We start from the raw sequence: 114,741 nt of genomic DNA, 5'->3' as shown, positions 1-114,741 counted from the left end.
CAGGCTTCCTGCATTGCGATCTTCTGGTGATCGGCGGCGGCGCGGCGGGTCTTGCTGCGGCCTTGACCGCTGCGCGCACCGGCGCCAGCGTCATTCTCGCGGATGAGGATTTCCGTCTGGGGGGCCGCCTTCTGGCCGAAAGCGCGCCGCTGGATCGTCCGGCAAGCGAATGGATCGCCGAGCTCGAGAAAGAATTCGCGAGCCTGCCCAATCTGCGCGTCATGCGCCGCACCACGGTTTGGGGCGCCTTCGATCACGGCATCTATGGCGCGGTCGAGCGGGTTTCGGACCATCTCGTGACGCCGGGCAAACGCGTGCGCCAGACCCTGTGGCGCATCACCTCGAAACGCGCGATTCTGGCGGCGGGCGCGACCGAGCGGCATATTCCCTTCGCCAACAACGACCGTCCCGGCGTGATGCTGGCGGGCGCGATGCGGAGTTATGCCAACCGTTGGGCGGTCAGCCCGGCGCAGAAGGTCGCGATCTTCACCAACAATGACGACGGCCACCGCACCGCGCTGGATCTTGCCGCCAAGGGCGTCGATATCACCGCCGTCATCGACAGCCGCTCGGGCGCGAAATCGCAAGGCGGCTACCGCACGATTGCGGGCGGTCAGGTCAGCGACAGCAAGGGCCGCCTTGGTCTGACCAAGGTCGAAGTCACCGCGAACGGCAAGACCGAATGGGTCGACTGCGGCGCGCTGGGTGTGGCGGGCGGGTGGAACCCGAACCTCCATATCGCGTCGCACCACCGCGAGCGTCCGGTCTGGAATGATGCGCTGCAAACCTTCCTTGCGGTCGAAGGCCCGGTCGGTCTACGCATCGTCGGCGCGGCGGCGGGCAAGGGCTCGACCGCTGAGGCTTTGGCCTCGGGTGCAGAGGCCGCGCAAGCCGCTTTGGCCGATCTGGGCATCACCGCGCATCTGCCCGAGCTGCCCAAGGGCGAGGACCATGCGCTGAACCTGCAACCGCTCTGGCATGTGCCGGGCAAGGGCCGCGCCTGGGTCGATTTCCAGAATGACGTGACCGTCAAGGATGTGAAGCTCGCTTGGCAGGAAAACCTCCGTCCGGTCGAGCATCTCAAGCGCTGGACGACTTTGGGGATGGCGACCGATCAGGGCAAGACCTCGAATGTCACCGCGATTGCGGTCATGTCCGAGCTGACCGGGCAAAGCATCAACCAGACCGGCACGACGATTTTCCGGCCGCCCTATACGCCGGTCTCGATGTCGGTTCTGGGTGGCGGCGACACCGGCAGCCATTTCCGGCCCCGCCGCCTGACCCCGACCCATCCTTGGGCTGCGGCGCAAGGCGCGGTCTTCGTCGAGGTCGGCCAATGGATGCGCGCGCAATATTTCCCGCGCCCCGGTGAGACGACCTGGCGCGAGACCGTGGACCGCGAGGTTCTGGCCACCCGCAAGGGCGTCGGCATCTGCGACGTGACCACGCTTGGCAAGATCGACGTCCAAGGCGCGGATGCGGGCGAGTTCCTCGACCGGGTTTATGCCAATGCGATGAAGTCGCTGAAGGTCGGCATGGTCCGTTATGGCCTGATGCTGCGCGAGGACGGGTTTGCTTGGGATGACGGCACCTGCGCCCGGCTGAGCGAGACCGATTATGTCGTGACCACCACGACCGCCAATGCCGGGACGATCTACAAACATATGGAGTTCTGCCGCCAGTGCCTCTGGCCCGAGCTTGATGTGCAATTGATCTCGACCACGGATGCCTGGGCGCAGATGTCGGTCGCAGGTCCGAATGCGCGCAAGCTGCTCGAGCGCGTCGTCGATGGGTTCGACCTCTCGAACGAGGCCTTCCCCTATATGGCTTGCGGCGATCTGACGGTTTGCGGCGGGCTCCGGGCGCGGCTCTTCCGGATCTCCTTCTCGGGCGAGCTCGCCTATGAGATCGCGGTTCCGGCGCGTTACGGCAATGCGCTGATGGCGCGGATGATCGAGCTTGGCCAAGACCTTGGCGCGACCCCTTACGGCACCGAGGCGCTTGGCGTCCTGCGGATCGAAAAGGGCCATGCTGCGGGCAACGAGCTCAACGGCCAGACCACGGCGCAGATGCTCGGTATGGGCAAATTCGTGAGCACCAAGAAGGACTCGATCGGCGCGGTTCTGTCGCGGCGCGAGGGCATGGTCGCCGATCCGCGCGTGCTGGTGGGCTTCCAGCCCGTCGATGCGAGCGATCCGGTGGTGGCGGGTTCGCATCTCTTTGAAGAGGGCGCGGAACAGAACACCTGGACCGATGAGGGCTGGATCACCTCGGCCTGCTATTCGCCCCATCTCGGCAGCGCGATCGGGCTGGGCTATCTTGCCAATGGCGCGGATCGCAAGGGCGAAGTGATCGTCGCCGCCAACCCGCTTCAGGGCCAGTCCGTGCGGCTGCGCGTGGTCTCTGCTCATTTTGTCGACCCTGAGGGAGGACGCGTCCGTGACTGATCTTTCGCCCATCTGCGCGCTTGGCCAGACCACGCCGCAAAGCCGCCGCATTGGTGCGGTGACCTTGACCGAAAACAGCGAGCTGGGCCTTGCCTCTCTGGCCCTGCGCCGGGGCAGCGCCGCGCCCCAGATCGGGGTGACCCTGCCCGGCCCGGGTGGCTGGGCGGAGGGCAGCGGCATCGCCGCCTTCTGGACCGGCCCCGATCAATGGATGGTCGAATATCCCGGCCGTGCGACCCAAAACGTCGCGGCCGAGCTGATTGCGGCTGCGCCGGGAACCTCAGTCACCGAACAGACCGACGGTTTCGTGGCCTTCGAGATCTCTGCCCCCGAGCCGCAATTGCTCGCGCTTGTCTCGAAACTCGTCAATGTCGATCCGGCCCGCTTTGCGCCCGGCTCGGCGACCCGCACCGGCTTCCACCACATGAGCGTCTTCGTCATCCGCCGCGCGCCTGACCGCATGGCGTTGATCGGGATGCGCTCGGCGGCGGGAACCATCTGGCATGGCCTCGTCGAGACGGCCGAACTTCTTGAGGTAATGGCATGAGCGTGATTGATGGGAAGGCCTTTGCAGCGGATGTCCGTGCCCGCGTGGCCGAGGGCGTCGCTGCGGTGAAAGCCAAGGGCATCACCCCGGGGCTGGCGGTGGTTCTGGTCGGCGAAGACCCCGCCTCCGAGGTCTATGTCCGCAACAAGGGCATCCAGACGCGCGAAGCGGGCATGGCGAGCTTTGAGCACAAGCTTGATGCCACGACCCCCGAGGCCGACCTGCTGGCGCTGATCGAGAAGCTGAACAATGACCCCGCCGTCCATGGCATTCTGGTGCAGCTTCCGCTGCCCGGCCATATGGATGCCGACAAGGTCATCAATACGATCAACCCGGCCAAGGATGTCGACGGCTTCCACATCTCGAATGTCGGGCTGCTCGCGACCGGGCAGAAGTCCATGGTGCCCTGCACGCCGCTTGGCTGCCTGATGATGTTGCGCGACAAGCTCGGCAATCTCTCGGGGCTGAATGCGGTGGTGGTCGGGCGCAGCAATATCGTCGGCAAGCCGATGGCCCAGCTTTTGCTCGGCGACAGCTGCACGGTGACGATTGCCCATTCGCGCACCAAGGATCTGGCCGAGGTCTGCCGCGGTGCCGATATCCTCGTCGCCGCCGTGGGCCGCCCGCGCATGATCCCCGGCGATTGGGTGAAGCCCGGCGCGACCGTGATTGATGTCGGCATCAACCGCATCGAGGACGGCGGCCGCACCCGTCTGGTCGGGGATGTCGATTACGACAGCGCGGCGGCGGTCGCCGGTGCGATCACCCCGGTGCCGGGCGGCGTCGGGCCGATGACCATCGCTTGCCTTCTGGCGAATACGCTGACCGCTTGCTGCCGTGCCAATGGCCTGCCCGAGCCGCAGGGCCTGACCGCCTGAAACCGGCAAGGCCGCGACCGGGCGCAGGAGCTCTGGTCGCGCCAAGACCGAACCGCAGCACAAACGCGTCACACCGGAAGCTGGGCCGTGCTGGCCCCTTCCCCGCCTTCAAGAAACATGCCAGCGCTGCCCAAAGCGCCAAGTCCAGAACGGGAGACCTGAATGAACCGCTATTTCCTGACCGTTGCCTGCCCGGCCAAACGCGGCATTGTCGCCGCGATCTCGGGCTATCTCACGGCAAAGGGCTGCAATATCACCGACAGCTCGCAATTCGACGATACCGAGAACGATAAATTCTTCATGCGCATCAGCTTCATCTCGGAAGACGGTGCCGGTATTGATGAATTGCGCCGGGATTTTGCCGAAACGGCGGTGGATTTCGACATGGTCTCTGCCTTCCACAGCGAAGACGAGAAGATGAAAGTCGTCATCATGGTCTCGCGCTTCGGCCATTGCCTGAACGACCTGCTCTATCGTTGGCGCATCGGCGCGCTGCCGATCGACATCGTCGCGGTGATCTCGAACCATATGGATTATCAGAAGGTCGTCGTGAACAACGACATCCCCTTCCACTGCATCAAGGTCACCAAAGAGAACAAGCCTCAGGCCGAAGCCGAGCAAATGCGCATCGTCCGCGACAGCGGTGCCGAGCTGATCGTGCTGGCGCGCTACATGCAGGTGCTTTCGGATCAAATGTGCAAGGAAATGTCGGGCCGGATCATCAACATCCACCACTCCTTCCTGCCGAGCTTCAAAGGCGCGAACCCCTATAAGCAAGCCTATGAGCGCGGCGTGAAGCTGATCGGCGCGACCTCGCATTATGTGACGGCCGACCTCGATGAAGGCCCGATCATCGAGCAGGAAACCACCCGCGTCACCCACGCGCAATCGCCCGAGGATTATGTCTCGCTCGGCCGTGATGTCGAAAGCCAGGTGCTGGCACGCGCGATCCATGCCCATATCCACCGCCGGGTTTTCCTCAACGGCAACAAGACCGTGGTCTTCCCGCCCTCGCCCGGCAGCTTTGCGAGCGAACGCATGGGGTAAGCCGCGACAATTCGGGCACAACCCCCGGGCATTCTGGTGCTGAGGATTGCAATTTGCCGCAATCTTCAGCAGAGTCTTCCGCTCCCTTAAGGAAAGGATCTCTCTCCGATATGGCCAGAAAATCGGTCAGCCAGATGAAGCTGTCGCAAAACCCGCATGCGCTGCGCGACAGCTCGGAAAAGAACCTTGAGGTTGCCATCGGCCGCTCTGTGCGGGAATTGCGCAAACGCCAGCGCATGACCGGCGCTGATCTTGCCGCGCAGACCGGTCTGTCGGTCAGCATGCTCTCGAAGATCGAGAACGGCGTGATTTCGTCGTCTCTCGGGACCTTGCAGGCGCTCGCAAATGCCTTGCGGGTGCCGCTGCTCCAGCTCTTCTCTGGCTATGCGGAACATCGCGGCGCCATGCATGTGAAATCCGATCAAGGCGTCGAGATTGAACGCGCCGGTACCCGCGCCGGGCATCAATATCACTTGCTCGGCCATATCGGGTCGAACAATTCCGGCGTCGTGGTCGAACCCTATATGATCGTGCTGACCACCGAGAGCGACCGCTTCCCAACCTTCCAGCACGAGGGGATCGAACTTCTCTATATGCTCGAAGGCATCGTCAGCTATCGCCACGCCGAGCAGGTCTATCGCCTCGAGCCCGGTGACACGCTTCTCTTCGACGCAGACGCCCCGCACGGCCCGGTCGAGCTGGTCGAACTGCCGGCGAAGTTCCTGTCGGTCATCACCTATCCCCAAAGCAAATAGCCCGAGGATCGCGGTCGAAGGGGGTTCTACCCCCGTCGCCGTCCCGGCGACTCCCCCGGGATATTTGAACATGAAAGACGGGGAAGAGGCCGCGCCAAGGCGGAAATGGCGAAGTCTTAGCTGAGCCTGTCTTTCATGTTCAAATATCCTCGGGGGTGAATTGCGGCGAAGCCGCAAGAGGGGGCGGAAGGCCCCCTCTCTTCGTTCAGGAAGCGTCGACGATGGCCGCTTCGGTTGCGGCGCGCAGCTCGGCTTCACTGACGCCCGCTGCGGTTTCGACAATCTTCAGGCCGCCCTCGACCACATCCAAGACCCCGAGATTGGTGATGATGCGGTTGACGACGCTCTTGCCGGTGAGCGGCAAGGTGCAGGCTTTGAGGACTTTTGACTCACCGGCCTTGTTCGTGTGATCCATGACCACCACGACGCGTTTGACGCCCGCGACCAGATCCATCGCGCCGCCCATACCTTTGACGAGCTTGCCGGGGATCATCCAGTTCGCGAGATCGCCGTTTTCCGCGACCTCCATCGCACCGAGGATGGCCATGGCGATTTTGCCGCCGCGGATCATCGCAAAGCTCTCGGAGCTGTCGAAATAGGCGGTTTGCGGCAGCTCGGTCACGGTTTGCTTGCCGGCATTGATCAGATCGGCATCCTCTTCGCCCTCATAGGGGAAGGGACCGATGCCGAGCATGCCGTTTTCCGATTGCAGCGTCACCTCGACGCCTTCGGGGATATAGTTCGCGACCAGCGTCGGAATGCCGATCCCGAGGTTCACATACCAGCCGTCTTGCAGTTCTTGCGCGGCCCGCGCCGCCATCTGGTTGCGGTCCCAGCCCTTCACGTCATTGGCCATTACGCGGTTTCCTTCTTGCGGGTGGTGCGCTGTTCGATGCGTTTCTCGTGCTTCCCCTGGATCAGCCGGTGGACATAGATCCCGGGCAGATGGATGCCATCGGGGTCGAGCGAGCCGGTCGGGACGATTTCCTCGACCTCGCAGACGCAGATGCGGCCGCATTTCGCGGCGGGGACGTTGAAGTTGCGCGCGGTTTTGCGGAAGACGACATTGCCCGAGGCATCGGCCTTCCAGCCTTTGACGATGGCGAGATCCGCGACAATGCCGCGTTCGAGAATATAGGTCTCGCCGTCGAAGTCCTTATGCTCTTTGCCCTCGGCGATTACGGTGCCGACGCCGGTCTTGGTGTAAAAGCCGGGAATCCCCGCGCCGCCCGCCCGCATCCGCTCGGCCAGAGTGCCTTGCGGGTTGAATTCAAGCTCGAGCTCGCCCGAGAGATATTGGCGCATGAATTCAGCGTTTTCGCCGACATAGGATGACATCATCTTCTTGATCTGGCGGGTCTGCAGCAGCAGGCCCAGCCCGAAATCATCGACGCCCGCATTGTTCGATGCCACCGTCAGATCCTTCACGCCGGACTCGCGCAGCGCCGCGATCAGGAGTTCGGGGATCCCCGAAAGCCCGAAGCCTCCGGCCGCGATCAGCATGCCGTCCTTCAACAGCCCGTCAAGCGCCTCTGCGGCGCTGCCGTAGACTTTCTTTCCCATTGGCCCCACTCTGTTCTGGAATCGCTATGACGGATCTCCCCATCCGCCCGATTCCGACTCTGTCGGGTTGCAAGGCGGCGCGCCATCCGTAGGAATACCTAGATCACTAGGTAATGAGCGGTTCAGATGTCGCCCGATTCCCGGCCTGCCGAATTTTTGGCGCCAGACAGCATCGGCTTTCTGCACGCCCCTGTCGCGACGCTTGTTCTGTCCGAGCGCATGGTGCTGCGCGCCAATGCCATGGTCGAGCGCGTCTTCGGCTGGCGCCCCGAGGAGATCGAGGGCAAGTCGATGCGCCTGCTCTATCCCGGTCAGACCGATTTCGAACAGATCGGCGCCCGCGCGCAGCGGGCCTTTGCCAGCGATGACATTTGCCGCGACGAGCGGCTGATGCGGCGCAAGAATGGCCAGATCGTCTGGATGGAGGGCCGTGGTCGCACGCTCGACCGCGGCGATCCCTTCCGGCTGGCGGTCTGGACCTATGTCCCGCTCGAGGAGGTCGAGAGCGACGGGCCCGAGACCCTGACCGCCGCTGAAAAGATGGTGGCGAAATATCTGGTCAACGGCTTCACCAGCAAGGAGATCGCCCAGACGCTGGCGCGCTCGCCGCGCACGATCGAGGCGCATCGCGCCAATATGATGCGCAAGATGCGGGCACGAAATGCCTCAGAGTTGGTACGTTCCCTGTTGAATATGCAGGGGGAATAGCGCCCGGGCGGGGGCGATCTCAACCTCTTGTCGCATAGCGGTCGGCCCGATCAAGGGCCACATTGGAAGAAGTCCCTCCCCGAGACGAAAGGAAACCGAAATGTCGCGTCCTCCCGAACTTCAGGCCTTTCTCGACACCGCCATGCCCGTCATGCAAGCGCGCGCCAGCGACCCCCGCTCACCCGCCTCGCTGGAGCGCATCATCGAAGCCATGACCGTCGAGGCCGAGCGCGGCGCGAGCCCCGCCGAGCTGCCGGTCTGCGACTGGCTGAAGACCGCGCTCGACCCCGATCCCGAAACCCCCGATATTGCCGCCGTCTTCGCGGCTTTCCGCAAGCTCGCGCCCCATCTGCGCTGGCGCACCCGATCCGGCGCACCGACCGCGAGCGAGGGTTTTGCCGAGAGCCATGCCAATGCGATGCTGCTTGGCCCGGGCGGCATCGAGGATCGCCATGATCTTTGGCTCGGCGTCAGCCTGCTCGCCCCCGGCACGCGCTATCCCGATCACCAGCATCTGCCCGAAGAGACCTATCTCGTGCTGTCGCCGGGCGAGTTTCGCAAAGAGGGCGGCGATTGGTTCCGGCCGGGCGTCGGTGGCAGTTTCTTCGTGCCGCCGAATTCCGTCCATGCCATGCGGGCCGAGCCCGATGCGCCGCTTTTCGCGCTTTGGGCGCTGCGGCCAGAGCGTGGGGAAAAGTCGGTGCCGGACGCATAGGCCGGGCCTTCGGGCTTAGCAGGCGGTCGTCCACAACCGGAAGCGGCCACGCCCCGTCACTTCGCGCAGCAAGCCCGCGGCCTGCAATCGGGTCAGGCCGCGCTCGGCGCTGTCGCGGGAAATCCCAAGCGCAAGCTCGGCATCCTCGGTGCTGATGAGCGGACGTTGCAGCGCGAATTCGACCAGCCGCGCCGGGGTGCCGCCCTTCATCGCGGCGACGCTGCGCAACGCCGCCGCACGCCAGTTGCGGAAGCGGCGCAATTCAGCGCGGGCATCGGTTGCGCCCTCAAGAACCGCCGTGAGCCAAAGCTGAAGTCGGGCTTCGGGCGCGGCTGAGCTGCGCCAGACCTGCCGCCCATGCGCACCAAGCGGGGCAAAGCCGAGCGACGCAAGATCCTCGACCATGACAATCGCAGTGAAGGTCGCGCTTTCGATCACATCCTCGACCGGCGAAAGTCCGGCACGCCGCCACAGCATCAAGGCCGCCGCCGCACGGGTCAGCGGATGGCATTTGGCAAAGCCGGTCAGATCGTGCTGGAACAGCCGAGCGCTTTCGTCGAAATCCGCGCCACAGGGGCGCTGGGTCAGCGCGTCGCTCAACCCACCGATTTCGACCCGGTGGAGGCCGAGAAAGCTGCGCAGATCGCGGGTCCGGCGCGCGGGATCATTGCTGCCATGCGCGGGCAAAAGCCGACGCAAGGCCCATCGCGCTTGCGTCAGCCCCTCGGTATCGGCACCGCTGCGCGCGGCCAAAAGCTCGCGGCCAATGTCTTCGCGGCGCAGGATTACCCCCTGCCCCCACAGCATGGATTCGACCTCAATCAGCGCCAGCCTTTGTGCAAGCCAAGGCGCCTCTTCGATTGCCGCATCCAGCGCCCCCAGCGCGCAAGCCGCCCGGGCCAGAGGCTGGGCGAGCCGTGCTTCGGCCCGCAGCCAGACCTCGGGGTCGGTCAGATCAGAGGCGCGGCGGTCGCTTGGCGCAGGGATCGGCGGGGCGTCAGTCGGAAAGCTCATCCGCAAATTCTGGCATGGTCTGCGGATCGGCGCCAGAGTGACTTGCCGCGAAACGGCTGATCGCGCTCAGGATTGCCGAGAAGCTGCGCCGCGCTCGGTCGCTGGTCCCACGCGCGCGCAGATAGCTGTGGGGAAGCTGCAGCTCGTTGCGCCAGATCGCCGCGACGCCTGCCGCTTTCAGCTTCGCGGCATAGTCGCGGGCATCATCGCGCAAGGGATCGACATCGGCCGAGACGATGAAGGCCGGGGCGAGGCCCGCAAGCTCGGTCGCGGTCAGCGGCGCCGAAAGCTCGGTCGCCTTCTGATCGCCCATCAGCGCATCGCGGTAAACCTCGAGATCGGAGGTGCGCAGCATCGGCGCCTCGGCATTCTCGTGATAAGAGGGTGCGGTGCCATCGCCGCCAAGCCCGGGATAGATCAACACCTGCCCCAGAGGCATCCGCCCGCGCGCACGCTGTGACAGGCAGAGCGCGGCGACAAGGCTGCCGCCCGCGGAATCGCCCACGACAACGCCGGGCCGGTCAAGCGCCTCCCAAACCGCGCCGAGATCGCCGATCTGCGAGGGATAGCGGTATTCGGGCGCGAGCCGGTAATCGACCGCGACGACCTGAAGCCCGGTTGCATCGGCGATTTCGGCGCAAATGTCGTCATGGCTGTCGAGCCCGCCGACGACATAGCCGCCGCCATGCGCGTAAAGCACGACCACCGGCGTCTCGGTCCCATAGACCCGGCAGGGCACACCGGCGATGCGGCGATCGCTGACGCGAAGCCCCTCGGGGCGACCGCGATGAAAGCGGGCGCACATCTCGTTGTAAAAGCGGCGATTTTCGGCGGCGCTCGCCTCATTGGCCTCGGCGGGATAGGCCTCTTCGCTCAGCCGGATGAACTCCAGCACCTGCGGGTCGGTGATTTTGGTGGTCATGGTGGTCCAGCTGCTCCGATGAACTCGATACGCGCCTCAATGCGCGCCTTGCGCGATGCGCCGCGTCAGCCAATCGGGGTCGGGTTCGGGCACCGAGGACAGAAGCTCGACCGTATAGGGATGGCGAGGCGGATCGAGCACCTCTGCCTTGAGCCCCTTGTCCATGACCCGGCCGCCTTTCATCACCACGACCTCATCGGCAATCGCGCGCACGGTTGCGATATCATGGGTGATAAACATGTAAGAGACGCCTGTCTCGTCCTGCAAACGGCTGAGAAGGCGCAAGATCCCCTCGGCGACAAGCTGGTCGAGCGCGCTGGTCACCTCGTCGCAGATGATGAATTCCGGCCCCGCCGCCAAGGCGCGGGCAATGCCGATGCGCTGTTTTTGCCCGCCCGACAGCTCGCCCGGCAAACGGTCGAGAAACTTCTTCGGATCAAGCTCGATCTGATCCATCAGCTCATGCAGGCGCTCGGTCTGGGCGCGGCCCTGCACGCCCTGATAAAAGGCCAAAGGCCGCGACAGGATCTGGCGGATGGTCTGGCGCGGATTGAGCGCGGTATCGGCCATCTGATAGATCATCTGGATGCGCTTGAGCTGATCCTTGCTGCGATCCTTGAGCGCGGGCGGCAGCGGCTTGCCGTCGAGCTCGATCAGCCCGGCTTTCGGCGGCAAGAGCCCGGTGATCACACGCGCCGTCGTCGATTTGCCGGAACCGGATTCGCCGACCACGGCCACGGTTGCACCGCGCGGAATGTCAAAGCTGACATCTTCGAGCACATTGATCGCACCGTAAGCCGCCGAGACGCCAGCAATGCGGATCGCGGGGGTCTGGCCCGTGTCAAGCGCACGCTCGGGACGGCGGAACTCGCGCACGGCCCAAAGCGAGCGGGTATAATCCTCGCGCGGAGCCGCCATCATCTGGCGGGTGGTGGCCTCCTCAACCTCGCGGCCGTGGCGCATGACTTTGATGCGGTCGGCCATCTGGGCCACCACGGCGAGATCATGGGTGATATAGATCGCCGCCGTGCCGAATTCGCGCACCGCCTCGCGGATAGAGGCGAGAACGCCGACCTGCGTCGTCACATCAAGCGCCGTCGTCGGCTCATCGAAAACGATGAGATCGGGGCGGCAGGCCATCGCCATCGCGACCATTGCGCGCTGCAATTGCCCGCCCGAGACCTGATGCGGAAAGCGCAGGCCGAAATTATTGGGATCGGGCAGATGCATCTTGGCGTAAAGCTCACGCGCGAAGGCCTCGGAATCCGCGCGGCTGGCGGTGCCGTGGATCTGCGGCCCCTCGCAGAACTGGGTCAGAAGCCGCCAGGCCGGGTTGAAGCTCGCCGCCGCCGATTGCGCGACATAGGCGACGCGCTTGCCGCGGATCTGGCTGCGCTTGCTTTCCGAGAGCGACAGCAGATCGACCCCGTCGAGCAAGGCCTTGCCACCGGCAAAGCGCAGCCCCGGCGCGGCGTAACCCATGGCGGCAAGGCCAAGGGTCGATTTGCCCGCGCCGGATTCTCCGATCAGGCCCAGCACTTCGCCGCGATCCAGCTCGAGATCGACGCCATGCAGGATCGGCGTCCAACCGGCATCGCCTTTGGCCTCGATCTTCAGATTTTCGATTTTCATCAGCATGGCATCAATCCTTCAGACCCGAGGCGCGGTGCAGCATCCAATCCACCACGAAGTTGACCGCGACCGTCAGCAGCGCGATTGCGCCTGCGGGCAGAAGCGGCGTCACATCGCCGAAGGTGATGAGCGAGGCATTGTCGCGCACCATCGAGCCCCAATCGGCCATCGGCGGCGGCAGGCCGAGCCCGAGGAAGGCCAGAGCCGAGATCGTCAGGAAGACGAAGCAGAAGCGCAGGCCGAATTCCGCGATCAGGGGGGCTGCGATATTCGGCAGCACCTCGCGGCGGATCACCCACCAGGTCCCCTCGCCGCGCAGTTTCGCGGCCTCGACATAATCCATGACCATGACATTCATCGCCGTGGCCCGGGCGAGCCGGAAGACGCGGGTGGAGTCCAGAACCGCGATCACGAGGATCAGGTTCATGATCCCCGGCCCCAGCGCGGAGAGCGCCAGAAGCGTGAAGATCAGCGAGGGCACGGCCATCAGGATATCGACGATCCGCGACAACAGCAGATCGACCCAGCCGCCAAGCGCCGCCGCCAGAAGCCCCGCGACCGCGCCGATGGTGAAAGCGAGAATGGTGGTGGCCAGAGCGATCGAGACCGTATTGCGCGCCCCCCAGATCAGCCGAGACAGCATGTCCCGGCCAAGCGAATCCGTGCCGAGCGGGAAGGCTCCGCCCCAGGGCTCATATTGCGCACCGACGATCTCGGCTTGGCCATGGGGCGCGATCAGCGGCGCAAAGATCACCAGAACCGCATAGAAGAGAATGACGGCAATGCCGAACATCGCGGTCAGCGGCATCGTGCGGAAAGTGCGGGTCAGTTCCATCGGCTCACCTCGGATGCAAGAGGCGGGGGTTCGTGGCGATGGCCAGAACATCCGCGATGAGGTTGAGAAGGATATAGACCGCCGCAAAGATCAGCGCGCAGGCCTGCACCACCGGCATGTCGCGGTTGGTCACGCTGTCGACCATCAGCTGGCCCATGCCGGGATAGACGAAAACCACCTCGACAATGACGACGCCGGTAATCAGCCAGGCGATGTTCAGTGCCACGACGTTGATGATCGGCGCCAGCGCATTCGGCAAAGCGTGTTTGACGATCATGCGCCAGCGGCTGGCGCCTTTGAGCCGCGACATCGCGACATAGGGCGCGCCCAGCACGTTGACGACCGCGGCGCGGGTCATGCGCATCATATGGGCGGTCACGACCAGAACCAGCGTGATCGCGGGCAGGAAGGTTGCGCGCAGCATCTCGCCGAAGCTTGCGTCGGGCGAGACGCTGGCCATGGAGGGAAAGAGCCCCCAGTTCACCGACAGCCAGAACATCAGCAGATAGGCGATAAAGAATTCCGGGAAGGAAATCGCGCTGAGACTCAGGATGTTGATGAGACGGTCGAACCAGCTCCCGCGCCACAGCGCGGCGAGAAGGCCAAGCGTCACCGCCAGAGGCACGGCGATGACAGCGGCGTAAAGCGCCAGAAACATCGTATTGCCCAAGCGGCCCGCAAGCAGCTCTGACACCGGACGACCATTGGCGAGCGAGCGCCCGAAATCGCCCTGAAGCACGCCCGCGATCCAGCTGAGATAGCGCGGCACCAGCCCTTGATCGAGCCCGAGCTGGCGGCGGAAGGCTTCAACAGCCTCGGGCGTGGCATTCCGCCCGAGCACCTGTTCGGCAATGTCTCCCGGCAGCATGGACACTGCCAGGAAAACAAGGATCGAGATGATGAAAAGCGTGAAAAGACCGATACCAAGCCGCGTCAGGATCATATGTCGCAAAGCGCCGCCGGTTCGGGTTCCACTCATGCGACCGCCTCGCGCTGGCCGATGGCGCGGATCGCCGCACCGGCTGCCTCGGGTGCGGGCAGAGCCGCGTCCTCGGTGGCGATTTGGTCCAGCCGGGCCTTCAGGGCATCATTCATCGGAACGGTGCGACCGGCTTTGGTATCGACGTGCAACAGCATGTGCTCCCCCGTAGCTGCTTCGGTGCCGTCTTCCTTGAGTATCCGGTGGAAGAGACGGAACTTCTTCGCATCATGCCCGATAAGTCTGGTTTCGACAGTCAGTTTTTCACCGCCCGAGCTTTCCGCCAGATGCCGGATGTGGGTTTCGACCGTATAGGCCGAGAAACCACCGGCGCGATAAGCCTCGTCCAGACCGACATGGATCATAAAGGCATCGGTCGCGTCGCCCAGCACCTGCAGATAGCGGAACTCGGTCATATGGCCGTTGTAGTCGAGCCAGTCGCCGCTCACCCGCGCCGTATGCAGCCGCAACGGATAGCCCGAGGGTGCTTCGACCTTGCGGGCATAGAAGCGGTTTTCCATCTCGCGCAGGGATTGCCCCGCGCCCCAGTCATTGGCTTTGAGCGCCTGGAAAATGCCCACGAGATTGTCGTCGCGGATGCGTTCAAGCTCGCGGATCGAATGTTTGCCCGATTGCGCATCCGATTGATCCGCGATCATGCCGACCAGCCGATCATCGAGATCGGGCACATCCATCAGCTTCGTCCACGGCCATTTCAGCGCCGGGCCGAACTGGGCAAGGAAATGCTTCATGCCCGCCTCGCCGCCGGCGATGCGATAGGTCTCGAACAGGCCCATCTGCGCCCAACGCAGGCCGAAGCCGTAGCGGATGATGTCGTCGATTTCCTCGGTCGTGGCGATGCCGTCATTGACGAGCCACAGCGCCTCGCGCCAGACCGCTTCGAGCAGGCGGTCGCCGATATGGGCGTCGATTTCCTGCGCGATCGAGACGGGTTTCATCCCAACCTCGGTCAGAAGCGCGGTGGCGCGTGCCGCCGCCTCACCGCCGCCGACGATCTCGACCACCGGCAGCAGATAGACCGGGTTGAAGGGATGGGCGACAAGAATGCGCGCGGGATGCTTGGCGCCCTCACGCAGCTCGGAGGGTTTGAAGCCCGAGGTCGAGGAGCCGATGATCGCCGTGGCAGGCGCCGCCGCCTCGATCTCGGCCAGAATCTTATGCTTCAAATCCAGCCGCTCGGGCACGCTTTCTTGAATGTAATCCGCGCCTTCGACCGCCTCGGCGATGCTTTTGGTCCAGATGATCTGCCCCGGCTCGGGCAGGGGCGCGAGAAACATCTTGGCCCAGGCGCGGCTGGCATTGGCCATGACCTCGCCGACGATGCGTTGGGCCTCGGGATGGGGATCAAAGACCCGGACATCGTGTCCGGCGAGGATGAATCTTGCGATCCATCCCCCACCGATGACGCCACCACCGATTGCTGCAATCTTCATGCTGCCCACCACCGTTCCACAATTTTCCAGCCGTCAAAGAAGCGGTCGCCCGCCACCGGCCCATGCGCGACCTTGTTGTTCTGCGCATCGACATAGTTCACGAAAACCGGGATGATCGTGCCGCCGTCTTCCGAGACGAGCGCCTGCATTTCATGATACATCTCGCGGCGTTTCGCATCATCGAGTTCGGCCCGCGCGGTCAGGAGAAGCTGGTTGAACTTCTCATTGTCCCAGACCGATTCATTCCATTCCGCGCCCTTGGCATAGACGAGGCTGAACATGTCATCCTCGGTCGGGCGGCCGTTCCAATAGCCCATGCAGAAGGGCTGCTTGAGCCAGATATTCGTCCAGTAATTGTCCGCCGGCTCGCGTTTGACATCGACATTGATGCCGCAGGCCTTGGCCGATTGCTGGAAGAGCTGCGCGGAATCGACCGCGCCGGTAAAGGCCGCATCCGAGACGTGAAGCTGCACGTCAAGCGAGCTCAGCCCCGATTGCTTGAGGTAATATTTCGCCTTGTCCGGGTCATAGCTGTGCTGCGGCAGATCGGCGGCGTAATAGCGGTTCGCGGGCGTGATCGGGCTGTCATTGGCAACCTTGCCGTAGCCGCGCAGGATCTTTTGCAGGAACTCCTCGCGGTCGATCGCATATTTGAGCGCGAGACGCACATTGTTGTCGTCAAAGGGCTTCACATTGGTGCGCATCGGCATGGTGTAATGCGCGGTCCCGGTGGTCTCGACCAGCGAAATGCCGGGACGGCGTTTCAGCAGATCGACCGTCGCGAGATCGGGCGCGTTGATGACATCGACCTGCCCGGTCATCAGCGCATTCTGGCGCGCGGTGGTGTCGGCGATGGCAAGGAGCTCGACATCCTCGAACCAAGCGCGGTCCTTCTTGAAGTAATCGCCGCGCCGTTTCAGCACGATACGCACGCCCGGCTCGTGGCTGACCAGCGTATAGCCACCGGTGCCCAGACCCGATTGCCAGTTGAGCGTGCCGTCCTCATTCGCAGGCATGATGATGTAATGGTAATCCGCCGTCAGCGTCGGGAAATCGGCATTGCCCGAGGTCAGCTCGAAGACCACCGTATGATCGCCATCGGCGCGGATGTCCTTGATCTGCTCAAGCGGACCTTTTGCGCCGGATTTGCTGTCCGGTCCGCGATGGTGGTTGAACGAGGCGATGACATCCTTCGCCGTCACCGCCTTACCGTCGCTGAATTTCGCATCCGAGCGGATCTTGAAGGTCCAGGTGGTCGCGGTCGCATCGGGCTCGACGCTTTCGGCGAGCTCGGGCTGAGCCTTGCCGGTATGGTCGATCTCCATCAGCGTGTTGCAGACCCCCAGCATGGCGATGATGATCGGCCCGGCGAGATAAAGCGCGGGGTCGAGCGTGTCCGAGGTCGCCGCCCCCGACATGCCGATGGTCATCTTGCCACCGGCTTTCGGCTGGGCGTCCTGCGCGAAGCCTCCGCGCGGCAGCAGCAGACCGGCGGCGGTCATCGCCACCGATCCGGCCAGAAGTGAACGTCTGGTCAATTCCGTCATCTTGCGTCTCCCTGTTCAGCCCGTCCTTGTTAGCGGCGGGTCAGTTTCAGCTTTTCGCGAACCTCAGCCGGTCCGACGATGCGGCATCCCATATTGGTGAGAATCGTTCCGGCGCGCTCGACGAGATCGCCATTCGAGGCCAGCACGCCGCGATCGAGCCAGATATTGTCTTCCAGACCGACGCGAACATTGCCGCCCGCCAGCGCGGCCTGCGCGACATAGGGCATCTGCATCCGCCCGATCGAGAACATCGAATAGGTCCAGTTGGCCGGGATATTATTGATCATCGCCATCAGGCTGTTCGGATCGGCGGGCGCGCCGTAAGGAATGCCCATGCACAGCTGGATCATCACCGGATCGTCGATCAGACCCTCTTCGACCAGCGTCTTCGCGAGCCAAAGATGGCCGGTGTCGAAAACCTCGATCTCGGGGCGCACGCCAGCCGCCTGAATGCGCTTGGCCATCGCCCGCAGCATCCCGGGCGTGTTGGTCATCACATAATCGGCCTCGGCGAAGTTCATCGTGCCGCAATCGAGCGTGCAGATTTCAGGCAGCAGCTCTTCGACATGGATCAGCCGCTCGGTCGCGCCGACCATATCGGTGCCGGGGCCAAGCGGCAGCGGGCTTTCGACATCGCCCAGAATGATGTCGCCACCCATGCCCGCCGTCAGGTTCAAGACGACATCGACATCAGACGAGCGCACCCGCTCGACCACTTCGCGGTAAAGCGCCGGATCGCGCGAGGGCGTGCCGGTTTCGGGGTCGCGGACATGGACATGGGCAATCGCCGCACCCGCTTTCGCAGCTTCGATACAGGCATCGGCGATCTGTTTGGGCGAGCGCGGCACCTTGTCCGATTTAAGGTGGCTCTGACCCGAACCAGTTACGGCACAGGTGATGAAAACGTCGCGATTCATGTGAGCTCCGGCGAGTTGAAACGTCTGTCAGGGGAAGTTCTATCTCTCAGACTACGGCGTTTCTTGGCTTGTGATTTGCATTTTCAGCCGTATCTTTTGCAGATGACGCCAAATTCGCCCTTCCATTTGAGCTTTCTTTTGTTCGACGGTTTCTCGAACATGATCCTCGCCTGCGCGATGGAGCCGCTGCGCGCGGCCCGCGATCTGTCGGGCAAACGGCTGTTCTCGTGGCAGATCGCGACCATGGACGGGCTGCCGGTGGTCAGTTCGTCGCGGGTCTCTCTCAGCGCCGATCTGCCCGCCGACCGCATTGGCGCGACCGATGCTCTGGTCGTGGTGACCGGCTATGGCGCGCGCGATCACATGAGCCGCAGCGTCACGCAATTCATCCGCAAAACCTCGCGCGGGCTGCCTTTGACGGTGGGCTTGGATACCGGCGCCTGGCTGGTCGCGGGGGCCGGGCTTTTGACCGGGCGGCGCGCGACGATCCATTGGATGGAGGTCGAGGCCTTTGCCGAGACCTTCCTCGATGTCGAAACCCGGACCGCGCCCTGGGAACAGGATGGCAATTTCGTCACCTGCGGCGGCGCGGGCGGGGTGCTCGATTGGGCGCTCGCGCTGATTCGCGACCATGGCGGCGAGGCCCTGAGCTTTGATGTCGCGAATATGTTTGGCCGAATCGCCGCGACCTCGGATCGCAGCCACGGCACCGCCGCCTATCCGCCCGATGTGCCGCGCATGATGGATCTCGGCCTGCCGCCCGCCTTGCAGCGCGCGATCACCGCGATGCGCCAGACTGCGGATGCGCCGCTGTCGCTGCCCGAGATCGCCGAGATCGCCGCCGTGTCTTTGCGCACGCTCGACCGCATGTTCATGGCGACGCTCGGCGTGCCGGCGGGCGGTTACTACCGCCAGATTCGGCTTGCCCATGCGCGGGCGCTGGCGATGGACACCCGCCTGACGCTGGCTGAAATCGCCGCGCGCACCGGCTTTGTCTCGGCCGCGACGCTGGCGCGGGCCTATCGCAACCAATATGGCGAGACGGTCGGCGCGTCGCGCGCGCGCCAGCCCCAACGCTCACATCCTTTCGCCTAAGACCCCGAATCCGCGCGCCTAACGGCCCTTCCAGACCGGATCGCGCTTTTCGGCAAAGGCGCGCGCGCCCTCGAGCTGATCTTCCGAATGATGCAGCTTTTCGACCGTCTCGAACTGGTTGCGCGCGATTCGCGCCATGGCATCGACGAACTTCATATCCTCGGCCTCGCGCACGACCTCCTTGATCGCGGCGAAGACCAGAGGCGGGCCCGAGGCCAGCTCATCCGCCAATGTGCGCGCCTCGATCATCAATTGATCAGCCGGAACCACGCGGTTGATCATGCCCCAGCGCGCGGCCTCGGCGGCATCCATCCAGCGCCCGGTCAGCAGCATTTCCATCGCGATGTGATAGGGAATGCGCTTGGGCAGTTTGATCGAGGCGGCATCGGCGACCGTGCCCGAGCGGATCTCTGGCAACGCGAAAGTCGCGTGATCGGCGGCCAGAATAAGATCGCCCGAGAGCGCAACTTCAAGCCCGCCGCCGCAGCAAATCCCGTTCACCGCAATGATCACCGGCTTGTTCAACCCGCGCAACTCCTGCAGCCCGCCAAAGCCGCCGACGCCGTAATCGCCCTCGACCGAAGCGCCCTCGGCTGCGGCCTTTAAGTCCCAGCCCGGGCAGAAGAATTTCTCGCCCGCGCCGGTCAGGATCGCCACGCGCAGCGCGGGGTCGTCGCGGAAACGGGTGAAGATCTCGCCCATGCGCTGGCTGGTCGCAAGATCGATCGCATTGGCCTTGGGCCGGTCGAGCGTCACCTCAAGCACGGCGCCGCGAATGTCGGTGCGGATCGGGTCCATCTGTTCTCCTGTCTGACGGGTCGCGCCGTCTCTTGTGCCGCAACCAGCGCGCATGTCGGTCGATTGCCCAGAGAGGGCGCGGCGATGCTGCCACCCGCCACGCGCGATTGTCGAGCCTGGAATGCGACGGAAATATGTCGTTTTCGGAGGTTTTTTCGCCGCCCCAGCTTCAGGCCAAGAGAGCGCTGCGTCTCATACTTCTGTTGGCTTGCGTTTTTTTCGCACTGCGTTTTTGCTGTATGCAAGGGGATACCAGTTCCAGAGACCAAAGAATGAGAGGAAAATCTTTTTCTTGACAGTTGAACTGCCCCCTAAGCAGATTTGGCTCATCAGCACGTCCGGCCTGCCTAGCGCATCCGAGCTCGAGTTGAGCCGAGACATGATCACAGACGTTTTCAGGAGCCTCAGATGGCCGACCAAATTCTGACCGTTACCTGCCCCGCCCGGCGGGGAATTGTTGCCGCGATTTCGGGGATGCTCGCCGAAAACGGGTGCAACATCACCGACAGCGCGCAGTTCGACGATCAGGAAAACGACCGCTTCTTCATGCGTGTCAGCTTCAAATCCGAAGAAGGCAAAAGCGCCGAGCAGCTGCGCGAGGCTTTTGCCCCGATCGGCGACGAGTTCCAGATGGACTGGGAATTGCACGATGCCACCAAGAAGACGAAAGTGCTTCTGATGGTCTCGAACTTCGGGCATTGCCTGAACGACCTGCTCTATCGCTGGAAAATCGGCGCGCTGCCGATCGACATCGTCGGCGTGATCTCGAACCACATGACCTATCAGAAGGTCGTGGTGAACGCCGATATCCCCTTCCACCACATCAAGGTGACCAAGGAAAACAAGCCCGAGGCCGAAGCCGAGATGCTGCGCATCGTCGAAAGCACCGGTGCCGAGCTTGTCGTTCTGGCGCGCTACATGCAGATCCTGTCGGATCAGCTCTGCCAGAAGATGTCGGGCCGCATCATCAACATCCACCACTCGTTCCTGCCGAGCTTCAAGGGCGCCAACCCCTACAAGCAGGCCTATGAGCGCGGTGTGAAGCTGATCGGCGCGACCTCGCATTATGTGACGGCTGACCTCGATGAGGGCCCGATCATCGAACAGGACACGATCCGCGTGACCCACGCCCAATCGGCTGACGATTACGTCTCGCTTGGCCGTGACGTGGAAAGCCAGGTTCTGGCGCGGGCCATCCATGCGCATATCCACCACCGCGCTTTCCTGAATGGGAACAAGACAGTTGTCTTCCCGTCGAGTTCAGGTGGATACGCTTCCGAACGGATGGGTTGATCCACGGCCCGTCGCTGTCATCGAGAGAGGGATCATGGACACTCAGATCGCCACGAACGCGCAGATCATCGACGGCAAGGCCTTTGCGGCCAAGATCCGCAGCAAGGTCGCCGAACACGTCAGCCGCATTAAGGCAGAGTCCGGGATTACCCCCGGTCTCGCCGTCGTCCTTGTCGGCGAGGATCCGGCCAGCCAGGTCTATGTCCGGTCGAAAGGCAAACAAACGGTCGAGGTCGGCATGGCCTCGTTCGAACACAAGCTCGACGCGAACACCTCCGAAAAGGATCTGCTCGCGCTGGTCGACAAGCTGAACAAGGATCCGTCCGTGCACGGCATTCTGGTTCAGCTGCCCCTGCCCGATCACCTGAACTCGGATCTGGTGATCAATTCGATCGACCCGGCCAAGGATGTGGACGGGTTCCATATCTCGAACGTCGGGCTGCTCGCGACCGGGCAAAAGGCGATGGTGCCGTGCACCCCGCTTGGCTGCCTGTTGCTGCTGCGCGACCTGCATGGCTCGCTCTCGGGCAAGAATGCGGTGGTCATTGGCCGCAGCAATATCGTCGGCAAGCCGATGGCCCAGCTTCTGCTGGGTGACAGCTGCACGGTGACGATTGCGCATTCGCGCACCAAGGATCTGCCCGAGGTCGTGCGCCGCGCCGAGATCGTCGTCGCCGCCGTCGGCCGCCCGGAAATGGTCAAGGGCGACTGGATCGCGCCCGGCGCCACCGTGATCGATGTCGGCATCAACCGCATCGAGCGTGACGGCAAACAGGTTCTGGTCGGCGATGTCGATTTCGACGGCGCCGCGGCGCAAGCCGGAGCGATCACCCCGGTTCCCGGCGGTGTCGGGCCGATGACGATTGCCTGCCTGCTCGCCAATACCGTGACCGCCTGTTGCCGGGCGAACGGACTGGCCGAGCCCGAGGGCCTGACCATCTGATCCAGCAGGGCCGGGAAGGAGGAGCTCGGCCCCGCATTTCAACGGAATTACTGACCCAGATTCTCGAAAGAGATAGTAGGAGGAACGGTCACATGACCAAACGAGTGGCAATTATCGGTGCGGGGCCCTCTGGCCTGGCCCAATTGCGCGCCTTCCAGTCGGCAGCCAACAAAGGCGCCGAGATCCCGGAAATCGTCTGCTTCGAAAAGCAGGACAACTGGGGCGGCCTTTGGAACTACACCTGGCGCACCGGCCTTGATGGCAATGGCGAGCCGGTCCATGGCTCGATGTATCGCTACCTCTGGTCGAACGGCCCGAAGGAAGGTCTTGAATTCGCAGACTATTCTTTCGAAGAGCATTTCGGCAAGCAGATCGCATCCTATCCGCCGCGCGCCGTGCTGTTCGACTATATCCAAGGTCGTGTCGAAAAGGCCGGCGTCCGCAAATGGATCCGCTTCTCGACCCCGATCCGCATGGTGACCTATGATGCCAAGACCGAGAAATTCACGGTCACCGCGCATGATCTGGTCAAGGATCACATGTATTCGGAAGAGTTCGACAATGTGATCGTCGCCTCGGGTCACTTCTCGACCCCGAATGCGCCGGAATTCCCGGGCTTCAACCGCTTCGGTGGCCGCATCCTTCACGCCCATGACTTCCGCGATGCGGTCGAGTTCAAGGACAAGGATCTGCTGCTGATCGGCACCTCCTATTCGGCGGAAGACATCGGCTCGCAGTGCTGGAAATATGGCGCGAAATCGATCACCGTCGCCTATCGCACCGCGCCCATGGGCTTCAAATGGCCGGACAACTGGCAGGAAGTCCCGATCCTCGAGCGCATGGACGAGACCACCGCTTACTTCAAGGACGGCACCAGCAAGAAGATCGACGCGATCATCCTGTGCACCGGCTATAAGCACCACTTCCCCTTCCTGCCCGACGATCTGCGCCTGAAGACGAAAAACCGTCTGGCGACCGCCGATCTCTACAAGGGCGTGTCCTATGCCTATAACCCGAAGATGTTCTATCTCGGGATGCAGGATCAGTGGTTCACCTTCAACATGTTCGACGCGCAGGCCTGGTGGGTCCGTGACGCGATCATGGGCCGGATCGCGATCCCGCGCGAAACCGCGACGCTTCTGGCCGATGTCAAAGCCCGCGAAGTTGGTGAGGATGCCGGTGTCGATACCCATGATGCGATCCAGTATCAGGGCGACTACGTCAAGGAGCTGATCGCCGAGACCGATTATCCGTCCTTCGACGTCGATGGTGCCTGTGCCGCTTTCTTCGAGTGGAAAGAGCACAAGAAGGACAACATCATGACCTTCCGCAACAAAGCCTATCGTTCGGTCATCACCGGCACGATGGCGCCGATCCACCACACCCCGTGGAACGAAGCGCTGGAAGACACGATGGAAAGCTACCTGCGCAACTGATCCGCAGCGGCACTTTGGCCGAAGCGACCGATCCGCGAGCCCCTCCCGCGGGTCGGCAACAGATGGCCAAGAGGCGATGGTCCGGAGCTGCCGGATTATCGCCTCTTTTTGCATTGGCGCCATGACATCGCCGGTGATTGGGCAGATTCGTCGGGGAGGATTGATCGAGGGAGGATTCGGGTCTTCGCCCGGCAGACCGACCCCTCTGGCCCGCCCGTCCTCCGACTTTCGCAGGGGTTCATCCCTTGCGGGAATCCCGCGCAAGATTGGCCGGGTCAGGCGGAAGCAAATAACGAAATCAATCCCTTCCAATAGATGACTGATTTAATTTAATTATTCTTTGACGACAAATTGCCGCATTGACGCCCTTGTCATACTTTTAACTTAGGTGGAATTTTTTTCTTTGTAGGAAGAAAGATTCGCGCCACTCTCGCTCCAGCAAACAGGTGACGGAGCGACGCGATGACGGACTTCCCGCAACCTTCCAGTAGCAATCCGGCAAATCAATACGACCGGTCGGAAGGAACGACTTCCTTGAATGAAATGCAGCGCACCCTGACGTGGCATGGCGCTTTTTGGGTGGCGGCGGGGGTGCCACCGCTGGTGCTCTTCTCGATCGGGGGGATCGCTGGCACGGCGGGTAAAGTCGCCTTTCTGGTCTGGACGGTGTCGATCTGCATGGGCTTCCTGCAGAGCTTTACCTATGCCGAAATGGCGGGGATGTTCGGCAATAAATCCGGGGGCACCTCGGTTTATGGCGCAACCGCATGGATGCGTTATTCCAAGATCATTGCGCCGCTCTCGGTCTGGTGCAACTGGTTCGCTTGGAGCCCGGTTCTGTCCTTGGGCTGCACCATCGCGGCGGGTTATATCCTGAACGGGCTGTTCCCGATTCCCGATGCGACCAGCCCATTGGTGCTCGACTGGATCGCGAACCATGCGAATTCCATTGCCGCGACCGATCCACGCGTCACCGACTGGCTGGCCGCCAATCCCGGCAAAGCCGCGAGCGATGCGATTCAGACGCTGCTCGCCTCGGATGGCGTGGCCGCGCTGACCCCGGCAATCCGGACCTGGGAAGCGTTCCATATTCCGATTCCCTATCTCGGCACGCTTTACTTCAACTCGACCTTCGTGGTCGGCGTCGTCATCATGCTGACGATGTACACGATCCAGAAACGCGGGATCGGCGCTGCTGCGGGCGTTCAGAAAGTGCTCGCGGTCATCGTTCTGGTGCCGCTGCTGCTGGCTGGCCTCGTGCCGATCATCACCGGCTCGATCAACTGGAGCTATGTCACCAATATCGTTCCGCCCGCCGCAGCAGGCTCGGCGCTGGACGGTGCATGGAATGTCGGCGGCTGGACCCTGGTTCTGGGCGGCATGTATGTCGCGGCCTGGTCGACCTATGGCTTCGAGACCGCGGTCTGCTATACCCGCGAGCTGAAGAACCCCAAGACCGACACGTTCAAGGGGATCTTCTATTCCGGCCTGCTCTGCATGCTGTTCTTCATCCTGATCCCCTTCGCCTTCCAAGGCGTCTATGGCCATGAAGGCCTGCTCGCCCCCGGCATCGCCGACGGCAGCGGCATCGGTGAGGCGATGGGTCGGATGATCTCGTCGAACAGCGTCGTCGTGCATCTCTTCGTGCTGCTGATGATCCTTGCGCTGGCCATGTCGATCATGACCGCCGGAGCAGGCTCGTCGCGGACGCTCTATCAGGGCTCGCGCGATGGCTGGCTGCCGAAATACCTCGGCAAGGTCAACAAGAACGGCGCGCCGGTTGGTGCCATGCGTCAGGATCTGGTGTTCAACACCTTCCTGCTGGCGCTGGCCTCGGATGCGGGCGGCTATTATCTCGTGCTGGCCATCGCCAACGTCGGCTATCTGCTGTTCAACTTCCTGAACCTCAACGCAGGCTGGATCCACCGCATCGACAGCCCCCATCTCGATCGCCCGTGGAAGGCGCCGACCTGGCTTTTGGCGCTGAACACGCTGCTGGCTTTCGTCAATGCGCTGTTCCTCGGTGCGGGGGCCAAGGTCTGGGGCTATTCGCAGGCGCTCTGGGCGGGGCTGATCTTTGCCGCGCTGGTGATCCCGATCTTTGCCTATCGCCATTGGGTGACCGACAAGGGCCGCTTCCCGCGCGAAGCGATGGAGGATCTGGGTCTTGATCCGGACGGCGATCTCGAGCCGGGCCGCGCAGGGATGCTGCCTTATCTGACCTTGCTGGCTGGCTTGATCGTGGTACTGTTCGCCAACTGGTTTTTCGTCCTGCCGGGTTAAGGCCCGCCAAAGATCGACTACAGCCGCCCCGCCCTCGCGCGGGGCGGAATTCTTACCTTCAAGACGACCCCGACAGCTCAAAATCCCGGCAAGTTGATACTTTGCTATTAGGAATATTCTTTTCCTTTGATTTTGGGGGCGCGCGGTGGTCGGCTTGGAATCGAACCAAGACGATAAGCTTTCATTGACGGGGGGAACTCATGGCGAATTCGTGGCGCATTTCCACATTGGCAGACCGGCACCTGGCGCTCGGCTCGAAGCTCGAGGACTGGAACGGGATGCCGACCGCCTGGACCTACGATAAGCCGATGATCGACGACTACACGGCCATCCGCACCAAAGCGGGGCTGATGGATGTCTCGGGCCTCAAGAAGGTCTTTGTCAGCGGCCCGGCGGCGACCCAGGTGGTCGAGCGCGCCACCACGCGCAACATGGCCAAGCTGATGCCCGGCCGCGCGGTCTATGCCTGCATGATGAACGAAGCCGGCAAATTCGTGGATGACTGCGTCATCTACCGCTTCGGCCCGAACAACTACATGGTCGTTCACGGCACCGGCTCGGGCATGGAGCGCCTGCAGATGGCGGGCGCGGGCAAAGATGTCTCGATCATCTTCGACGACAACCTGCACGACCTGTCGCTGCAAGGTCCGGTCGCGGTCGATTTCCTGGAGAAACACGTTCCGGGCATCCGCAACCTCGCCTATTTCGGCCATATCCAGACCTCGCTGTTCGGCAAGCCCGTGATGATCTCGCGCACCGGCTATACCGGCGAGCGCGGCTATGAGATCTTTGTGCGTGGCGAAGATGCCCCGGCTGTCTGGGACCGCATTCTCGAAGAAGGCAAAGAGATGGGCATCGTTCCGGCTCAGTTCGGCACGCTCGACCTGCTGCGCACGGAAAGCTATCTGCTCTTCTATCCGGGCGACAACTCGGAAACCTTCCCCTTCGCCGATGAGGCCGCAGGCGACACTCTGTGGGAGCTTGGGCTCGACTTCACCGTCTCGCCGAACCACACCGGCTTCTATGGCGCGGAAGAACATGCCCGCCTGAAGGGCAAAGAGCGCTTCAAGATCTGGGGCCTCAAGCTCGACAGCAAAGAGCAGCCCGAAAACGGCGCGCCCGTCTTTGCCGATGGCAAGGAAATCGGCGTCGTCACCCAGGGTCTGGCCTCGCCGGTGAACAATTACACCGTCGCCATTGCCCGCCTGCCCGTCGCCTTCGCCAACAATGGCACCAAAGTGACGGTCAAAACCGGCGGCAAAGAGGTCTCGGCCACCACCAGCGAAATGCCCTTCTACGACGTGGACAAGAAAATCCGCAGCGCCAAGGGCTGAACAACAAGCGAGGGAGGAGAAAACCATGATGAATTCCGAATTCGCGCCTTCGATCGCGACAAGGCCCGTCTATGGCGTTCTCGAACCCCAGCAAGGCACTGCCCATCTGATGGTCGCCGATGGCGAAGGGGGAGGCGCGATCCTCGACCTCTTCGCCAAGGCGGACGCAGCGGGCACAGATCTGCGCTCGAGCGCATGTATCATCTATGTGAAAGCTGCGAACGGCACCGATATGGGCGACGACCTCGCCCAGATCGGCGCGGCGCGTTTCTATCACGGCCCCACTCTTGCCGCCGCCATGTCGCGGATCCGCAAAGAGCTGGTCGATGCACATATGGGTCTACAGATCTACCTTGCCGGAACCGAGACCCTGATCGGCGTCGTCCAAAGCGAAGCTATGAAAGTCGGCTATCCTTATGACGGAATGCACAGCGAACACCGCGGCTCGCTGGCCCGTCGCGTGCAATGCGTCCATTGCAAAGGCATCACCGAAAACGTCACGACCGATCCGATGGTGTGCAGCCATTGCGGCCTGAACCTCTATGTGCGCGACCATTACTCGCGCCGGCTGGCAGCATTTCAGGGCGTCAACATCGACGCCGAAGACCCCGGACAAGTCCCGGAAATGGTGGAGAAATTCCCATGAGCGGAGCACCCAGAATCCACGCCCGCGTCGCCGAGGTCATTCCGGTCAACGCCCTGATCAAGACCTTCCGCTTCGTGCCGCTTGATGGCGGTCCGGTGCCGCCGTTCTCGGGCGGCAGCCATATCGTCGTCGAGATGAATGACAACGGCACCCGCCGCCTCAATCCCTATTCGCTGATGAGCGATCCGTCGGATACCTCGGGCTATTCGATCTCGGTCCGGCGCGACGATTTCGGGCGCGGCGGCTCGCTGTTCATGCACAACCATGTCGAGCCCGGCATGGAGATGACCATTTCTTATCCGGTCAATCTCTTCCCCGAGGATGCGCGCGCCAAGAAGCACCTGCTGATCGCGGGCGGCATCGGCATCACGCCCTTCATCGCGCAAATGGCCCAGATGGATGCGCAGAATGCGAATTTCGAGCTGCATTATGCCGTGCAAAGCCGCTCGCTCGGCCAGTTCGGCGATGAGCTCAAGCGCAGCTACGACAACCGCGTGCATCTTTACTATGACGATGAGGGCATCTTCATCGACATTCCGAAATTGCTGCGTGGTCAACCGCTTGGCACCCATGTCTATACCTGTGGTCCCAAGGGCATGATCAATGCCGTGCACGATCTGGCGGAAAAGGCGGGCTGGCCCAAGGGCGCCGTCCATTCCGAAGAGTTCCTCGCCCCTCCGGTCGGCGAACCCTTCGAGGTCGAGTTGGCGCGTTCGGGCAAGACGATCACCGTTGGCGCCGTCCAATCGCTTCTGGAAGCGATGGAGGCCAATGGCGTCGATGCGCCCTATCTTTGCCGTGGCGGCGCCTGCGGGCAATGCGAATGCGATGTTCTCGCCCTGGAGGGGGATATAGAGCATAATGATCACTGGCTGACCCCGGAACAGCGCGCCTCAGGCAAGAAAATCATGCCTTGTGTGTCACGCTTCTCTGGTGAGCGGCTGGTTCTGGATCTGTGAGGAGGAGCCGATGGGAATTCAGTTCAACGACGAGACTTTCCGTAACGACTACACCTACCGAAACTCTCCGGCGGGCCTCGCCCGCTTTCCTTTCCCGTTCCCCGAAGACGAGTATATGTATTCGGTGAACATCGAGCCCCATACGCCGGGCCGGAAAGGTTCGGTCTTCGAGCACTCCTTTGACGTGGACGAACATTACGTCTCGGAGATGAAGGATCGCGCCCGCGTGCTGGCGGAAGATCCGCTGCGCTGCCAGTCGCTGCCGCATATGACGCTGGCCGGTTGGGACCTCTTGGAACTCATCATGGAGTCCAAGGCCCGCGACTATCCCGACATGTTCGAGCTGCACAAAAACGGCAACAAATGGCGTTGGGTCAACAAGCCGCTCGGCATCGACGACACCTTCACCTTCCTTGACGAATCCACCCTGCCCTATGGGCCGATGGAATATATCACCCGTCAGGCACAGGGCGACTTCACGCTGCAAGATCAGCGCGAGGACAATCTGTGGATCGAAGCCGGGATGGTCACGAGCCAAGCCGACTGGTCGCTCGATTTCGACATCGGGATGAGCTTCCACGAATGGCACGCGCCGGTGCCGCTGGCGGGCGGCATGGGGATCTTTGACCGCGCGCTCAAATTCCTGCTGAAGCTGCAATATGGCGCGCCCGTGCGTCGCTTCAACTGGACGATGACCGTCGATCCGCGTCTGGACACCGCGCCCGAGACCTATCCGAAATGGGGTCCGAGCAAGACGACGCTCAACATGGACAATGTCGGCGCACGTCAGCATCTGCGGGTCGAGCTGCAAACGCTCTACCGCCTGCCGCGCTCGAATGCGATCGTCTTCCCGATCCGGTGCTACCTCATCAGCTTCCAGGATTTGGTGACCGTGCCGAAATGGGGCCGCCGTCTGCACCGCGTGCTGCAAGGGCTTCCGCAAGAGCTGGCCGAATACAAAGGCTTCGCGCGCAACCGCGAACTGCTGACCAATTGGCTTGCCCAATATGACGACGGCGCGCCGACCTCGCCGGGCTGGTGGGCCGAAGACTGAGCCCACCTCGGCCGGACGCCGTCACGCCAAATGAAATCGGCCGGGGATCTCCCCGGCCGATCTTTTTGTGCCCTGACTTCTGCGATGCCCCGCGATGCGTCTGGTTCAGGCCTGAGGGTAGCAGATAATCGACAGGTAGCGGACCGGCAGCGAGATCAGCTCGCCCGGACCATGGCGCTCATCCGCGTCAAAGATCAGCGAATCGCCAGGTTCCAGCAGAAAGGTCTGATCGCCATGCCGATATTCGACCTTGCCTTCGAGCATATAAAGCAGCTCGATCCCGTCATGCTGGAAGGTCGGGAAGACATCGTCATCGCCGCCCGTCAGCACGATCAGATAGGGCTCGACCACCACGCCCGAATTGTTCGCGCCGATATGGCCAAGCAGGTGATACTGATAATGCGCCCGGGTGCCGCGCCGCTCGACCTCGACATGCTGGCCCGCCTTGAGATGCTGGACCTCGCGCCGCTCTTCGTAGCTTTTGAAGAAGGTGGTGATCGGCACCGAAAGCGCATGGCTCAGGGTTTGCAGCGTGGTCAGCGATGGAGAGGTGATGCCGTTCTCGATCTTCGAGAGCATCCCGATCGAGATGCCGGTTCGGCCCGAAAGCTCGACGACGGTCATGCCCTGCTGCTGGCGCACCGCGCGCAAGGCGCGGCCGATGGCCGATTCGAGATTGCGCTCGCCACTGTCGCGAAGCTGATGCGGGTTCTGCTTCAGCGCCCCGGCTGCCGCGCGGCGGCTGGCCGCCATCGTCCCTTCTATCGTCATTCAGCTTTTTCCTTCGTATATGGCCGGTGTGGACGCGGCCCATTCGTGGTCAATCCTCAGCATAGAAAGGTCTCGCCGCCACCGGACAGGCCAGCGCGGGGTGATAGGGGCAGCTCGCCTGGATATCGCGACGTGCAAGCACGACATGGCTTCGATCTCCCGACCTATCAAATGCAGCAAATAGGTCTCTTTGCGTCACGTCAACGCTCCCGTCGCATCCCGCAGTCAGACTGTGGCACAGGACACGGATTTAGATCGGTCGAAAGTCGGGAAGAGATTGGTCAGGCAGTCTTTTTACGCGGATGGGCCAGATCCCAGCGCGTTTCTTGGCCCGTCAATTGCTGGGAATTTTCCCCCATACAACGGGCATCTCGTGCTGTAGTATGAGCCGCAGGACAAACCGGTTGCCTGCTCTTGGAGCCTCGGCTAATCTCTTTCGTAGAATGAAAGAAATTTTCCGCTTACGCAACCCCAAACGCGCGAGGCTGCAATGTTGGATCAACGTTTCCCAACTGTCTTTCCCGGGCCACCCCGGGCCACGCGGCTGATCCGCCCGAATGGAATCCGACAGCACAATGCGCCAGAGCGCTATGAAGTCGCCGGCGGCGGCGCGCTTCTGGTCGCGCTTCGTGAAGGCGATCGCCTGAGCATCGTGAACCACGAGGGCGGCCAAAGGGTCGAGCTTGTTGCCGCCGATGAAAGCGGTCACATCGACACCGAGATTCTCGGCGCGAAGTCGAATTCCACCGCCGAAGGCACGCGGGCGCTGCTTGCGCGCGGCGACAAGGCGGGCGAAGGGCTGTCGGGCATCCGCTCGGGCCTGAAGCGGCGCCACATTGATCTGTCGAAAGCCTCGGCGATCTCGCTCTTTGGTCCCGAGACCAAGGCGGGCACCTCGGAAAGCTTCACCGTCACCCGTCCGGGTCATCTGCTGATCTCGGCTCCGGCCGAAGCGATGGACCCGCATGGTCAGGAAACCGCGACGCCGGTCGTCCTGTCGATCCAACGCGCGAAACCGCGTGAAGTCGGGCAGTTCGACCTGCCCGATCCGCTGGCCGACCCGATTCTCGATCTGCGCGTGTCCTCGGCGACCGCGAGGTCCTATTTCGTCAAGGCGGGCGATTACTTCCAGGTTTACGACGTCGATGGCCGTCAGTGCACCGACTTGCAGTGCTTCGATGCGCGCAAGTTGGAAAAAGGCATCGAGCGTCCGATCGACGTGACCACCACGCGCACGATCATGGGCCATGCCTATTCCGTGCCGGGTCTGCACAACAAATATTACGATCAGGACATGACCGCTCTGATCGAGGTGGTGCAGGACACCGTTGGCCGCCATGACGCTTTCGCCATGGCCTGCGCCTCGAAATATTACGACGACATCGGCTATCCCGGCCATGTCAACTGCTCGGACAACTTCAACCGCGCGCTTGATGAATATGGCGTCGCCGACCGTCCGGGCTGGATGGCGGTGAACCTCTTCTTCAACACCGCGATCGACGCCCATGGCGTGCTCATCACCGACGAGCCGTGGTCGCGTCCGGGCGATTATGTCCTCTTCCGCGCGCTGACCGACATTGTTTGCGTCAGCTCGGCCTGCCCCGATGATACGACGCCCGCAAACGGCTGGTATCTGAGCGATATCCACGTCCGGAGCTATTCCGGCGCAGAGAAGTTCCAGCGCGCCAGTGCATGGCGCCCCACCCCGAATTCGGAGCCGCGTATGACCAAGGAAACCGCTTTCCACGAAAGGACTTCGGCGTTGACGTCGAACGTGGTCGAATATCGCGGCTACTGGGTGCCGACCGTTTATGCCAACAACGGCGCGATTGACGAATATTGGGCCTGCCGCAAGGCTGCCGTCGTGCTCGACCTCTCGCCTTTGCGCAAATTCGAGATCACCGGCCCCGATGCCGAGGCGCTGCTGAACTACACGATGACGCGCGATGTCTCGAAGCTCGCCGTGGGTCAGGTCGTCTATACCGCGATGTGCTACCCGACCGGCGGCATGATCGACGACGGCACCATCTTCCGCCTTGGCCGCGACAATTTCCGCTGGATCGGCGGCGATGATTACGGCGGGGAATGGCTGCGCGAGCAGGCCGAAAAGGCCGGGCTGCAGGTGATGATCCGCTCGTCCACCAATGAGATGCACAACCTCGCGGTCCAGGGTCCGAACTCGCGCGATATCATGAAGCGTTTCATCTGGACGGCCGAGCATCAGACCAAGATCGAGGATCTCGGCTGGTTCCGCTTCACCGTCGGCCGCATCGGCCATTCGAAAGGCGCGCCTGTCGTCGTCTCGCGCACCGGCTACACCGGCGAGCTTGGCTATGAAATCTTCTGCCACCCGAATGACGCCAATGAAGTCTGGGATGCGGTCTGGGAGAACGGTAAGGATCTTGGCCTGAAGGCGATGGGCTTTGACGCGCTCGACATGCTGCGGATCGAAGCCGGTCTGATCTTCGCGGGCTATGATTTCTGCGACCAGACCGACCCGTTCGAGGCTGGCATCGGCTTCACCGTGCCCCTGAAATCGAAAGAGGTCGATTTCATCGGTCGCGAGGCGCTGATTCGCCGCAAAGAGACGCCGTCGCGCAAATTCGTCGGCCTCGATGTCGATGCGAATACGATGATCGGCCATGGCGATGGCATCTTCCAGGGCCGGGCTCAGGTTGGGGAAATTACCTCGGCCGTGCGCTCGCCGCTTCTGAACAAGAACATCGCGCTGGCCCGTGTCGACCCGACCGTCGCCGCCCCCGGCACCGCGCTCGAAGTCGGCAAGCTCGACGGCCAGCAGATGCGCCTGCCCGCCACGGTCGTGACCCTGTCGCATTACGACCCGAAAAAGACCCGTCCCCAAAGCTAAGGGGGCGGAGATGCGCAGCATCATCGACCAGCTCGGCGGAGAAGACGTGCTCCGCCGGTTGGTCGAACGCTTTTACGACCTGATCGAGACGCGCCCGGAAGGGCGCCAGATCCTGCATCTGCATTTCCGCGGCCATGGCATGTCCCATGTCCGCGGCGAGCAGTTCGATTTCCTCTCGGGCTTCTTTGGCGGGCGCCGCTATTACGCGGACAAGCACGGCCATATGAACCTGCGCGAGATCCACGACCATATTCCGATCCGCCCCGAAGATGCCGAGGATTGGCTCTTCTGCATGGATCTGGCGATGAGCGATTGCCAGATCGCCCCCGCCCTGCATCAGCGCCTGATGACCGCCTTCCGCCGCGCCGCGCTGGTTCTGGTCAACCGAGATGCCGGGGCCGTCGCGGAATAGCGAAAGCCGGCCCTTTCGGACCGGCCCTGCCTCATCTTGCCCGCCTCAGAGGTGGTAGGCCTGCTCGCCATGGGTGGTGATGTCGAGGCCCTGACGCTCGTCGTCGCGCGACACGCGCAGGCCGATGGTCGCGTCGATCAGCTTGAAGAGCACGAAGGACACGACCCCGCACCAAACCACGGTCAGCAGCACGGCCTTCGCCTGAATGAGCGTCTGGCCGAGGATCGCGTAATCCGCCCCGCCCGTGCCGCCAAGCGACGGCGCGGTGAAGATCCCGGTGCCAAGCGCGCCCAGAATGCCCGCGACGCCATGGATGCCGAAAACGTCGAGGCTGTCGTCATAGCCCAGTTTGATCTTCACCACGGTGACGAAATAATAAGCGCCCGCCGCGCCGATCACGCCAAGCGCCAGCGCGCCCATCGGCCCGACCGTGCCCGCTGCGGGCGTGATCGCGACCAGCCCCGAGATCATCCCCGAGATGCCGCCCAGCAGCGAGGCCTTGCCGCGCAGCGCCCATTCCAGCCCGGCCCAGGTCAGGATCGCCGCCGCCGGGGCCGCGAAGGTGTTGACCATGGCCAACGCCGCATCCGGACCCGCCTCTAGCGCCGAGCCCGCGTTGAAGCCGAACCAGCCGAACCACAGCACCGCCGCGCCGGTCAGCGCGAGCGGCAGCGAATGGGGCGCCATCATCTCTTTCATATAGCCGATGCGCGGGCCGATGATCAGCGCACCGACCAGTGCGGCCACGGCGGCGTTGATGTGCACAACCGTGCCGCCCGCGAAATCGAGCGCGCCCCAGCCAAAGATCAGCCCGGCGCTGTCCCAGACCATATGCGCGACCGGGAAATAAACGAGCAGCGCCCAGAAGATGCAAAAGACCAGCAAAGCGCCGAATTTGACCCGCTCGACCAGACCGCCGATGATCAGCGTCGCGGTGATCGCGGCAAAGGTCATCTGGAACGAGATGAAGACATACTCCGGGATGACCACGCCCTCGGTGAAGGTCGCGGCGGTCGAGTGGATGCTGACGCCTTGCAGGAAAGCCTTACCGAGCCCGCCCCAGAACGGGCTTTGCCCGCCGCCAAAGGCGATCGAATAGCCGACGACCAGCCAGAGCACCATCAGCACGGCGGCAATCGCGGTGGTCTGCATCAGCACCGACAGCGTGTTCTTGGCCCGCACCAGCCCGCCATAGAACAGCGCCACACCGGGCAGGATCATCGCCATGACCAGCACCGCCGAGACCATCATCCAGGCGGTATCGCCCTTGTCCATGACCGCTTTCGCAGCCTCGGCGGCGACGATGGGAGCGGCTGCGGGGGCTGCCTCTTGTGCGAGCGCGGGCCAACCGAGGCCTGCCGCCAAGCCGGCTGTCAACAATGGGGTCCAGAGTTTCTGCATCGCGATGTCCTTCAAACTGGCGCTCCCAAACTGGCGCTGCGGGGGCGGTCATGGCGCGGGCCCGACCTCTGGCATTCAGGGAAACCGGCTGCGAAGGCGGGCGGCAAGAAAAGCCCGGTCCGCGCGCAGCTCGCGGCATCCGCCGATTAGGGATGAGGCAAAAATTCCGGGATCTGCCGCTCTTCAAGGCAACGCGCGGATGAATCGCCCGGCACAACCGTAACGCCCAAGCCTCGCCAAGCTGGACGCTGTTTCTGTCACGGCGCTGCCACAACAGTCTGAAATGAACCGAAATCAGGCAGGTCTCGCCTCACCGCCCGGCTTTTCAGCTGCGGCAGCGCGTGCGGGGCGATCTTCGGGAAGGTGGGCGCGTGTCCAAAGCCAAGTCCAAAGCGGCAAAATCCTCGGTCAGTGCAAATCGTGTGGCGGCGCTTGCGGGCGTCTCGCGCTCGGCGGTCTCGCGCACCTTCACCCCGGGCGCGAGCGTCTCGGCCAAGACCCGCGCCAAGGTGCTCGCCGCCGCCGAAGAGCTTGGCTATCACGTCAACCATCTGGCGCGCGGGCTGATCCAGCACCGCTCGGGCATCGTCTGCCTGATCGTCTCGGAGATCGGCGCGCCCTTTCAGGCGGCGCTGATCGAGGCGGTGACCGCGCGGCTTCAGGCTTTGGGCAAGGTGGTGATGCTGCTGAGCACGGCGGGCCAGCCCGAGAACGCCGCCGCCGCTTTGCGTCAGGCGCTGAACTACCGCGCCGAAGCGACGGTGATCCTGTCGGGCGGGCCGCCCGCTTCGCTGATCGCGACCTGTATCGAAAACGGCCAGCGCGTCATTCTGGTCAACCGCGACGAGCCGATTTCCGAGGCCGAGGTCGTGCTGGTGCAAAACGAGGCCGCCGCGCGCGAGGCCTGTCTGATGCTGCGCCGCGCGGGATGTCGGCAGCTCGCGCTGGTCAGCTCGAATGCGGGCACGCCCAGCCTTGTCTCGCGCGAGCGCAGCTTTCTCGACACCGCCGCCGAGCATGGGCTCAGCGTGCGGATCAGCCGGGCTGGACCGACGGGCTATGCGACCGGCGCCGAAGCCGCGCGGCGCCTGCTCGGCGCCACCGACCGGCCCGAGGGCGTCTTTTGCACGACCGATCTTTTGGCGCTTGGCTTCATGGATGTCGCGCGGCTCGATTTCCGCCGCAAGATCCCCGAGGATCTTTGCCTGATCGGCTTTGACGATATCCCGCAAGCGGGCTGGCGTGGCTATGATCTGACCACCTTCCGCCAGCCCCTGCCCGCGCTCGCCGATCGGATCGCGGCCAGTATCGAGGGCGATCTCGAGGGAGGCGAGGCCACGCGGGTCACAGCCCTGCCGGTCGAAATCGTCTGGCGCGGCAGCCTGCGTCCTTAGCGGCCCCGACGCAGCGCGATCACCAGCCTCGCGCTGCGGCGCAAGGCCGTCAGGGCCGCGCCGACCGCCACCAGCCACAGCGCCGCGAGAAGCAGCTCGTCGCGTCCGCTCCAAAGCGGTGCGAACGCCGACAGCACCGCCGCCCCGGTCACCAGCGCCATGCGATGCTGTTTCGCCATCGGCCCGGCGAAATCCGCAGGCCGGCCGCAGCTCACGCCAAGCTCGCGGACATAGGCCGTCAGGAAAGCGAAAGAGACCGCCGCCCAGCCAAGCGCCGGATGGCCAAGGCCAAGCCCGATCCCCAGCAGGATCAAGAGATCCGAGACGCGGTCGGGAAATTCGTTCCAGAACCCGCCATCAAGCGCGCGCTTGCCCCCCTCGACCGCGACCATTCCGTCAAGCAGATTGCAGATCAGCCGCGCCTGAACGAAGACCGCGCCGAGCAGCAGCAGCAGGACACGCGCCGCGCCCGAGACGCCCCCCGCGCCCCAGAAGGACAGGCCCGCGACCAGCGCCGCGACCATGCCGAGCATCGAGATCTGGTTGGGCGTGATCCCGGTTTTGACCAGCCGCCGCGTCGCCTCGCCCGCCCATCGGCTTTGGCGGCTGGCCAGCGGGCGGCGGTTCGGAACGTCGGTCATGGCCGTGATCTCCACAAGGCGTAGCTGTAAATCGTCGAATAGAGCGTCGTGACGCTCAGGGGCAGCGCAATCGTCGCGGCGATCTCGGGCGTGCCCGCCAGCCGGTGCAGGCTGGTCAGGATGAGCGCCGAGGCGCTCAGCGCAATCACCGGCGGCCAGATCAGCGCGCCCACGCCCAAGATCCGCGCCGAGACCGCCTCGATCATCCGTTTCAGCCCCAGAGTGATCGTGCCCGAGAGCGCGCCCTGCACCAGCCCGGCCAGCACGGGCTCGGGCATCGGATGGGCGCGATTGGCGAAAGCGGCCCAGCTTCCCATCGCGAGAAAGGCCACCGCGACATGGCTGAAGCTGCGGCGCGCGAGGCTTTGGCCCATCTCAGACCGACCAGAAATAGCGCGTCAGATGGAAAAAGATCGGCGCGGAGAAGACCACCGAATCCAGCCGGTCGATGAAGCCGCCATGCCCCGCGATCGCATGGCCCCAATCCTTGACGCCGCGATCGCGCTTGATCGCCGACATGACCAGCCCGCCGCAAAAGCCCAGAAGCGTGATGATGAAGGCCATGAGCGCGGCCTGCCACGGGTTGAACGGCGTCATCCACCACAAGAGCGCGCCAATCGCCGTGGCGCTGAGACTGCCGCCGAGAAAGCCCTCGACCGTCTTCGAGGGCGAGAGCTTCGGCGCGATCTTGTGCTTGCCCAGAAGCTTGCCCCAGACATATTGCAGCACGTCCGAAAGCTGGACCACGACGACGAGGAAGGCGATCAAAAGCACGTTCCGGCCGTCGAAATTCTGCAGCTTCAGCGTCAGCAACGCGGGCACATGCGAGGCGCAGAAGACGCAGATCATCAGCGCCCATTGGACCTCTGCGACGCGGATCAGATAGTTGCGCGTGTCTCCGCGAAAGGCCGAGACGATGGGCAACAGCAGGAAGACATAGACCGGGATGAAGACCGCGAACATGTCATACCAGCCGATCCAGATGAAATAATACTGAAGCGGCAGGACCACGAAAAAGGCGCAGACCAGCGACCAATGATCGGCGCGTCCGGCATTGGTCAGGGTCAGGAATTCACGCAAAGCCGCAAAGGAGCAGAGCGCGAAAAGCAGCGTCACCCCGATCCGCCCGCCCAGAAGCGCGATCGAGAGAAACAGCACCATGACCCACCACGAGCGGATGCGGTCGTTCAGGTTCTCGATCGTGACATTGCGTCCGTCCGGCGAATAAAGCCAACCCAGCACGCCGCCAATGACCGAAGCGAGCACAAGGATTCCGCCCGCGCCAAGGATAAGTGTCACGAGATCGCTGTCAGCGGGCGACATCAGCTGGCCTCTGCGGGTTTGGGCCGCAGCGCAAGCAAAGCCTCGCGCGTGCGGGTCAGGAAATCGGTCTTGCTCTCGCCCGGCTGAAGCCGCAAAGGCGCGCCGAAGACGGTCTTGCACATCAGCGGCACCGGGATGAATTCGCCCTTGGGCATGACCCGGTTCAGGTTCTCGATCCAGACCGGGACCAGATCAATATTCGGGCGCGCGCTGGCAAGATGGAAAAGCCCGCTCTTGAAGGGCAAGAGCACCTCATCGGTAAGGTTGCGCGTGCCTTCGGGAAAGAGGATCAGCGAGGCCCCATCGTCCAGCGCCCCGGCCATCGTCTCGACCGGATCGCCTTGGCGGCCTTCACGCTCGCGCTCGATCAGCACGGCATTGATGACATCGCGCCCGATGAAGGCGCGCAGGCCCCGACCGCCCCAATAATCGACGCCCGCAACCGGCCGGGTGCGGTTGCGCATCTGATGGGGTAGAACCGACCAGATCAGAATGAAATCGCCGTGGCTGTTGTGATTGGCGAAATAGATCCGCTGCGGCCCCAGAGGATCGACGCCGCGCCACTCAGGCTGAACCGCCGTGATCAGCCGGGCAAAGATGCGGATCGCGCCGCTGGCCACGAAGGCAGCCCACCGTCTGGGAAGATCGCGCCAGCTGCGGCGCGGCGGGTCGTCGGCTGGGGTCTGAGAATGCGTCACGATTTTGTCTGTTAGAATGTCGTCACAAAAGCTCTGATCGCAGAGCCCTTGAATTGCAACCGTTTTCTCGGGGCCGCCAATGGCAAACGCCCGGCCAGTGACCGGGCGCGCGCCGCAAGAGCCATGACCTCAGAAACTGTTGCGCTCGTGATAGGTGCGCAGAAAGCCCTGAATGCGGGGATCTTCGGGATGATGCAGGATGCGCGAGGGCTCATCCACGCCGACAAGCTCGCCCTTTTCCAGAAATGCGACCTGATCGGCGACATGGGCGGCAAAGCCCATCTCATGGGTGACGACGACCATGGTCATGCCTTCCGACGCCAAGGCCTTCATCACATTGAGCACCTCGCCGACCAGCTCTGGATCGAGCGCCGAGGTCGGCTCGTCAAAGAGCATCAGCTTCGGCTCCATCGCCACCGCGCGGGCAATCGCCACGCGCTGCTGCTGCCCGCCCGAAAGCCGCGAGGGATAATTGCCCATGCGGTCCGACAGCCCGACCTTGGCCAGAGCCCCGGCGGCACGCTCCATCGCCTCGGCTTTGGGCAGGCCGCGCACGCGGATCAGTCCCTCGGCCACGTTTTCCTGCGCCGTCATATGCGGCCAGAGGTTGAACTGCTGGAAGACCATGCCGATCGAGCGCCGCATTTCGCGCAGCTTTTTCGCGGTCATTTTCCGGCCCGGCGCGTCATAGCCGATCTGTTTGCCGTCGATCAGCACCGCGCCGTCGTCATATTCCTCGAGGAAGTTGATGCAGCGCAGCAAGGTCGATTTGCCCGAACCCGAGGGCCCGATCAGACAAGTGACCTTGCCCGGCGGGATCGAGAGGTTGATGTTTTTCAGCGCATGGAAGGGGCCGTAGAATTTATTGACCGCGCGGATCTCGACTGCGGAGGCCTGAACTTTCATGGGGGCCTGAACCATCGTGGAGGCTTGAACCATCTTACGGCCTTTCGATCAGATAATGGGTGATGCGGCGCTCGAACCGGCGACCGATGCGCGAAATGACCTCGACGAAGAACCAGAAGAACAGCGCCAGAACGAGGTTCGCTTCGAGATAGCGGAAGGTTTCGGTCGACATGCGCTGGGTCTGATACATCAGCTCGGGCACGGTGATGATCGAGAGGATCACCGTCTCTTTCGTCAGAATGATCGAGAAATTGACCAGCGCAGGCAAAGCCGAGACCAGCCCGACCGGCAGAAGGATGCGGCGGATGATCGTCGGTTCGGCCATGCCGATAGCGCGGGCGGCCTCGATCTGACCATTGGGCACGGCGCGGAAAGCCGAGCGGAAGATCTCGGCGAAATAAGGGCTGCCATAGATCGTCAGCCCCAAAAGCCCGGCGGGCAGCGCATCCAGCCGCAAGCCGATCAGCGGGCCGCCGTAATAGAGCACGAACAGCTGGACGAGGAAGGGCGTGCCGCGAATGATCTCGATATAGATCTGCAAGAGCCAGCGAAACGGCGCGGGCGCATAACGCTGACAGAGCGCAATCGCCAGACCCAGCGCCATGCCGAAGGCGGTGCCGAGGATCCAGCAAAAGACCGTCATGCCGAAGCCACGCACGAGGATCGGCCAATAGGTGACGAAGATCGACAGGTCCATCAGATCGCCATCCTGTGTTCGAGATAGCGCCCGATGGCCGCCAGACAGAGGTTGATCGCCAGATAGATACAGGCCGCCGCGAGATAAGCCTCAAGCGGGCGGAAGGTGGTTCCGGCCTGAGCCTGACTGGCGCGGGTGATTTCCATAATGCCGACGACCGAGACCAGCGACGAGGCTTTGACCAGCAAGATCAGCTCATTGATGAGCGCGGGCAGCGACAAAGCAACCGCTTGCGGCAGGATCACGCGCCGCCAGACATCGCCCGGCGCCATGCCAATCGCCACGGCGGCCTCGGCCTGACCTTTGGGCAAAGCATTGATCGCGCCGCGCCAGATCTCGGAAATATAGGCGCTGGCCACGACCGCCGTCGTCCCGACCGCCGCGACAATCGCGGGCACGTCGATGCCGATCACCGGCAGCAGGAAGAAGACCACCAGCAGCTGGACCAGCATCGGCACACCGCGCAGATAGCTGACCCAAAGGGCGGCGAAGACCCGCGCAGGGCGCGATTTCGACATGCCCATGATGCAGATGACGGCGCCCAGCACTAGCCCAAGCGCAATGCCAAGGCCCGAGACAAGCAGCGTATAGCGCGCGGCCCAAAGCAGCGGGCCAAAACCGTCCGTGAAGGTAGATATCGAGAACATCGACTCTCCGATCAGAAGTTTACGGGCGGGATCTCCCCCGCCCGCAGGAGGCTCTTACTTCTGGCCGGGCACTTCGCGCGGCAGTTCGGTATAGGTGCCAAGCCATTTTTCCTGGATGGCTTTGATCTGACCGTCATCGGTCATTTTCAGCAGCGCATCGTCGATCGCTTTGGCAAAGCTGGCGGATTCGTCGCCCTTGCGCAGAACCCAAGCGAAATAGGTCGGCTCGCCGAAGGAAGCGGGTTCGAGCAGAGCGAAGGTCTCGCCGCGCTCTTTGACCAGATAGGTCAGGTTCGGCAGCGAGCCCGCCACGGCATCCAGACGACCCGCCGCGAGATCGGCATAGGCCTCGTCGGTGGTGCCGTATTCCTTGACCGTCACCCCGCCCAGCTTGTCGCCGTAAGCCTGCAACTGCTTGAACTGCGCGGTGCCCTGCTGGACGCCCACGGTCTTGCCCTTGATGTCTTCAGGCTTGCCGATGTCCTTGTTGCCCGCCGCCTTCACCAGCGAGACGGTCGCATCGGCGATCGGCAGGGTGAAGGTATAGCGATCAAGCCGCTCGGGCGTGATCGTGACCGGCGCGATGACGATGTCGAATTTCTTGACCTCCAGACCGGGAAGCTCGGCCGTCCAGGGGATGTCTTGATAAACCGGCTCGACCCCGAGCTCCTTGGCGACGCCGTCGAAGAGATCCTTCGTCATCCCCTCATAGGTGCCGTTTTTCAGCATGTCGAACGGGGCGTAATGCATATCGGTGGCCGTGACGATCTTGCCCGCGGCCTTGATATCCGCAAGCTGGTCCGCCGAAGCGGCGACCCCGGAAAAGCCAAGCGCAGCAAGGCCAAACAGGGCAGCTTTGAAGGTGGTCTGATAGCTCATAGCGATCTCCGTTGTTGGACAGGCGATCTCTGGCTGCGCCGCCTCGTTGGGCGGCGCATGCTCCGATCAGAGAATCCCAGGCAAATTCAACCCGTGTTCGCGCGCACAGTCCAGCGCGATCTCGTAACCCGCGTCAGCATGGCGCATGACGCCGGTTGCCGGGTCGTTCCACAGCACACGCGCCAGACGCGCATCGGCATCCGCGCTGCCATCGCAGCAGATGACCATGCCCGAATGCTGCGAGAAACCCATGCCGACGCCGCCGCCGTGATGCAGGCTGACCCAGGTCGCGCCCGAGGCGGTGTTGAGCAGCGCGTTCAGAAGCGGCCAGTCGGACACGGCGTCCGAACCATCGCGCATCGATTCCGTCTCGCGGTTCGGCGAGGCGACCGAGCCCGAGTCGAGGTGGTCGCGGCCGATGACGATCGGGGCTTTCAGCTCGCCATTGCGCACCATCTCGTTGAAGGCGAGGCCGAGCTTGTGGCGGATGCCGAGACCGACCCAGCAGATCCGCGCGGGCAGGCCCTGGAAGCTGATACGGTCACGGGCCATGTCGAGCCAATTGTGCAGATGCGCGTCATTGACGAGCTCTTTCACCTTCTGGTCGGTCTTGTAGATATCTTCCGGATCACCCGAGAGCGCGGCCCAACGGAAGGGACCGATGCCGCGGCAGAAGAGCGGGCGGATATAGGCCGGCACGAAGCCCGGGAAGGCAAAGGCGCGCTCGAAACCCTCTTCCAGCGCCATCTGGCGGATGTTGTTGCCATAATCGACGGTCGGGATGCCCGCGTCATGGAAGGCGACCATCGCCTCGACCTGCTTGCGCATCGACGCACGCGCGGCTTTCGCGACGCCTTTCGGATCGGTCTCTTGACGGGCGCGCCATTCAGCGACGGTCCAGCCAATCGGCAGATAGCCATGAACCGGATCGTGCGCCGAGGTCTGGTCGGTGACGATATCGGGACGCACGCCGCGCTTGACGAGCTCCGGGAAGATCTCGGCCGCGTTGCCGATCAGCGCCACGGATTTCGCCTCACCGGCTTTGGTCCAGCGGTCGATCATCGCCAGGGCTTCGTCGAGCGAATGGGTCTTTTCATCGACGTAGCGGGTGCGCAGACGGAAATCGGCGCGGGTTTCGTCGCATTCGACGGCCAAGCAGCAAGCGCCCGCCATCACAGCCGCCAGAGGCTGCGCGCCGCCCATGCCGCCGAGACCGCCGGTCAGCACCCATTTGCCCTTGAGGCTGCCGCCGTAATGCTGACGACCAGCCTCGACGAAGGTTTCATAGGTGCCCTGAACGATGCCCTGCGTGCCGATATAGATCCACGAACCCGCGGTCATCTGGCCATACATCGCCAGACCCTTCTTATCGAGCTCGTTGAAATGGTCCCAATTGGCCCAATGCGGCACGAGGTTCGAGTTCGCGATCAGAACGCGCGGCGCATCTTTATGGGTCTTGAAGACGCCAACCGGCTTGCCCGACTGGACCATCAGGGTCTCGTCGGCTTCGAGGTTCTTCAGGCTCTCGACGATCAGGTCAAAGTCTTTCCAGGTGCGCGCGGCGCGACCGATGCCGCCGTAAACCACCAGCTCATGCGGGTTCTCGGCCACATCGGGATGGAGGTTGTTCATCAGCATCCGCATCGGCGCTTCGGTCAGCCAGCTTTTCGCAGTGATCTCGGTCCCGGTCGCGGGATAGACGTCGCGGGTGTTGTGACGGGGGTTGTTGGTGGGATTGTCCATGTTCGTCTCCGATCAGGCCAGCATATTGCCGGAAATGATAATGCGTTGAATTTCCGAGGAACCTTCGTAGATCCGCATGATCCGAAGGTCGCGGTTGATGCGTTCGATGGGGAAATCTCGGGTATAGCCATAGCCGCCATGCAGCTGCAGCGCGCTATCGGCGATCTTGCCCGCCGCCTCTGACGCGGCAAGCTTCGCCATCGAGGCCGCCAGCGAAAAGCGCCCGCCGCTACCGTGATGGGCCGCATCGCGCTGGCGCGCGGCGTCTTGGCTCAGCAGCAGCGCCGAGCGGTAAGCCACGCCCATATCGGCGATCATCCAGCGGATGCCTTGGCGGTCGCTCAAAGCCTCGCCGCCGATGACGCGGTCCTTGGCATAGGCGAGCGCCGCTTTCATCGCGGTTTCCGCCAGACCCAGACATTGCGCGGCAACCTCGATCCGGCCATTGTCGAGAACCTGCATCGCGGTGCGGAAGCCCTTGCCCTCTTCGCCCAAGAGCGCATCCTCGGGCAAAGTGATGTCGATATTCAGTGTGAAGACATGGCCGCCTTTCAGCCCCATGGTCTTTTCCGCAGGCCCGGCCTCAAGCCCCGGTGTGCCCTTCGGCACGATAAAGGCGGAAATGCCGCGATGGGCTTTCTCCGGGTCGGTCACCGCGTAAAGCACGATGAAATCAGCCACACCGCCATTCGAGATGAAGCATTTCGTGCCCTTGATGTGCCAGCCGCCGTCAACGCGGCGGGCGCGGGTCTTCATATCGGCGGGGTCGGAACCGGCGGTCGGCTCGGTCAGGGCAAAAGCGCCAAGCGCCACGCCCGTCGCCGCTTTCGGCAGCCAGAGCTCTTTTTGCGCCTGCGTGCCGCCGATCAGGATCGAGTCGGTCGCCAGATAATGCGCGGTCAGCGCCGAGGCGGTCGAGCCGCAGGCCCCCGCGACCAGAGCCACCGCGCGCAGAAGCGCCGGGGCCGAAATCGCCGAGCCGTCGAATTCCTCGGGCAGGTTCGCGCCCATCATGCCCACCTCGCCAAGTGTGCGCAGCTGGGCGTGAACGAAGGTCGAATTCTCGTCGGTGTCATGGGCCAGCGGCGCGATTTTCTCGGCGCAGATGCGTTCAAGAACGTCGCAGAACAGCCGCTCTTCGTCTTGCAGCATATGCCATTCGTCTTGCGGATTCATGCGCGACCCTCCAATCCCAACTCGCGTAAGACCTCGTCGAGATCCCCCCCAAGGCGCGGCGCCGATTGCGCGGCGACCGGCTTTTCGCCATCAAAGCGCACCGGCTGACCGATCACCGGCGCCGTGCCCAAAACGGGATGCGGCAGCTCGGTCACCAGTCCGCGCGCGCTCGCGTGCTCGTTTGCCGCAGCCTGCGCGATGTCCCAGATCGGCGCGGTCGGCAGACCGACCCCGGACAAAGCGCGGACGGCCTCATCGGTCGAAAGCCCCTGCGACCAGGCCTCGATCAGCGCCTTGACGGCGGGCTCGTGTTCGGTCCGGCTTTCATCGGTCGCGAAACGCGGATCATCCACCGCTTCGGGCGCGCCGATCAGATCGGCCAAGGCCTTGAACTGCTTGGGATTCAAGACGCAAATCGCCACCTGTCCATCCTTGGTCGCATAGCAGCCAAAGGGGGTCGAGAGCGGATGACGGTTGCCGACGCGCTTGGGCAAGACCCCCGCGTAAAGATGCAGCGCATGGCTGGTCGTCAGCATGGAAAAGAGCGCGTCATACATCGCGACATCAAGGGTTGCCCCCTGCCCGGTCGCATTGCGCTGAACCAGCGCCGCCATGATCGACCAGCTCGCGAAAAGGCCCGCGACCAGATCGGCCATGCTCTCGCCGGTTTTCAGCGGCGCGCCGCCCTCTTCGCCGGTGCCCGCCATCAGGCCGGACATGGCTTGGACCACCAGATCATAGGCGGGCAGATCCTTGAACGGCCCCTGCTGACCAAAGCCCGAAATCGAGCAATAGATCAGGCGCGGATTGCGCGCGCGCAGAGCCTCGGCACCAAGCCCCAGCCGATCGGCGACGCCGGGGCGGAAGTTTTCGACCACGACATCGACGTGATCCGAAATCTCTTGCGCAAGCTTCAGATGCTCGGGGTTCTTGAGATCGAGAACCACGCTTTTCTTGCCGCGATTGTTCAGCGTGAAGAGCGCGCTTTCGCCCTGTTTGAACGGGCCGATATGGCGGTAATCATCGCCCTGCGGCGGCTCCAGCTTGATGACCTCGGCGCCAAGATCGGCGAGCAGCGCGGTGCAATAGGGACCGGCGAGCACACGCGACAGGTCCAGCACCTTGATCCCTGTCAGCGGCCCGCTCATGCCGGCCTCGCGAGTGTCGCGGCGACGGTCTCGAGCGCCTCGATGATCGCGCGCAACGGTTTGCGCAAAGCCTCGGCCTTGGCCTCGTCATAGGCGAAAGGCGCGGCTTCGGTGGTCAGATGCGAGGATTGCGCGAGCTCCATCTGGATCGCATGGATCCCGTCCTGCGGCTGGCCATAATGGCGCGTCGTCCAGCCGCCCTTGAAGCGGCCATTCAGCACATGGGTCCGCCCCGTCGCGGCAGAAATGTCGAAAACTGCCTTTTCAATCGCCGCATCGCAGGTCGCGCCAAGGTTCGTGCCGATGTTGAAATCTGGCAAGGTCCCTTCAAAGAGGAAGGGGATATGGCTGCGGATCGAATGGCAATCATAAAGGATCGCAACGCCATGTTTCGCCTTCACCCGCGCGATCTCTGCCGCCAAAGTGGCGTGATAGGGGGCGTGAAAACGCGCCTTCCGATCGGCGATTTCTGCCTCGGTCGGGGCGTCGATCCAGATCGGGGCGCCGTCGAAATCGGTCGTCGGCACGAGGCCGGTGGTGTTCTGCCCCGGATAGAGGCTCGCATCATCCGGGCCGCGGTTCGCGTCGATGACATAGCGGTGGAAAAGCGCGCGGACCGTGGTCGCGCCGGGCAAGAGCCCGTCATAAAGCCGCTCGATATGCCAGTCGGTATCGGCAAGCTCGAGCCCGCGCGGGTTCAGTTTCGCGCGGATCTCATCGGGGACGAACGTCCCCGTATGAGGCAGACCGAGGATGATCGGGCTGTCGCCCTGAACGACCTCGACCGGGTTCGCGAGCGCGCTCACGGGCGCACCTCTTCGATATGGGCCTCCGGCACGACCTCGATCAGCGCGCCCGACGCGACCAGCTCGGCCACTTTGCTCAGATCGGGGGCGAGGTAGCGGTCCTGCTCCAGCGCCGGGATGTCCTTGCGCAGACGCGCGATGACATGCTGAAGCGGCTGGGAGGTTTTCAAGGGCGCGCGGAATTCGACGCCCGCCGCCGCGCACATCACCTCAATCCCGACGATATGGGCGAGGTTCGTGTTCATCCGCTTCAGACGGCGCGCGCCATGGGCGGCCATCGACACGTGATCCTCCTGGTTCGCCGAGGTCGGGGTCGAGTCGGTCGAGCAGGGGTTCGCGAGGTGCTTGTTCTCGCTCATCAGCGCGGCCGAGGTCACTTCGGCGATCATCAGCCCCGAGTTCAGGCCCGGATCGGGCGTCAGGAAGGGCGGCAGATCATGCGAGAGCGCCGGGTCAACCATCAGCGCGATGCGGCGCTGCGAGATCGCGCCAATCTCCGCAATCGCCAGCGCGATCATATCGGCGGCGAAGGCGACCGGCTCGGCGTGGAAGTTCCCGCCCGAAACGATCTGATCGGCCTCGGTCAGCACCAGCGGGTTGTCGGTCGCGGCATTGGCCTCGATTTCCAGCGTGCGCGCGGCTTGGGTCAGAATGTCGATCGCCGCGCCCGTCACCTGCGGCTGGCAGCGGATGCAATAGGGGTCTTGGACGCGGGTATCGCCCTCGCGGTGGCTTTCGCGGATTTCCGAACCACCCATCAGATCGCGGATGACGCGGGCGGCAAGGATCTGGCCGCGATGGCCGCGCAGCTGGTGGATCTCCTCAAAGAAGGGCGCGGTCGAGCCCATGATCGCATCGGTCGAGAGCGAGGAGGAGACCAGCGCATTGCGCGCCAGACGGAAGGCCGTAAACAGGCCAGCCAGCGCGAAGGCGGTCGAGACCTGCGTGCCATTGATGAGCGCAAGGCCCTCTTTGGCGGCGAGAACGATCGGCTTCAGGCCAGCCGCAGCCAAAGCCTCGGCGCCGGAATATTCGCGGCCCTGATAGGTCGCGCGCGCCTCGCCCAGCATGACGGCGGCCATATGGGCCAAGGGCGCGAGATCGCCCGAAGCGCCGACCGAACCCTGCGACGGGATCACCGGCAGGACGCCTTTGGCGAGCATGTTCTCGATCAGATGCACGACCTCGGGACGCACGCCCGAGGCGCCGCGACCCAGCGACAATAGCTTCAGCACCATGATCAGGCGGACGGTTTCTTCCTCGACCGGCTCGCCCACGCCGCAGCAATGCGACAGGATCAGGTTGCGTTGCAGCGTCGAGGTGTCTTCCGGCTTGATCTTGATCGAGGCGAGTTTGCCAAAGCCGGTGTTCACCCCGTAAACCGGGACCGAGCCATTCGCGGCGGCGGCGATGCGGGCGGCAGCGGCCTCGATCCCCGGCCATGCGCTGTCGGCCAGACGGACCGACAGGCCCTCGCGCCAGACGCGCTCGAGTTCGGCAAGGGTGGCTTCGCCGGGGGTAAGGATAAGTTCAGACAAGTTCGCCTCCCAGAACGCGAGCGTGAAGCGGATTGAACCCGATGCGATAGGTCAGCTCCGCGGGGTGTTGGATGTCGTAAATCGCCAGATCGGCGCGCTGGCCGACGGCCAGAGTGCCGCGATCGGCAAAGCCAAGCGCCTTGGCCGCGTTGCGCGTGACGGCGGTCAGGCATTCGACCGGGGTCAGGCGGAAAATCGTCGCGCCCATGTTCATCGTGAGCAGGATCGAGGTCAGCGGCGAGGTGCCCGGATTGGCATCGGTCGCAAGCGCAATCGCCACGCCTGCGTCGCGCAAGGCCTGCACCGGCGGATAGACGGTTTCGCGCAACGTATAGAACGCGCCCGGCAGCAAGACCGCGACGGTCCCCGATTTCGCCATCGCATCCACGCCGTCCTGCCCCAGCCATTCGAGATGGTCGGCCGAGAGCGCGTCATATTCGGCGGCCAAAACCGCGCCATGCAGATCGGAAAGCTGCTCGGCATGAAGCTTCACCGGCAGGCCAAGGCTTTTCGCGTGATCAAAGACCAGCCGCATTTCCTCGACCGAAAAGGCGATGCCTTCGCAAAAGCCATCAACCGCGTCGATCAGCCCTTCGGCATGGGCGCGGCTCATGCCCTCGAGCACGACCTCGCGCAGATAGCCCGCGCGGTTGTCCTTGTATTCGGGCGGCAGCGCATGGGCGGCGAGCCAGCTTGTCACCACCGTCACCGGGCGCTCCTCGGCGATGCGGCGCGCGACGCGCAGCATTTTCAGCTCGGTCTCGATATCGAGCCCATAGCCTGATTTGATCTCGAGCGTGGTGACGCCTTCATTCAGCAGCGTATCGGCGCGACGGATCGCGCTGTCGAAAAGCTCTTCCTCGGAGGCCTCGCGGGTGTTTTTCACCGAAGAGACGATGCCACCGCCAGCGCGTGCGATCTCTTCATAACCCGCGCCTTCCAGCCGCATCTCAAACTCGCGGGCGCGGTCGCCGCCATAGACGAGATGGGTGTGGCAATCGACCAGACCCGGCGTGACCAGACGCCCGCCGAGATCGGTGAAATCGGCATCGACATAATCGGCTGGCAAATCAGCGGCCTGCCCGATCCAGATGATTCGATCCCCGTCCACAACCAGCGAGCCATCCTCGATCAGGCCATAACCAGTTGATTCTGCTGTCATCGTTGCGAAGGCGGCATTGGTGAAAACTTGCATCGATCCTGCCTTGGAATGAACTGCGGTTGATGCTATGTCTAAACATATTGAAAGCATCCGGCAAGGAGGTTGTGGTGGTGAAACTCTGGGCAGAACGGGCTTTGCTGCCTGACGGTTGGGCGGAAAATGTCGCGGTCACGATCGGCGCGGACGGGCGAATCGCCGATGTCACCGCCAATGTCCCTGCCAATGCCGCAGCGGATAGCGAACGGGTCGAGCTGTTGCTGCCCTCGATCGCCAACCTGCACAGCCACGCCTTTCAGCGCGCCATGGCGGGCCTGTCGGAAGCCAAGGGCGACCAGCCCAAGGACACGTTCTGGACCTGGCGCAAGATCATGTATCGCTTCCTCGACCATCTGACGCCCGAGGATGTCGAAACCATCGCGGCGCTGGTTCAGATGGAGATGCTCGAGGCGGGCTATGCCACCAATGTCGAGTTCCATTATCTCCATCACCAGCCCGGCGGCGCGCATTATGCCAATCTCGCCGAGATGTCAGAGCGCATCGCCGCCGCCGCCAGCCGCACCGGCATCGGCCTGACGCTTCTGCCGGTGCATTACCAGTTCGGCGGCATCGACGGCCGCGCGCTGGGTCCGGGCCAGCAACGCTTTGGCACGACCCCCGATGAATTCGCGCGTCTGGTCGAGGGCGCCGAGGCGGCTCTGGCCAAGCTCGGCCCAGATGCCGGGATCGGCATTGCGCCGCATTCGCTGCGCGCGGTCAGCAAGGACGGGCTCGCTTTCGTCGAAAAGCTGCGCCCCGGTCGGCCGATGCATCTCCACATTGCCGAGCAGATACCCGAGATCGAAGAAATCTCGGCAGGCTATGGTCAGCGCCCGGTTGAATGGCTGCTCGATCATGCGAGCGTGGACCGCAACTGGACGCTGATCCATGCGACCCATATGACCGATGACGAAACCATCCGCCTTGCCCAGAGCGGCGCGGTCGCGGGCCTGTGCCCGATCACCGAATCGAGCCTTGGCGACGGGATCTTCAACGGCACGGTCTGGCAAAATGCTGGCGGGCGCTGGGGCTATGGCTCGGACAGCAACGTCCGGATCTCGCTGGTCGAAGAGCTGCGCACGCTCGAATATAGCCAACGCCTGCGCGACACTGGCCGCGCGATTCTGGCCACGCGCGAGAAAACCACTGGCCGGGTGCTTTATGAGGCTGGTCTGGACGGTGGCGCCACAGCCGCGGGCCGCGCGACCGGCGCGATCAAGCCGGGCCTCTTCGCCGACCTCGCCGCGGTTTCGCTGAAAAACGAAGTGATGATCGGGCGCAAAGGCGATGAAATGCTCGATTCTCTGGTCTTCGCCGGACATGACGGACTGGTCACCGACGTTTGGGCGGCTGGACGTCACGTTGTCTCGGGCGGAAAACATATCGACCGCGACCGAATTGTTGCAGATTATCTGAGCTGTATCGCCCGACTTCAGGACAAGATGTGACCACCAAACCCGCCGTTCCCGCTTTCTCCAAGGCCCAGCTCATCTTCAATGAGGTGCGGCGCCGGATTGTCGAGCGGGAATGGCGGCAAGGCGACCGCATTCCCGACGAGGCCGCGCTGGCCATCGAATTCGGCGCGGCCCGGGCCACCGTCAACAAGGCGCTGCAACTGCTCGCCGAAGAGGGGCTGCTTGACCGCAAGCGCCGCGCGGGCACCCATGTCACGGTCAATCCCTCGCGCAAGGCCACGCTGACCATCCCGATCTGGCGCGAGCGGATCGAGGAAAGCGGGCGCAGCTATTCCCACCGCATCGTCGCGCAGCGCCTGAGCCCGCTGCCTGAAGCGGTGGCCGCGCGGATGAAACTGCCGGTCGGCGCGCTGCTGATCCATCTGCGCGCCGTCCATTACAGCGATGACGCGCCGTTTCAGGTCGAGGACCGCTGGATCAATCCGGTCGCCGTGCCCGAGGTCCAAGGCGTCGATTTCCGCAAGATCAACGCCAATGAATGGCTGGTGCGCACCGCGCCCTATATCCATGCCGATTTCGACATTACCGCCGAAAACGCCAATGCCCGCGACGCCCGCCTGCTCGAGACCCGGCGCGATCAGGCCTTGCTGGTGATGCAGCGCACCACTTGGAACGATCTGGGCGCGATCACCTCGGTCCGGCTCGCCTTCCATCCCGGCTATGTGATGATCGCCGAACACTGACCGGCGCGCTCACGCGAATCGGGTTTCCTTATAAACCGCTTGCAACCCCTTACGGTGACTAGGGAAGTTGCGACTTTTACCCGAGCAGCCCCTTAACCTTCCCTCGACCGATCGGCGGAAAAACGCCGGGAGGCGCTTTCCCCGATCCGCTCTGGAAAACCCGCCGCACCGGCCAGCCACCCGCCTGAGCGGTGCGATCTCGGGGATCGGGTGGCGCCGAATCCTCAAAACCCCCGGCGATTTTGCAGGACCCGCCCTGTCGCGCAGCGCGCGCGGAACAATCTTGGGGTGTTTTCACGCGCATCGGGACCCAGCGCACCACACAACCAGCGGCTTAGTTGTTCTGGCCCGGCGCGGTCCAATGCCAGAGCTTTGCATTGTCGCCCGTCCCGCGCTTCTGCTACACTGAACGACAGGCTTCCTGCCCTGCAACCTTTTCTAACCATCGACGATATATGCCTTCTCTCACAACGTCCGGAACCGAAAAATCCTCTGCCGACGACGGGGAGGCTGCCCTCTCTCTGGGCCAGCTCATGCTGGACACGGGGCAACCGCAGGCTGCAATCGACAATTTCAAGACCGCGGCCCGCGCTGGGAATCCGGCCGCTCTGAACACTCTCGGGCGGATCTACGAGCGCGGTTGGGGCGTCCCGGCAGATGCCACGGCGGCCGCCGTTTACTATAGCCGCGCCGCCGATCTGGGCGAGGCATGGGCGATGTTCAATCTGGGCGAGCTCTATCTCTCGGGACATGGCGTGCCGCAAAGCGATGCCGAAGCCTTCCGGCTTTACTCCGCCGCAGCGGCCAAGGATCACGCGAAGGCGCTGAACATGCTCGGAATGATGGCCGAGGCTGGCCGCTGTCCCAATCCGGCCAGCATGGCCCAAAGCTATTTCACCCGCGCGGCCGAGCTTGGCGAATGCTGGGCACAGTTCAATCTCGCCCGTCTCTTGATCCAGAGCGAGCAGATCGACGAAGGGCTGGAATGGGTCGACCGCTCGCTGGCCGAGGGCGCGCCCGCCTATCTGCGCACGATCGCCGACGCCATGTCGACCCATCCCGATGAGCGCATTCGCAAGCGCGGCGCCTGGGCCGAGGCTCTGTTCAAGCGCCATCAGGATCACCACGCCGCACTCTGACCCAAATGCGCGGCGCGGGGCTTGCCCGCGTCTTCGGTCGCGCCTTCTGCGTGAAATCGTCGCGGCGAAATTTGTTCGGATGGTCGCGCCGACGGGGACGGCGCGCTGGCTCGGCACGCCTGCGACAAGCCGCCGCATCTGACCAACACTCTGGAACCATTGAGAAAGCGCGACGCCTGTCTTGCGGGGACAGGTTGGCTCGGGATCGCGCCGTCACCGCGATCAAAGTCACGCGGGTTTTCCAACTAAAACCGTCACCTACTCTGGACGTGGCCCGGATCAGCGGTTAACCGGGGACCGTCCCTGTCGCAAAAGTGACGCGGAGCAGATTGGTTTGACGGAGATTCAGATGCGCCGATTCATACTTGCCGCCGCCATGTCCACCGGGTTCGCCTTGCCCGTGCTGGCCGAGCCGACCATCGAAACCGCCCGTGGCCCTGTCGATCTGGGCGCCGTTCCGCAAAAGCTCGTCGTCATGGATGTGGCTGCGATCGATACGCTGCAAGCGATGGAAGTGCCGATCATCGGCATTCCGGGCAAGGTCAATCTGTCCTATGTGAAAACCGACGGCCTGACCGATGTCGGCACGCTGTTTGAGCCCAATCTTGAAACCATCGCCGGTCTCGCGCCCGATCTCATCATCATCGGCGGCCGCTCGGCTGCGAAATTCGACGATGTCGCGCAGGTCGGCAAAGCTGTCGACATGACCATCGGCACGGATCTGATGAAAGAGGCCGAGGCGCGCATCGCAACCTATGGCGCGCTCTTCGGCAAAGAAGACAAAGCCGCCGAGATGAAGGCCGCGCTCGACGCGAAAACCGCCAAGCTGCAAGAGGCAGCCAAGGACAAGGGCAGCCTTCTGGTCGTCCTGACCAATGGTCCGAAAATGTCGGCCTATGGCAAGGGCACGCGCTTTGGCTGGCTCCATGACGTGACCGGCCTGCCGGAAGCCGCGCCCAATCTCAAGACCGAGGGCAGCCATGGCGAAGCCATCAGCCCCGAATTCATCGCCGAGAAAAACCCGGATTGGCTCTTTGTGCTCGATCGCGGCGTCGCGGTCGGTCAGGAAAGCCAATCGGCAGGCGAGACGCTGAAAACGCCGCTGATCGAGGGCACCAATGCCTTCAAAAACGGCCATGTCGTCTATCTGCCGGCCTCCGAAATGTATATCGGCGGTGGCGGTTATCAGGCCATGAGCATCATGCTGGATGCCATGACCGAAGCGCTGGCGAAGTAAGCCCTCGCCCATGCGTCTGCTGTCCGCCCTGCTGATCCTGCTTGCCGGTCTCATGCTGATCTCGCTGATGATCGGCGCGGCGAGCTTTGATCTGTGGCGCGCGGGCAGCGACCCTTGGGCCACGATGCTGCTTCTGGAATCGCGCGTGCCGCGCACGCTTTCGGTCGTGCTGACCGGAGCGGCGCTCGCGGTGGCGGGCATGGTCATGCAGCAGCTCGTGCGCAATAAATTCGTCGGCCCCAGCTCGACCGGGACCGCCGAAAGCGCCGCCTTGGGGCTGCTGCTCATCACAATCTGGGCGCCCGGCGCGCCGATCTGGGTCAAGATGGTGGTCGCGAGCCTCGCCGCCATGGCCGGGACCGCGCTTTTCATGACCGTCATCCGCCGCTTGCCGGTGCGCGAGGTTATGCTGGTCCCGATCGCGGGCATGGTGCTTGCGGGGGTGATCGGCTCGGTCGTGACCTTCATCGCTTGGCAGACCGATCTCATGCAATATATCTCGACCTGGCTCATGACCGGAGAATTCTCGGGCGTCGTCGCCGGGCGTTACGAAATGCTGTGGTTTGCGGGCGCCGCCGCCGCGGCCTCGTGGTTCGCCGCCGACCGCTTCGCGATCCTCGGCCTTGGCGAGGGCGTCGCGCGCGGGCTTGGTCTCGACCCGAAACCGGTGATGCGGCTGGGTCTTGTCGTGGTTTCGGTCGTGACCGCCATGGTCGTCGTCACCGTCGGCATGGTCCCTTTCGTCGGTCTGGTCGTCCCGAACATCGTGTCGCGCATCATGGGCGACGATCTGAAATCGAGCCTGCCCGTGGTCGCCGCCGCCGGAGCCGTCCTTGTGCTCGCCTGCGACATTCTTGGCCGCGTCCTGCGCTATCCCTATGAAATTCCTGTCGGAACTGTGCTCGGCGTGCTGGGCTCTGTCATTTTCCTGATCCTGCTTTATCGCCCGCCACGTCATGTGTGACCGCCGCCAGCTTCGCTTTCTTTTCCTGCTGGTCGCGCTACTGGCAGGTCTTTCGGCCCTGTGGATGTGGCAGGGCCTGCCCGCCAGCGCGAACAGCTTCATCCTGAAGCTGCGCATGGTCAAACTCTTCGGCCTCATCACCGTCGGCGCGGCGGTGGCGGTGGCGACGATGCTCTTTCAGACCGTGGCCGCGAACCGGGTGCTGACGCCTTCGATCATGGGGTTCGATTCGCTTTACGTCCTGCTTCAGACCGTGCTGGTCTTCACGTTGGGGGTGACGGGCTTCGTGACCCTGCCGGTCAGCGTCAAGTTTCTGGCCGAGGTGCTGGTCCTGTGCCTGCTCGCAACCGCGCTTTTCGGCACGCTTCTGGCCGGAAGCGCGCGCGACATTCCCCGGATGATCCTGACCGGCGTCATTCTCGGCGTTTTCTTCCGCTCGCTCAGCGGGTTTCTGTCGCGGCTGATTGATCCGAACACCTATGCCGTGGTCCAATCGACCAGCTTTGCCAGCTTCAACTCGATCAAACCCGGCATTCTGCCCTGGGCCGCGCTGATTTCGGCGCTGGCGATCGGGGCGGCCTGGCGTTTGGGGCCGCGCCTTGATGTGCTGGCGCTTGGGCGCAATGTCGCCCTGCCGCTGGGGCTGCGCTTTGACCGCATGGTGGTGAGCACGCTGGCGCTGGTCTCGGTTCTGGTCGCGGTTTCGACCGCGCTGGTTGGGCCGGTGGCCTTCTTCGGCCTGATCGTCGCGGGGCTGACCCATGGGCTGACGCGCAGCGCGCGCCATCGCCTGATGCTGCCCGCCGCCGCGCTGATCGCCGCGAATATCCTTGTCGGCGGCCAGTTCCTGTTCGAGCGGATGCTCGGCCAACAGGCGACTTTGTCGGTGGTGGTGGAATTCGCGGGCGGGCTCTTCTTCCTTTACCTGCTTATCAGGGGGCGCGTCAGATGATCAGGGTGCAGGATGTCGGTTACCGGATCGGTGCGGCACAAATTCTCAGCGAGATCTCGACCGAGCTGCCACGCGGCAAGCTGACCGCCTTGATCGGCCCGAATGGCGCGGGCAAATCCACGCTGTTGAAACTGATCACCCGGCTCGAGCGGCTGCAATCGGGCCGGGTCGAGATCGACGCGCTTGATCTGCAGACGACCCCGACCGAGACGCTCGCGCTCAAGATGGCGGTGCTGAGCCAGCAAACCGTGATCGCCAGCCGGTTGCGGTTGTCCGAGCTGGTCAGCTTCGGGCGCTGGCCACATCACCGCGGGCGTCCCTCGGCGCAGGACCGGGCTCGGGTGGCCTTGGCGCTCGAGACTTTCGGGCTGACGCCGCTTGCCAATCGCTTTCTCGACGAGGTCTCGGGCGGGCAGGCGCAGCGCGCCTTTCTGGCAATGACCTTCGCGCAGGAAACCGACTGGCTGCTGCTCGACGAACCGCTGAACAATCTCGATGTCGCCCATTCGCGCGCCCTGATGCAGCGCCTGCATGAGCTGGTGCGGCAGGAAAACAAAAGCATCGTCGTCGTCATCCATGAGGTGAATTACGCCGCCGCCTGGGCCGATCATATCGTGGCGATGAAGGACGGCCGCATCCTCGCTGAGGGCACGCCGCAGGAGGTTCTGACCGAATCCGTCCTGAGCACGCTTTACGACGTGCCGGTCGCGGTCGGCACCCATCAGGGCCGCCCGCTGGTCCTGCATCACATCTGAGCCGAGAGAGGCGCGCCCCTCTTAGCTCGCCGCCGGGGTCTGCGGCTTGCGACGGACCCGCCCGACAAGGCTGATGACCGCGACATAAAGCACCGGCACCATGATGATGCCGAAGAGGACCGAGAACAGGATCCCGCCCAGCACGCCGATACCGATCGAGTTCTGAGCCAGCGCGCCCGCCCCGGTGGCGACGGCCAGCGGCAGCACGCCCAAGGCAAAGGCCAGCGTCGTCATCAGGATCGGGCGCAGGCGCATCTGGGCGGCGTGCAGCGTCGCCTCAACCAAAGGCTGGCCCTGTTTGCGCAAAGTCTCGGCGAATTCGACGATCAGGATCGCGTTGCGCGCGGCAAGGCCGATGGTCGTCAGCAGGCCGACCTTGAAATAGACATCGTTCGATTGCTTGAAGAGGATCGACAGCAAAATCGCCCCAAGCACCCCAACCGGCACCGCCAGCATGACCGAGAACGGCACGCTCCAGCTTTCGTAAAGCGCGGCGAGGCACAGGAACACAACCAGCGCCGAGAGCGAGTAAAGCAAGGGCTCCTGACTGCCCGCGACCTTTTCCTGCAGGGACAGCCCGACCCAAGCCACCGCGTAATTGCCGGGCAATTGCGAGACGATCTGCTGCATCACATCCATCGCATCGCCAGTGCTGACGCCGGTGACAGCGTTGCCGGTGATCTCAAGCGCGGGCGTGCCGCCATAGCGGTAAAGCGTCGAGGGAATATCCTGCCAGACCTGCGTGATGAAGGCCGCGAATGGCACCATCTGCCCCGACGAATTGCGCGCAAACCAGCGGAAAATATCCTCGGGCTGCATCCGAAACTGCGCATCGCCCTGCACAATGACCTGACGCAGCTTGTTGTTCAGGGTGAAGTCATTGACGTAATTCCCGGCAAAAACCGTGGCGAGCATCGCATTGATGTCCGAGAGCCCCAGCCCGAAGGCCTGCGCCTTCTGCACGTCGATCTTGAGCTGAAGCGACGACAGCGTCGCCGCCGTATTGCCGTTCAGCCCGGTTACCTTGCCCGATTGCGAGGCTTGCTGAACCAGCGCATTCGCAGCCTGCCGCAGCGCCACATTGCCATTGCCGGCGGCGTCGACCAGATACATGTCAAAGCCCGCGCTGGTCCCAAGCCCTTGAATCGAGGGCGGTTGCAGGAAGACGATCAGCCCCATCCGATTGCCCGCGAAATGCATATTCGCCTCTTGGGCCAGCTGCGCCGCCGTGCCCGGGCGATCGGCGTAATCCTTCAGCCGGATGAAGAGCATCGCATTGTTCTGCCCCGCGCCACCAAAGCTGAAGCCCAAAGCGGCAAAGACCGCATCGACGTAATCCGACCTTTCCTTGAGCATATAGTCTTCGATGGATTTGACTGCTTGCTCGGTCTGGGCATGGGTCGCCTGATCGGGCAGCTGGACCATCGCCATCAGCACGCCGCGATCCTCGGTCGGCACGAAAGAGCTCGGCAGCTTTTGATAGCTGAACCAGATCGCGGCCCCCAAGGCCAGCACCACTAGAAAGACCAGCGAGGCCACAGCGACCAGACGGCCAACCAGCCCGATATAGCCGCGCGTGATCGCCGAGAGCGTCGCATTGATCCAGCGCGCGGGCGCGATCGGCCGTTTGCCCGAGCTTGGCTTGAGCAGGCTTGCGCACATTGCGGGCGTCAGGATCAGCGCGACGAACAGCGACAGCACCATCGCCGAAATGATCGTGACCGAGAACTGGCGATAGATCACCCCGGTCGAGCCCGACATGAACGCCATCGGCAAGAACACCGCCGAGAGCACAAGCACAATGCCGATCAGCGCGCCCGAGATCTCGCCCATGCTCTTTTCGGTCGCCGCGACCGGGTCGAGTCCCTCTTCCTCCATGACGCGCTCGACGTTTTCGACGACAACGATGGCGTCATCGACCAAAAGCCCGATGGCCAGCACCAGCGCGAACATCGACAAGGTGTTGATCGACATGCCAAAAGCCGTCAGCGCGCCGAATGTGCCCAAAAGCACGACCGGCACCGCAATCGTCGGAATCAGCGTCGCCCGCCAGCTTTGCAGGAAGGCGAGGATCACGAGAAAGACCAGAAACACCGCCTCGGCCAGCGTGTGATAAACTTGGTTGATCGACTTCTCGACAAAGGGCGAGGTGTCATAGGGATAGGCCACGGTGACGCCGGAGGGCAGCGAGCTCGACAGCCCGGCAATCGTGGCGCGCACGGCATTCGCGGTCTGCACGGCATTGGCGCCAATCGCCAGGTTGACCCCGAAGCCCGCCGCCGGATGGCCGTTATAGCGCGAGGCGCTGGTCAGGTTCTGGCCGTCGATCTCGATCCGGGCGACATCGGCCAGATAGACCGACGAGCCGTCCTCGGTCGTTTTCAGCACGATCCGCGAGAATTCATCGATGCCCGAAAGCTGTGATTGCGCCGTCAGCGGGACAGAGATCTGTTGCCCCTTGACCGCCGGCAATCCGCCGAGCGCCCCCACGGTGACATTGGTGTTCTGCACCGAAATCGCCGAGGTGATGTCATTCGGCGTCAGCCCATATTTGTTCAGCTTTTCCGGGTTCAGCCAGATGCGCATCGCATAGGGCGTCGAAAAGGCGTTGATCGAGCCCACGCCCTCGGTGCGCTGCACCGGATCTTGCAGCGTCCGGTCCAGAATATCGCCGAGCTCGACCTGCGAATAGCGCCCATCCTCGGACACGAGCGCGCCCACCATCAGGATCGACGAGGTCGAGCGCGTCACCGAGACCCCTTGCGAGGTCACCGCATTCGGCAGCTTGGCCTGCACGAGCTGTAATTTGTTCTGCACCTCGATCTGCGCCATGTCGGCATTGATCGTATCGTCGAAGACCAGAGACACCGAGGCGCTTCCCGATGCCGAATTCGAGGTCATATAGCTTAACCCATCGAGCCCGGTCATGCCGTCTTCGATGACCGTCGTCACCGAATTCTGAACGGTTTCGGAGTCCGCGCCGGGATAGCTCGCCGAGATCCGCACCGTGGTCGGAGCGATTTCGGGATATTGTTCGACCGGCAGGCTGATCAGCCCGAAGCCGCCCGCCAACATGACGATAATCGCCAGCACCCAGGCGAAAACCGGATGGTGAATGAAGAAACGTGCCATGATCCGTTACTCCGCCGCAGCCGGCTTGGCCGCAGGCGCGGAACTGCCAGAGCTTGCCCCCGCCGCCGGGGCCGTGCCGCTTGTCGGAGCAGGGGCGGGCGTTGATGCCGGGGCCGGGGCCGCGCCATTGGCGTTTTGCGTCAGCGCGACGAGACCGTCGGCATCCACCGTCGCAGGCTCCGGCGCCACCGCCTGCCCCGCCGACAGCATCTTGAGCCCATCGACGATCAGCTGATCGCCCTCATTCAGACCGGCCGTCACCACCCAGTTGTTGTTATAGCTCGAGACCGCCGACAGGGTCACCAGATCGGCCTTGCCATCCTTGACGATGAAGGCCGTAAGATCGCCCGCGCTTGATCGGGTCGCCGCGCGCTGCGGCACCAAAACCGCATCTGTCGTGCCAAGATCGGCGGTGCCTTGCACGAACATCCCGGGCAAAATCATGCGCTTGGGATTGTCGAACTGGAACCGGACGCTGAAGGTGCCGGTCGAGGACGAGACGATCGCGGACGGCGCCACCAGCTTGCCCTGCCCCTTATAGACCTGCCCGTCTTCAAGCTCGAGCTGGGCATTGACCGATTGGTTCGGTGCCAAAGTGCCATTGTCGATCTCATTGCGAATCTGCAAGAGCCGCGCCGAGGTTTCCAGCATATCGACATAGATCGGATCCAGCCGGGTGATGGTGGTCATCGCATTGGTCTGCGCCGCCGAGACCAGATCGCCGACCGAGACCGTCGCCACTTCGGGAAAGCCCTCAATCGGGCTGGTGATCGTGGTCCAGGCAAGCTGCTTTTCGGAATAATCGAGCGCAGCCTTGGTCGAATCGAGCGTTGCCTGCGCCGTGGCAAGGTCTGATTGCGCCGCCTCTAGCTGGACCTGCGTCGAGCCCTGCCCAAGCAGCGCCTTGGCGCGATCAAACGCCGCTTGTTTCACCGGCAAATTGGCCTCAGCCGACAGAAAGGCGGCATTGTCAGCGGCAACCGTCGCGACGTAAGAGGCGTCATCCAGCTTGAACAGCGGGTCGCCGACCTTCACCATCTTGCCCGGCTGATAAAGAATATCGGTCACCACGCCGCTGACCCTTGGCCGGACCAGCACCTGCTGAAAGGCGACCGCACGGCCCGGCAGACTGAAGGTCTGGGGCACGCGCTCTTTCTTGACCGAGATCACGCCGACCTTTTGCGGCGGCAACTCATGGCCCGGCGCACCTTGTGCGAGCGAGGCCTGAGGTAAGAGAAGAAGCGTGAAGCAGGTATAAACTGCGGCCCGAAACGTCGGGAAAGACATAGCCGGTTCCTCCAGATGAAGGCCGCTGCGGGCCGGTCGGAGATGGTCTGTTCTTGCCGCAACTTTATCCAGCTTCCGCGCGAGGCCAAGGGGGAATTTGTATATCATGTGTATCGAAACATTTCCGAATGTTTCGATCCCCTCCGCAGCCTCGCGCGTCGTCTTGCGCCGTCCTCCAGACCGGCAGGCGTGGTTGCCGCCTAAAACAACCCGTCGATCTCGCCGGTCGCCGTCAGCCCGATGCGCTGCGCGGTGGGATGGCGCGGCAGGCCCGGCATGGTCATCACATCGCCGCAAATCGCGACAATGAAGCCCGCTCCGGCTGCCAAACGCACCTCGCGCACCGGGATGACATGGTTTGCGGGCGCGCCCAGCAATGCAGGATCGGCCGAGAAACTATATTGGGTCTTGGCCATGCAGATCGGAAAATCGCCATAGCCCTCTTTCTGCCATTGGCTGAGCTGGGCCATGATCCGCGCCGGAGCCTCGGCGCGCGCGGCACCATAGATCTCGCGCGAGATCGTCTGGATCTTTTCCCAAAGCGGCAGCTCATCGGCATAAAGCAGCTTGAGCGCGGCCTCGCCCTCTTCGGTCATCGCGACCACGGCACGCGCCAGCTCCTCGGCCCCGGCCCCACCTTCCGCCCAGTGTCGGCAGAGGATCGCCTTGACGCCTAGCCCCTCGCAGATGCCGGTCAGCGCGGCCAGCTCTTCGGCGGTATCGGTCGCGAAATGGTTGATCGCCACCACGACCGGCAGGCCGAATTTCTGGATATTGCCGATATGGCGCTCAAGATTGGTGCTGCCCAAAACCAAAGCCGGAACATCCTCGACGCCGAGATCGGCCTTGGCGACGCCGCCGTTCATCTTCAGCGCGCGGATCGTCGCGACAATCACCACCGCATCGGGGGCGAGGCCGGATTTGCGGCATTTGATGTCGAGAAATTTCTCGGCACCCAGATCGGCCCCAAAGCCCGCCTCGGTCACGACGTAATCGCCAAGCGCCAGCCCGGCGCGCGTCGCGATGACGCTGTTGCAGCCATGGGCGATATTGGCAAAGGGACCGCCATGGACCAGAACCGGGTTGTTCTCGATGGTCTGCGCGAGGTTCGGCTGCAAGGCATCGCGCAACAGCACCGTCATCGCGCCATCGGCCTTAAGATCGGCCGCGGTGATCGGCTTGAGCTCGCGGGTATAGCCGACGACGATCCGCGCCAGACGCGCCTGCAGATCGACAAGGTTTTCGGCCAGACACAGGATCGCCATGACCTCGGAGGCCACCGAAATGTCAAAGCCGCTTTCGCGCGGATAGCCGTTCGACGCGCCGCCGAGTGCCACAGTGATATCGCGCAGGGCGCGGTCATTCATATCGACCACCCGACGCCAGCTGATCCGGCGAATGTCGAAACCGAGCTCATTGCCCCAATGGATGTGATTGTCGATCATCGCCGACAGCAGGTTATGGGTGCTGCCGATGGCGTGAAAATCGCCGGTGAAATGCAGGTTGAGATCCTCCATCGGGATCACCTGCGCATAACCGCCGCCAGCCGCGCCGCCTTTCATCCCGAAATTCGGGCCGAGGCTGGGCTCGCGCAGGCAGATCACCGTCTTGCGGCCGATCCGGTTCAGCGCATCGCCAAGACCCACCGTGGTCGTGGTCTTGCCCTCGCCCGCGGGCGTCGGGTTGATCGAGGTGACGAGGATCAGCTTGCCCGGGGCGCGGTCCTGCATCTGCGCCAAAGCGGCATGGGTCAGCTTGGCCTTGTCATGTCCATAGGGCAACACATCCTCGGGACTGAGCCCAAGGCGGGCGGCAACTTCGACAATGGGACGTTTCTTGGCGGCGCGGGCAATCTCGATATCGGAGGTCATTCGTATCTCCTGCTGGCGGGGCTCAGTCTTTTGGATAACCAGCCACGCCGTCGCGGAGATACAGAGAAAGTGTCGCACTCAGCCAATAGGCCGAGGCGCCCTCAACCAATAGGTCGAGAACCACACCGAATTCTGCCTATAAAACGGGCAAATGCCCTGAAAAACGAATCAGAGAGCCGCCCGACAGGCCGAAAGCACGTCTTCAAGACTTTTTACCAGCAGGAAAGTCGGTTTTTCAAGTGCTGCTTGCGCATCGTCGTAAATCAGCAGCTCCAAGGCCTCGGCATCGCGGAAAAGACGATCGGCGGCGAAATAGCCGGCAACGCCGCGCGCGCGATGCGCGACCGCCGCCAACGTCCGGCTGTCGCCGACCGCCAAGGCATCGCGCAACTGGCCGGGACAGTCCGAGAAGTCGCGCACGAACAGCTCAATCATCCGGCGCATCCGGCTTTCATCGCCATGCACTCGTGCGAGCGTCTGCGACAGGTCGATGATCTGCGGCTGCGCCAGCTCTGCCGTGACCTCGGCCTCGAGCAGCAAGCCTTCCTCTTCGAGCACACCAGCGAGAGTCGCATACATCAGCTTTTCGTCGATGGGCTTGGTCAGATGGGCGGTCATGCCGACTTGAAGCGTCGCCTCGCGGTCCTCGATCCGAGCCTGCGCGGTCAGCGCAATCACCGGCAGCCCCAGCCACTCCGGGTTTTGGCGAATGCGCCGCGTGGTTTCCAGCCCGTCCATATCGGGCATCTGCATATCCATCAGGACTGCGTCGAAATCTTCCGTTTGCAGCCGCCGAAGCGCCTCGAAGCCCGATTCCGCTTTGGTCACGAGAACACCCGCCAATTCGAGAAAATCGGCCGCGACCTCAAGATTGAACAGGTTGTCGTCCACCACGAGCACGCGACGCCCGCGAATGATCGCGGGATAGCTCGTCCCGCCCTGCACCGCTGTGCTTGCGGCCAGCTGAACTTCGGCGCGGCTGCTGATTTCGAAAACCTGCTGGACCGCATTGTAAAGCATTGATTCTGTGACGGGTTTGATCAAAAGCCCCTGCAGATCCAGCAAATCGACCTTGCGCAAAATCTCGTCACCGGCATGGGCCGTCACCATGAGCACGGCGGGGGTGGTGCGCAAAAAGCGGTCGTTGCGGATCATGCGCGCGGTTTCGACCCCGTCCATGCCCGGCATCCGCCAATCCATCAGCACAATGTCGAAGGGCCGGTTGCGGGCAGCCGCCTCATGCAGCACGGCCAACGCCTCGGCGCCCGACGAGACGCTTTGCGCGACGACGCCGAACTGGCCGATCATATTCGACAAGGTCTCGCGCGAGGTTGCCATATCATCGACGATCAGCGCGCGCTTGCCTTGGAAAAGATCGCTCATGCGCAGCTCTGAGGCGCTTGAGCCGATGCTGGCGAAGGTAAACGAGAAGGTGCTGCCCCGGCCAAGCTGGCTTTCGACCCGGATTTCGCCACCCATCAACTCGACCAGCTTCTTGCTGATCGACAGCCCCAGACCGGTGCCACCAAAGCGGCGCGCGGTGCGGGTGTCGGCTTGCGAGAAGGGCTTGAACAGCGACAAGCTTTGTTCCGGGGTGAGCCCGATGCCGGTGTCACGGATCGAGAATTGGATCAGCGGCCTTTGGCCCGGCACCTGAGGGGGCAGCAGTTCGGCCGAAACCACGATCTCGCCGCGTTCGGTGAATTTGACGGCATTGCTGACCAGATTGATCAACACCTGTCCCAGACGCAAGGGATCGCCGCAAAGCTGGCGCGGCACCGAGGGCGAGATCGCATAGACGATCTCCAGCCCCTTTTCCTCGGCCTTGAGCGAGGTTGCGTTCGACAAGGTCTCAAGCACCGATTCCAGCGTGAAATCGGTCTCCTCCAGTTCGAGCCCGCCCGCCTCAATCCGCGACACATCGAGAATATCGTTGATGATGCCCAGCAGCACCCGGGCCGAGCTGTCGATCTTGGTCAGGTAATTGTGCTGACGGGGCGACAGATCGGTCTGCATTACCAGTCGGGTCATGCCGATCACCGCATTCATCGGCGTGCGGATTTCATGGCTCATGGTGGCCAGGAATTCGCTTTTCGCCCGCTCGGCGGCTTCGGCGGCATCTTTGGCCTGACGCAGAGCCTCGGCGGTTTCATATTCCTTGGTGACATCCAGAATGATGCCGTCCCAGACCTGCCCCTGATCGGATTCGCGCACTGCCGAGCGGATCTGAAGCCAGGCCTGATCGCCATCTGGCCGGATGACCCGGAACTCGCAGTCGAAGACCGACATGGTTTCCGCAGCCCGGCGCGAGGTCTCGAAATAGCGTTCGCGGTCGTCGGGATGGATCGCGGCGACGATCAGCCCCGGATCGGCCACGAGCTTTTCAGCCGAGACACCGATCAGCTTGTCGATCCCCGCGCTGACATAAGAAACCCGCATCTCATCGCCGGTGATCTCGGTGCCCGCAAGCCCGACATCGGGGGCCAGGAAATCGAGCCGGTAGATCGCGCCATTGGGCAGGCTGTCGGCAATCGCCGTCAGCTGGGCGCGCGAGGCCTCGCGTTCGCTCACATCCTGCACGGTGCCGGACAACGCAACCAGCTGACCGTCATCGTCCCGCACCGCGGCGCCGCGGATCTCGGCGGCGAAAGAGCCTCCCTCGGCGTCGTAATGGGTCACATCGACGGTATAGGGCTCGCCAGTGCGGATACAGTGCTCGATGGCCACGCCGAGGCGCGCAAAATCGTCGGGCGGCATCATCTTTTGCAAGTCCTCGACCGCGACGCCCTGCCCCTGACTGACCCCATTCATCTCATGGAGCATTTCCGAGGCGGTCAAGATATTCGTCTTCGGGTCCAGCGACCACGAGCCGATCCGGGCCAGCCGTTCAGCCCGACGCAGCGCATCGTAACTGTCTTGCACCTTGCGTTCGGCGACATGCTGTTCGGTGACATCGCGCACAACGCAGATGACGCGGGCATCGACGAATTCCGATTGGTGGAAATAGCGCGCCGCGGCCGAGAGCCAACGCTCTTGCCCCTCGGCATCCCGGATGCGGAAGAGGATCGGCTCGATCGGCTCTTCGACCAGAGGCGGGGCCAGCTCAGCCCGGAAAAGCGCGCGATCTTCGGGATCGACGCAGGCGAGCAGGCTATCGAGCCGCAGCCCGGTGTCGCTGAGGCCGAAAATCCGGCGCAGCTCATCGCTGCAGACCAGATCACCGCTGGCCGGACGATATTCCAGAACCCCGAGCCCGCCCACTTCGGCGGCCAGCGTCATACGCTCGCGCTCAAGCTTCAGCTCAATCTCGTCGCGCTTGAGCTCGGTGATATCGCGCGAAATCGTCACGAGCCCGGTGACATTGCCCTCATCATCGCGGCGCGGGGTGCGCGTCGTCAGCCGGATGCTTTCACCGTCGCGCCCAAGCAAAAGCTCTTCGACGGTTTCGCTTTCGCCCGTGCAGAGCACCCGGCGCGTGCGCGCGGTGAATTCATGGGCTTTTTCCGGCCCGAGCAGCTCTTCGATGGTGCGGCCACGGATATCGGCGAATTCGCCCGGCAGGATCGAGATCGCCGCGCGGTTCACCAGCTGGAAGCGCCCTTCGGTATCGACCAGAGTGATCGTGTCGGCGACAGAATCGATCACCGCCTGCAAGAGATCGCTGGTATCGCGCAGCTCTTCGGTGCGGGCGGCGACGCGGTCCTCAAGCTGCCGGTTGAGGCTTTCGAGCGCCTCTTGCGAGGCCACCTCTTCCGTGCGGTCGCGCACCATGCCCAAAAAGACTTTCTGCCCGTCGAACAGATGGCAGGAAATCAGCACCTCCACCGGGAAGGTCGTGCCGTCCTTGCGCGTGTGATGGCCATAAATCCGCGCGGTCGCCCCGGGGGCGGTCACGCGGTAAAGCTCTTCCTTTTCCTCTTGGGTCAGGTCTTTCGACACATCCGAGGCGCTCATGGTCAGCAGCTCTTCACGAGTATAGCCAAGGCTGCGGCACGCGCGGTCATTCACATGCAGGAAGTGACCGGTGTCGTCATGCATGAAGAAATCGTCGAGCGAGTTTTCGACCAGCATCTTGAAGCGGAAATCGCTGATTTCCTGCGCCTGTCGCGCGCGGTCAAGATCGCCGGCAATGTCCATCGGATCGGCGGCGCGGCGCTGATAGAGCGCGAATTGATCGACGATCCCGTCGCGCAAAAGCCGCGCCAGCGCGAGCCCATCCGCGCCAACCCCATCCGCGCCATGGCCCGCAGCCTCGATCACACCCAGAACCGCGCCCTTGCTGTCCGTGATCGGCAAGGTCAGCCGCCAGACCGGCTGCGCCCCCTCCGCACCCTGCGTCAGGCTGTCCGTCCCGTCCTTGAGCACGACCGGCGCCGCAGGAAACGGATCCGGCCCGGCTTCGGCCAGAACATCGACCTTGGCAAACCCATAATAGAGAACGCGCAGCATCGCGCAGTTCAACTGCTCGGCCAAGCAGAGCGCCGTTTCGCGGCAGCGCTGGATCAACGGCTCGGGCAGATGGGCAGAATCGGTCATGGGAGGTCCTGAGTCGGTAGAGCTTTGAGAGGTTCTGCTGAAGAATGGCTGTATCGGGTTACGATCGGGTTATCGAGAAAACATCCGCTTTCATTTTTCGAGAAGTTTATTCTTCCGCAGGTAGAGGCGCGGCATTTGTATATTTCCTATGCGAGAATAGCACAATTGGCCGCTCCACTTTGACGGGAAGTTTTGTCACGCGCGCGCGGTTTTGTTGCGTTTTTGTGCCGCCAATGAAAACGGCCACAGATCAGATCTGTGGCCGTCTTTGGGCAAGCGTCTTGATGAACGCCTTAGGCCCTCGTCAGGGGATCAGCCGGGCGATGATGAGATCGGCGGCCTCTTCGGCACTGATCGCGGTGGTGTCGATGCGCAGCTCGGGCGCATCGGGCGCTTCATAGGGGGAATCGATCCCGGTGAAGTTCTTGAGCTGCCCCGCGCGCGCCTTGGCATAAAGCCCTTTCACATCACGGCTTTCCGCGGTTTCAAGCGGCGTATCGACAAAGACCTCGACGAATTCGCCGGGCTGCATCATCGAGCGCACCATGTCGCGCTCCGAGCGGAACGGCGAGATGAAGGCGGTGATGACGATCAGACCGGCATCGGTCATCAGCTTGGCGACTTCGCCGACGCGGCGGATGTTTTCGATGCGGTCGGCCTCGGTGAAGCCCAGATCCTTGTTCAGCCCGTGACGCACGTTGTCGCCGTCGAGCAGGAAGGTGTGGCGGTTCATCCGCGCGAGCTTTTTCTCGACAATATTCGCGATCGTCGATTTGCCCGAGCCCGAGAGCCCGGTCAGCCACAGAACCGCCGGTTTCTGATGCTTCATCCCGGCATGATGCTCGCGGCCGATGTCGGTCGCCTGCCAGTGGATGTTTTGCGCGCGGCGCAGCGCGAAATGGATCATCCCGGCCGCCACCGTGCGGTTGGTCATCTTGTCGATCAGGATGAAGCCACCGAGATCGCGGTTGTCGGCATAGGCCGCGAAAGGGATCTCGCGGTCGGTGGTGACATTCGCGACGCCAATCGCATTGAGATCCAGCGTCTTGGTCGCGAGATGCTCTTGCGTGTTGACGTTCACCTCGTATTTCGGCGCGTGAACCGTGGCCGAAACCGTCTGAGTGCCGATCTTGAGCCAATAAGCCCGGCCCGGCACCATTTCGGCCTCGTCCATCCAGACGATGGTGCTTTCAAACTGATCGGCGACCTCCAGCGGCGCTTGGGCCGCGACAAGGACCTGCCCGCGTGAGCAGTCGATTTCATCGGCCAAGGTCAGCGTGACGGATTCGCCCGCCACCGCCAGATCACGGTCGCCGCCAAGTGCCACAATCCGCGCAATCGTCGAGGTCTTGCCCGAGGGCAGCACCCGGATCGCATCGCCCGGACGCACCGCGCCCGCCGCGATCAGCCCCGAGAAACCCCGGAAATCGAGGTTCGGACGGTTGACCCATTGCACCGGCATCCGGAAGGCTTTGGCCTGATCTGCGGTCGCATCGACATCGACCGCCTCGAGATGCGGCAGCAGCGCCGTGCCCTGATACCAAGGCATATTCTCGCTGTTGGCGGTGATATTGTCGCCCTTGAAGCCCGAAATCGGGATCGCGGTAAAGGCCTCGATGCCGATGCTTTGCGCGAAGTCGCGGTAATCCGAAACGATGCGCTCAAAGCTCGCCTGATCGTAATCGACCAGATCCATCTTGTTCACCGCCAAAACGATATGGCGGATGCCCAGAAGCTTGACCAGATAGCTGTGGCGCCGGGTCTGGGTCAGCACGCCCTTGCGCGCGTCGATCAGGATCACGGCGAGATCGGCGGTCGAGGCGCCGGTGACCATATTGCGGGTATATTGCTCGTGACCGGGGGTGTCGGCGACGATGAACTTGCGCTTTTCAGTGGCAAAGAAGCGGTAGGCCACGTCGATGGTAATGCCCTGCTCGCGCTCGGCGGCCAGCCCATCGACCAGCAGCGCAAAGTCGATCTCTTGACCCTGCGTGCCGACGCGCTTGCTGTCGGCTTCGAGCGTGGCGAGCTGATCCTCGAAGATCATCTTGCTGTCGTAAAGCAGCCGCCCGATCAGGGTCGATTTGCCATCATCGACCGAGCCGCAGGTGATGAAGCGCAGCATGGTCTTGTGCTGGTGCTTTTCGAGATAGGCGTGAATGTCCTCGGCAATGAGCGCCTCGGTCTGATAAATCGGTTCGTTGCTGTTCATGTTCTGCAAATTCCGGAAAGAGGAGGAGCGTGACGGGCAAGGATCACGGGAAAGATCAGAAGTAACCTTCCTGCTTCTTCTTCTCCATCGAGGCGGTCTGATCGTGGTCAATGGCGCGGCCCTGACGCTCCGACGTGGTGGTCAGCAGCATTTCCTGAATGACCTCGGGCAGCGTCTGCGCCTCGCTTTCGACGGCGCCGGTCAGCGGATAGCACCCGAGCGTGCGGAAGCGGATCGAGCGCGTCACCGGCTCTTCGCCCGGGTTCAGGCGGAAGCGGTCGTCATCGACCATCAGGATCAGCCCATCGCGCTCGACCGTCGGGCGCGGCGCCGAGAAATAGAGCGGCACGATCTCGATGTTTTCGAGATAGATATATTGCCAGATATCCAGCTCGGTCCAATTCGAGATCGGGAAGACGCGCACGCTTTCGCCCTTGGCCTTGCGCGCATTGTAAAGCCGCCACAATTCCGGGCGCTGGTTTTTCGGGTCCCAGCGGTGATTGGCCGAGCGGAAGGAAAACACCCGCTCTTTCGCGCGCGACTTTTCCTCGTCGCGGCGCGCACCGCCAAAGGCCACGTCGAAATTGTAAAGATCGAGCGCCTGTTTCAGCCCCTCGGTCTTCCACATATCGGTGTGCAGCGAGCCGTGATCGAAGGGGTTCACGCCCTTTTCCTTGGCTTCGGGGTTTTGATAGACCAGCAGCTCCATCCCCGCATCTTTCGCGGCCTTGTCGCGCAGGTCATACATGGCGCGGAATTTCCAGGTCGTATCGACATGCAAAAGCGGGAAGGGCGGCGGCGCCGGATAGAAGGCCTTTTTCGCCAGATGCAGCATGACCGCGCTGTCCTTGCCGACGCTGTAAAGCATCACCGGGTTTTCAGCTTCGGCAACCACTTCGCGCAGGATATGGATGCTTTCCGCTTCCAGCCGCTGCAGGTGGGTGAGGGTTTTCGTGTCCATGGGCCGTCTCGTCAGAATGAGGTTGACGCTGCTTTAGACCTGCCCTCTAGTCGAGACACCCCCCAAATGGGGGGTATTTTATCTTTCCTCGGGATCGCTGCCATTTCGACAGAGACCAATATTCTGAACGCCTTGTTCGCCGCCGCTCTTGGCACGGCGACCGGCGCCGCAAGCGACAGTGACGCGGGCGACGCGCTTTGGCTCGGCTTCCTTGCGACACTGGCGCAGGCGACCGGAGCCAGCGCGGCGCTGTTGCGCATCGAGCAGCATGGCCGCGTGAAAGAGCTCTGGCAGCATGGCACGCCGGTGCCGCTTTCGGCGGCGCAGAGCCTGCAAATGCGCAGCGATCGCGTCTATTCCGAAACCGATCTGCCCGCCGAGCCCGGACCGAAACCCTATGCCCGCGCCTTGAAATCGGCGCTGGGTCAGGGCGAATTCGCGGCTCTGGCGCTGCAACGCGACGACCGGGATTTTCGCGCGGTGGACGGGTTGCAGCTCTCGAACCTGACGCCGTTTCTGCCGCAGGCCCTGCTGGGTTGGCGGCGGCTGCGCGACGAGCGGCTGGGCGCGGCGCGCGATCTCGGGATGCTGCGCCGTCTGGGCGCGGGCTGGATCCGCTTCACGCCGGCGGGCAATATCCTTGACCTCTCGGTCACCGCGCAAGAGCTGATCGCGGCCACGCCACGCTTGCGGCGACGCTCGGACGGCTGGCTCGAGTTTCCCGATTCGGCCACGGCGCAGGCGTTTCAGACCGCGCTTTTGGCCGCGCAAAGCGGTGAGGAGAACGGGCGCGTGCTGGCGATTTCGCAAGATCCGCCGCTCGAACTCGTCTTCCATGCGGGCGCGGCGCAAGACGGCGGCGCGCTGACCGCTTATCTGCGCGGCCCGCGCCCGGCGCGCGCGCTGCCGCTGGCGCAGATCGCGGCGAGCCTTGGCCTCAGCCGCAGCGAGGCGCGTCTGGTCCAACTTCTCTGCGACGGCTTTTCGCTGCAAGACGCGGCGACAGAGCTTGGCTGGACCGCCGAGACCGCGCGCAGCGCCTCGAAACGGATCTATGCCCGGATGGGCGCGAGCGGGCAAAGCGCGGTCATCCGCGCTGTGCTGACCAGTGCGATCTGGCTGGCGTGAGAGCCGCGCTTAAGCCGTGATCAACGCGCGCAGCCGCGCGACCCGGTCGGCCAGAAGGGCGGCGTCACCCTTGGCCTCGACATTCAGCCGCAAGACCGGCTCGGTGTTCGAGGCGCGCAGGTTGAAGCGCCAGTCTGGGAAGGCCAGCGAAAGCCCGTCCATCTCGTCGCGCGACAGCGCCTCTGCGGCGAATTCGGCCTCGACCCGCGCGCGGGCGGCGGCGACATCGCTGATCGTGAAATTGATCTCACCCGAGGAGGGGAAAGCGCGCCGCCGCTCGGCCACCAGCGCCGAGAGCGGCTGGCCTGAGCGCCCCATCAATTCGGCCACCAAAAGCCAGGGGATCATGCCGCTGTCGCAATACATGAAATCGCGGAAATAGTGATGCGCCGACATCTCGCCGCCATAGATCGCGTCGAATTCGCGCAAAGCGGCCTTGAGGAACGCATGTCCAGTGCGCGCCTGAATCGGCTCGCCGCCCGCCGCCTCGACCAGATCGCGGGTGTTCCAGATCACGCGCGGGTCATGGACGATCCGCGCCCCGGGCTCGCGCGCCAAGAAGGCCGCCGCGAGCAGGCCAACGATATATTCGCCGTCGATGAAGCCGCCGCTTTCGTCAAAGAAGAAGCAGCGGTCGAAATCGCCGTCCCAAGCGAGGCCGAGATCGGCGCCATGGGCGCGCACCGCCTCGGCGGTCACCGGCTGGTTTTCGGGCAAAAGCGGATTGGGGATGCCATTGGGAAAGCTGCCGTCGGGTTCGTGATGCAGACGGATAAAGCTCAAGGGCGCGCCGCGCTCTGCCAGCCCCGCCGCGATCGCGTCAAAGGTCGGCCCGGCCGCGCCATTCCCGGCATTGACGAGGATCTTCAGCGGTCGCAGCGCCGCGACATCGACGAAGCCCAGAACATGGCTGACATAGGCCGCGCGCGCCTCGGCCCCGATCTCGCGGCTTTGGCCGTCCGGACGCGCCGGACCGAAATCATCGGCCTCGGCCAGGGTCTTGATCGCGGCGAGCCCGGTTGCCGTGTCGAGCGGTGCCGAGCCCGCGCGCACCATCTTCATCCCGTTGTAATCCATGGGATTATGCGAGGCGGTGACCTCGATCCCGCCATCGGCGTCGAAATGGCTGACCGCGAAATACATCTCTTCGGTGCCGCAGAGCCCGAGATCGAGCACCTCGACCCCTTCGTCGATCAGCGCGCGCGACACCGCCGCTGCCAGCTCTTCGGACGAGGCGCGGATGTCGCGGCCCAGCACCACGCGGCGCGCGCCAAGCGCCCGGGCAAAGCCGCGCCCGATCCGATAGGCGATGGCCGCATCGAGGTTTTCGCCCAGACGGCCACGAATATCATAGGCTTTGAAGCAGCTCAGTTCCATCAGCCTCGGGCTCCCGCTCGCTTGCATCGACATGGCCCGGTCCGGGACCGGACAGGGCATCAAGCGGATATAACCCGGCTGGGGCCGCCTCGCCAGCGGCTGCAACCGATTGTCCTTTCCGGGGCCAGCCGGGCGGGGATGGAATCAGGCGGGCGCGTGTTCCGCTGTGGATCGCGCGTTGATCAGCCCGGTGACCTGATGGCGCAAAGCGACGAATTCGCGGCTGTTGCGATCGCGGATATGGGCCAAAGGCACCGGCACCTCGGCAATGATCCGCCCCGGTTTGCTGGCCATGACGACGACGCGGTCGGCAAGATAGATCGCCTCTTCGACATCATGGGTGATCAAGACCACGGTCGAACTTTCGCGCGCGCGGATCGCCAGCAGCTCATCCTGCAACCGCACGCGATTGAGCGAATCGAGCGCGCCGAAGGGCTCATCGAGCAGCAAAAGCGCGGGCCGGGGCGCAAGGCCACGCGCGATGGCGGCGCGCTGCGACATGCCACCCGAGAGCTGATGGGGCAACGCCTCTTCAAAGCCGCTGAGCCCGACCAGCTCGATCAGCTCGCGCACCCGCTCGGCCTTTTCTGCGTTTGTGCCGGGCAGAACCTTCAGCGCCAGCGCAATGTTTTTCGAGACCGTCAGCCAAGGCAGCAGGCGGTGATCCTGAAAGACGATGCCGCGCGAGAGCGAGGGCTTGCGCACCGGCTCGCCGTCAATCGCGACCCTGCCGTGATCGGGAAAGTCGAGCCCGGCGAGCAGGCGCAACAGCGAGGATTTGCCGCAGCCCGAGGGACCGACCACCGCCAGAAACTCGCCCGCCGCGACCTCGAGCGAGACATCCGACAGCGCCTCGACCCGATTTTGGCGAACGGTGAAACTGCGCCGGACCTGCGTCAGGCTCACCTGCCCCGCCGCCGCAGGGCGACCCGCCGGGGCCGGAAGATCGGTCAATGTGTCTGCCATGGGGCAACCTTTCGCGACAGATGGGCGACGCCGCGATCCAGCGAGACGCCGATGATGCCAAGGATCAGGACGCCGAGCAGAACCTGATCCATGCGCGCATATTCCCGCGCGGCGGCCAGATAGGCGCCCAGACCGTCGCCCATCCCATTGATATAGCCGGTACCGATCAGATATTCGGCCCCGAAGGTTCCCAGCCAAGCGACGTTGAGCGAGAGCTCGACCCCGGTCACGATCGCGGGCAGCGCGGCGGGCAAGATAATGCGGCGCAGACGCTCGACCGGGCCAAGTTCCAGCGCCGCGCCAAGCTCGCGCCAGCCGATCGGCACATTCTGCGTGCCCGCCTGCGCGCCAAGCGCCATCGGGAAAAAGGCCCCGAGCGCGATCAGCGTGATCTTCATGGTCTCGCCATTGCCCAGCCAGGCCGAGAGCAGCGGGATCCAGGCGAAAAGCGCGATCTGGCGCAGGCTGTTGACGGTTGGGTCAAAGAGGCCGCGCGCGACGCCCGAGATGCCAAGCGCGATCCCGAACACGAGCCCGATCCCCGCGCCGATCACCCAGCCCGCCATGGCGCGCGCCAGCGTGGCCAAAGCCGCGCCCGGCACCGAACCATCGCCAAAGCCCGTCCAGGCGGCGCGCAAAACCGCAAGCGGCGAGACAAAGACTTTGGGATTCAGCCAACCCGCGTCATAGGCAACGCCCCAAAGCGCGACCAGAAGCGCGGGCAGGATCATGGCGCGCAGGAAAGCATGGCTGACCCGAGCCTCGGATGCAGGATTGCTCATCGCCTCACCCCACCGATTTAACCGACCAGCCCGTCAGCCGGTTCTGCAGCCTCAGCAGGGCCGCATCCATGAACCAGCCAACGACGCCGATGACGATGATCGTGGCAAAGACGACATCGAGCTGAAACGCCTTGCGCCCCCACATCATGAGATAGCCGATCCCCGCCGCCGAAGAGATCATTTCGACCAGAATCAAGGCCTTCCAGCCTTTCGACAGCGCCAGGCGCAGCCCGGTCAGCACGCTTGGCAGGATCGAGGGCAGCGTGATCTGAAAGACCCGCGTCAGGAAGGGCAACTCGAGCGCGGCGGCAATCTCGTCATATTTGCGGGGCCGGTTACGCAAACCCTCATAGGCTGAGACCATCAGCGGCAGAAAGCAGGTCTTGGCGATCAGGATGATCTTGAGCGCCTCGCCAATGCCGAAAAGCAGCATGAAGAAGGGCAGCCACCCCAGCGAGGGCACAAGGCAGATCGCGCGGATGGTGGGCGCGACATAGATGTCGAGAAAACGCGACAGGCCGAAGGCCAGCCCGGCGATCAGGCCAAGCGCGCCGCCAAGCGCCACGCCCCAGAGGACGCGTTGCAGGCTGACCCAAAGCTCGGATTGCAGCTCGCCGCTGGCCAGAAGCTCGCCGGTGGTCTCCCAGACAAGGCCGGGCGCGGGCAGGACCTGCGGCGCGAGCCACTCGCCCTTGGTCGCGGTATGCCAGAGCAGCAGCACCGCAAGCGGCACGACCGCCCCGAGCGCCAACTGCTGCGTCAGGCGGAGCAGGCGCGGGTCAAACCCTGCGCGAAACGGCGCCCAGAGGCTCCACCCCGCCGAGGCGGTCGCGGTCTTGTAGCTGACATAGGTCATCTGCTGCTCCTTTCCTCACACCGCTTTCACCGGCCCAGCTTCATCGGCCGCACCCGGCCCGGCTCAGCCGATCGCCTGACCGTCAGAGCTGCGCGGCGTCCAGACCTTCTGCCAGCCCTTTTGTTCGATGATCCGCGAAAGCTGGCTGTCGTCGATCCAGCCCGCGACATCGAAGGGCTTGCGCACCAGCTTGGTCGCGAGCGTGAATTTCAGCCCTTCGTCGATGTTGTGGCGATAAAAGCCGTCGAGCAGCGGCGTATGGCGGTCGGCCAGCTTGTCGCCCTCGTAATCCTTGACATAGCTTTCGCGCGGCGTGCCGGTTTCGGCGAAAATGTCGAAGACCTTGTCGCGGTTTTCCTCTTGGCTGCCCCAATGCGAGGCCTCGACAAAAGCGGTCAGAACCCGCTCGACCACCTCGGGATGAGCGGCGGCGAATTGCTCGTGCACGGTGAAGGAGCCGAAGGTCGAGCCCGGCGCGGGGCTGCCCTTGGTCGTATAGACGACCTCGGTCAGCCCCTGCGCCACCGTGGTCAGCACGCTGTTGCCCTGCCCGATGATGACATCGACATCGCCGGTCTGGATCGCGGCGATCTGGTCGGCGCCCTGAATGTCGAAGAGCACGACATCGTCATTCGTCAGCCCGACCTTCGCCAGAATGAGGTAAAGCGAGAGCTCGAAGATCGTGCCGCGCTGGAAGGCGACGCGCTTGCCTTTGAGATCTTCGAGCGTCTTGATCCCGGCCTCGGGCCGCGCCGCAACATAGGTCGGCGACACGCCCGAGCCCGCCAGCACCTTGGTCGGCACCCCCGCGCCGCGCCCGACGATATTGGGCAGGCCGCCATAGCTTGCGAAATCGAGCTGGCGGTTGGCCAAAGCCTCGTTGATCGCCGGGCCCGTACCGCGCGGGAATTGCCATTCGATGCGGATCTTGTCGGCCTCGAACTCTTTTTCCAGCAGCTCGAGCCCGCGCAGAAGGCCGATATTGCCATTGCCGTAAGGCCGCCCCGAGGCATTGCCCGGACCGGCCAGCCGGATCACCTCAAGCTTGTCGCTCGCGGCCCGTGCCAGAGAGGGCGCGGCCAGAAGCGCCGCCGCCGCAGAGCTGCGGATCAGAAAATCACGCCGTTTCAAGCTCATGTCGTTCTTCCTTTGGATATGCGAGCGTTAGATATGCGGCCCCCTTGGCGAAAACCTCGGAGGGCCGCCTTGTTCGGGTCCCTTGCGGGGAAAATGGTGCAGCGCGGGACTTTAGCCGCGCAGCCGGCTCATGATCTGGGGCGCGGGGGCGACGCGGCCCCCTTTGGCCCAACCGACCGAGCGGCGGTAGCTGCCAAAGCGGCCCTGCGCCTCCAGCTCGGGCTCGGTGATGCCCTCGGTGCCATCGGCATTCGGCGCGACGTAAAGCGCGTCATCAGGGCACCAGACCTCACACATATAGCAGGTCTGGCAATCGTCCTGCCGCGCGATCACCGGGATGCCGCCCTTGACCGCCGCGAAGACATTGGTCGGGCAGACCTGCACGCAGATGTTGCAGCCGGTGCAGCGCGCGGCGCTGATAACTTCGATCATGCCGCAAGCACCTCGAGCGCGGGACCTGCGACGGGCGCGGGCGTGGTCCAGACCTCGTCGAGCCCGCCGCTGATGATGTGATGGCGCTGCGCCTCATCGGCTTGCGGGAAATCCTCGCGCTTATGCATCCCCCGGCTTTCCGTCCGGGCCAACGCCGAGCGATACATCCAGCGCGCCGTCGCCAGCATCGCGAGTCCTTCGCGGGTGCGCAAAGCCTCGTCGCGGCTGGCCTCATCGGCCGAGCGCGCACTGGCCCAAAGCCCGTCGAGCGTGCTCAGCGAGGCCTCAAGTCGCGCGCCGTGGCGCTGATAGGTGTTCTCGTAAGGCAGGACGATCTCGCGCACGGCATGGGTCAGCCCCGCCGCATCAATGCGCGCGCCCTTGCCCTCGCGGATACCGACGCCGCCCGCCCGGTAAAGCTGAGCTGCGCGACCGCGCTGACCGCGGGCAAACTGCGCCGCGCCCGAGCCCGCCCAAGCACCCGAGGACATCGCCCAAGCCGCGTTATGGCTGCCGCCGCCGGTGAACGCGCCGCAAATCAGCTCTCGCGTGGCCGCATCGCCCGCCGCGTAAAGCCCGGGGACCGAGGTCGCGCAGCTTTCGTCGAGCAGCCGCAACCCGCCGGTGCCGCGCACCGTCGCCTCAAGCCGCAGCGTCACCGGGAAGCGGTCGGTGAAGGGGTTGATGCCGCTGCGATCCAGCGGGACGAAGAAATTCGGCTGGGCATGGCGCATCGCGATCTGGGTCTCGGCATCGGCATTCAGCCGCGCAAACACCCCTTTGCCCGCGGAAAGTGTGCGCGCAATTGCCGTCCGCCCGCCTTTCGAGGCCGCGCCCGGAATGGGCGAGCCATCGGCATAGGTGAACTCGGCCCAGTCATAAAACCGCGTCTTGGTGACCGAGCCATGTTCCATCGCCATGGCATAGGCCGAGGAAAACTCCATGCCCGAGAGTTCGGCGCCAAGTTCCGCCGCCATCAGATAGCCGTCGCCGGTCAGCACATTGCAGCCAAGCGCCTTGGACAGGAACGCACAACCACCGGTCGCAATCACCACGGCTCCGGCCTGCACCTGCCAGAGATCACCGCGCTGGCGGCGCAGCCCGACCGCGCCCGCAACCGCCCCCGATCCGTCGCGCAGAAGTTCGAGCACCGGGCTGTGATCGAGAATGCGCACCCCCGCCGCCTTGACCCGCTTGCGCATCAGCCGCATGTAATCGGGCCCATCGAGCGAGGTGCGGATCTGCGTGCCATCGGCCGCCTGCGGGAAAGGATGGCCCCATTCGGACAGCAGATTGACGTTGCTATAGGTCTGGTCGAGCACGCGCCGCATCCAGACCGGATCGGCCAGCCGCCCGCCCATGTCCCAACGCGAATTCATCGCCTTGGCGCGCAGGCCCGGGTCCGGCGGCACATACCACACGCCCGTCCCCGAAGGCGCGGTCGCGCCCGAGGTGCCGCAAAACCCCTTGTCCGCGAGGATCACCTTCGCCCCCTGCGCCGCCGCGGTAATCGCGGCCCAGGTTCCGGCAGGCCCGCCGCCGATCACAAGGACATCGGCGTCAAGGCGGGTGGCAACTTGCAGATTGTCGGCTGTGCTCGTCATCTCGCTTCTCTCGCTGGAGGTCACTTGCGGATATGCTCGGGAGAAATCACGACCAAGTAAATAGAGATTACGGCATCATTTATTTGCGCCCACCGAAAGAGGATGTTGCCTGAAGCCGCTTTGAGCGCGCTTCTCGGCGCTCTGCCCGGCAGAGGCCGCGTCTTTCGTGATTCGCGCGGCGGTTGTGCAGATCGCGCAGTCTCGCGCCCGGACTTCGCCGAAGCAGGCTTTCGCTGACCCTTCCCCCGCGGCAAGCAAGATCGTGCCAAGCCTGCGACAATCGGCTAGGCAGCGCAGGCGGATGTGGACAAGTCGGGACGACTCTCCTATTCGAACGATATAATACGACCCTTTACAGAGCTTTTGCGACATGCCCCACTCGGTCACGACGATTCCTTCCGACGGCGAGACCGTCCCCGCAGAGCTTGTCCGCGCCTTTGCGGCCCATGCCAACCGGCCCGCGCTGCACGATCAGGACCACCGTCTGAGCTACGCCGCGCTCGCGGATTTCGTGCGCGTCTTCCTAAGCCAGATGCGCGACGACGGCCCGGTCGGGGTCTTTGGCACGCCGAGCACGCTGATGGGCGCGGCCTCGATTGCGGCAGTGGTGACGGGGCGGCCCTTCGTCCATCTCGATCCGGCGATGCCGCAGGCGGTGCTGACAAATATCGTCGATGAGCTGCAGGTCGGCACGATCATCACCAGCCAAGAGCCGAAGCCCGGCCAGCTTCCCGCCCATTGCCGGGTCATCACGGCGGCCTCTTGCCTTGCGCCCGCAACCAACCTCCCGCCGCTGGTCGCGGCCCCGGTGGCGCCGACCGATATCATCTATCTGGTCGCAACGTCGGGGACGACCGGGCGGCCGAAATGCATTCCCGTCACCCATGACGCGGCTTACCTGTCTTACCTGTGGCGCGACGCCTATACGCCCTATGATCCCTCGATGAAGGTCGGGATCTATATCTTCGCGATCTGGGAGATGTTCCGCCCGCTGCGCAATGGCTCCGAGCTGTATTTCCCCGGCCTGAATGATCTGATGTCGCCGCAGGCTCTGGTCGCGTTCATCTCGCGCGCGGGGCTGGATGAGATGCTCTTCACGCCCTCGTTCTTCGAAAAGGCGCTGAGCGCGGTCACGCCTGAAATCGGTGCGAACCTGCCTTTGCGCCGGGTCGTCCTGAACGGCGAGGTCGTGAGCGACGCTTTGGCCGCCGAGGCCCGCGCGAAGCTGCCCAATACCGAGATCTGGAACCTCTATAGCATCTGCGAGACCCATGACATCTGCATGACCCTGCTCGACGGGGCGCGCGATCCTGGCAAGCCGGTCTCGGTCGGCGTGGCGATGTCGCATCTGCGCGCCGTGGTTTTGGACGACAAGGACCAGCCCTGCCCGCCCGGCCAGCCGGGGCTTTTGCATTTCGAGGGGCCACGTATGCTCGGGCCCGGCTATATCAACCGCCCCGAGGATACCGCGCAGCGCTTCCGCATAGTCACGCTCGAAGGCCAAGAGCGGCGGCTTTATGACACCGGCGATCAGGGCTATGTCACGGAAGACGGCCAGATCTATGTCATGGGCCGCGTCGCCCATATGCTGAAACTGCGCGGCCACAGCATCCAGACCCGCGAGCTGACCGAGACCCTGACCGCGCATCTCGGCTTCACCAAGGGCATTCCCTGGGTCCAGCAAAGCGATGATCGCGGCCAGCTTTTGCTCTTCTATTACACCGCCGACGCCGCGCAGCGCGCCCGGAACGCGCAGGATTGGGGGATCGAGGCGGTTTGGCAGCGGATGCCGCAGGCCTTGGCGGAAGTGCTGGCCAAGGTTCTGCCGCGCTATTGCATCCCGACCTATCTGGTCCAGCTCGATGAAATCCCGATCAACCCGGTCTCGGGCAAATGCGATTTCAAGGCTTTGCCCAAACCGCCGCAGGATGATGCCGATCTGGCCGATGACGCCGATGCGCTGCCCGTCACCCGTCTGGCCGCCGCGATCCTGCGTTGCCCGGCGGGCAGCATCGACCCGGCGCTGTCCTTCCACGATCTGGGCGGCGACTCGCTGATGTGCGTCGACCTGCTGCTGGCTATCGAGAGCGATTATGGTCGTCAGGTTGATTTCGACTGGGCGCTGAACCTGCCGCTGACCCGGCTGCACGCGCTTTTGACCGAAGAAGCCGAGACCGCGCCCACGAGCTTCGACCGGCCCGGCATTTTCCTGACAGGCGCGACCGGCTTTCTCGGCGGCCATGTGCTGGCCGAAGCCGCGCGCGACCTGCCCGCAGGCCATGTCGTTTATTGCCTCGTGCGCCCGCGCAACCGCGACCCGCTGGAGCGACTGAGGACGCAGGCCAAGGCCTTTGGCGTGGCCGAGGACCGGATTGTCGCCGTCACCGGCTCGATTGACGAGGCGCGCTTTGGTCTCGATACCGAGCATTATGCGCAGTTGGCCGAGCAGGTCTCTGGCGTGATCCATTGCGCGGCGATGGTGAACCTTGCTGTGGATCGCGCGCGGATGGAGGCCTGGTCGCAAGCCGGCATCACCACGATCCTGCAATTCTGCCGTGACGCCGGGGCGGCCTTGGTCTTTTCCAGCTCGACCTCGGTTTTCCCCGATATCGGCGGACCCTTCCCCGAAGGGCCGACGCCGATCTTCGCGGGCATCTCGGGCTATGGCGCGGCCAAGATCGCGGCAGAGGACGCGATTGCCGCCTCGGGTCTCGATGCGTCAATCATCCGCCTGCCATCGCTTTGCGATCTCGACGCGCCGAACCCCAAGGATCTTTACGAGACCATCTTGACCGCCTGCCGCAAGCTTGGCAGCGTGCCGGAGGGGCTGTGCTTCAAGATGACCGATGTGCGCGCGGCGGCGCGGTTCCTGACGCGTCAGCTTGGCGCCAAGGGGCTGCATTATGTCAATCTGATCGCGGATGATGCGGTGACTTGGCCGAAGGATGCGCCGGGCCTGACCGTGATCCCGGCCGAGGACTGGACCCGAACCGCGCCCCTCACCGCCCCCGAGCAGCGCCTGCTGCGCGAGGCGCCGACGACTTTGCGGGCCAATGCGCGGTTTGACAATGCGGTGGCGAAACGCCTGTGGGCCGGGCTGGACCTTGGCCCATTCGCCGTCTCGGACCCCGCCGAAGTGGTGGCCCGCCGGTTGCAGGCCACCTCAATTACGTCTGATCTGGGCAAGTCTTACCAGAGCGATCCGGCATTGACCTGATAATCGGCCATCGTAATCGCGCGAGCCGCGTCGCTTGCCAGAAAGGCGGCGAGGCTCGCGATTTCCTCGGGCTGGACCAGCAGGCCCTGCGGGTTCGAGGCCTCGTATTTCGCGCGCACCTCGGCCCGCGGCAGGCCGGTCTGGGCGATGTCCTGCTCGATGAACTGCTGGAGCATCTCGGTTTCGACCCAGGTCGGGCTGATGCTGTTGCAGGTCACGCCCTGCGCCGCGCCCTCAAGGCTGACACAGCGGCCCAAGCCCAGAAGTCCGGCCTTCGAGGCACAATAGGCCGCGTTATTGGCCATGCCCTGATGGGCCGCGACCGAGGCGATGTTGATGATGCGGCCATATTTGCGCGCCAGCATCAGCGGCATGACGGCGCGGATCATCTTGAAGGTGCCAGTGAGATTGGTCTCGATCGTGTCGTCCCACAGCTTGTCGGAATGGCCCGCGACCGCCGCCTCTTCATAGATCCCCGCCGCATTGACCAGCACATCGACATGACCGCGCGCCGCGATCACCGCATCGACGAAAGTCGCCACGCTGTCGCTGTCGCGCACATCGAGCGCGCCGATGGAAACCGCGTCGCCATAGGTCTCGCGCAGATCTTGCGCAAAATCCGGATCGGCCCCGCGACGCGCGCCGATATGGACGGCGAACCCGTCATCGAGAAACCGGCGCGCAATCGCTTTCCCGATCCCGGTCAGACCGCCGGTGACAATTGCGATTTTCTGAATATTGCTCATCTGTAACCTGCTGCGTCAAACCAAGGGACCTGCTTAACCAGCAGGCAAAAGGGCCCGGAGGCCTGAATCTGCGGCCCTTATTGCGTCGCCCGCGCGCGCTGTCCAACAGGAAATCCCCCGGCACCACCAAGACCCGAGATCATCGCCCCGCGTGGCGCAGGAAGAGCCCCGACGAGAGCAGCCTCCGCGTGGCTCGGCAAAGCTTCGCCGATGCTAGGAGGTTGGCCGCGATGACGGTCGATATGGGCCGGTTGACAGATTGTCGCAGGCAAGCACTCGTATTGCGCAAATTTAATTGGGTTATTCAATCTTATTGCAATTACAAATTGCCGTTAGCTATGCTTATTAGAGTTAATTTCTCGTTGAATAAGTTATTATATTCCGACCTCACGATATAATGCGCATATTCGGTCTTTGTTAATATCTCCTTAAGGTTGTTGACTCTTTTAGGGGCAATTTTTAAGGGTGAGCGCGCAATTGCGCGGCCCATCCTCTCCTCCTGTCGGACTGAAAATGCTCGGCCATTTTCGACCTCGGCGGAAAATGAAAGCACCATTATGTCTTATATTATCGACTTCCCCCGCGGAACTCTGACCGGCGATGCCAACAACGGCTACGACCTCAACTTTGATCCCAGCCGAGGCGGAGCTAAATTCAGCAATACCTTCGGAAGCTCGACCGAAGTCAACAAATTCGACGTCGCAAACGACGCATCTGGCCCCGGCACTTTGGCGACCGGCGACTATGTCGCACCTATCGTCAACAACAATCCGGTTCCGTCGAAATATATCGGTAAAGCCGATATCAGCTTTGAAAGCGTCGGCAGCACCCAGAACGGCGGCGTTTTCAGCGGCCTGAGCGTCACTTTCAAAATTGACACCATTAGTGCCAGCCTTATCCAGACCGATGCTGGCGCGCTCAAACTGCTCGCACCGGATCAATTTTCGAAGGACGATGTTTATGTGACCGCGACGTTGACCTTCAAAGGTCAGACGATTACGGTTCACGCCAAGCATAAAGATATTGTCGAAGCTTTGGCCAATGAGGCTGAAAAAGTAGCTCTCACAAACCCCGATTTCCGCGAAGTCTCGGATCACGTTTGGGACAACGATAGCATCTATATTGCGACCATCGACAACTCGCGTCCGAGTGCGCCGATTACGGTCAATATCCGCGAAACCCATGAAATCCCCGACAAAGAAATCGGCGATATTCTGTGTTTTGCAGCAGGCACGCTGATTGCAACCGCCAATGGCGAGATTGCCATCGAGAATCTGCGCGTTGGCGATCTGGTGCTGACCAAGGATCACGGCCCGCAACCGATCCGCTGGATCGGCTCGACCAAGCTCAGCGCAAAAGATCTGGCCAAGCATGAAAAACTGCGTCCGGTCCGGATTGCAGCGGGTGCTTTGGGCGCTGGCTTCCCGGCGAGCGATCTGTCGGTTTCGCCGCAGCACCGCGTTCTGGTGCGCTCGCGCATTGCCGAGAAACTTTTCGGCACCGATGAGGTTCTGGTCGCGGCAAAGCAGCTTCTCCAGATCGAGGGCATCAATATCGCCACCGATCTCGCCGAAGTCGAATATTTCCACATGCTGTTCGATCAGCATGAGGTCGTGCTTGCCAATGGCACCGAGACGGAATCGCTTTATACCGGTCCGATGGCGCTCTCGACGGTTTCGCCGGAAGCCCGCGCAGAGATCTTCGCGCTGTTCCCAGAGCTGAAAGACCGCGATTACTCGCCCTCGACCGCTCGTGTGCTGATTTCGGGCCGTCAGGCGCGTAAATTGGTCGTGCGCCACATTCAAAATTCCAAGCCGCTCGTCGCAGCAGCCTGAGCTTAAAATCAAGAAACCGCTCCGATTATCTCGGGGCGGTTTTTTCAATGTCGCGATCCCGCGCTTTTAGCCGATAATCGCTTTCGGTTCGAGAAAGGCCTCGAGGCCAAAGGCGCCGAATTCGCGGCCAATGCCCGAATGTTTAAAGCCGCCAAACGGAGCCTGTGCATCCGGCGCCGCTTCGTTCAAAACCACCCGCCCCGAGATCAGCTCTTTGGCAATCCGCCGCATCCGGTTTTCATCCGAGCCGAGAATATAGGCCTGCAAGCCATAATCGGTATCATTGGCCAGAGCGATTGCCTCGTCCTCGTCGCGGTAGCTGATCACGCTGACCACCGGCCCGAACACCTCTTCGCGCGCAATCCGCATGTCATTGGTGACATCGACGAAAACCGTCGGCCGCACGAACCAGCCGCGCTCGATGCCCTCCGGACGGCCCGCGCCGCCGACGAGCACCGCAGCGCCCTCGTCCTGCGCGAGCTGGATATAGGACTGAACCCGCTCCCATTGCTTGGCGCTGACCATTGGACCGACGCCGACGCTGGGATCATCGGCGGCCCCGACCTGCACTGCTGCAAAGGCTTCCGCGAGGCGCGGCAGGATCTCGGCCTTGCGCGATTCGGGAATCAGGACGCGCGTGCCAGCGATGCAGGCCTGACCGCTGTTGCGAAAGGCCGAGGTCACGATATGGGGCAGCGCCTCATCGAGATTGGCATCGTCGAGCACGATCTGCGGCCCCTTGCCGCCCAGCTCGAGCGTCACCCGTTTGAAGCTCTCGGACGCCCCGCGCAGGATCGCCCGGCCGGTCGCGGTCGAGCCGGTGAAGCTGATCTTGGCGATGCCGGGATTGTGGCTCAACTCTTCGCCGACGACCTGACCATAGCCGTTAACCACATTCAAAACGCCACGCGGCAGGCCCGCGCCATGCAGGGTTTCCACGATCGCCTGCGTCTGAATCGCGCTCATTTCAGAGGGTTTGATGACAATGCTCGTGCCCGCCGCCAGCGCCGTGGCGAGCTTGGTGCAGATGAAGCTGATGTCGCTGTTCCAAGGCGTGATCGCGGCGGCGACGCCGACCGGCTCCATCACCACCTCGGTGGTTCCGATCTGGCGGGTAAACGCAAAGCTCGCGGCCGTTTTGGCCGCCTCGTCAAAGACTTGCGCCGCATGGGCGATCGAGGCGGTGATAAAGCTTTGCGGCGCGCCATATTCCTCGGACATCGCGGCAATCAGCCGGTCGCGGTCGGCGAGAACCGCATCGCGCAACCGGTGCAACAGCACGACGCGCTCTGACGGCGTGGTGCGGCGCATCGCGGGGAAAGCGCGGCGCGCGGCGGCAATCGCCTTTTTCGCATCCTCGGCATTGCCAAGGCGGACCTCGCCGATCTGCTCTTCGGTGGCGGGGTTGAACAAAGCAAAGCGCTCGGTGCCCTCGGGGGTCACGAATGCGCCATCGATGTAGATCTGATCGATTATTTTCATCTTGCGATCTCCTTCTGCGGTGACGGAGATATGCACCCGGCGCAGTGATAGGATAAGCTTGGCAATCAAAGACAGGCTGATGAGGAAAATCGCGCAATGAAAGCCACTTTGGCCGAGCTTGAAGCCGTGGTCACCGTCGCCCGTCTCGGCGGCTTTCGTGCCGCCGCGCGCGAGCTGAACCTGTCGTCCTCGGCGTTGAGCCATGCGGTCGCGGCCCTTGAGGCGCGGATCGAGACGCGGCTTTTCAACCGCTCGACCCGCTCGGTGGCGCTGACGGCGGCGGGGCAGGCTTTCGTCGCCGAGGTCTCGCCCGCCTTGGCCAGCATCGACGGCGCGCTCGAGCGCACGCGCGCCTCGCAGGAGCGTCCGACCGGGGTGCTGCGGCTCAATCTGGCTTTGGGCGCCGCGCGGATTCTGCTTGAGCCGGTGCTGCTCGAATATCTGCGCCGCTATCCTGAAATGTCGCTCGAACTGGTGACCGAGGGTGCGCTGGTCGATGTCATCGGTCAGGGCTTTGACGCGGGCGTGCGGCTGGCAGAATCGGTGCCGCCAGATATGATCGCGATCCCGATCACCGAGAAAGAGCGGCTGATCGTCGTCGGCTCGCCCGCCTATTTCCGCGACCGCCGCTTGCCCGAGCATCCTTCCGAGCTGGCGGCGCATCGCTGCATCCGCGCGCGCATGGCCAGCGGGCGGACCTATCACTGGGAATTCGCGCGGCGCGGCGAAAGCCTGACGGTCGATGTCGAGGGGCCGCTGACGCTCGACGAAAGCGGGCTGATGCTGCAAGCGGCGCTGGCCGGTGCGGGGCTCGCCTTTCTGGCCGAGCGCCCGCTCGCGGGCTATCTGGCGCGGGGCGAGTTGGTGCAGGTGCTCGACGGTTGGACCCCGGCCTTTGACGGGCTGCGCCTTTATTATCCCGGACGCCGCCATGTCCCGACCAAGCTGCGCGCGCTCATCGAGCTTTTGCGCGAGCGGCGCGGGCTCGACGCCCCGATCACCAACTCCTGATCCGGCCCGGTCTGCGCTTGGCTTTGCAAATCCGCCGCCTCACGCGGATAGTTTCGGATGCGCAAACCCCATCCCGCAGCGCGGCAAAGAGAGGATCAGATGATGCACAAGATGTCCCTTCTGAATGGCCGGATCATCCACAATTCGGATCTTGGCACCGTCACGCAGGTCAATGCCGATGATCTGCCGGTGATGCGCGGTCTCTCGATCAAGCGCCTCGCACTGGCGCCCGGCGCGTTGCGCGTGCCGCATTGGCACGCCAATTGCGTCGAGCTCGGCTATTGTCTGCGCGGCGCGGCGCGGGTCACGGTTCTGGCCAGCAGCGATGTCTATTCCGCCTTTACCATCACGCAGGGGCAGATGTTTCACATCCCCTCGGGCGCGTTGCACGCGATCGAGAACACCGGCGCCGCGCCCGCCGAGATGATCATCGCCTTTCGCCACGAACGCCCCGAGGATTTCTCGCTGCAAGGCACCTTCGGCGCGATGAGCGATGCCGCGCTTGGCAATGCCTATGGCCTGCCCGCCGCCGCATTTGCCCCGATGCGCCATGTCACCGACGGCGCCTATCTCGCGCGCCGTGAGGGACCCGCGCGGTCGGTGCCCGAGACCGACCGCGCCACGGCCCATAAGTTCGATCTTGAGGCCCAGCCCGCGATGATTGCGGCGAGTTTCGGCACGGCGCGCTTGGCGCGGGCGCAGTTCTGGCCCGATCTGCGCGAGATCTCGATGTATTCGCTGCGCGTCACCGCAGACGGAATGCGCGAGCCGCATTGGCATCCCGAGACCGCCGAGATGGGCTATGTCGCAGCGGGGCGCGCGCGCATGACGCTGCAAAACCCCGACAGCAGCACCGAGACATGGGATCTCGCGCCGGGCGATGTCTATTTCATCCCGCGCGCCTATCCCCATCACATCGAGGTGCTTGGCCCCGAGGAAATCCATTTCCTGATCTTCTTCGATCAGCCCATGCCAGAGGATATCGGCATCCGCACCATCCCCGCCGCCTTCGCGCCCGAGGTCATGGCGGCCGCGCTTGGCCTGTCGCCCGCCGATCTGCCCGATTTTCCCCGGATCACCGATGACCCGCTCATCGTTGCCCGGGTCAATCCGCAAAGCCTTTGATCGGCAGATCAGGCGTCGCCTGCTGCATCGACCAGACGCACGAGATCAGCCAAAGTCTTGGCCCCAAGCTTGCGCATGACCTGCGCACGCCGGACCTTGATGGTGATCTCGCTGAGGCCCAATTCACCCGCGATCTGTTTGTTCAAGAGCCCTTGCACGACCAACCGCGCGACCTCTCGCTCTCCGGGCGTCAGCGCCTGCCATTGCGCCAGATGCCGGGCCTGCCGCGCCGCCGCGTCTCGGCGCTGGCGGTCAGCGTCGAGCCCGCGCTGGACAGCGTCGAGCAGATCCTGATCGCGGAACGGTTTGGTCAGGAAATCAATCGCGCCGCGCTTCATCGCCTGCACGCCCATCGCAATATCGCCATGCGCGGTCATCACGATCACGGGCATGTCGATACGAGGCCCTTCCGCGCCCTGCCCCGCCATCTGGGCCAAGAGATCCATGCCGCCCATCCCCGGCATCCGCACATCGGTGACAAGGACCGAGGGCACTTCGGGCCGCGCGGCCTCCAGAAAGGCCTGCGCCGAGGGGTAAAGCGTCACCGGCAGCGCGACCGAGGCCAGCAGATCCTGCAAGGCCTCGCGCAGAGCCGCGTCATCGTCGATCACATGGACCATCTGCAGCGGATGGCTCATGGCGCATGTCCTGTGGTGGGTAAGGTGAATTCCAGCGCCGCACCGCCCGGCAGGGCCGAGGCGCGGATGCGCCCCCCATTCGCCTCAACGATCGAGCGGCAGATGGTGAGGCCAAGGCCGATCCCGTCGGGTTTCGTCGTCCAGAAGGCATCGAAAAGCTGCGCGGCCTCGGTCTCGGAAAAGCCCGGACCGCTGTCTTGGACGCGGACGCGGACCTCGTCGCCGATGGCCTCAGCCGAGATCTCAATCTCGCGCGGCGAGATCTCGGGGGCGCGCAAAGCCTCGATCGCGTTCAGCAAAAGATTGGTCACGACCTGCCCGATTTGCAGCCGGTCGGCGTGAACCTCGGGCAGGCTTTCAGGCAGAAAAAGCGTGAGGCTGATCCCGGCGCGGTCGATCTGATCCCGCGCCATTTCGGCGATGTCGAGCACCAAGGGTTGCAGCGCGAAAGCGGCGCGCTCGGGCGGTTTGCCACTGGCGAAGCCGCGCACGCGGGCGATGACGGCGCTGGCGCGCGTGGCCTCGCGCTCGATCCGGTCCAGCGCGGCCGCGGCCTTGTCGAGCACCGGCGGCTCCTGCGCGAGCCAGCGCCGACAGGCCCCGGCGCTGGTCACGACCGCCGCGAGTGGCTGGTTCACCTCATGGGCAATCGAGGCGGTGAGCTCGCCCAGACTGGTCACGCGGGCCATGCGCAAGAGCCGCTCGCGCGTGGCATGGGCGGCGGCTTCGGCCTCGACCAGCCGAAGCGCCAGCCAAGCGGTGATCGCAATCGCAATCATGCTGATCGCGGTGTTGATCAGCCCGACCTCATAGCCGCCCGAATGGGTCATGGCGAAACTCAGAAGCGTCAGCGCCACGCAGATCGAGGCGAGCCAGACCACGCGCCGCGCTGGCAAAAGCCGAGCGGCGGCGAGGATCACCGCTGTATAAAACACCGCCGCCGCAATCGCGTAATCGGTCAAAGTATCGGCCAGAAAGATCACGGCCATCGCCGCCGACAGCAGGCCAAGCGTCAGCTGCGGGTGACGGCCAAGATGGATCTGGGCGCGGGGTCGTCTCATGCCTTGGGTCCCGTCAGAAGCGGCGGCTCTCTCTTGCCTAGCAAAGAAGACCCGCGCCGCAAACCGCCTCATTCGCGCGTGCTGCCATCCCACGAGGCATTGGCGACCCCGGCCTGCCGCGCGAGACGGCGGGTGACGGCCTCGATCTCATGGGGCTCGACGGCGGTGCTGACCAGCGTCGCGATGATCTCGACGGTGTCATCGCCGCGCTCGAAGATCTCGACATCGCTGACCGGGTAATGCGCGGCCTCGAGTTCCTGCACCAAGAGATCGCGCAGTTTCGGCATGGCTTCGGGGGTTGAGATCAGGCTGACCTCATAGGTCGCCTCGCCCGCGCGGTCGTCAATCGGGATGCGGTTGATCGCATTGACCAAGGGCCGCAGCAGCGTGTTTCCGGCAAGGATGAAGAAGGTGAGCAAAACCGCCTCGGCCAGTTGCCCCGCCCCCGCCGCACTGCCGACCGCCGCCGAACACCAGAGCGTCGCCGCCGTGTTCAGCCCGCGCACGTTCATGCCCTCTTTCATGATCACGCCCGCGCCGAGAAAGCCGATGCCCGAGACGACATAGGAAATCACCCGCACCGATTCCGAAGCACCGCCGACGCGCCCGCCCAGATCGACGAAGGCCGCCGCCCCCAAGGCCACCAGCACATTGGTGCGCAGACCGGCGGTGCGCTGGCGATATTGCCGCTCGGCCCCGATCAAGGTGCCCAAAACGAAAGCCGCGAGAAGCGCGGCGAATGTGTCGAGAAATTGCAGCCCGTCAAAGCTTTGGATGAAACGCATGAAGAGGTCCGAAGATCAGGGCCGCGCCCCGGAAGCGAGGGGCGCGGCGGGAAAGGTCAGGCTTAGAACCACTGTCCAAAGCGGCGGATATAAAGGCGCTTCATCGTCTGCGCCGTCACACAATAGGCGGCGAGTGTGACAACCAGCCAAGGGAAGTAGGCCAGCGGCAGCGGCTGCAATCCGATCCAGGCACCAAAACCGGTGAAGGGGATGGCGATGCCAAGCGCACAGACCAGCGCGGTCATCAGCATGACGGGCGGCGCGGCGCGGCTTTGGAGGAAGGGGATCTTCTGGGTCCGCAGCATATGGACGACCAGCGTTTGCGACAGCAACCCTTCGATAAACCAGCCCGATTGGAAGAGCGATTGATGCGCGACCGAATTCGCGCCGAAGACATACCACATCAAGGCGAAAGTGCTGATGTCAAAGATCGACGAGGTCGGCCCGATCCAGATCATGAAGCGCCCGATGTTCTTGGCATCCCATTTGCGCGGCTTTTTCAGAAACTCCTTGTCCATGCGATCCCAGGGCAAAGCGAGTTGCGAGATATCGTAAAGCAGGTTCTGGATCAGCAGATGGATCGCCAGCATCGGCAGGAAGGGCAGAAAGGCGCTCGCGACCAGAACCGAGAAGACATTCCCGAAATTCGAGCTCGCCGTCATGTTCAGATATTTGATGATATTGCCGAAGGTCTCGCGCCCGGTCAGCACGCCTTTTTCCAGCACGAGCAGGCTTTTCTCGAGCAGGATGATATCGGCGGATTCGCGGGCAATATCGGTGGCGCCATCGACCGAGATCCCGACATCGGCATCGCGCAAGGCGGGCGCGTCATTGATGCCGTCACCCAGAAATCCGACCGTATGGCCATTGGCTTGCAGGGTTTTCAGCACGCGCGATTTTTGCAGCGGCGTGAGTTTGGCAAAGATCGTGCGGGTCTCGACCTCGGCGGTGAGCTGGGCATCATCCATCGCCTCGATCTCGCGCCCCGAGACCGGCTCGCCCGGATCAAGCCCGACATCGCGGCAGATCTTGGCGGTGACGACGGCATTGTCGCCGGTCAGCACCTTCACGGTGACGCCGTAATCGGCCAGCGCCGCAATCGCCTCGCGCGCGCTGTCCTTCGGCGGGTCGAGGAAGGTCAGGAAGCCTTGCAGCACCATCTCGCGCTCATCGGCGACGCCGTAGGCGGGCTTGGCCTCATCTGCCGGGATGGCGCGGCTCGCGACCAGAAGGACGCGGAAGCCCTCGCGGTTGTAATCGCGCGCCATCCGGGTCAGCCGCTCGGCGGTGGCGGTGTCAAGCGGGCGGATCTCGCTGGTGTCGCCGTCGCGGTAGGCGGTCGCAATCGCCAGCATTTCCTCGACCGCGCCTTTGCAGATCAAAAGCTGCGCGCCTTGGGGATCCTCGACCACGACCGAGAGACGGCGGCGCTCGAAATCAAAGGGCAGCTCGTCGATCTTGCGGAACTCGCGGACCGCCGCGACGGCCTGTTCATCGCGGCTGGCAAACTCGACCACCGCGCGGTCCATCAGATTCTTGACCCCGCTTTGGTGGTGGCTGTTGAGCCAGGCGAGTTCCAGCGTGCGGGTATCCTCGAAGCCGTCGAGATCGAAATGATGCTCCAGAATGATGCGGTCTTGGGTCAGCGTGCCGGTCTTGTCGGTGCAGAGCACATCCATCGCGCCGAGGTTCTGGATCGCATTCAGCCGCTTCACCACCGCCTTGTTGCGCGCCATCACCACCGCGCCTTTCGCAAGGTTTGACGAGACGATCATCGGCAGCATCTCGGGCGTCAGGCCGACCGCCACGGCGAGCGCGAAGAGGAAGGCATCGGTCCAGTCGCCCTTGGTCAGGCCGTTGATAAAAAAGACCACCGGGACCATGACCAGCATGAAACGGATGAGCAGCCAGCTGACGCTGTTCACGCCGCGATCAAACGAGGTCTCGGCCCGCGCGCCGACCACGGCCTTGGCGAGAGAGCCGAAATAGCTGGTCTCGCCGGTCGCGACGACCAGCGCGGTCGCGGTGCCGCTGACGACATTCGTGCCCATGAAGCAAGCATTGGCGAGATCGAGCGGACCGGGCTCTTCCCCCGCCGCGGGGCCCGCCGATTTACCCGCGACCGTGCCGAGCGTGTCGTATTTTTCGACCGGCAAAGCCTCTCCGGTCAAAGCAGCTTGCGAGATAAAGAGATCGCGCGATTCAATCAGCCGCAAATCGGCGGGGATCATGTCGCCCGCAGACAGGCGCACGATATCGCCGATGACAATTTCGGCCATGGGGATCTCGCGCAAGATCGCGGGCTCGTCCTTGGCGGGGCGGCGCAGCACGGTCGCGGTGTTATGGACCATGGCGCGCAGCGCCTCGGCCGCGACGCCCGAGCGGTATTCCTGCCAAAAGCGCAAAGCGGCGGACAACAGCACCATCACGACGATGATGGTGACGCCGGTGTAATCGGGCGCCTCGCCCGCGCGCAGCGGCAAGATCACATCGGTCACGGTGCTGACGGCGGCCAGGGCCAGCAGCACGGCGATGAAGGGATTGGCGAAGGCCTGCGCGAGTTGCACCAGCGCGGGCGTGCGCCGGTCATGGGCGACCTCGTTCGGGCCATTGGCGGCAAGGCGGCGCACGGCCTCGTCTTCGGTCAAGCCCTTGAGGCTGGCGCGGGTGTTGACCAGCGTCGCCTCAAGGCTGTTTTGCGCCTCGCGCACGGCACGGGCGGAGAGTTTGCGGGCATCCTGCGGATCCTGCCCGGATTTGCGAGACGCGCCCCGGGGCAGAGTGGCCCGCGGCGGCGTCATGGGGGTCATTGCGGTCATGGTGGTCACTTTCCGCTTCGCAATGGACCGCGCCGGGGCAGAGGCGCGATCGGCACGCGAAGCTGTCATTTCGTCCCGAAGGAGGGCTTGGAGGCCGCGCCGTCGCGGCGCGAAAGGGCGGGATCAGGCCGGGCGGTTGGTGATCCGCAGCGTCCAGCGGCATTCGAGTTTGCCGCTGTCGGGATCAATCCGCCAGCGCAGCACCGGGCGCGCGTCACGCGCAGGCGGCACCGGGGGTTTCGCGCCCCAAAGCAGGGCACCGACCTGCGAAAGCGCCGCACGCGGCGCAAGGATGTTGTGAATGGTCATGGCTCACCTCTGGTTCCTGCACACGCAGGACGAGCGGTGAGAGCCCGAGATCAGCCCCTACCGCGCATCCTGCGCCTGCATCTTCGACTGTCGTCGGGCATGGTCGTTTCCTGAATTCCGGCAAAACCGCTTCACCGGGCTGAGGGCAAAATGGCGCAAACAACGGCGCAATGCGACTCTGCGTTCGGATGGGGGACTATACTTGGGTATAGTCGCGCACAGCAGAAAGGGCGCGCCTTGCAACAGCGCGCCCCGGGGCAAAGATCAGGATTTATGCGTCACGCGTCACGCGGAACGCGGCACAGAAATCCGCTCACAGATACATGTGCTGGATCGTATCATCGGCAAGCATCTGCGCCCGCGTGCCCGCCACCGCGATCTGGCCGCGCACGATCAGATAGCCGCGATCCGAGATCGAAAGCGCGGTCTCGGCATTCTGCTCGATCAAAAGCACGGTCTTGCCTTCGGCATGGATGCGCGCGACCGTCTCGAAATATTCGTCGATGAGCTTTGGCGACAGCCCAAGCGAGGGCTCGTCCATGATCAGCATCTGCGGATCGCCGATCAGCGCGCGGGCAAGCGCGACCATCGCCTGCTCGCCCCCGGACATGGTGCAGGCCAACTGGCCCATCCGCTCTTTGACGCGCGGAAAGAGCTCATAGATCAGGCCAAGCCGGGTCTCGAACGGAATGGCACAACCCGAGGCGCGGTAGCCCAGTCGCAGATTGTCGCGCACGGTCAGGGTCGGAAACAGCCGCCGCCCCTCGGGGACGAAACCGACGCCAAGTGCCGCCAGCTTTTCGGTGCCGAGCCGCGCGACGTTTTGGCCCATCATTACGACCTCGCCGCCATCAAGCGGCAAAAGCCCCGCCAGCGCCTTGAAGGTCGTCGATTTTCCCGCGCCATTCGGGCCGAGCAGACAGACGAGCTCGCCCTTGCCGACGCTTAAATTGACGCCGCGCAACATGCCGACCGGGCCATAGGAGGTCGAGACATTTCTCAGCTCAAGCATGTTCCACCGCTTTCTGTCCCAGATAAGCCTGCTGGACGCGCGGCATCAGCCGCACCTCGGCAAAGGGCCCCTCGGCAATCTTCTTGCCGTAATCAATCACCACGACGGTTTCGGGCAGATCCGCCACCAGCCGCATGTCATGTTCGATGATGAGAAACGACAGCCCCGGCCGGTCGGCCATGACCCGGCGAATGTCCGCCATCAGCGCCGCGGTATCGCGGTCATCCATCCCCGAGGATGGCTCGTCGAGCAGGATCAACTGCGGCTTCAGGGCAAGAGCGCGGGCAATCTCCAGCCGCCGCCGATCGGCCTGAGGCAGGATGCCCGCGGGCTCATAGCGGCGCTGGTAAAGCTCGTCCGAGATGACGCGCAGGATCTCTTCGGCCTCGACGGCGCAGGCCTCCAGCTCGCGCTTGGCCCGCGCGGGGCGCAACAGCGCGGTCAGCACGCCGGTCCGGGTGCGGGCGTGCATGCCGATGATGACATTGTCGAGGATCGAGAGATCGTCAAAGAGCCGCGAGGATTGGAAGGTCCGCGCAATCCCTTTCTCGGCAATGCGATAAGCGGGCTGGCCGGTGATGTCCTCGCCCTTGAGCAGAACCTGACCCGAGGTCGGGCGATAGATCCCGGTGATGAGGTTGAAAAGCGTGGATTTCCCCGCGCCATTTGGCCCGATGATGCAGGTGATGGTCGAGGGGCGGATGGTCAGATCGACCCCATCCACCGCGACCAGCCCGCCGAACCGGATGCCGAGCCCTTTGAGATCAAGCAAAGCGGTGCTCATCATTTCTCTCCGTAATGGCGCTGACGCTGCGGGAAGAGCCCTTTCGGGCGCAGGATCAGGAACAAGATCACCACGACCGAGACGAAGAGCAGCCGGTAATCGGAAAAGACGCGCAGCTTTTCGGGCAGCATCGTCAGCAGGAAGGCTCCGAGGATCACGCCAAGCGTGTTGTCCATACCGCCCACGATCACCATGGTCATGATCGTTACCGACACAAGGAAGGTGAAGTTGTCGGGCGAGATATAGGAAATATAGAACGCATAGATCGTCCCGGCGAAAGCCGCCAGAAAGGCGTCAACGCCAAAGGCGAGGATCTTATACCAGACGACATTGATGCCTTGGCATTTCGCGGCCAGCTCATCGGCGCGGATCGCGTTCCAGGCCAGTCCGACCCGGCTTTCATGCAGCCGTTTCGCCGAGAGGATCGCGAGCCCGAGAAGCGCGGCCGAGAGATAATAGAAATTGGCCTGCGGCGGCAATTTGCGGCCCGCGATCTCGATCGGCGACATGAAGGAATGGCCAAAAAGGCTGGGCGCGGGAATGCCCACGAGACCATTGGCGCCGCCGGTCCAGCTGAGGTTGTTCAAAAGCTGCTGGATGACGATCCCGAAGGCGATGGTCACCAGCGCCAGATAGCTGTCGCGCGTCCGCATCGAGGGAATGCCCAGCAGAAAGCCAAAGACGGTCGCGGTGATCGCGGCGGCGGGCAGCGTCGCCCAGAAGCTCCAGCCGAAATTGATCGCGAGCAGCGCCGAGGTATAGGCGCCGATGCCATAGGTCGCCCCGGTCGCGAAGTTCGGGATATTGACCGAACCGAGCTGGAAGTTCAGCGCCAGCGCCAGCGTCGAATAGATCAGCGCGACGATCAGCAGATGCAGCGCATAGGTGTTGTTGCCCAGAAAGAACGGATAGATCAGGATAATGATCAGCGCGAGCGCGGTCGCCAAGGCGCGCGCATCATGGAAGGCGCGCACGATCACCTCTTCGAGCTGCGGCCAAAGCTGCAATCCCGCGAAAATCGCCCCCATCAGCGCCAGAAGCGCCACGACCATCACCGTCGATTCTGCGGCCAGAAAGGCCAGAAGCAGGGCGGCGGCGGCGATCTCGGTCACGGTGACGACAAGGCTTGCAGGAAGCCCGGTCCGGTTTGCGGTTTGGGTCAGTGTCGTCGACATCGGCTCAGACCTTTTCGAACACGGGCTTGCCGAGCAGCCCCGAGGGCCGCACGCAGAGCATGAAGATGACCAGAAGGAAGCAGAAGACGAGCCGATAAGAGGCCCCGTCCGCCATATTGGCCTGAACCAGAGTCTCGATCCCGGCAATCGCCAACGAGCCGAGAACCGCTCCGGTCATTGAACCCAGCCCGCCAATCACCGCCGCCGAAAAGCCGATCAGCCCGAGCTGCACGCCAAAGTCGAAGCGCACGACGCCAGCATAGCTTGCGAAAAACAAAGCGCCCAATGCCCCGACCGCCGAAGCGAGAAAGAAGGTGAAGGCAAAGATCCGCGAAGGCGTGATCCCCATCAGCCGCGCGGTCGCGGCATCTTCGGCCACGGCACGGATGCGCATTCCGATCGGGGTTTTCTGCATCAAAGCCGCCATCAGCACGATGACGAGAACCGTGGTCGCGATGATCAGCACCGGCAGCGCGGGCAGCCGCAGGCTGTTCAGCGTGACGAATCCCTCGACGATCGAGGGGAAGGCCTTGGGGTTCGAGCCCTGCGGATAGAAACCGCGAATGAGCTCGCGCACGACCGTGCCAAGGGCGACGGTCGCGACCAGCGCCATCATCGCCGGAGCCTGCCGGAAGCGCGAGATCACCAGCCGGTCCGCCGCGATCCCGATCACCCCCGTGACCAGAATGGCAAGCGCCAGAACCAGAAGAATCGGGCCGATGCCAACCGTGCTGCTGGTGATTCCCAGCAAGAACTGCAGGCTGCCCAAAGCCACGAAGGGGGCGATCATCGACACGTCCCCATGCGAAAAGTGAATGACGTTGAGCAGGCCGAACAGCAGACTGAAACCGATTGCCACAAGCGTATAGATACTTCCCAGGACCAGCCAGTTGAGCAGGTACTGAAGGAATAGACTATCCATGCCGATCCTCCCGAGTTGATGCATTGGATTGGTTTTTCCGAAGAGGATGGGCGCCCGCGCCCTCATCGCGCAATGGAAATGGCGCGCGAGGCGCTTCGTTTTTTCTGACCCAATGGCTCAGATAATAAGGCTTCTCATCGGGGCCATCTTCGGCGGATGCTAAAGGGAAGACGCCCCCCAGACTTCCGTTTCCCGCCTGCGTCAATTTGGCGCAAGCAAATGGAAATCCAGAAAAATAACGAAAAGACCGGCGAGACTCTCGCCAATCACAGGAGAGGAATATGGCACTTTTGACGACAACGCGCCGCGCCGTTCTGGCCGGTCTCGCGCTCTCTACTGCACTGCTGGCGGCCCCTGCCTTCGCCGATCGCCCGACCGTGAAGATCGGCTTCATCGGGCCGATCTCTGGCGGCAATGCCGCTCAGGGGTTGGGCGCGAAGAACGGCTTCCTGCTGGCAATCGAGCAGGCGAATGCCGATCCCGCGCAACCCTTCACGGTTGAGCCGGTGGTGCTTGACGATGCCTCTGATCCCCAGACCGGGGTTTCGGCGGCTATGAAACTTGTGAATGACCCCCAGGTGATTGCCGCGACCGGGCACTGGAACTCTCCGGTGGCCTTGGCGACGATGCCGGTCTTTGCCCGCTTCCAGGTGCCGCTGGTGATTTGGGGGGCGATCTCGCCCGATATCACCAAGCAGAACCTGTTGCAGGTGACCCGCGTCACGCCGACGCTGCTGACCGAAAACAAGCCGCTCGCCGAATGGGCGGTCAAGGATTTCGGCGCCAAGAAGATCGCGGTGATTGCCGATACCTCGGATTACGGCAAGGCCAATGCCGACGCCTTCAACGAATTCGTCCCGGCTTCGGGTGGCGAGATCGTCTCGACCGATCTGCTGCCGGTCGGCTCGACCGATTTCCGCACCATCCTGACCGCGCTCAAGGGCAAGAATGTCGATGCGGTCTATTTTGGCGGCGTCATCACCGAGGCGGGGATTCTCGCCAAGCAGATGAAGGAAATCGGGCTCGACAAGCCGATGATCGGGATCTCGGGTTTCTATGATCCGGAATTCATCTCGGTCGCGGGCGATGCCGCCTCGAATGCCATCGTGTCCTATCCCTCGGCCGCGCAGACGCCGAAACTGGCCAAGATGGAGGCCGATTACACCGCCAAAGGCTTTGCCGAGCCCGAGAGCCCCTATACGAAATTCGCCTTCGACGCGGCCAATATCATCATTGCCGCCGCCAAAGAGGTCGGCACCGAGGACAAGGTCAAGCTGGCCGAGGCGATCCGCTCGGGTAAGTTCGACGGCGCCACCGGCGAGATCACCTTCGACGCCAATGGCCAAACCCAAACCCCGATCGCGATCGAGCTGAAGACCGTGCGCGACGGCAAATGGACGACTTACACCAAACCCTGAGCCCCTTCTGATCTGACCCCTTTCTGATCTGACCCTCCCGCCGGGGATCGGTTCTCCCCTCCCGCGCAGCCCCTCGCGCGGGAGGCCGGGAGAGCTTTGCCCGCGCCCAAGACTGACCCGCCCGCGGCATCTGCCTCGGGAGAAGACCTCCGCCCCCAAGCCAAACTGAGGATAAAATGTTAAGAACCGGAGAACAGTATCGCGATTCCATCCGCGACGGTCGCCGCGTCTGGATCAATGGCGAACGCGTGCAGGACATCACCAAACATCCGATGTTCAAGCCGATGATCGACGTGCGCGCCCGGATTTACGACATGGCGCATGACGACGCGACGCGCGATGTGATGAGCTATGAGGAAAATGGCGAGCGTTTCTCGGTCGGGCTGAAACTGCCCTATACCAAGGACGACTGGCACGCCAAACGCCGCGCCACCGATACGGTTCTGGAAGATATCGGCGGCGTCGTCACCCGTGTCGGCGACGAGACCGCAGGCGAGATGTGGTCACTTTACGACGGGCAGGACATCCTGAACGAGGTCGATCCGCGCTTCTCGACCAATATCCGCAACCATATCCATCACGTCATCAAGACCGACCCGTTCCATGTCTCGGCCAATACCGATCCGAAGGGCGACCGCTCGAAACGGCCGCAGGATCAGGATCCGGACATGCTGTTGCATGTGGTCAAGGAGACCGATGCAGGGATCATCGTGCGCGGCGCGAAATATGAAACCGCGGCCGCCTATGCCAACCAGGCCTTCACCAAACCGACGATTGCCAATTGGGGCAATGAGGCGATGTCGGATTATGCGGTGGGCTTTGTCTGCGACTTTTCCTCGCCGAACCTGCGCTTTATCGCGCGCACGGGGTTTGCCGGTCGCGCCCCGGCGCGTGATTATCCGCTCTCGAACAAATTCGACGAGGTCGAGACGCTGGTCGTTTACGACAATGTGCTGATCCCGTGGGAAAATGTGCTGTTTTATCAGCACACCAAAGCCGCCACTTTCATCCGCGCGACCCTGCACCGCTACTCGGCCTTTGCCTTCGTGCAGCGCAACCTGAAGCTTGCCGATATGCTGATCGGCGCGGCTTTGTGGAACGTGCGCCAGACCGGGCTTGAGCATCAACCGGCGGTTCAGGAAAAGCTGGCGACGCTGGCGTGCTACCGCGAGGGCATCAATGCCCATCTCACCGCCGCGATTGCCGATGCCGAGGAAAGCCCGGGCGGTCTTTTGATGCCGAACCAGTCGCTTTTGATGACCGGCCGCGTGCTCGCCTGCTCGCAATTGCACCATATGATGCATATCGCCCGCGAGCTTTGCGGCGGCCAGATCTGCATTACCCCCGATGTCGCGAGTTTCGAGGATCCCGAGGCCGGGCCGTGGCTCGATAAGTTCTACACGCTCAATGAAAACTGGGCGAGCGAGGACCGCCGCAAGCTGCTGGCCTATGCTCGTGATCTGCTGAATTCGGATTACGCCGGCCACCGCTTGACCTTCCAGCTGTTCGCGCAATCGCCGCCCTTCGCCCATCTCGCGGCGGTTTATCGCAACTTCGACTGGAACGAGGCTTTGCGCTTCACCCACAAATCCGCAGGCCTGTCCGATCAGGTCTGGGGCGACAAACGCTAATTCTTTCAGGAAAGCCAAACAGATGACCGTTCATCACCGCATCCGCCCCTTCAACACCAAAGAAACCTATCCCGAGCAGAATCTGAACAACGATCTGAGCCAGGGCGTCGTCGCGCGTGGCACGATGGTGTTCCTGCGCGGTCAGGTCGCGCAAGATCTCGACACGCGCGAATGTCTGCATGTCGGCGATCCTGCGATGCAGACGCGCAAGACGATGGAAAACATCAAGATGCTGCTCGAAGAGGCGGGATCGAAGATGGAGCATATTTGCCGCATCGTCGTCTATGTCACCGATATCCGTTACCGCGAGGCGGTTTATCAGGAAATGGGCAAGCATATCAAAGGCGTGCATCCCTGCTCGACCGGGATCGTCGTGCCCGCGCTGGCGCGTCCCGAATGGATCGTCGAGATCGAGGCGACCGCCGTCATTCCGGACGCATGAGGGGGCGGGCATGACCTTCTCGATTTCGGGGCGCTGCCCTGACACCGGCATGTTCGGGATCGCGGTCTCGTCCTCGTCGCCTTGCGTGGCCGCGCGTTGCGCCCATGCGCGGGCAGGCGTCGGCGTGGTTGCGACCCAGAACATCACCGATCCGAGCCTCGGCCCGAAGGGGCTCGATCTGATGGCGCAAGGGCTTTCGGCCTCGGACGCACTCGCCCGGCTGACCGCCGAGGCGCCGCATATCGACTTTCGCCAATTGGCGCTGGTGGATCGCAACGGCGGCACGGCGGGCTGGTCGGGGGCGCGCACGCTTGGCACCCATGCGATTGCCTATGGCGAGGGCGTCGCGGCGGCGGGCAATCTGCTTTGCGCCGCCGACATCCCCGAGAGGATGGTCGCGGAATTCGCCGCCGCCAAGGGCCAGCATCTCGGCGACAGGCTGTTGGCCGGAATGCGCGCCTCGGTCGCGGCGGGGGGCGAGGAAGGTCCGGTGCATTCCATGGGCCTGATCATCGTCGATAAGGTGAGCTGGCCGATTGCCGATCTGCGCATAGACTGGAGCGAGGGCGATCCGATCGAGGATTGCGCGGCGCTTTGGGCGCGCTGGCGGCTGGAGATGGAAGCCTATGTCACCCGTGCGCTCAATCCCGATGCCGCGCCAAGCTATGGCGTGCCCGGCGATCTGTGATCCCTGTGTGGGGCGGCTTCGGTCGCCCCCGATTCCCTGAAAGATGACCGTGACCGCGACGCCCTCGACCCTCGACATCCTGCGCAGGCTGATCTCGTTTGAGACGATCTCGCGCCGCTCGAACCTTGATCTGCTCGATTATGTCGAAAGCCTGCTCGGCCCCGCAGGCGCGCGGATCGAGCGTTTTGCCCATGACGACGGCAGCCGCGCCAATCTTTGGGCGAGCGTCGGGCCCGAGATCGCGGGCGGGGTGGTCTTGTCCGGTCATAGCGATGTCGTCCCGGTGGCCGGGCAGGATTGGACGCGCGATCCCTTCACGCTGACGGAAGAGGACGGGCGCTATTACGGGCGCGGCACCACCGATATGAAGGGCTTTGTCGCGGCGGCGATCCGCGCGCTTTTGCTGGCGGCCAAGCGTCCGCTGACACGGCCTCTGCATCTCGCTTTGTCCTATGACGAGGAAATCGGCTGCATGGGCGTGCGCAGCCTGATCGCGGCTATCGAGGCGCGCCCGCTGCGCCCCGCGCTGTGCATCATCGGCGAGCCGACCGGCATGAAGATCGCCACCGGCCACAAGGGCAAGACCGGCTATCGCGCCTGCTGCTTCGGCCAAGAGGGCCATTCGGCGCTGGCCCCTCAGGCGCTGAACGCGATCCATCTGGGCGCCGCCTTTATCGCGAGCCTTGAAGCCCGGCAGGCCGAGCTTGCGCTGACCGGCCACCGCGATCCGGCCTATGACATTCCCTATTCGACCCTTCATGCCGGGATCATGCGCGCGGGCACCGCGCTCAATATCGTGCCGAACCTCTGCGAGATTGATTTCGAGATCCGCAATCTCGCAGAGGATGATCCGGCCGAGATCCTGGCGGGCCTTGCGCTCGACGCCGAAACCATCGCCGCCCCCCATCGCGACCGCTTCCCGCAAGCCCGGATCGAGATTACCGAAATCTCGGGCTATCCCGGACTGACAACGCCCGACAGCGATCCGGTCATCGCGCTTTTGCGACGCATCACCGGCGAGAACGGCCCGGCAATCAAGGTGGCTTTCGGCACCGAAGGCGGGCTTTTCCAGCAGGCAACCGGCATGTCCACGGCGATCTGCGGCCCGGGTTTCATGGATCAGGGCCACAAGCCCGATGAATTCATCTCGGCGGCGCAACTGGCGCTTTGCGATCAAAGCCTCGCCCGTCTTGTCGGCGAGCTGGTGCAATTACACATATGAAAACATGCCGGAATAAGGTGCTTTCCATCTACGCCGGAAGGTCCGATTCAGAATGCTTCGTTTGCGCGTCTGAAAGGGATGGACAGAATGCGTTTCACACTTAGGCAACTCAGCTATTTCATTGCGGCCGGAGAGACCCTCTCGGTCACCAAGGCCGCGGAACAGGTGAATATCTCGCAGCCCTCGATCTCGGCGGCGATTTCTCACCTCGAAACCGAATTCAACGTGCAGCTTTTCCTGCGCCACCATGCGCAGGGCCTGTCGCTGACACCCGCAGGCACCCGCTTGCTGCGCGCCGCCAAGGAAAGCCTGCGCACCGCCGCCGAGCTTTACGAGGTCGCCAATGACGTGAACGACCATATTTCGGGAGCGCTGAATGTGGGCACTTTCTTCACCTTCGCGCCGCTGATCGCGCCCGAGCTTTGGGCCGGTTTCTCGCGCCGCCACACAGACGCCCGCATGACGCTGACCGAAGGCAGCGAGGCCGAGATCATCGAGGCGCTGCGTCTCGCGCGGATTGATCTGGCGCTGACCTATAATCTCAACATGCCGCCGGATGTCGATTTCATCGAACTGGCCCAGCTCAAGACCTATGTGCTGGTCGGCGCCGATCACCGCTTTGCCGCGCGCCGCTCGATCCGGCTGGCCGAGCTGATCGACGATCCCTTCATCCTGATCGACCTGCCGCTGACGCGCGATTACTTCCTCGGGCTCTTCCGCCAGATCGGCGGCACGCCTCATGTCATCATGGAAACCAAATCCATCGCCTCGTTGCGGTCCTATGTGGCGGCGGGGATCGGTTACGGCATGATGACGGTGCGGCCCCTGAACATGCGCGCGGAGAACGGCCTGCCGCTGGTCTATCTGCCGCTGGAAGATGTCACCCATTCGCTCAGTTTCGGCATTGCCTCGCTGGCGGAAATCCGACGCTCGCGCGTGGCGGAGGCCTTTATCGCGCATTGCCGCGAGGTGATGGCCGACGGAAATCTGCCGGGAATGCTGCCCTTGGACAGCCTGCGCGCTCCCGAAGGCGCCGCCCTTCAGACTTCCTGAGGCAGCACCCCGGAAAACACGATTTTGGACTTGGCCGAAAACTCGTCACTCTGAGCAACAAGACACTGCCTTCGACCAAAGGAATGCCGATGACTGCCGAAGCCCAAACTCCCGAAACCACCGCGCGCGATCGCTTCATCGCCGGAATGAGCCATGCGGCCTGCACCGTCAATATCGTGACAACCGACGGGCCCGCGGGCCGCGCAGGCGTCACGGTTTCGGCCATGGCCTCGGTTTCGGCGGATGGCGATGCGCCGACGCTTCTGGTCTGCGTCCATCATCTCAGCCCGGCTGCCACGAAGATCATCGAGAATGGCGTGCTCTGCGTCAACGTCCTGCGCGAAGACCAATCCTATATCTCGGAGGCCTTTGCCGGGCGCTTCAAGGACGAGCTTGGCGACAAGTTCGAATGCACCGAGTGGGTCACGCTGGAGAATGGCACGCCCCGCGTCGCCGATCCGCTGGTGGCGTTCGAATGCCGCGTGCTCTCGGCGGAACGGGTCGGCACCCATCATGTGCTGCTGTGCGCGGTCGATGACACCCATAGCGCGCGGCTCGGCTCGCCGCTGATCTATGCCAACCGCTCTTATGGCGCCTCGCGCCGGATTGATGCGCCCCGGACCATGCGCGGCGCCTTGAACGGCAAGGGGGTCAAGCTAAAGGTCGGTTGCTTCCACACCTTCGGCCCCTTTCTCATGCCCGCGCTGATCCGACAGCTGGGCGGGCTGGATCTCGAGCTGCTCGAAGGCGATCAGCGCCGTCTGACCGAGGGGCTGATCGCGGGCGAGACCGAGATCGCGCTGATCTATGACAATGACCTCGACGAGCGGTTTGATTGGGAAGAGCTCGGCACGCTCGAACCCTATGTGCTGCTGGCCGAAGATCACCCGATGGCGCGCCAGTCGGAAGTGCATCCGACCGATCTCGCCGCCGAGCCGATGGTCCTGCTCGATGCCCCGCCCTCCAGCGCCTATTTCACCGGCATTCTGCGCGCGCAGGGGGTCGAACCGCTGATTGCCCATCGCTCGGTCTCGTTCGAGATGGTGCGCGGCATGGTCGCCCATGGTCTAGGCTATACGCTGTTGGCCACGAAGCCCGCCGCCAGCATGAGCTATGACGGCTTGCCGCTGGTCGCCTTGCCGCTTGCCGGTGCGCATCAGCTGGCCCATGTCGTTCTAGCCCGGCGCAAGGGGCATCAGCTCTCAAGCGCCGCCGAGCGTTTCGCCGAGAAATGCCGCGAGAAATTCGCGCGCCCGGCCTAGGGTTTCGCGGGCTAAAACCTCCCGGGCTGAAATCTCAAGGCCTAAGCCCGGGAAAGGGCGGCGCGGGCCCCTGCCCGCCGCCCTTCCCGCGCCCCTCACACCGCGCGGGCCAGCGATACGATCAGCGCGCGCCCTTCGACCTGCCCGGCCTCGGGCGTGACCAGCGTATCCTGCGCCGCCAGATCGAACCGCCCGGTCGCGGTCGTGATGCCTTGCGGCTCGAGCGCGAAGATCACGCTCAGATCGGCGGCGAAGGCCGTGCCGGGCGCGGCCAATGCCGCCCCGGTCAGACGCCACTCCGCGCGTTTCGCCATCACATTGAACACCCGGACCGGACCGGCCAGCGGATCACCGATTGGCGCGCGCCCGGTGTCGAACAGGAAGGGCGCAAGTGGCGCAAGCTCTTGACGGATTTCATCAAATTCCAGTGCAAGCCCCTGCCCCTCGATCAGCGTGATCGCACGATCCGCGCCGGGAAAGGAGGAAAACACGCCGCGCGTGGTGATCGGGGCGCGCGAGATGCGGATGGAAAACGCCTCGCGCGTGGCGTCTGGCGGCCAGAGCCAGATTTCATCGGTCGAGCCGCTGCCATTCTTCCACGGCAGGGTGGTATAGCCTTGCGCCGGCAGGTGCAGGGTCGTCATCATCGTCTGTCCTTTCAGGATGTCAGCGGCAGCGTGCAAGTATCTCGATCCAGCGCGGGACGGGGCCGGACGCACCCATCAGGCAGCCCTCGGCGGTGAGGTCAATGACGCTCTCCTTGCCCTCAGCCCGGATCAGATAGCGCCCGGCGGGTGGGCGGATCAACTCAGGCGCCAGCGCCCAGCCCTGCAGAGAGCCCGGCTGAGTGACCTCTGGCCTCGCGACAAGCTCGACCTGCCAAGTCCGGCCAAGGCTCGCACAGGCGGCCTCCAGATCGCCCGCACGCAGCGCCGCGCGCACCGCGCTTGACGAAAAGCCGCCCTGAAGCGGCACCAAGGTCACGCCGATGTCGTGGCGCAGGCAAAGATCGGCGAGCAGGCGGCAATCGCCCGCGCGCTTCGCACCAAAGCGAAAATCCGCGCCAACCACCACATGCGAGACGCCAAGACGCGCGTGCAGAACCGTCTCGATGAAGGCTTCGGGGGACAGACCGGCGAATTCGGCGTCAAAGGCAGGCTGGAACAGATAACCGAGCCCGATGCCTTGCGCCGCGCGCAGCTTTTGCGCAGCCGTGGCCAGCCGGAACGGAGCGGTGCCGGGCGTGGCGAAGAACTGGCGCGGATGGGGCTCGACCGACATGATCGCGACGGGGCGACGGGTGGCCGCAATCCGTCGGGCGGTGCCGATCAGCAGGCGGTGGCCGCGATGGAAACCGTCGAAGTTCCCCAGCGCGATCACCCCGTCCCGCAGGCGTGATCCTTCAGGCAAAGCGGCGCTGACCACGGAGATCGGGACCCCGACGGGCGGAACGGCTCGGCTGTGGATCATCGGCACATCTTTCGCGCTTTCGTCAGAGGTCGGCTGACTTTCAGCCTAGGGCGTGGGCGGCGCGGTGAAAAATCCGCAATTCGGAACCAGATCCTCGGCTTTTCTGAGGTCGGCACCGTGCGGCGCCTGTGCCGACCCTGTGTCTCCCCCGTGCCGCAAGGGCACAGGCGAACCGCGGGCGAAAGGGGTGGACCGGGACCGTGATCGGCCTAACATCGCCCTGCATCCAAAGGCGGACCCCGCCAGAAACAGGAGAGCTTGTTCCATGGAACTCGGAATGATCGGCCTTGGGCGCATGGGCGCCAATATGGCCCGGCGCCTCGCCCGGCAGGGCCACCAGATCACCGCCTTCGACCCCAGCCCAGAGGCCCGCGCGCAGGCCCAAGCCCCCGGCATCGGCCCGGTCGGCAGCCTGTCCGAGCTGATCGCCGCCCTGCCCTCTCCGCGCATCCTGTGGCTGATGGTGCCCTCGGGCCAGCCGGTCGATAGCACGCTCGACCAGATCCTGCCCGCGCTCGCGGCGGGCGATATCGTCATCGATGGCGGAAATTCGAACTACAAGGACAGCCAGCGCCGTGGCGCGCGTCTGGCCGAGCTTGGCCTGCATTTCGTCGACTGCGGCACCAGCGGCGGGATCTGGGGGCTGGAGGAAGGCTACAGCATGATGATCGGCGGCGCACCCGAGGTGGTCGAAAGCCTGCGCCCGATCTTTGCCAGCCTTGCCCCCAGCCCGACCTCTGGCTGGGGCCGGGTCGGTCCGGTCGGCGCGGGTCATTTCACCAAGATGATCCACAACGGCATCGAATACGGCATGATGGAGGCCTATGCTGAGGGTTTCGCCATCCTGCACCACAAGCGCGAATTTGACCTCGACCTGCATCAGATCTCGGAGATCTGGCGCGAGGGCAGCGTCATCCGGTCTTGGCTGCTCGATCTGACCGCCGCCGCCTTGGAAAAGGACCCCGGCATGACCGGGCTTGAACCTTGGGTCGATGATTCCGGCGAGGGCCGCTGGACGGTGGCCGAGGCAATCGCGCTCGATGTCCCTGCCCCGGTGATTACCATGTCGCTGATCGGACGGCTGCGCTCGCGCGATCGCGACAGCTATTCCGACAAGCTTCTGGCGGCGATGCGCCAGCAATTCGGCGGCCATGCGGTCAAGAAAGGCTGATGTCGCGCGCATCTCGGCGTTCAGACTTGATGCGCATTCCTTATGCGCATAGATTGGCGCAAAGAGGAGCACATCCATGCGCCAATCCGCCGCCGAGGCCGTTCGCAAGCCCGCCAATCTCTCGCTCGACCAATCGCTGCTGGCCGAGGCGCGCGCGCTGGGGATCAACCTCTCGCGTGCCGCCGAAGCCGGGTTGCGACAGGCCGTGCGTGAGGCGCAGGCGGCGGCCTGGAAGCAGGAAAACGCCGCCGCGCTGGCCTCGTCCAACGCCTGGGTCGATGAAAACGACCTGCCGCTGGCGCGTTATCGGCCGTTCTGATGGCGCGGTTCGATCTCTATCGCGACCCGGCGGGCACCGGGTTGCTCCTTGACGTGCAAAGCGATCTTCTGGCCGATTTGAACACGCGCATCGTCGTGCCGGTGATGCCGCTGCCGCTGGCGCCGAAACCGGCGGCGATCCTGAACCCGGTCTTCGCGCTTGGCGAGGCGGGTCATGTCATGGTCACGCAATATCTCTCGGCGGTGCCAGCCAGCCTTTTGCGCGAGAAAACCGGCTCGCTTGCCGGCGACTCTGATCGCATCACCCGTGCGCTCGATTTCCTCTATCAGGGCTTCTGAGCCCCGCCCGGCTAGCGCAGCCGCGCGCCCCAAAGCCGGAAGCGCTTGGCCCCGGTCGCCTCACGCACAAGCCCCATCTCGGCCAGCCGCGCCAGAAGCCGCTCGGCCGTGATGCGGCTGACCTCGGCGCGGGTCGCGACATCGGCGGTATGCATCAAGGGATGCGCGGCCAGAACCGCCAGAATGCGCCCCGGATTCTGCCCCTTGATCGCGCCCGCCTCGGCCAGCGCCGCCTGATGCCAGCCCCGCACCGCCGCGAGATGGTGCCGCGCCTCGACCGCGCCCGCGCGCAGGGCCTCGAGATGCCGGTGCAGCCGATCCTGCGGCGCGCCGACCTCGACCAGCAGGCGGTGCTGGGCCGCACCGCAGGGCAGAAAGCTCAACGCCGGACAGCCCCGCGCCGCATCGCAACCGACCCAGACCGTCGCCTCGGCGGCGATCTCGGCCGGAGAGAGGCCCGCCAGCCGCCACAAGAGCCGCGCCAAGGGGCCGCGCGCGAAAGGATGCAGCCCCGCCGCGTCGATCCGTTGCAGAAACTCCGCCGCAGCCGCGTCGAAATCCGCGCCAAGCAGGCGACGCGCGCCCTGCCCCAGCCCGTCCGAGCTGCGATGAAGCCCAAGGAAGGCGCGCAGAGGATTGCTTTGCCCGACGTCAGCTTCCCTGCCGCGCCCCTCAAAGCGGCGCACGGCCCAACGCGCGAAACGCAAGGCCTCGGCATCCTCGGGACCGGCCGCGTCAAGGAGTTCGGCGGCCAGATCCTCCGGCGAGAGCGCATGGCCTTCGGCGCGCAAGACAGCATCGGCCTCGCGCAGCGCCAGGCGACGCAGGGCACCCGCGCGCAGATCCGGGGGCATCGCGGCGAGATCGGCGTCCAGCTGGCCGACCGCAAAGGCCGTGGCCGCCAGCTCGGCGCTCAATGCCGCCTGTACCCCGCGCCAAACCTCAGGAACGCTGAGATCCGGGCTTTCTTCTGGATCTTCCGACATTCCAATCAAGGTTACGGGATCCCCTTCACGCCTGCTCATATCATCACTTCATCACGATTCTGATGATTACATGGATTCCGCTTTGGCGAATGCCGGATCAGTTTCGCAGCGAAACCGTCAATTCTCCAGCAAAGCCTGAATTTCGGCCATCAGGATCGCCATCAGATCATCGCTCAAGGCCTCGCCCTCCAGCCGCAGAACATGGCCAGCCCCGTCGCGTCCGCGGCGAATGGTGATGCCGCTTGAGGTGCGCAGGGCTTGCTCATCGCTCCAGCTATATTGGGTCTTTGGCTTGCTGCGCGGTCGCCCACCCCGCCCCGGCTCACGCGGCGCGGCCTCTATGGTGCGCAAAACCGGCTCGATCAGCGCCCATTCCTCATCGGCATCCGCAGGCACCCGTGCCGACAAGGCCTGCCGCAACCGGGCCTCTGCCCCGTCGCGCAACGCGCCCGAGATCAACAGCCCACGCCGTTCGCTCAGCGCCTCGGGAAAGCGCAGCATATCGCCTAGCTCTTCAAAAATCAGCGCAAAGGAGCGAACCTTCGAGCGCTTGGCCTTCGATCCGGTCGCAAAAAGCTTGTTCACCGCATCTTCGGTATTGGCGAAAGCGCCCTGATTGGCAGCGATGACCGCGATCCGCCCGCGCTCGAAATGGCTGAGCTCCTCGCGGACCTCGTTTTCCTCGACCATCGACACGAAGGCGTCATTGGCCTCGGTGCGTGGCCGGATCAGCGCACGGATCGCGGCATATTTCGCGTCCTGCGACAGCCCGAACAGCGCGCGCACCGCATGAAGGCGGCGGTAGCCGGAGAGAAGACCGTAGCGCGGCCCCTGCCCGGGAGCCACCTCCATCTCAAAAACCTCGATCGGCAGACGCAGACCATGCGCGGCGATCGACAGCCGCAGTTCGAGCATATCCTCTTCGCTCATAACCAGACGGTCGCGGATCATCGCGCCCTCGTCGATCTGATTGAGCGGGATCTCGGCGATCAGCAGGCCGCGCTCTTCGGCGGCGTGCAACCGCGCGGCATCCGCCTCGGCCTTGGCGCGAGCGGCGCGGGCCTCGACCCCTTCGAGATTGGCCAGCGTCGCGCTGTCGGCCACCACCTGCGCAATCGGCGCGATCCCTTGCGCGAGGCTCGGGCGCTCGTGGGTTTCGCTGCGAAACGTCTCTTCGATACGGCTCAGATCGGCGCTGGTCGGCGCCTCCAATCTTCTGCGTTTAGCCATCGGCACGCTCCTTCTCTGCCAGGTCATATTGCAGATCCCGCCACCAGCTTCCAAGGATCAGCTCTTTCACTTCGGCCCATGTCCGATCAAAAGTCTCGCGCCCGCGCACATAGGTCTCGCGGTTGAATTCGCGATAATCGGCCTCATAAATGCCGTTGACCTGCTCGCCAGCCTGACCAACCATCGCAGTCAGCTCTTGGCGGTAGGTGGTCATGAAATCGCCGAAATAGGCCTGAATGACATTCGCGAGATCGGTCTGCTGCCCGGCATCGAAACGGGTGATGATCGCGCGCACCGCGTCCCATTCAAAGCGCATCTCGGGCAAACCGTCGCGACGCCGCGCGGCATTTTCGCCTTCCTCGACGCTGGCGAAGGTCGAATAGAGCATGTCGAAGAACCGCCCCGTCGAGTCGAATTCAAGGAAAGACGCCCCGAGCGGCACCAGCAGGATATCGGCCGCGGCAAGCGCGTTGATCGTCAGATAGCCAAGCGCGGGCGGGGTATCGAGGATAATGATGTCATAACGGTCAAGGATCTCATCCGTGGCCAGCGCATTGCTCAGGGCATCCCAAAGCGCCCAGCTGCGCAAGCCCATGCGCCAGACCGGGACCTGAAACTCGGCCCAATAGAGATTGAGCTGCGCGCCCAGAAGGTCGATGTTCGGCCAATGCGTCGGCTGGATCAGATCCTTGGCCGAGATCGTCAGCGCCTCGGTCAGCGTCTCATCGAAGGGCAGGGGAGCGTGACCCGCCGCCTCGCGCACCCGGTTCTCGCCCTGCAGCGCCAAAGCGTAATCCTTGGCCAGAAGCGGGAAGGCGGTCGACCATTCATCGGCGACCTTGCCGCCAAGGATCGAGGTCATGCTGCCCTGACTGTCGAGGTCGATCACCAGAACCTTATAGCCATCGAGCGCGGCCGACATCGCGATATGGGCCGCAGTCGAGGTCTTGCCGACCCCGCCTTTGAAGTTTGCGACGGCGATGGTCTTGGCGGGCAGGCCTTCGGGGCGCCAAGGTCGGTATTCCCGCCCCGCTGCGCCCTCGGCCGCAAAGTGGTCGCGCAGGCGCAGCACATCCTCGAGGCTGAACCATTTCGAATTGCCCTCACCGACGCCCTGCGGCAGGTCAGGGTTCTTCAGCAGCACGCGTCGGAAATGCGCACTCGCGACCGGGATCAGATAGCGGCAGACCTCCCAGGTCGAAAAGCGACGCAGCCGCTTGCGGCCATCCGGGGCATAGCCGCGTTCTGCGAGATCCTGTCGCCCGCGCGCGGCAAAGGCCGCGGCTTTCGCGAATCGGGCGGTGTCGATAGGATCGGAAAGCCGCTGCGCGGCCTTGGCGGGGTCGATGTTGAAATAGGGCGGGAGCGGGTCCTTGCCTGACGACATGTCAATACCTTTGCGATGTCCTGCTTCGATGCATGTTTTTCGGAAACTATTGCACATCGACGGACGGGAGTGAATCACCAACCGAGGTTTCGCAGCGAAATCCCCCCGAAAGCATGAAAAACAGCGGCAGAAAGTTTGAGAGTCTTTTAGGTAATTTAGAATCTTTACGCCTGAAAAATAAACTATTTTCAATAGATTAAGATTGTTTCGGTGCCCGGATACAGGATCAGAGGTATCCGAAAACAGGAGGAAAGGTGCCCGTTCTCGGGGCAGAGAGCACCGATTCGCAGGAAAAGGGGCACCAAGCTGCGGGATTAGGGGAAAAGCGTTGCTTTCCGCCCGGAAACCACACGGGACCGTCACATCCGATCCCGCAAATGGGTGCCTTTGCATCGGGGCGGATCAGAAAGGGACCCATTTACAGGAGGTCCTCAAAAGGCCGAGGGGACCCAGATTGATGTTGCTGTCAGGTACCTGATCGCGGATATTGGCCTCAAAAGAAAAGGGCAGGGCGATGGATGAGATTCCGCGAGAGCAGCTGACCGGGGCCTTGCGTCGCGGTGCGGTCAAGAAACATGTCGCGGCCATTCACGTCTCGGGCAAGCTGACGCTTTTGCAGCGCAAGCTGTCGAATGTCTTGCTGCTCAATGCCTATGACACGCTGATCTCGCGCCCGCGCCACCAGATCGATGCGCGCACGCTGTGTCTGATGATCGGCTATAACTCGAACGATATGGAGACGCTGAAGCAATCCCTGCGCGGGCTGGCGGAAACGGTCGCCGAATGGGATATGCTTGATGAGCGTGGCCAGCAGGAATGGGGCGTCTCGAGCCTTCTGAGCTATGCCAAGCTGAAGGGCGGGATCTGCGAATATGCCTATTCACCGGCGCTCGCGGAAAAGCTGCACGACCCCAAGGTCTTTGCGCTGATCAATCTCAATATCCAGCGCCGCTTTACCTCGGGCCATGCGCTGGCGCTTTACGAGAATTGTTATCGCTTCGTGCGCACCGGCTCGACCGGCTGGTGGCCGCTTGATCTTTTCCGGCGGCTGATGGGGGTCGAGGGCTCGGCCTATTACGAGACCTTCAAGCATCTCAACGCCAAGATCATCAAGCCCGCCGTGGCCGAGGTCAACAAGACCAGCAATATTCTGGTGACGCCCGAGATCCGCAAGCAGGGCAGGGCGGTGACCGAGATCCGCTTTCGCATCGCCGAGAACCCGCAGCTCGCCATTCTCGATCTCGATGATGGAGAGGGCGTGCGTCACGGCGCGGTCTATGCCCGGCTGCGCGCTTTGGGCGTCAGCGACCGGCTGGCACGGCAATGGCTGACCGCGCATGGCGAAGAGCAGGTGCTCGAAAAGCTCGATTACGTCGAGTCGCGCAAGAACGTCAAAAGCAAGCTCGGCTATCTGACCGCCGCGCTCGAGGGCAATTTCGGCCCGACCAGCGAAGAGACTGAAGAGCTCGCCCCGAACCCGCGCGCCGAACGCCTGCGCCGCATCCTTGACGCGGTCAAGGCGCGCACGCCGACCCAGCGCGATGCCGACAAGCGGCTTTTCCTCGCTCAGCTTGCGGATGAGGGGCTGCGCGTGGATTTCGACAAGCATGGCTGGATGTCGCCGCTGAACAATGCGCGAATTGCCGCGTTCTGGGCGGAAATGTCGCCGGGGCTGTTCTCGGGGCTCGATGAGGCGCCGACATCCTAA

Annotated in this window: 98 protein-coding genes (1 of these 98 only partly in view); 42 read left to right on the top strand and 56 right to left on the bottom strand. The window is 63.5% G+C overall.

Translation table 11 applies throughout. The features are described 5' to 3' along the window. From JCM7686_RS21875 to JCM7686_RS21855, 5 genes are all read left to right on the top strand, one after another. Positions 1-2,447, top strand: partial view of a sarcosine oxidase subunit alpha family protein gene (locus tag JCM7686_RS21875; RefSeq protein ID WP_020953198.1) — the 3' portion only. The gene continues 481 nt to the left of window position 1, outside the view; only the last 2,447 of its 2,928 coding nucleotides appear in the window; its start codon lies beyond the left edge, outside the window; the stop codon is at positions 2,445-2,447. Beyond that, entirely contained in the window at positions 2,440-2,994 is a 555-nt protein-coding gene (locus JCM7686_RS21870) for a sarcosine oxidase subunit gamma (RefSeq protein WP_020953197.1), read from the top strand. Before JCM7686_RS21875 ends, JCM7686_RS21870 begins: the two co-directional genes overlap by 8 nt. Beyond that, positions 2,991-3,872 carry a bifunctional methylenetetrahydrofolate dehydrogenase/methenyltetrahydrofolate cyclohydrolase FolD gene (gene folD / locus JCM7686_RS21865; RefSeq protein ID WP_020953196.1) on the top strand — a complete coding sequence of 294 codons (882 nt, stop codon included), beginning with the start codon at positions 2,991-2,993 and terminating at the stop codon, positions 3,870-3,872. The genes JCM7686_RS21870 and folD (JCM7686_RS21865) overlap by 4 nt, the downstream gene beginning before the upstream one ends. A gap of 162 nt (positions 3,873-4,034) precedes the next feature. Then, positions 4,035-4,919: a formyltetrahydrofolate deformylase gene (purU, locus tag JCM7686_RS21860; protein WP_020953195.1), complete on the top strand. Its 885-nt coding sequence runs from the start codon at positions 4,035-4,037 to the stop codon at positions 4,917-4,919. 110 nt (positions 4,920-5,029) lie between these two features. Continuing rightward, the gene (locus JCM7686_RS21855) at positions 5,030-5,674 is read left to right on the top strand and encodes a helix-turn-helix domain-containing protein (protein ID WP_020953194.1); all 645 of its coding nucleotides are present in this window, start codon (positions 5,030-5,032) and stop codon (positions 5,672-5,674) included. A gap of 205 nt (positions 5,675-5,879) precedes the next feature. Here the strand turns inward: JCM7686_RS21855 and JCM7686_RS21850 are convergent, their stop codons facing one another. Both JCM7686_RS21850 and JCM7686_RS21845 read right to left on the bottom strand, forming a co-directional pair. Beyond that, positions 5,880-6,530, bottom strand: a complete 651-nt coding sequence (locus tag JCM7686_RS21850) for a 3-oxoacid CoA-transferase subunit B (RefSeq protein WP_020953193.1) — start codon at positions 6,528-6,530, stop codon at positions 5,880-5,882. Continuing rightward, a complete protein-coding gene (locus tag JCM7686_RS21845) occupies positions 6,530-7,237 on the bottom strand; it encodes a CoA transferase subunit A (RefSeq protein ID WP_020953192.1) in 708 nt (235 codons plus the stop codon). Before JCM7686_RS21845 ends, JCM7686_RS21850 begins: the two co-directional genes overlap by 1 nt. A gap of 126 nt (positions 7,238-7,363) precedes the next feature. Between JCM7686_RS21845 and JCM7686_RS21840 the strand changes: the two genes are divergently transcribed. Next, positions 7,364-7,945 (top strand): LuxR C-terminal-related transcriptional regulator, encoded by a 582-nt coding sequence (locus JCM7686_RS21840; protein ID WP_020953191.1) that lies wholly within the window; start codon positions 7,364-7,366, stop codon positions 7,943-7,945. A gap of 100 nt (positions 7,946-8,045) precedes the next feature. Further along, complete coding sequence (locus JCM7686_RS21835) at positions 8,046-8,660, top strand: dimethylsulfonioproprionate lyase family protein (protein ID WP_020953190.1); 615 nt, start codon at positions 8,046-8,048, stop codon at positions 8,658-8,660. Positions 8,661-8,675: 15 nt separating this feature from the next. Here the strand turns inward: JCM7686_RS21835 and JCM7686_RS21830 are convergent, their stop codons facing one another. Genes JCM7686_RS21830 through JCM7686_RS21795 form a run of 8 tightly spaced genes read right to left on the bottom strand, consistent with a single transcriptional unit; the run spans position 8,676 to position 17,960 of the window. Next, complete coding sequence (locus JCM7686_RS21830) at positions 8,676-9,674, bottom strand: helix-turn-helix domain-containing protein (protein WP_020953189.1); 999 nt, start codon at positions 9,672-9,674, stop codon at positions 8,676-8,678. Beyond that, entirely contained in the window at positions 9,658-10,596 is a 939-nt protein-coding gene (locus JCM7686_RS21825; protein WP_020953188.1) for an alpha/beta hydrolase, read from the bottom strand. The genes JCM7686_RS21830 and JCM7686_RS21825 overlap by 17 nt, the downstream gene beginning before the upstream one ends. Positions 10,597-10,632: 36 nt before the next feature. After that, positions 10,633-12,234: an ABC transporter ATP-binding protein gene (locus JCM7686_RS21820; RefSeq protein ID WP_020953187.1), complete on the bottom strand. Its 1,602-nt coding sequence runs from the start codon at positions 12,232-12,234 to the stop codon at positions 10,633-10,635. Positions 12,235-12,238: 4 nt separating this feature from the next. Further along, positions 12,239-13,063: an ABC transporter permease gene (locus JCM7686_RS21815; RefSeq protein ID WP_148292714.1), complete on the bottom strand. Its 825-nt coding sequence runs from the start codon at positions 13,061-13,063 to the stop codon at positions 12,239-12,241. A gap of 4 nt (positions 13,064-13,067) precedes the next feature. After that, positions 13,068-14,042 carry an ABC transporter permease gene (locus JCM7686_RS21810; RefSeq protein WP_020953185.1) on the bottom strand — a complete coding sequence of 325 codons (975 nt, stop codon included), beginning with the start codon at positions 14,040-14,042 and terminating at the stop codon, positions 13,068-13,070. Next, positions 14,039-15,496 carry a carnitine 3-dehydrogenase gene (locus tag JCM7686_RS21805; RefSeq protein ID WP_020953184.1) on the bottom strand — a complete coding sequence of 486 codons (1,458 nt, stop codon included), beginning with the start codon at positions 15,494-15,496 and terminating at the stop codon, positions 14,039-14,041. Before JCM7686_RS21805 ends, JCM7686_RS21810 begins: the two co-directional genes overlap by 4 nt. Beyond that, positions 15,493-17,043 (bottom strand): ABC transporter substrate-binding protein, encoded by a 1,551-nt coding sequence (locus JCM7686_RS21800; RefSeq protein WP_020953183.1) that lies wholly within the window; start codon positions 17,041-17,043, stop codon positions 15,493-15,495. The genes JCM7686_RS21805 and JCM7686_RS21800 overlap by 4 nt, the downstream gene beginning before the upstream one ends. 29 nt (positions 17,044-17,072) lie before the next feature. Continuing rightward, positions 17,073-17,960 (bottom strand): BKACE family enzyme, encoded by an 888-nt coding sequence (locus tag JCM7686_RS21795; RefSeq protein ID WP_020953182.1) that lies wholly within the window; start codon positions 17,958-17,960, stop codon positions 17,073-17,075. A gap of 102 nt (positions 17,961-18,062) precedes the next feature. Between JCM7686_RS21795 and JCM7686_RS21790 the strand changes: the two genes are divergently transcribed. Beyond that, complete coding sequence (locus JCM7686_RS21790; protein ID WP_020953181.1) at positions 18,063-19,055, top strand: GlxA family transcriptional regulator; 993 nt, start codon at positions 18,063-18,065, stop codon at positions 19,053-19,055. An 18-nt stretch (positions 19,056-19,073) separates the two neighbouring features. Here the strand turns inward: JCM7686_RS21790 and JCM7686_RS21785 are convergent, their stop codons facing one another. Next, positions 19,074-19,853, bottom strand: coding sequence for a carnitinyl-CoA dehydratase (locus JCM7686_RS21785; protein WP_041528366.1), 780 nt, complete (start codon positions 19,851-19,853; stop codon positions 19,074-19,076). Positions 19,854-20,261: 408 nt separating this feature from the next. On the opposite strand from JCM7686_RS21785, the gene purU (JCM7686_RS21780) reads away from it, so the two are divergent. The 8 genes from purU (JCM7686_RS21780) to JCM7686_RS21745 all read left to right on the top strand — a co-directional run bounded on the left by purU (JCM7686_RS21780) (position 20,262) and on the right by JCM7686_RS21745 (position 29,801). Next, on the top strand, positions 20,262-21,146 hold the full coding sequence (gene purU, locus JCM7686_RS21780; protein WP_020953179.1) for a formyltetrahydrofolate deformylase: 885 nt from the start codon (positions 20,262-20,264) through the stop codon (positions 21,144-21,146). 34 nt (positions 21,147-21,180) lie between these two features. Continuing rightward, positions 21,181-22,089 (top strand): bifunctional methylenetetrahydrofolate dehydrogenase/methenyltetrahydrofolate cyclohydrolase FolD, encoded by a 909-nt coding sequence (gene folD / locus JCM7686_RS21775; RefSeq protein WP_020953178.1) that lies wholly within the window; start codon positions 21,181-21,183, stop codon positions 22,087-22,089. A gap of 92 nt (positions 22,090-22,181) precedes the next feature. Further along, positions 22,182-23,525, top strand: coding sequence for an NAD(P)-binding domain-containing protein (locus tag JCM7686_RS21770; RefSeq protein ID WP_020953177.1), 1,344 nt, complete (start codon positions 22,182-22,184; stop codon positions 23,523-23,525). Between the two features lie 543 nt (positions 23,526-24,068). After that, positions 24,069-25,808, top strand: a complete 1,740-nt coding sequence (locus JCM7686_RS21765; protein WP_051201748.1) for an APC family permease — start codon at positions 24,069-24,071, stop codon at positions 25,806-25,808. A 200-nt stretch (positions 25,809-26,008) separates the two neighbouring features. Further along, on the top strand, positions 26,009-27,142 hold the full coding sequence (locus JCM7686_RS21760) for an aminomethyltransferase family protein (protein ID WP_020953175.1): 1,134 nt from the start codon (positions 26,009-26,011) through the stop codon (positions 27,140-27,142). Positions 27,143-27,167: 25 nt separating this feature from the next. Then, positions 27,168-27,788 (top strand): dimethylamine monooxygenase subunit DmmA family protein, encoded by a 621-nt coding sequence (locus JCM7686_RS21755; protein ID WP_020953174.1) that lies wholly within the window; start codon positions 27,168-27,170, stop codon positions 27,786-27,788. Further along, on the top strand, positions 27,785-28,747 hold the full coding sequence (locus JCM7686_RS21750; RefSeq protein ID WP_020953173.1) for a PDR/VanB family oxidoreductase: 963 nt from the start codon (positions 27,785-27,787) through the stop codon (positions 28,745-28,747). Before JCM7686_RS21755 ends, JCM7686_RS21750 begins: the two co-directional genes overlap by 4 nt. A gap of 10 nt (positions 28,748-28,757) precedes the next feature. Further along, a complete protein-coding gene (locus JCM7686_RS21745) occupies positions 28,758-29,801 on the top strand; it encodes a heme-dependent oxidative N-demethylase family protein (protein ID WP_020953172.1) in 1,044 nt (347 codons plus the stop codon). Positions 29,802-29,906: 105 nt separating this feature from the next. Here the strand turns inward: JCM7686_RS21745 and JCM7686_RS21740 are convergent, their stop codons facing one another. Continuing rightward, positions 29,907-30,572 carry a helix-turn-helix domain-containing protein gene (locus JCM7686_RS21740; RefSeq protein WP_236635917.1) on the bottom strand — a complete coding sequence of 222 codons (666 nt, stop codon included), beginning with the start codon at positions 30,570-30,572 and terminating at the stop codon, positions 29,907-29,909. Between the two features lie 490 nt (positions 30,573-31,062). Between JCM7686_RS21740 and JCM7686_RS21735 the strand changes: the two genes are divergently transcribed. Both JCM7686_RS21735 and JCM7686_RS21730 read left to right on the top strand, forming a co-directional pair. Continuing rightward, entirely contained in the window at positions 31,063-33,441 is a 2,379-nt protein-coding gene (locus JCM7686_RS21735; protein WP_020953170.1) for a DUF1989 domain-containing protein, read from the top strand. A 10-nt stretch (positions 33,442-33,451) separates the two neighbouring features. Beyond that, positions 33,452-33,853, top strand: a complete 402-nt coding sequence (locus tag JCM7686_RS21730; protein WP_020953169.1) for a group II truncated hemoglobin — start codon at positions 33,452-33,454, stop codon at positions 33,851-33,853. A 45-nt stretch (positions 33,854-33,898) separates the two neighbouring features. Here JCM7686_RS21730 and JCM7686_RS21725 read toward each other — a convergent pair whose 3' ends face one another. Then, positions 33,899-35,254, bottom strand: coding sequence for an ammonium transporter (locus JCM7686_RS21725; RefSeq protein ID WP_020953168.1), 1,356 nt, complete (start codon positions 35,252-35,254; stop codon positions 33,899-33,901). Positions 35,255-35,625: 371 nt separating this feature from the next. Here JCM7686_RS21725 and JCM7686_RS21720 point away from each other — a divergent pair, with 371 nt between their 5' ends. Further along, the gene (locus tag JCM7686_RS21720; protein WP_020953167.1) at positions 35,626-36,648 is read left to right on the top strand and encodes a LacI family DNA-binding transcriptional regulator; all 1,023 of its coding nucleotides are present in this window, start codon (positions 35,626-35,628) and stop codon (positions 36,646-36,648) included. On the opposite strand, the gene JCM7686_RS21715 is transcribed toward JCM7686_RS21720, so the two are convergent. From JCM7686_RS21715 to hutI, 14 genes are all read right to left on the bottom strand, one after another. Then, positions 36,645-37,289 carry a CDP-alcohol phosphatidyltransferase family protein gene (locus tag JCM7686_RS21715; protein WP_020953166.1) on the bottom strand — a complete coding sequence of 215 codons (645 nt, stop codon included), beginning with the start codon at positions 37,287-37,289 and terminating at the stop codon, positions 36,645-36,647. The two genes, JCM7686_RS21720 and JCM7686_RS21715, sit on opposite strands and share 4 nt — an antisense overlap. Further along, complete coding sequence (locus JCM7686_RS21710; protein ID WP_020953165.1) at positions 37,286-37,663, bottom strand: hypothetical protein; 378 nt, start codon at positions 37,661-37,663, stop codon at positions 37,286-37,288. The genes JCM7686_RS21715 and JCM7686_RS21710 overlap by 4 nt, the downstream gene beginning before the upstream one ends. 1 nt (position 37,664) lies before the next feature. Next, positions 37,665-38,612, bottom strand: coding sequence for a phosphatidate cytidylyltransferase (locus JCM7686_RS21705; protein ID WP_020953164.1), 948 nt, complete (start codon positions 38,610-38,612; stop codon positions 37,665-37,667). Beyond that, positions 38,612-39,310 carry a lysophospholipid acyltransferase family protein gene (locus JCM7686_RS21700; protein WP_084621299.1) on the bottom strand — a complete coding sequence of 233 codons (699 nt, stop codon included), beginning with the start codon at positions 39,308-39,310 and terminating at the stop codon, positions 38,612-38,614. Before JCM7686_RS21700 ends, JCM7686_RS21705 begins: the two co-directional genes overlap by 1 nt. A gap of 129 nt (positions 39,311-39,439) precedes the next feature. Beyond that, the gene (locus tag JCM7686_RS21695) at positions 39,440-40,249 is read right to left on the bottom strand and encodes an amino acid ABC transporter ATP-binding protein (protein ID WP_020953162.1); all 810 of its coding nucleotides are present in this window, start codon (positions 40,247-40,249) and stop codon (positions 39,440-39,442) included. 1 nt (position 40,250) lies between these two features. Then, the gene (locus JCM7686_RS21690) at positions 40,251-40,913 is read right to left on the bottom strand and encodes an amino acid ABC transporter permease (protein WP_020953161.1); all 663 of its coding nucleotides are present in this window, start codon (positions 40,911-40,913) and stop codon (positions 40,251-40,253) included. Continuing rightward, positions 40,913-41,560, bottom strand: a complete 648-nt coding sequence (locus JCM7686_RS21685; protein ID WP_020953160.1) for an amino acid ABC transporter permease — start codon at positions 41,558-41,560, stop codon at positions 40,913-40,915. The genes JCM7686_RS21690 and JCM7686_RS21685 overlap by 1 nt, the downstream gene beginning before the upstream one ends. Before the next feature lie 54 nt (positions 41,561-41,614). After that, positions 41,615-42,439 carry a transporter substrate-binding domain-containing protein gene (locus JCM7686_RS21680; protein ID WP_020953159.1) on the bottom strand — a complete coding sequence of 275 codons (825 nt, stop codon included), beginning with the start codon at positions 42,437-42,439 and terminating at the stop codon, positions 41,615-41,617. A gap of 66 nt (positions 42,440-42,505) precedes the next feature. Continuing rightward, on the bottom strand, positions 42,506-44,182 hold the full coding sequence (gene hutU, locus JCM7686_RS21675; protein ID WP_020953158.1) for a urocanate hydratase: 1,677 nt from the start codon (positions 44,180-44,182) through the stop codon (positions 42,506-42,508). 12 nt (positions 44,183-44,194) lie between these two features. After that, the gene (locus tag JCM7686_RS21670; protein WP_020953157.1) at positions 44,195-45,358 is read right to left on the bottom strand and encodes an acyl-CoA dehydrogenase family protein; all 1,164 of its coding nucleotides are present in this window, start codon (positions 45,356-45,358) and stop codon (positions 44,195-44,197) included. Then, complete coding sequence (locus tag JCM7686_RS21665; RefSeq protein ID WP_020953156.1) at positions 45,355-46,506, bottom strand: CaiB/BaiF CoA transferase family protein; 1,152 nt, start codon at positions 46,504-46,506, stop codon at positions 45,355-45,357. The genes JCM7686_RS21670 and JCM7686_RS21665 overlap by 4 nt, the downstream gene beginning before the upstream one ends. Next, a complete protein-coding gene (gene hutG / locus JCM7686_RS21660) occupies positions 46,503-47,312 on the bottom strand; it encodes an N-formylglutamate deformylase (protein ID WP_020953155.1) in 810 nt (269 codons plus the stop codon). The genes JCM7686_RS21665 and hutG overlap by 4 nt, the downstream gene beginning before the upstream one ends. Continuing rightward, the gene (gene hutH, locus JCM7686_RS21655; protein ID WP_020953154.1) at positions 47,309-48,850 is read right to left on the bottom strand and encodes a histidine ammonia-lyase; all 1,542 of its coding nucleotides are present in this window, start codon (positions 48,848-48,850) and stop codon (positions 47,309-47,311) included. Before hutH ends, hutG begins: the two co-directional genes overlap by 4 nt. Further along, complete coding sequence (gene hutI, locus JCM7686_RS21650) at positions 48,843-50,045, bottom strand: imidazolonepropionase (RefSeq protein WP_020953153.1); 1,203 nt, start codon at positions 50,043-50,045, stop codon at positions 48,843-48,845. Before hutI ends, hutH begins: the two co-directional genes overlap by 8 nt. Positions 50,046-50,119: 74 nt before the next feature. Here hutI and JCM7686_RS21645 point away from each other — a divergent pair, with 74 nt between their 5' ends. From JCM7686_RS21645 to JCM7686_RS21615, 7 genes are all read left to right on the top strand, one after another. Beyond that, a complete protein-coding gene (locus JCM7686_RS21645; RefSeq protein ID WP_020953152.1) occupies positions 50,120-51,496 on the top strand; it encodes a formimidoylglutamate deiminase in 1,377 nt (458 codons plus the stop codon). Next, complete coding sequence (locus tag JCM7686_RS21640) at positions 51,493-52,206, top strand: GntR family transcriptional regulator (protein WP_020953151.1); 714 nt, start codon at positions 51,493-51,495, stop codon at positions 52,204-52,206. Before JCM7686_RS21645 ends, JCM7686_RS21640 begins: the two co-directional genes overlap by 4 nt. 533 nt (positions 52,207-52,739) lie before the next feature. Further along, entirely contained in the window at positions 52,740-53,345 is a 606-nt protein-coding gene (locus JCM7686_RS21635; protein WP_051201747.1) for a tetratricopeptide repeat protein, read from the top strand. 349 nt (positions 53,346-53,694) lie between these two features. After that, positions 53,695-54,582 carry a siderophore ABC transporter substrate-binding protein gene (locus JCM7686_RS21630; RefSeq protein ID WP_020953149.1) on the top strand — a complete coding sequence of 296 codons (888 nt, stop codon included), beginning with the start codon at positions 53,695-53,697 and terminating at the stop codon, positions 54,580-54,582. A gap of 10 nt (positions 54,583-54,592) precedes the next feature. Then, positions 54,593-55,546 (top strand): ABC transporter permease, encoded by a 954-nt coding sequence (locus JCM7686_RS21625; protein ID WP_020953148.1) that lies wholly within the window; start codon positions 54,593-54,595, stop codon positions 55,544-55,546. Beyond that, entirely contained in the window at positions 55,539-56,498 is a 960-nt protein-coding gene (locus tag JCM7686_RS21620) for an iron chelate uptake ABC transporter family permease subunit (protein ID WP_020953147.1), read from the top strand. Before JCM7686_RS21625 ends, JCM7686_RS21620 begins: the two co-directional genes overlap by 8 nt. Beyond that, on the top strand, positions 56,495-57,253 hold the full coding sequence (locus JCM7686_RS21615) for an iron ABC transporter ATP-binding protein (RefSeq protein WP_020953146.1): 759 nt from the start codon (positions 56,495-56,497) through the stop codon (positions 57,251-57,253). The genes JCM7686_RS21620 and JCM7686_RS21615 overlap by 4 nt, the downstream gene beginning before the upstream one ends. Before the next feature lie 21 nt (positions 57,254-57,274). On the opposite strand, the gene JCM7686_RS21610 is transcribed toward JCM7686_RS21615, so the two are convergent. The 6 genes from JCM7686_RS21610 to cysD form a co-directional block, all read right to left on the bottom strand. Further along, positions 57,275-60,385 (bottom strand): efflux RND transporter permease subunit, encoded by a 3,111-nt coding sequence (locus tag JCM7686_RS21610; RefSeq protein ID WP_020953145.1) that lies wholly within the window; start codon positions 60,383-60,385, stop codon positions 57,275-57,277. Between the two features lie 6 nt (positions 60,386-60,391). After that, positions 60,392-61,672: an efflux RND transporter periplasmic adaptor subunit gene (locus tag JCM7686_RS21605; protein ID WP_020953144.1), complete on the bottom strand. Its 1,281-nt coding sequence runs from the start codon at positions 61,670-61,672 to the stop codon at positions 60,392-60,394. 200 nt (positions 61,673-61,872) lie between these two features. Then, positions 61,873-63,543: a formate--tetrahydrofolate ligase gene (locus JCM7686_RS21600; protein WP_020953143.1), complete on the bottom strand. Its 1,671-nt coding sequence runs from the start codon at positions 63,541-63,543 to the stop codon at positions 61,873-61,875. Positions 63,544-63,711: 168 nt separating this feature from the next. Continuing rightward, entirely contained in the window at positions 63,712-68,079 is a 4,368-nt protein-coding gene (locus JCM7686_RS23725; RefSeq protein ID WP_020953142.1) for a PAS domain-containing hybrid sensor histidine kinase/response regulator, read from the bottom strand. Positions 68,080-68,383: 304 nt separating this feature from the next. Then, a complete protein-coding gene (gene cysN / locus JCM7686_RS21590) occupies positions 68,384-70,291 on the bottom strand; it encodes a sulfate adenylyltransferase subunit CysN (RefSeq protein WP_041528365.1) in 1,908 nt (635 codons plus the stop codon). A 55-nt stretch (positions 70,292-70,346) separates the two neighbouring features. Next, positions 70,347-71,252: a sulfate adenylyltransferase subunit CysD gene (cysD, locus tag JCM7686_RS21585; RefSeq protein WP_020953140.1), complete on the bottom strand. Its 906-nt coding sequence runs from the start codon at positions 71,250-71,252 to the stop codon at positions 70,347-70,349. 132 nt (positions 71,253-71,384) lie between these two features. Between cysD and JCM7686_RS21580 the strand changes: the two genes are divergently transcribed. Beyond that, on the top strand, positions 71,385-72,380 hold the full coding sequence (locus JCM7686_RS21580; RefSeq protein ID WP_020953139.1) for a helix-turn-helix transcriptional regulator: 996 nt from the start codon (positions 71,385-71,387) through the stop codon (positions 72,378-72,380). 9 nt (positions 72,381-72,389) lie between these two features. On the opposite strand, the gene JCM7686_RS21575 is transcribed toward JCM7686_RS21580, so the two are convergent. The 7 genes from JCM7686_RS21575 to JCM7686_RS21545 all read right to left on the bottom strand — a co-directional run bounded on the left by JCM7686_RS21575 (position 72,390) and on the right by JCM7686_RS21545 (position 79,534). Then, positions 72,390-73,760 (bottom strand): phosphohexomutase domain-containing protein, encoded by a 1,371-nt coding sequence (locus JCM7686_RS21575; RefSeq protein WP_148292717.1) that lies wholly within the window; start codon positions 73,758-73,760, stop codon positions 72,390-72,392. A 141-nt stretch (positions 73,761-73,901) separates the two neighbouring features. Beyond that, positions 73,902-74,723: an ABC transporter ATP-binding protein gene (locus tag JCM7686_RS21570; protein ID WP_020953137.1), complete on the bottom strand. Its 822-nt coding sequence runs from the start codon at positions 74,721-74,723 to the stop codon at positions 73,902-73,904. Continuing rightward, entirely contained in the window at positions 74,708-75,505 is a 798-nt protein-coding gene (locus tag JCM7686_RS21565) for an ABC transporter permease (RefSeq protein WP_020953136.1), read from the bottom strand. Before JCM7686_RS21565 ends, JCM7686_RS21570 begins: the two co-directional genes overlap by 16 nt. A 4-nt stretch (positions 75,506-75,509) precedes the next feature. Continuing rightward, entirely contained in the window at positions 75,510-76,361 is an 852-nt protein-coding gene (locus JCM7686_RS21560; protein WP_020953135.1) for an ABC transporter permease, read from the bottom strand. A 63-nt stretch (positions 76,362-76,424) separates the two neighbouring features. Next, entirely contained in the window at positions 76,425-77,498 is a 1,074-nt protein-coding gene (locus JCM7686_RS21555; protein ID WP_020953134.1) for an ABC transporter substrate-binding protein, read from the bottom strand. 111 nt (positions 77,499-77,609) lie between these two features. Beyond that, positions 77,610-77,930, bottom strand: a complete 321-nt coding sequence (locus JCM7686_RS21550; protein WP_020953133.1) for a 4Fe-4S dicluster domain-containing protein — start codon at positions 77,928-77,930, stop codon at positions 77,610-77,612. Further along, positions 77,927-79,534: an FAD-dependent oxidoreductase gene (locus JCM7686_RS21545; RefSeq protein WP_020953132.1), complete on the bottom strand. Its 1,608-nt coding sequence runs from the start codon at positions 79,532-79,534 to the stop codon at positions 77,927-77,929. The genes JCM7686_RS21550 and JCM7686_RS21545 overlap by 4 nt, the downstream gene beginning before the upstream one ends. A gap of 370 nt (positions 79,535-79,904) precedes the next feature. Here JCM7686_RS21545 and JCM7686_RS21540 point away from each other — a divergent pair, with 370 nt between their 5' ends. Next, complete coding sequence (locus JCM7686_RS21540; protein WP_020953131.1) at positions 79,905-82,751, top strand: AMP-binding protein; 2,847 nt, start codon at positions 79,905-79,907, stop codon at positions 82,749-82,751. Here the strand turns inward: JCM7686_RS21540 and JCM7686_RS21535 are convergent. Continuing rightward, complete coding sequence (locus tag JCM7686_RS21535; protein ID WP_020953130.1) at positions 82,724-83,497, bottom strand: SDR family NAD(P)-dependent oxidoreductase; 774 nt, start codon at positions 83,495-83,497, stop codon at positions 82,724-82,726. The two genes, JCM7686_RS21540 and JCM7686_RS21535, sit on opposite strands and share 28 nt — an antisense overlap. Before the next feature lie 557 nt (positions 83,498-84,054). Between JCM7686_RS21535 and JCM7686_RS24205 the strand changes: the two genes are divergently transcribed. Beyond that, positions 84,055-85,332: a Hint domain-containing protein gene (locus tag JCM7686_RS24205; RefSeq protein WP_020953129.1), complete on the top strand. Its 1,278-nt coding sequence runs from the start codon at positions 84,055-84,057 to the stop codon at positions 85,330-85,332. 66 nt (positions 85,333-85,398) lie between these two features. On the opposite strand, the gene JCM7686_RS21525 is transcribed toward JCM7686_RS24205, so the two are convergent. Continuing rightward, positions 85,399-86,814 (bottom strand): aldehyde dehydrogenase family protein, encoded by a 1,416-nt coding sequence (locus JCM7686_RS21525; protein WP_041528363.1) that lies wholly within the window; start codon positions 86,812-86,814, stop codon positions 85,399-85,401. Positions 86,815-86,910: 96 nt separating this feature from the next. Between JCM7686_RS21525 and JCM7686_RS21520 the strand changes: the two genes are divergently transcribed. Continuing rightward, a complete protein-coding gene (locus JCM7686_RS21520; RefSeq protein WP_020953127.1) occupies positions 86,911-87,825 on the top strand; it encodes a LysR family transcriptional regulator in 915 nt (304 codons plus the stop codon). 102 nt (positions 87,826-87,927) lie between these two features. Next, a complete protein-coding gene (locus JCM7686_RS21515) occupies positions 87,928-88,950 on the top strand; it encodes a cupin domain-containing protein (RefSeq protein WP_236635916.1) in 1,023 nt (340 codons plus the stop codon). Between the two features lie 8 nt (positions 88,951-88,958). Here JCM7686_RS21515 and JCM7686_RS21510 read toward each other — a convergent pair whose 3' ends face one another. From JCM7686_RS21510 to JCM7686_RS21470, 9 genes are all read right to left on the bottom strand, one after another. Continuing rightward, positions 88,959-89,588, bottom strand: a complete 630-nt coding sequence (locus tag JCM7686_RS21510; RefSeq protein WP_020953125.1) for a response regulator transcription factor — start codon at positions 89,586-89,588, stop codon at positions 88,959-88,961. Then, complete coding sequence (locus JCM7686_RS21505; RefSeq protein ID WP_020953124.1) at positions 89,585-90,649, bottom strand: sensor histidine kinase; 1,065 nt, start codon at positions 90,647-90,649, stop codon at positions 89,585-89,587. Before JCM7686_RS21505 ends, JCM7686_RS21510 begins: the two co-directional genes overlap by 4 nt. A gap of 68 nt (positions 90,650-90,717) precedes the next feature. Beyond that, positions 90,718-91,434, bottom strand: coding sequence for an MgtC/SapB family protein (locus JCM7686_RS21500; protein WP_020953123.1), 717 nt, complete (start codon positions 91,432-91,434; stop codon positions 90,718-90,720). A gap of 62 nt (positions 91,435-91,496) precedes the next feature. Next, positions 91,497-94,244, bottom strand: a complete 2,748-nt coding sequence (gene mgtA, locus JCM7686_RS21495; RefSeq protein ID WP_084621305.1) for a magnesium-translocating P-type ATPase — start codon at positions 94,242-94,244, stop codon at positions 91,497-91,499. A 132-nt stretch (positions 94,245-94,376) separates the two neighbouring features. Continuing rightward, positions 94,377-94,562 carry a hypothetical protein gene (locus JCM7686_RS21490; RefSeq protein ID WP_041528362.1) on the bottom strand — a complete coding sequence of 62 codons (186 nt, stop codon included), beginning with the start codon at positions 94,560-94,562 and terminating at the stop codon, positions 94,377-94,379. 313 nt (positions 94,563-94,875) lie between these two features. Continuing rightward, on the bottom strand, positions 94,876-95,574 hold the full coding sequence (locus JCM7686_RS21485) for an ABC transporter ATP-binding protein (RefSeq protein ID WP_020953121.1): 699 nt from the start codon (positions 95,572-95,574) through the stop codon (positions 94,876-94,878). Next, positions 95,567-96,358 carry an ABC transporter ATP-binding protein gene (locus tag JCM7686_RS21480; protein WP_084621297.1) on the bottom strand — a complete coding sequence of 264 codons (792 nt, stop codon included), beginning with the start codon at positions 96,356-96,358 and terminating at the stop codon, positions 95,567-95,569. Before JCM7686_RS21480 ends, JCM7686_RS21485 begins: the two co-directional genes overlap by 8 nt. After that, positions 96,358-97,533, bottom strand: a complete 1,176-nt coding sequence (locus JCM7686_RS21475) for a branched-chain amino acid ABC transporter permease (protein WP_020953119.1) — start codon at positions 97,531-97,533, stop codon at positions 96,358-96,360. Before JCM7686_RS21475 ends, JCM7686_RS21480 begins: the two co-directional genes overlap by 1 nt. 4 nt (positions 97,534-97,537) lie before the next feature. Beyond that, the gene (locus JCM7686_RS21470; protein WP_020953118.1) at positions 97,538-98,455 is read right to left on the bottom strand and encodes a branched-chain amino acid ABC transporter permease; all 918 of its coding nucleotides are present in this window, start codon (positions 98,453-98,455) and stop codon (positions 97,538-97,540) included. A 281-nt stretch (positions 98,456-98,736) separates the two neighbouring features. On the opposite strand from JCM7686_RS21470, the gene JCM7686_RS21465 reads away from it, so the two are divergent. From JCM7686_RS21465 to JCM7686_RS24200, 7 genes are all read left to right on the top strand, one after another. After that, positions 98,737-99,873 (top strand): branched-chain amino acid ABC transporter substrate-binding protein, encoded by a 1,137-nt coding sequence (locus tag JCM7686_RS21465; protein WP_020953117.1) that lies wholly within the window; start codon positions 98,737-98,739, stop codon positions 99,871-99,873. A 176-nt stretch (positions 99,874-100,049) separates the two neighbouring features. After that, a complete protein-coding gene (locus JCM7686_RS21460) occupies positions 100,050-101,504 on the top strand; it encodes a 4-hydroxyphenylacetate 3-hydroxylase family protein (protein WP_020953116.1) in 1,455 nt (484 codons plus the stop codon). 22 nt (positions 101,505-101,526) lie between these two features. After that, positions 101,527-101,946: a RidA family protein gene (locus JCM7686_RS21455; protein WP_020953115.1), complete on the top strand. Its 420-nt coding sequence runs from the start codon at positions 101,527-101,529 to the stop codon at positions 101,944-101,946. A 10-nt stretch (positions 101,947-101,956) separates the two neighbouring features. Further along, positions 101,957-102,634, top strand: a complete 678-nt coding sequence (locus tag JCM7686_RS21450; protein ID WP_020953114.1) for a DUF1028 domain-containing protein — start codon at positions 101,957-101,959, stop codon at positions 102,632-102,634. Between the two features lie 49 nt (positions 102,635-102,683). After that, a complete protein-coding gene (gene argE / locus JCM7686_RS21445; RefSeq protein WP_407946445.1) occupies positions 102,684-103,856 on the top strand; it encodes an acetylornithine deacetylase in 1,173 nt (390 codons plus the stop codon). A gap of 87 nt (positions 103,857-103,943) precedes the next feature. Then, positions 103,944-104,909 (top strand): LysR family transcriptional regulator, encoded by a 966-nt coding sequence (locus JCM7686_RS21440; RefSeq protein ID WP_020953112.1) that lies wholly within the window; start codon positions 103,944-103,946, stop codon positions 104,907-104,909. Between the two features lie 89 nt (positions 104,910-104,998). Next, positions 104,999-106,171 (top strand): LysR substrate-binding domain-containing protein, encoded by a 1,173-nt coding sequence (locus JCM7686_RS24200; protein WP_020953111.1) that lies wholly within the window; start codon positions 104,999-105,001, stop codon positions 106,169-106,171. 95 nt (positions 106,172-106,266) lie between these two features. Here JCM7686_RS24200 and JCM7686_RS23720 read toward each other — a convergent pair whose 3' ends face one another. Together JCM7686_RS23720 and JCM7686_RS21420 are read right to left on the bottom strand one after the other, a co-directional pair. Beyond that, positions 106,267-106,815: a HutD/Ves family protein gene (locus tag JCM7686_RS23720; RefSeq protein ID WP_158442393.1), complete on the bottom strand. Its 549-nt coding sequence runs from the start codon at positions 106,813-106,815 to the stop codon at positions 106,267-106,269. Positions 106,816-106,837: 22 nt separating this feature from the next. Further along, positions 106,838-107,641 carry a hypothetical protein gene (locus tag JCM7686_RS21420; protein WP_051201745.1) on the bottom strand — a complete coding sequence of 268 codons (804 nt, stop codon included), beginning with the start codon at positions 107,639-107,641 and terminating at the stop codon, positions 106,838-106,840. A 265-nt stretch (positions 107,642-107,906) separates the two neighbouring features. Between JCM7686_RS21420 and gnd the strand changes: the two genes are divergently transcribed. From gnd to JCM7686_RS21405, 3 genes are all read left to right on the top strand, one after another. Continuing rightward, on the top strand, positions 107,907-108,812 hold the full coding sequence (gene gnd, locus JCM7686_RS21415; protein ID WP_020953108.1) for a phosphogluconate dehydrogenase (NAD(+)-dependent, decarboxylating): 906 nt from the start codon (positions 107,907-107,909) through the stop codon (positions 108,810-108,812). Positions 108,813-108,888: 76 nt separating this feature from the next. Further along, positions 108,889-109,131 (top strand): type II toxin-antitoxin system CcdA family antitoxin, encoded by a 243-nt coding sequence (locus tag JCM7686_RS21410; protein ID WP_020953107.1) that lies wholly within the window; start codon positions 108,889-108,891, stop codon positions 109,129-109,131. Next, positions 109,131-109,430 (top strand): CcdB family protein, encoded by a 300-nt coding sequence (locus tag JCM7686_RS21405; RefSeq protein WP_020953106.1) that lies wholly within the window; start codon positions 109,131-109,133, stop codon positions 109,428-109,430. The genes JCM7686_RS21410 and JCM7686_RS21405 overlap by 1 nt, the downstream gene beginning before the upstream one ends. 11 nt (positions 109,431-109,441) lie before the next feature. On the opposite strand, the gene JCM7686_RS21400 is transcribed toward JCM7686_RS21405, so the two are convergent. The 3 genes from JCM7686_RS21400 to JCM7686_RS21390 form a co-directional block, all read right to left on the bottom strand. Beyond that, positions 109,442-110,416: a Fic family protein gene (locus tag JCM7686_RS21400; protein ID WP_051201744.1), complete on the bottom strand. Its 975-nt coding sequence runs from the start codon at positions 110,414-110,416 to the stop codon at positions 109,442-109,444. A gap of 117 nt (positions 110,417-110,533) precedes the next feature. Next, complete coding sequence (locus JCM7686_RS21395) at positions 110,534-111,646, bottom strand: ParB/RepB/Spo0J family partition protein (protein ID WP_020953104.1); 1,113 nt, start codon at positions 111,644-111,646, stop codon at positions 110,534-110,536. After that, on the bottom strand, positions 111,639-113,033 hold the full coding sequence (locus JCM7686_RS21390; protein ID WP_020953103.1) for an AAA family ATPase: 1,395 nt from the start codon (positions 113,031-113,033) through the stop codon (positions 111,639-111,641). Before JCM7686_RS21390 ends, JCM7686_RS21395 begins: the two co-directional genes overlap by 8 nt. A 514-nt stretch (positions 113,034-113,547) precedes the next feature. On the opposite strand from JCM7686_RS21390, the gene JCM7686_RS21385 reads away from it, so the two are divergent. After that, a complete protein-coding gene (locus tag JCM7686_RS21385) occupies positions 113,548-114,741 on the top strand; it encodes a replication initiation protein (RefSeq protein WP_020953102.1) in 1,194 nt (397 codons plus the stop codon).

Source organism: Paracoccus aminophilus JCM 7686 (assembly GCF_000444995.1).
Lineage (GTDB): Bacteria > Pseudomonadota > Alphaproteobacteria > Rhodobacterales > Rhodobacteraceae > Paracoccus > Paracoccus aminophilus.
Note: the sequence above shows the minus strand (reverse complement) of the source record. Positions and strands in the feature narration are given on the sequence as shown.

Bases quoted from the DNA above. Each gene is read 5' to 3' on its own strand.
- folD (WP_020953196.1), top strand. From the start codon at position 2,991: ATGAGCGTGATTGATGGGAAGGCCTTTGCAGCGGATGTCCGTGCCCGC.
- purU (WP_020953195.1), top strand. From the start codon at position 4,035: ATGAACCGCTATTTCCTGACCGTTGCCTGCCCGGCCAAACGCGGCATT.
- JCM7686_RS21855 (WP_020953194.1), top strand. From the start codon at position 5,030: ATGGCCAGAAAATCGGTCAGCCAGATGAAGCTGTCGCAAAACCCGCAT.
- JCM7686_RS21850 (WP_020953193.1), bottom strand. From the start codon at position 6,530: ATGGCCAATGACGTGAAGGGCTGGGACCGCAACCAGATGGCGGCGCGG.
- JCM7686_RS21845 (WP_020953192.1), bottom strand. From the start codon at position 7,237: ATGGGAAAGAAAGTCTACGGCAGCGCCGCAGAGGCGCTTGACGGGCTG.
- JCM7686_RS21840 (WP_020953191.1), top strand. From the start codon at position 7,364: ATGTCGCCCGATTCCCGGCCTGCCGAATTTTTGGCGCCAGACAGCATC.
- JCM7686_RS21835 (WP_020953190.1), top strand. From the start codon at position 8,046: ATGTCGCGTCCTCCCGAACTTCAGGCCTTTCTCGACACCGCCATGCCC.
- JCM7686_RS21830 (WP_020953189.1), bottom strand. From the start codon at position 9,674: ATGAGCTTTCCGACTGACGCCCCGCCGATCCCTGCGCCAAGCGACCGC.
- JCM7686_RS21825 (WP_020953188.1), bottom strand. From the start codon at position 10,596: ATGACCACCAAAATCACCGACCCGCAGGTGCTGGAGTTCATCCGGCTG.
- JCM7686_RS21820 (WP_020953187.1), bottom strand. From the start codon at position 12,234: ATGCTGATGAAAATCGAAAATCTGAAGATCGAGGCCAAAGGCGATGCC.
- JCM7686_RS21815 (WP_148292714.1), bottom strand. From the start codon at position 13,063: ATGGAACTGACCCGCACTTTCCGCACGATGCCGCTGACCGCGATGTTC.
- JCM7686_RS21810 (WP_020953185.1), bottom strand. From the start codon at position 14,042: ATGAGTGGAACCCGAACCGGCGGCGCTTTGCGACATATGATCCTGACG.
- JCM7686_RS21805 (WP_020953184.1), bottom strand. From the start codon at position 15,496: ATGAAGATTGCAGCAATCGGTGGTGGCGTCATCGGTGGGGGATGGATC.
- JCM7686_RS21800 (WP_020953183.1), bottom strand. From the start codon at position 17,043: ATGACGGAATTGACCAGACGTTCACTTCTGGCCGGATCGGTGGCGATG.
- JCM7686_RS21795 (WP_020953182.1), bottom strand. From the start codon at position 17,960: ATGAATCGCGACGTTTTCATCACCTGTGCCGTAACTGGTTCGGGTCAG.
- JCM7686_RS21790 (WP_020953181.1), top strand. From the start codon at position 18,063: ATGACGCCAAATTCGCCCTTCCATTTGAGCTTTCTTTTGTTCGACGGT.
- JCM7686_RS21785 (WP_041528366.1), bottom strand. From the start codon at position 19,853: ATGGACCCGATCCGCACCGACATTCGCGGCGCCGTGCTTGAGGTGACG.
- purU (WP_020953179.1), top strand. From the start codon at position 20,262: ATGGCCGACCAAATTCTGACCGTTACCTGCCCCGCCCGGCGGGGAATT.
- folD (WP_020953178.1), top strand. From the start codon at position 21,181: ATGGACACTCAGATCGCCACGAACGCGCAGATCATCGACGGCAAGGCC.
- JCM7686_RS21770 (WP_020953177.1), top strand. From the start codon at position 22,182: ATGACCAAACGAGTGGCAATTATCGGTGCGGGGCCCTCTGGCCTGGCC.
- JCM7686_RS21765 (WP_051201748.1), top strand. From the start codon at position 24,069: ATGCAGCGCACCCTGACGTGGCATGGCGCTTTTTGGGTGGCGGCGGGG.
- JCM7686_RS21760 (WP_020953175.1), top strand. From the start codon at position 26,009: ATGGCGAATTCGTGGCGCATTTCCACATTGGCAGACCGGCACCTGGCG.
- JCM7686_RS21755 (WP_020953174.1), top strand. From the start codon at position 27,168: ATGATGAATTCCGAATTCGCGCCTTCGATCGCGACAAGGCCCGTCTAT.
- JCM7686_RS21750 (WP_020953173.1), top strand. From the start codon at position 27,785: ATGAGCGGAGCACCCAGAATCCACGCCCGCGTCGCCGAGGTCATTCCG.
- JCM7686_RS21745 (WP_020953172.1), top strand. From the start codon at position 28,758: ATGGGAATTCAGTTCAACGACGAGACTTTCCGTAACGACTACACCTAC.
- JCM7686_RS21740 (WP_236635917.1), bottom strand. From the start codon at position 30,572: ATGACGATAGAAGGGACGATGGCGGCCAGCCGCCGCGCGGCAGCCGGG.
- JCM7686_RS21735 (WP_020953170.1), top strand. From the start codon at position 31,063: ATGTTGGATCAACGTTTCCCAACTGTCTTTCCCGGGCCACCCCGGGCC.
- JCM7686_RS21730 (WP_020953169.1), top strand. From the start codon at position 33,452: ATGCGCAGCATCATCGACCAGCTCGGCGGAGAAGACGTGCTCCGCCGG.
- JCM7686_RS21725 (WP_020953168.1), bottom strand. From the start codon at position 35,254: ATGCAGAAACTCTGGACCCCATTGTTGACAGCCGGCTTGGCGGCAGGC.
- JCM7686_RS21715 (WP_020953166.1), bottom strand. From the start codon at position 37,289: ATGACCGACGTTCCGAACCGCCGCCCGCTGGCCAGCCGCCAAAGCCGA.
- JCM7686_RS21710 (WP_020953165.1), bottom strand. From the start codon at position 37,663: ATGGGCCAAAGCCTCGCGCGCCGCAGCTTCAGCCATGTCGCGGTGGCC.
- JCM7686_RS21705 (WP_020953164.1), bottom strand. From the start codon at position 38,612: ATGTCGCCCGCTGACAGCGATCTCGTGACACTTATCCTTGGCGCGGGC.
- JCM7686_RS21695 (WP_020953162.1), bottom strand. From the start codon at position 40,249: ATGGTTCAAGCCTCCACGATGGTTCAGGCCCCCATGAAAGTTCAGGCC.
- JCM7686_RS21690 (WP_020953161.1), bottom strand. From the start codon at position 40,913: ATGGACCTGTCGATCTTCGTCACCTATTGGCCGATCCTCGTGCGTGGC.
- JCM7686_RS21685 (WP_020953160.1), bottom strand. From the start codon at position 41,560: ATGTTCTCGATATCTACCTTCACGGACGGTTTTGGCCCGCTGCTTTGG.
- JCM7686_RS21680 (WP_020953159.1), bottom strand. From the start codon at position 42,439: ATGAGCTATCAGACCACCTTCAAAGCTGCCCTGTTTGGCCTTGCTGCG.
- hutU (WP_020953158.1), bottom strand. From the start codon at position 44,182: ATGGACAATCCCACCAACAACCCCCGTCACAACACCCGCGACGTCTAT.
- JCM7686_RS21670 (WP_020953157.1), bottom strand. From the start codon at position 45,358: ATGAATCCGCAAGACGAATGGCATATGCTGCAAGACGAAGAGCGGCTG.
- JCM7686_RS21665 (WP_020953156.1), bottom strand. From the start codon at position 46,506: ATGAGCGGGCCGCTGACAGGGATCAAGGTGCTGGACCTGTCGCGTGTG.
- hutI (WP_020953153.1), bottom strand. From the start codon at position 50,045: ATGCAAGTTTTCACCAATGCCGCCTTCGCAACGATGACAGCAGAATCA.
- JCM7686_RS21635 (WP_051201747.1), top strand. From the start codon at position 52,740: ATGCTGGACACGGGGCAACCGCAGGCTGCAATCGACAATTTCAAGACC.
- JCM7686_RS21630 (WP_020953149.1), top strand. From the start codon at position 53,695: ATGCGCCGATTCATACTTGCCGCCGCCATGTCCACCGGGTTCGCCTTG.
- JCM7686_RS21625 (WP_020953148.1), top strand. From the start codon at position 54,593: ATGCGTCTGCTGTCCGCCCTGCTGATCCTGCTTGCCGGTCTCATGCTG.
- JCM7686_RS21620 (WP_020953147.1), top strand. From the start codon at position 55,539: ATGTGTGACCGCCGCCAGCTTCGCTTTCTTTTCCTGCTGGTCGCGCTA.
- JCM7686_RS21615 (WP_020953146.1), top strand. From the start codon at position 56,495: ATGATCAGGGTGCAGGATGTCGGTTACCGGATCGGTGCGGCACAAATT.
- JCM7686_RS21610 (WP_020953145.1), bottom strand. From the start codon at position 60,385: ATGGCACGTTTCTTCATTCACCATCCGGTTTTCGCCTGGGTGCTGGCG.
- JCM7686_RS21605 (WP_020953144.1), bottom strand. From the start codon at position 61,672: ATGTCTTTCCCGACGTTTCGGGCCGCAGTTTATACCTGCTTCACGCTT.
- JCM7686_RS21600 (WP_020953143.1), bottom strand. From the start codon at position 63,543: ATGACCTCCGATATCGAGATTGCCCGCGCCGCCAAGAAACGTCCCATT.
- JCM7686_RS23725 (WP_020953142.1), bottom strand. From the start codon at position 68,079: ATGACCGATTCTGCCCATCTGCCCGAGCCGTTGATCCAGCGCTGCCGC.
- cysN (WP_041528365.1), bottom strand. From the start codon at position 70,291: ATGAACAGCAACGAACCGATTTATCAGACCGAGGCGCTCATTGCCGAG.
- cysD (WP_020953140.1), bottom strand. From the start codon at position 71,252: ATGGACACGAAAACCCTCACCCACCTGCAGCGGCTGGAAGCGGAAAGC.
- JCM7686_RS21570 (WP_020953137.1), bottom strand. From the start codon at position 74,723: ATGGCAGACACATTGACCGATCTTCCGGCCCCGGCGGGTCGCCCTGCG.
- JCM7686_RS21565 (WP_020953136.1), bottom strand. From the start codon at position 75,505: ATGAGCAATCCTGCATCCGAGGCTCGGGTCAGCCATGCTTTCCTGCGC.
- JCM7686_RS21560 (WP_020953135.1), bottom strand. From the start codon at position 76,361: ATGACCTATGTCAGCTACAAGACCGCGACCGCCTCGGCGGGGTGGAGC.
- JCM7686_RS21555 (WP_020953134.1), bottom strand. From the start codon at position 77,498: ATGAGCTTGAAACGGCGTGATTTTCTGATCCGCAGCTCTGCGGCGGCG.
- JCM7686_RS21550 (WP_020953133.1), bottom strand. From the start codon at position 77,930: ATGATCGAAGTTATCAGCGCCGCGCGCTGCACCGGCTGCAACATCTGC.
- JCM7686_RS21545 (WP_020953132.1), bottom strand. From the start codon at position 79,534: ATGACGAGCACAGCCGACAATCTGCAAGTTGCCACCCGCCTTGACGCC.
- JCM7686_RS21540 (WP_020953131.1), top strand. From the start codon at position 79,905: ATGCCCCACTCGGTCACGACGATTCCTTCCGACGGCGAGACCGTCCCC.
- JCM7686_RS21535 (WP_020953130.1), bottom strand. From the start codon at position 83,497: ATGAGCAATATTCAGAAAATCGCAATTGTCACCGGCGGTCTGACCGGG.
- JCM7686_RS24205 (WP_020953129.1), top strand. From the start codon at position 84,055: ATGTCTTATATTATCGACTTCCCCCGCGGAACTCTGACCGGCGATGCC.
- JCM7686_RS21525 (WP_041528363.1), bottom strand. From the start codon at position 86,814: ATGAAAATAATCGATCAGATCTACATCGATGGCGCATTCGTGACCCCC.
- JCM7686_RS21520 (WP_020953127.1), top strand. From the start codon at position 86,911: ATGAAAGCCACTTTGGCCGAGCTTGAAGCCGTGGTCACCGTCGCCCGT.
- JCM7686_RS21515 (WP_236635916.1), top strand. From the start codon at position 87,928: ATGCACAAGATGTCCCTTCTGAATGGCCGGATCATCCACAATTCGGAT.
- JCM7686_RS21510 (WP_020953125.1), bottom strand. From the start codon at position 89,588: ATGAGCCATCCGCTGCAGATGGTCCATGTGATCGACGATGACGCGGCT.
- JCM7686_RS21505 (WP_020953124.1), bottom strand. From the start codon at position 90,649: ATGAGACGACCCCGCGCCCAGATCCATCTTGGCCGTCACCCGCAGCTG.
- JCM7686_RS21500 (WP_020953123.1), bottom strand. From the start codon at position 91,434: ATGCGTTTCATCCAAAGCTTTGACGGGCTGCAATTTCTCGACACATTC.
- mgtA (WP_084621305.1), bottom strand. From the start codon at position 94,244: ATGACCCCCATGACGCCGCCGCGGGCCACTCTGCCCCGGGGCGCGTCT.
- JCM7686_RS21490 (WP_041528362.1), bottom strand. From the start codon at position 94,562: ATGACCATTCACAACATCCTTGCGCCGCGTGCGGCGCTTTCGCAGGTC.
- JCM7686_RS21485 (WP_020953121.1), bottom strand. From the start codon at position 95,574: ATGCTTGAGCTGAGAAATGTCTCGACCTCCTATGGCCCGGTCGGCATG.
- JCM7686_RS21480 (WP_084621297.1), bottom strand. From the start codon at position 96,358: ATGAGCACCGCTTTGCTTGATCTCAAAGGGCTCGGCATCCGGTTCGGC.
- JCM7686_RS21475 (WP_020953119.1), bottom strand. From the start codon at position 97,533: ATGTCGACGACACTGACCCAAACCGCAAACCGGACCGGGCTTCCTGCA.
- JCM7686_RS21470 (WP_020953118.1), bottom strand. From the start codon at position 98,455: ATGGATAGTCTATTCCTTCAGTACCTGCTCAACTGGCTGGTCCTGGGA.
- JCM7686_RS21465 (WP_020953117.1), top strand. From the start codon at position 98,737: ATGGCACTTTTGACGACAACGCGCCGCGCCGTTCTGGCCGGTCTCGCG.
- JCM7686_RS21460 (WP_020953116.1), top strand. From the start codon at position 100,050: ATGTTAAGAACCGGAGAACAGTATCGCGATTCCATCCGCGACGGTCGC.
- JCM7686_RS21455 (WP_020953115.1), top strand. From the start codon at position 101,527: ATGACCGTTCATCACCGCATCCGCCCCTTCAACACCAAAGAAACCTAT.
- JCM7686_RS21450 (WP_020953114.1), top strand. From the start codon at position 101,957: ATGACCTTCTCGATTTCGGGGCGCTGCCCTGACACCGGCATGTTCGGG.
- JCM7686_RS21440 (WP_020953112.1), top strand. From the start codon at position 103,944: ATGCGTTTCACACTTAGGCAACTCAGCTATTTCATTGCGGCCGGAGAG.
- JCM7686_RS24200 (WP_020953111.1), top strand. From the start codon at position 104,999: ATGACTGCCGAAGCCCAAACTCCCGAAACCACCGCGCGCGATCGCTTC.
- JCM7686_RS23720 (WP_158442393.1), bottom strand. From the start codon at position 106,815: ATGACGACCCTGCACCTGCCGGCGCAAGGCTATACCACCCTGCCGTGG.
- JCM7686_RS21420 (WP_051201745.1), bottom strand. From the start codon at position 107,641: ATGATCCACAGCCGAGCCGTTCCGCCCGTCGGGGTCCCGATCTCCGTG.
- gnd (WP_020953108.1), top strand. From the start codon at position 107,907: ATGGAACTCGGAATGATCGGCCTTGGGCGCATGGGCGCCAATATGGCC.
- JCM7686_RS21410 (WP_020953107.1), top strand. From the start codon at position 108,889: ATGCGCCAATCCGCCGCCGAGGCCGTTCGCAAGCCCGCCAATCTCTCG.
- JCM7686_RS21405 (WP_020953106.1), top strand. From the start codon at position 109,131: ATGGCGCGGTTCGATCTCTATCGCGACCCGGCGGGCACCGGGTTGCTC.
- JCM7686_RS21400 (WP_051201744.1), bottom strand. From the start codon at position 110,416: ATGTCGGAAGATCCAGAAGAAAGCCCGGATCTCAGCGTTCCTGAGGTT.
- JCM7686_RS21395 (WP_020953104.1), bottom strand. From the start codon at position 111,646: ATGGCTAAACGCAGAAGATTGGAGGCGCCGACCAGCGCCGATCTGAGC.
- JCM7686_RS21390 (WP_020953103.1), bottom strand. From the start codon at position 113,033: ATGTCGTCAGGCAAGGACCCGCTCCCGCCCTATTTCAACATCGACCCC.
- JCM7686_RS21385 (WP_020953102.1), top strand. From the start codon at position 113,548: ATGGATGAGATTCCGCGAGAGCAGCTGACCGGGGCCTTGCGTCGCGGT.